Source organism: Luteibacter sp. 621 (genome assembly GCF_050435445.1).
Lineage (GTDB): Bacteria > Pseudomonadota > Gammaproteobacteria > Xanthomonadales > Rhodanobacteraceae > Luteibacter.
In genome coordinates this window covers 392,263-473,195 of record NZ_JBNDKI010000001.1, presented here as the reverse complement: position 1 = coordinate 473,195, position 80,933 = coordinate 392,263, and the positions used below count along the sequence as shown (strand labels likewise).

Sequence of the window (80,933 nt, the reverse complement as noted above, 5' to 3'; positions counted from 1 at the left end):
GCCGGTCGTCTGGCGCTGTGTGGGGTTTGCCCCCCCCCCCCGCGCGGGGGGGCCCCCCCCCCCCCCCCGCGGGGGGGGGGGGCGGGGCGGGGGGGCGGGCGGGGCCCCCCCCCCCCCCCCCCCCCCCCCCCCCCCCGCTCCTACAGGGTTAGTGTGTAGGTGTGGCGGGCGATTTGTGCATCTTCCTCGGTGGGGATGATGCGGCTGTTGAAGTCGCCCATCCATTGCAGGCCGGCCAGGATGGCGTCACGGGTCTTCGCATCGTTTTCGCCGATGCCGCCGGTGAATACGAGCAGATCCAGCCCGCCCAGCGATGCCACCATGGCCGCGATGTGCTTTCGGGCTACATGCACGAATACATCGAGCGCCAGTTTCGATGCTGCGTCGTTCGCTGCATGCAGCTTGCGCATGTCGCTGGTGCCGCCGGATAACCCCTTCAATCCTGATTCGCGATCGACGAGCTTTTCCAGTCGCTCGGCGTCATAGCCTTTCTCGCGCATCAGGTACAGCAGCACGCCGGGATCCAGGTCGCCAGGCCGTGTTCCCATCACGATGCCGCCCGTGGGCGTCAGGCCCATCGTCGTGTCGATCGATCGGCCCTCACGCACCGCGCAGAGGCTGGCGCCATTGCCGAGGTGCGCGATGACCACGCGCGCCGGAATGCCCTGGCCTAGCTGACGCACGATGGATTCATACGACAGGCCGTGGAAGCCGTAGCGCTCGATACCACCCTTGCGCAGATCGGCGGGGAGCGGAAGGGCTTTCGCTACCTCGGGCAGCGTCTTGTGGAACGCGGTGTCGAAGCACGCGACCTGCGGTGAATCAGGGAAGGCCTCACGGGCGCGCTTCACCATCTCTACCGCGGCGGGCACATGCAGCGGCGCGTAGGCTTTTGCTTCCTCCAGGTGCGCCATCAGCGCATCGTCGATCCGTGCGTGATCGCGGATGTTCGGGCCGCCGTGGACGATACGGTGGCCGATGGCATCGGGCTCGGGGAGGCCTTTCTGCTTTAGCGTGCCGGAGATGGCGCGTACAGGGTCGGCATCGCCACCGGCCGCATCGGTCTGGTCGGAGAAGAGGGCCTCCACGGCATCACCTTCAACCCGGTAAAGGCCGTACTTCAGCGACGACGAGCCGGTGTTCAGTGCAAGGATATGCATGGCTTTCCTGGGAAGCTGGCAGGAGCGCGCTTACGCGCGATGGGTGCTTGTCGCGGCGTGGCATCGCGCGCAAGCGCGCTCCTACAGGTCATGCGGCATGCTCGCCGGTTATTCGGGTTTCCACTGCCAGTCGCGGACATCGGGCAGGTCCTGCCCGTGTTCGCTGACGTACAGCTTGTGCCGCTGGATATCGGCCCAGTAACGCTGCTCGGCTTTCGCCCGTTCACCCGCAAAGCGTGGCACGCGGTTGATCACATCCAGCGCAAGCTGGAAGCGGTCCATGTTGTTGAGCACCATCATGTCGAGTGCCGTGGTGGTGGTGCCTTCTTCCTTGTAGCCGCGTACGTGGAAGTTGTCGTGGTTGTGCCGGCGGTAGGTGAGCTTGTGCACGATGCCGGGGTAGCCGTGGAAGGCGAACACGACCGGGCGGTCCTTGGTGAACAGATCATCGAAGCGATCGTCGTCCATGCCATGCGGATGTTCGTCCGGCGTTTCCAGCGACATCAAGTCGACCACGTTCACCACGCGGATGCGGATATCGGGCACGTACTCGCGCAGTAGCATGACGGCGGCGAGCACTTCCACGGTGGGCGCATCACCGGCGCAGGCCATCACTACATCGGGATCGTCGCCGCCGCGGCCGGCCCATTCCCAGATACCGGCGCCGGCCGTGCAATGCTGCACCGCGCTTTCGATATCGAGCCACTGCCAGTCGGGCTGCTTGCCGGCAATGATCACGTTTACGTAGTGACGGCTGCGCAGGCAGTGGTCGGCCACGGAGAGCAGGCAGTTCGTATCCGGCGGCAGGTAGATGCGGACGATCTCGGATTTCTTGTTCGCTACATGATCGATGAAGCCGGGGTCCTGGTGCGAGAAGCCGTTATGGTCCTGGTGCCACACGTGCGAGCTCAACAGGTAGTTCAGGGAGGCGATCGGCGGGCGCCACTCCATCTTGCGGGTGGTCTTCAGCCACTTCGCATGCTGGTTGAACATGGAATCGATGATGTGGATGAAGGCCTCGTAGCACGAGAAGAAGCCATGCCGTCCCGTCAGCAGGTAACCCTCGAGCCAGCCCTGGCACTGGTGTTCGCTGAGCATCTCCATGACACGGCCGTCCGGGGCCAGGTCTTCGTCCACGCCTTCGTAGTCGGCGAGCCAGGTTTTCGGGCTTACTTCGTAAATCGCCTCCAGCCGGTTCGATGCGGTTTCGTCCGGGCCGAATACGCGGAAGGTGCGCATGTTCTGGCGCATTACTTCGCGCAGAAAGCGGCCGAGCACGCGGGTCATCTCGGCCTTGTGATCACCCGGCGTCTTCACGTCTTCGGCGAACTGGGCAAAGTGCGGCATGTGCAGCGGCTTGAGCAGCAGGCCGCCGTTGGCGTGCGGGTTCATGCCCATGCGCCGCTGGCCCTTGGGTGCGAGCGAGGCGAACTCTTCGCGGAAGCGGCCTTCCTCATCGAACAGTTCGTGCGCGTCGTAGCTCTTCATCCAGTCTTCGAGCAACTTCACGTGCTCGTCGTTCTCGAACTTCGAAAGCGGCACCTGGTGCGCACGCCACGTACCTTCCACGGGCTTGCCATCCACTTCCTTCGGCCCCGTCCAGCCCTTGGGGCTGCGGAACACGATCATCGGCCAGCGGGGGCGCTTTGCGTTATCCGCGCTTTCCTCGCGGGCTTCTTTCTGGATCCGGCGGATCTCGTCGAGGCAGGTATCCAGCGCGGCGGCAAAGGCCTGGTGCATCGCTTCCGGCTCGTGGCCTTCCACGAAATGCGGCTCATAGCCGTAGCCGCGCATCAGGTCACGCAGTTCATCGTGCTCAATGCGTGCCAGCACGGTGGGGTTCGCGATCTTGAACCCGTTGAGGTGCAGGATGGGCAGTACGGCGCCATCGCATACCGGGTTGAGGAACTTGTTCGAATGCCAGCTGGTGGCCAGTGCGCCGGTTTCGGCTTCGCCATCGCCCACCACGCAGGCCACGATCAGGTCGGGGTTGTCGTACGCCGCGCCGTACGCGTGCGAGAGTGAGTAACCCAATTCGCCGCCTTCATGGATCGAGCCCGGCGTCTCCGGCGCCACGTGGCTCGGTATGCCGTAGGGCCACGAGAACTGGCGGAACAACTCGCGCATACCAGCCTTGCTGCGATCGATGCGCGGATAGATTTCGGTGTAGGAGCCTTCGAGGTAGGTGTGCGCTACCGGACCGGGGCCGCCGTGGCCGGGCCCCATCACGTAGATCATGTTCAGATCGCGCTCGACGATGACGCGATTCAGGTGCGTGTAGATGAAGTTGAGGCCGGTGGTGGTGCCCCAGTGGCCGAGCAGGCGGTGCTTGATGTGCTCGCGTTTCAGCGGCTCCTCAAGCATGGGATTGTCGCGTAGATAGATCTGGCCAACAGTGAGGTAGTTCGCGGCACGCCAGTACGCGTGCATGCGGCGTAGCAGATCAGCATCGAGTGTGTCGGTCATGGTCTAGGTCCGGGGAGCGACGGGAGTCGCGGCCCAGCCTAGGGCCCGGGGTATGGCAAACGCGTGAACGATCCTGCGTTATTAGTACGAGCCAACCTCGCGGGTATTGCGCTCCATCACTTTCAGCGCATCTTCCTGTTTCTTGCGATTGGCCGCGGCGTCTTCTTCGCGGCGTGCGCGTTCGCGTTCGGCAAGTTCATGCGCCAGGCCATCGGAGACCTCGGGTTGTCGCGATACCGTGGGCGCTGCGGTGACTGGCACCGTCGCCACCTGGGTGGGCGGCAGTGCGGCAGGTGCAGGCGCGGATGGCTGGGCTGGGGCGGTCGCAGCGGGCGCTGCGGCCAACGGGGGCGGGGAAGGCGTGTCATCACGCCGGCCCATCGCGCGCCAGACGAACAAGCCCATGAGGGTGAGGATCACGACGCCGATGATGGCTGGCAACACGTAGGAGCGTTCGCTGCCCGAGCGGCGGCGCGCCGCGGCGGCCGTGCGTGCCACTTTCTCCGCGGGGCGGCTGCCCGGCGGGGCGGTGTCCAGGTGATCGGGCAGTTTCAGCATGGCGCGCAACAGGTCGCCATCCACCAGGTGTACGCGTGGCTGCCGGCGTACGGCGGCTTTCGCTGCGGCGGTGAAGCTGCCACGCGTCACCAGTACGCCGCGGCTGGCGGCCTCGTTGAGCATGGCGCTCATCAGCTGGTTGGCTTCGGCCACGTCCACGAAGATCGCATCCCAGTGGCCACACTGCACGATCACGGTTTCACTGCCGCGGTGCAGCCGCATGTCCAGGCCGGCATTGGCCAGGGCCTTCAGGTCATGGGCGGCCACCAGTTCCACGCGGTAGCCCTGCTCGCGGTAATGCTCCGCGAGCAGATGCTCGAAATCCTGCCAGCTCAGCCGTGCAAGGGCGTCGCCGGGCTCAGGGGCGCGTGCAGAGAAAGCCAAAACGAAAATCCTGCCGAAGGATTAAAAGGTACATCATACACTTAACGCTTATTTGCCGGAAATCGGCTCACCTTCGGTCGCGGCCACCATGGCATCGATAGCCAGCTCGATTTCGTGGTCCCGGGCTTGCGGATGCACCACCACGCACACGCCCTCGGTCCGTGTCGTGCGCACGGCCACGGGGCAGCACACCTGGCCATCGCTGGCCCGCATGGCCGGCGGCGTGGGGTGGGGCGTGTAAAAGTCGCGCTTGAAGCGCTGGCCATCCTGCGGGCCGCCTGCCATCAGAGAGATCCATGTGTGCATCCTTGGACTATCGGCGGACGGCGTGCATGGCGTAGAGACAATTTCGGCATATCACAATGTGACATGGTGCATTGCCGCGCAGGCCCTACTGGAGGTACATTCCCGGGCTTGTGTCCGGGGGAAATCAGGGGTTTGGAAGTGACGAAGTGTTTGTTGGCCGCCGCCGCGGCCATGCTGCTCTCCGCCTGTGGCGGCAAGACGATGATCGAAGCCGATGCCAGTCGCATGGTGGCCGCGAGCCCCGGTTCGCCGTGGCTCACCGTGGAGAACAAGGGCGGCACGGTGGTTACCGTGAAGGGCCTGGATGCCAAGGCTCATGTCGAAGTCACCCCGGATATCGTGTCGGTGATCCAGGCGCAGCTGCGTACCTCGCTGCAGCCGAAGTATTTCACCGACCTGATCATCGGCTGCCGCAGTGTCGATCTCGCCGTGTCGGCTACGCCGCAGGCGGATTCGCCGGCCACCACGATCGACCTGCAGACCGATTGCCGCATCGTGGCGCGTGGCAAGGTGGTGGCCAAGGGCTACCGCGTGCGCCAGTCGGCACCGCTGAACGCCGCCGAGCCACGCCTAGATGTGCAGGTTCCCGCGCTGCTCCAGTCCGCCTCGCGCGAGCTGGCCGATCAGCTGTGGGCGGACGTGGTCGCCACGGGCGTCCAGCGCTAAGCTTCGGCGGGCGCGGCCGTGCGCAGGTCGTCGCGGGCGGCCTGCAGGCGGTCCTGGCTGAAGCCCTGCGCCGGCGTTGCGAGCAATACGCTTTCCGGATCGGCCAGGCCTTGCTCCACCAGCACATCCAGCATCGCCACGCGGCTGGATGCCAGTAGCGCGCGCCCCAGCGGGGTGCGGGCACCGGCATCGGCTGGGTCGGCGCGTTCGGCCAGCGCTTGGACCACGCGCGACGGGAATTGCCAGTGGCGGGCGGCGTGCAGTGACAGCCGCTCGATCTGCTGGCCGATCGCCGCGATAAACGGGCGGCTCAGGTTCTCGTGCGCCAGGCCGGCGGCATCCAGCTCTATCAGGATCGTCTGCGCACCGGTTTGGCTCACCAGACCGGCCAGGAACGCTTCAAACGGATCGGCCGCGGGGCGGCTGAGGAACACGCACGTGCGGGCGCACCGTTCGGCGTGGTCCCACAGGCGGTCACCGGCGGCACGGCTCGTGGCATCGGTATCGGTGCGCAGGATCGGCCGCATCACCAGTTGCATCACCACCCGGCGCAGGCCGTTCTGGCCCAGCAAGGTGATGGCCTGGGGCAGGCCGGTCACCGGACGTGTCGTGCGGAAATAGGCGCTGTTCGCGACGCGGATGATTTCGCCCACCAGCACCGTATCGCGGCTGATCTGTTCGGCCAGCATGCGGCTGTTGGTGTCATCGCTGCGCAGCGAACGCATCAGCTGCGGCACGACCGAAGGCAGGCGGGGCAGGGTGCTCACATCGAAGCGTTCCGCGCCGAACGCATCGCGCACCCGGCGCGCGGCCACCTGTTCGGTGGCGCTCATGGCCGGCTCGGCCGAGGCGGGTACGCCAAGCAGCATGCGATAGAAGCGGTCTTCCACCTCGTCCGCGGCCACCGCATTCGCGAGCGCGTGCGTCTCCACGGCCATCGCGACATACGTGTGGCGTTCGTGCTCGGGCTGGGGCGCGGGGGCGCTACCGCCGAATAGCTTCCTGAAGAACCGGCCGATCACGGGCGCAACGACCTCGTTCACCAAGTTGGGGTGGGTGGCATGAGTATATGCGCATGCTGGGGACTCCGGCGTCTTGTCGCGGTGTGCTCGGCGCCGCCTCAGGGCACAATTGAACGCATGTCCGAACTCCCCAAAAGCCGCATCACGCTCCCGGCTGGCTCCTGGTCGACCATCGTGGCCTATCTGGCGGAGCGTTTCCCCGCGATCAGCGCTACCGAATGGTCCGGCCGCATGGCCCGCGGCCTGGTCGATGACGGTAAGGTGCCACTCGGTCCAGAGGCGCCATTCCAGGCAGGCATGGCGGTGTTCTACCGTCGCGAGGTCGAGGCCGAGCCGCGCATTCCGTTCGAGGAAACGCTCGTCCATGTTGATGATGACCTGGTCGTGGCCGACAAACCGCACTTCCTGCCTGTGATGCCGGCAGGCGCCTACGTGGAGGAAACGCTCTCGGTCCGGTTGGCGCGGAAGCTCGGCAACCCCGATCTGGTGGCGCTGCACCGGCTGGACCGGGCGACGGCGGGGCTGGTGGTGTTTTCTGCCCGGCCCTCCAGCCGCGATGCCTATACGCGGCTGTTCCGTGAGCGGCGCATCGAGAAGACCTATGAGGCACTTGCGCCGCCGTTACCCGGGCTCACCTTCCCCTGCATCCACGAAAGCCGGCTGGAGCGCGGGGAGCCGTTCTTCCGCATGCGCGAGGTTCCGGGTGAGCCGAACTCACGCACGCTCATCGATGTGATCTCGCGCGGGGAGGGGCGGTGGCTCTACCGCCTCACCCCGGTGACTGGCCGCAAGCACCAGTTGCGCGTGCACATGGCCGCGCTCGGCGCACCGATCGATGGGGACGTGTTTTACCCGGCGTTACGTGACGAGGCGCCAGGGTTCACCGAGCCGCTTTGCCTGCTGGCGCGTGAACTGCGCTTCACCGATCCGCTCTCCGGCCATGAACAAGTGTTTAGAAGCCCGCGTGAGTGGGGTGGCTCTGCTAAAATGCCGTTTCCCCCGCCGCGCGTCCCCGGATGAGCACCGCACCTAGCTTTCGCACCGTTGCCCTGATCATCGCCAGCGCGATGTTCATGGAGCAGTTGGACGGCACCATCCTGGCCACCGCGCTGCCGGCCATGGCCACCTCGTTCGACGTATCGCCGCTGCACATGAGCGTGGCGCTGACCTCGTACATGCTCAGCCTGGCCGTGTTCATTCCCGCCAGTGGCGCCATCGCCGATCGCTACGGTTCGCGCAATGTGTTTCGCGCGGCCATTGCGCTGTTCACGGTGGGCTCGATCCTGTGCGGTGTTGCATCGAACCTCCCGTTGCTGGTTTTGTCGCGCCTGCTGCAGGGTATCGGCGGCGCCATGATGGTGCCGGTCGGCCGCCTGGTGCTGCTGCGCTCGGTGCCGAAATCCGAACTGGTCAGCGCCATGTCATGGCTGCTGGTGCCCGCGCTGATCGGCCCGGTCGTCGGGCCGCCGCTGGGTGGCTTCATCGTCACCTGGGTGTCGTGGCGCTGGATCTTCTATATCAACGTGCCTATCGGCGTCATCGGTATCTGGCTTGCCACGAAGTACATCCCGGATGTGCGACTGACCGAGCGCGTGCCGTTCGATCGGATTGGCTTCGTGCTGTCGGGCATTTCGCTCTCCTGCCTGGTGTTCGGGCTGGAGCTGGCGAGCCGTGGTTCGTCGTCGCTGTACGGTTCAACGGGCTTGATCATCGCCGGCATGGTCGCAGGCGCGGGGTATCTGTTGTATTCGCGACGGATCACGAACCCGATCCTCGATATGTCGCTCATGCGTTTCACGACGTTCCGCCTGTCGGTGATCGCCGGCTCTCTTACGCGCATCACCGCCGGCTCCGTGCCGTTCCTGCTGCCGCTGATGATGCAGCTCGGGTTTGGCCTTTCGGCGGCGCACAGCGGCGTCATTACCTTCGTTTCCGCGCTCGGCGCGATGCTGATGAAGGCGACCGCCGCGCCGGTGCTGCGCCGCTGGGGCTTCCGCGCCACCCTGGTGTGGAATGGCGTGTTTTCGATGCTGTGCGTGGCGTTGTGCGCGGCGTTCCGGCCCGATTGGCCGTTGTGGATCATCTACGTGGTGCTGCTGTTTTCAGGCTTCTTCCAGTCGTTGCAGTTCAGCGCGTACAACACCGTGGCGTACGCGGATGTACCGAGCGAGCGCTTCTCCAGCGCGACCAGTTTCTACACGACGTTCCAGCAGTTGATGCTGTCGCTTGGCATCTGCGTGGCCGCCGCGGCGCTGCACGTGTCGGTGGTGTTGGGCGGCCGTGAGCATGCGGCGCTGCCGGATTTCTCGGTGGCATTTCTCGTGGTGACGTTTATTTCGCTGCTGGCGGCGCCGGTGAGTGCGCTGCTGCCGAAGAATGCGGGTGCGGAAATGAGTGGGCATCGCTCGCGGTAACGGTCCGCTGCATCACGCCTGTAGGAGCGCGCTTGCGCGCGATTCACGCTGCCGCGAGCACCCATCGCGCGCAAGCGCGCTCCTACAGGGGCATCGGGACTTGGGCTTTGATCCAGCTGCCGGGCATGCCGGGCATCGCGGCCAGGCGGCGGGCCTGGGCGATGAACTGCTTCCGCGGGATTTCGATGGCGCCCATGCTGACCAGGTGGGGGTTGGTCACCTGCGCATCCAGCAAGGGGAAGCCCCAGCCATGCAGCAACTGGCACAGTCCGGCCAGTGCCACCTTCGAGCCGCCGGTGCGTGCGCTGAACATGGATTCGCCGCAGAACAGCCGGCCGATGGCGACGCCGTAGATGCCGCCCACGAGCGAGCCGCGGTCCCAGACTTCCACGCTGTGCGCGTGGCCCAGGCGGTGCAGCTCCTGGTACGCCACGATCATCTCGTCGCTGATCCACGTACCGGGCTGGCCATCGCGCGGCTCGGCGCAGGCGCGCATCACGCGAGCGAACGACGTATCGGCGGTGAGCCGCCAGTTGGATTTCGCCAGCTGCTTCTTCAGGCTGCGGCTGATGTGCACGCTATCGGTGCGGAACGCGCAGCGCGGGTCGGGCGACCACCACAGGATGGGCTCATCCTCGTTGAACCACGGGAACACACCCTGTGAATACGCGGCGAGCAGCCGCTCGGACGACAGATCGCCACCCCACGCGAGCAGGCCATTGGGTTCCTCCAGCGCCTGTTCCGGGTCGGGGAACTGGCCTGGGCGGGCAGGGTGGAGCTGGGGCAGGCGAATCATCGGTCCGCGTAGGGCGAATGGGTGAGCAGTTCGGCGCGGTAAGCCTCGCGGTGTTCGGCCTCATGTTCAAGGGCTTCCGCCACGGCGCGGCGGAAGCCGTCGTGGGCGATGAAGTGGCGCGAATGGGTGAGCGTGGGCAGGAAACCACGGGCCAGCTTGTGCTCGCCCTGCGCACCGGGCTCGAAGCGCTGCAGTCGTTCGCGGATCGCGTAATCGATGCCACGGTAGTAGCACAGCTCGAAATGCAGGCCGGACACCTCGACGCTGGCGCCCCAGTAGCGGCCGTAGAGGGCATCGCCACCGCGCAGGAACAGCGCCATGGCGACGATGTCGTGATCGTCGCGGGCCATGGCCACCTGCACGTTCGCGCCCAGCTCGCGGCCCAGGTACTGGAAGAACCGCGCGGTGAGCGCCGCGTGGTTGCCCTTCATATCGAACGTCAGCTCATACAGGCCATGGATCTGCCGCCATTCCATGTCGGTGAGTTCATCACCGCCGCGCATCTCCAGCACCAGGCCCGATGCGTGTGCCTTCGCCCGCTCCTGGCGGATGTTCTTCCGCTTCTTGGCGGTCAGCGCCGCCAGGAAATCATCGAACGATCCATAGCCACGGTTGTGCCAGTGGAACTGGTAGTCCGAGCGCTCGAGCCAGCGATCGTCGAAGGCGTGCAGGTCGCCCGGTGCGAGGAAATTGGCGTGGATCGACGACAGGCCCAGACGCTCGGCTTCCTCGACCAGCGCGGCGGTCAGCCGGTTGCGGTAGAGGTCGGCCAGTGGGCCTTCGCGCACCAGCAGGCGCGGCCCGGGCACGGGCGAGTAGGGCGAGGCCACCAGCATCTTGGGGTAGTACTGCCCGCCGGCGCGTTCCCAGGCGGCGGCCCAGCTCCAGTCAAACACGAACTCGCCGTGCGAGTTGCCCTTGAGGTAGGTGGGTGCAGCGGCTACCAGGCGGCCGTTATCGAAGATGGCGAGGTGGTAGGGCGCCCAGCCGTAGTCTTCCCGCAGGCAGCCCTTGGCCTCCATCCCGTGCAGGAAGGCATGGGATACGAAGGGGTTGCCATCGGGAATGAGCGCGTCCCAGTCGGCGGCGGGGACATCGCGCAGGCCCTGCAGGAAGCGGATGTCGTTCATGGTGGGGCAGCCCCGCGCGGCCAGGCGCGCGGGGCCGGGGGTTCCCTTAGTCGAGCTTGTGGTTCATATCGAGCCAGCGCTCGGCGTCCAGCGCGGCCATGCAGCCGAAGCCGGCCGAGGTGATCGCCTGGCGGTACACGTGATCGGCCACGTCGCCCGCGGCGAACACGCCCGGAACGGAGGTGGCGGTGGCCATGCCTTCCAGGCCCGACTGGATATGGATGTAGCCATCCTTCATCTCTAGCTGGCCATCGAAGATGCCGGTGTTCGGGGTGTGGCCGATCGCCACGAAGAAACCCTGCACGTCCAGGTCGCGCTTGGCGCCGGTGTTCACATCCTTCACCCGCACGCCGTTCACGCCGGAATCGTCGCCCAGCACTTCATCGACCTGGCTGTTCCAGATCAGCTCGATCTTGCCGGCGGCGGCCTTCTCGAACACCTTGTCCTGCTGGATCTTCTCGGCGCGCAGCTTGTCGCGGCGGTGCACCAGGTACACCTTGCGGGCGATGTTGGAGAGGTACAGGGCCTCTTCCACGGCGGTGTTGCCGCCGCCCACCACCACCACATCCTGCTCGCGGAAGAAGAAGCCATCGCAGGTGGCGCAGGCGGAGACGCCGCGGCCCTTGAACTTCTCTTCCGAGGCGATACCCAGGTACTTGGCCGTGGCGCCGGTGGTGATGATCAGCGCATCGCAGGTGTACTCGCCGCCATCGCCCTTCAGGCGGAACGGGCGGTTGTTCAGGTCCACCTGGTGGATGTGGTCGAACACCATCTCGGTTTCAAAGCGCTCGGCGTGCTCGGCCATGCGGCGCATGAGCTCCGGGCCCTGAACGCCCTTTTCGTCACCCGGCCAGTTATCCACCTCGGTGGTGGTCATCAGCTGGCCGCCCTGCTGCAGGCCGGTGACCATCATCGGCTTCAGGTTGGCGCGCGCCGCGTAGACGGCGGCCGTGTAGCCGGCGGGACCGGAGCCGAGGATAAGCAGTCGGCTGTGCTTGGGGGTGCTCATGTATAATCCTTCAGGTTTGCTGCGGCTGTTTCATTCGTACCGCTCGCCTCTTGCGGCAGGAAGCTGAAGCCGTGTCGAGGTTCCGCGAGATTGCGTCGACCCGGAAGAATGGGGAAGACGGGGGTGCGATTCAAGACATTCCGCTTTGCCGGTGGCCCGACCATGTCCCCACATGGGGGCTTAATTCTGTACTTTCAGGATCTTCCTTAAGATGCGCATTGGTATCCCCTCCGAAACCAAGACCCTTGAAGGCCGCGTGGCCCTCATCCCGGCCGCCGCCGCCGACCTCGTCCGCCGTGGCCATGACGTGTTCATCCAGGCTGGCGCCGGCACCAAGAGCGGCTACTCGGATGCCGACTATTCGGCACTGGGCGTCACCGTGGTGCCCGATGCCGCCGCCGTTTATGAAAAGGGCGAGCTGATCGTCAAGGTCAAGGAGCCGATCGAGGGCGATCTCAAGCTGCTCAAGAAGCACCACCTGCTGTTCTGCTACCTGCACCTGGCCGCCGAGCCGGCGCTCACCAAGAGCCTGCTGGATATCGGCCTGACCGGCGTCGCCTTCGAATCCGTGGACGAGAACGGCGCGCTGCCGCTGCTGCTGCCCATGTCGGTCATCGCCGGCCGCATCGCCACCCAGATCGGCACCACGCTCCTGCACCAGCCGAACGGCGGCAAGGGCAAGCTGCTGGGCGGCATGGCCTCTACCCCGCGTGGCAAGGTCGTGGTGCTGGGCGCCGGCGCCGCCGGTGGCAACGCCGCCGCCCTGGCCGCCCAGGCTGGTGCCAACGTGGTGGTGTTCGACAAGCGCCCGGACCGCATGGCCGAAATGATGGCCCTGGGCCCCAACGTCACCGCCCTGTACGCCTACGAGTCGTCGGTGGCCGAGGAAGTGCGCAACGCCGATATCGTGGTCGGCGCCGTGCTCATCCCGTCCGCCAAGGCCCCGCGCGTCGTCACCGAGGCCATGGTCAAGACCATGGAGAAGGGTTCGGTCCTCGTCGATATCTCGATCGACCAGGGCGGCTGCTTCGAAACCTCGCGCCCGACCACCTGGAAGGAGCCGACCTACGACGTGCACGGCATCACGCACTTCTGCGTGACCAACATGCCGGGCGCCGTGCCGCAGACCTCGTCCACCGCCATCTCGGCCGCCATCCTGCCGTACGTGCAGCGCCTGGCCGCCGGCAACGAGTGGCGCGACTACGCCCCGCTGGCCGCCGGTATCAATATCGAAGGCGGCAAGCTGGTGCACCCGGCGCTTCAGGGCATGGCATGATGCCCCGGACCGAAGCCGGAGTGGTTTGCTAAGTGGCGCGCAGCGCGAAGGTAGTAAAGAAACAGGCCAGGGCCCAGCCCAAGGCCGCCAGGGAGGGCTTGAGCGAGGAGCTCAAGCGCCGCCTGCGCGAGGCGGGAGCACTGCTGTTGCTCCCGCTCGCCCTGTACCTGCTGGTATGCCTGCTCAGCTACAACGACCAGGATCCCAGCTGGGGCCACATGGGCGTGGCCGAGCACGCCACCAATTTCGGTGGTGCGGTGGGTGCGAACATCGCCAACCTGCTCCGGTACATCTTTGGCCTGGTTTCTTACTTCTTCCCGCTGCTCCTGCTTGCCCTGGGCATCCAGGTCATCCGCCACCGCGGTGAGCGCAACGTCCAGCCCTGGGAACCGTCCCTGCGGCTGATCGGCTTCGTGTTCTTTTTCATCACGGCCCCGGCCCTCATCTACCTGAACGTCGATTCCCCCGTGCTGCCGGAAGGCCCGGGCGGCATCGTCGGCAAGTGGGTGGGCCATGGCCTGCACAATGCGTTTGGCGACAAGGGCGCACCGCTGCTCCTGCTGGCGGTGTGCCTTATCGCGATCACGCTGGCTACTGGCCTGTCGTGGTTCAAGCTGATGGATGCCACCGGCGAGCTGGTCATGAAGATGGGCGGCTGGTTCGGCGGCAAGGTGCGCCAGGCCCCCGAGGTGATGGCCGCCCGTTCCGCCCGCGCCGAGCGCGAGGTGGTGAAGAAAGCCGAGGCGGTGAAACAGGCCAAGCGCGAGCCCGTGCGTATCGAAACGCCCACGCCCATGGTGGTGAAGAGCGACCGCGCCGTCCGCGAAAACCAGATCCCGCTGTTCACCGGCGCCTCGATGGATGGCGAGGTACCGCCACTGTCGCTGCTGGATGAAGCCCCGCCGCAGGGCCCGGGCTATTCGGAAGAAACCCTCGAGGTGCTCTCGCGCCAGGTGGAGCTGAAGCTGCGCGATTTCCGCGTGGAAGCCCGCGTGGCCGGCGTGTACCCAGGCCCCGTCATTACCCGTTTCGAACTGGAACCGGCCGCCGGCGTGCGTGGCAGCCAGGTCTCCAGCCTCGACAAGGACATCGCCCGCGGCCTTTCCGTGGTCAGCGTGCGCGTGGTGGATGTGATCCCCGGCAAGAACGTCATCGGCCTGGAGATCCCCAACACCAAGAAGCAGATCGTGTACCTCTCGGAGATCCTGAAATCCGAGCGCTACGACCAGGTGAAGTCGCCGCTGGCGCTGGCCCTGGGCAAGGATATCGGCGGCAAGGCCGTCGTGGCCGATCTGGCGAAGATGCCCCACCTGCTCGTGGCCGGTACCACCGGTTCGGGTAAGTCGGTGGCAGTGAATGCCATGGTCCTCAGCCTGCTCTACAAGAGCAGTGCGAAGGACGTGCGCATGATCATGATCGACCCGAAGATGCTGGAACTCTCCGTGTACGAGGGCATCCCGCACCTGCTGGCGCCGGTCGTCACCGATATGAAGGAAGCCGCCAACGCCTTGCGCTGGTGCGTGGCCGAGATGGAGCGCCGCTACAAGCTCATGGCCGCGGTGGGCGTGCGTAACCTGGGTGGCTTCAACAAGAAGGTAAGGGACGCCGAATCGTCGGGCCAGCCGTTGCTGGATCCGCTGTTCCGTGCCAACCCCGACATGCCTTCCGTGGGGCCGCAGCCGCTCGAGCCGCTGCCGCATATCGTCATCATCATCGACGAATTCGCCGACATGATGATGATCGTCGGCAAGAAGGTCGAAGAACTCATCGCCCGCCTGGCGCAGAAGGCGCGCGCCGCTGGCGTGCACCTTATCCTCGCCACGCAGCGCCCGTCGGTGGATGTGATCACCGGTTTGATCAAGGCCAACATCCCCACGCGCATCGCGTTCCAGGTGTCGTCCAAGATCGATTCGCGCACCATCCTTGACCAGAGCGGCGCCGAGGCGCTGCTCGGTCACGGCGACATGCTTTACCTGCCGCCCGGTACGGCTACGCCCGAGCGCGTCCACGGCGCCTTCGTGGATGATCACGAGGTGCACAACGTGGTCGAGTGGCTGCGTGCGCAGGGCGCGCCCAATTACATCGAAGGCGTGCTCGAGGAAGTACAGAGCACGGCCGATGGCAAGATCATCAACGATGCCGGCCTGCCGCAGGAAGCCGATGGCGATGGCGATAGCGACAACGCGTTGTACGACCGCGCCGTGCGCGTGGTGACCGAAACGCGCCGTGCTTCCATCTCCGGCGTGCAGCGGCATCTGCGCATCGGCTACAACCGTGCCGCGCGCCTGGTGGAGCAGATGGAGCAGGATGGCATCGTCAGCGCCCCGCAGCACAACGGTAACCGCGAAGTGCTGGCACCGCCGCCCCCGAAGGATTAACCCCCATGAACGCCCTGAAGCCGGGTGCGCTGCGCCAGCGCCCCTGGAGCCTGCTTGTCACCGGCGACCTGAAACCCACGCGTGAAGTGCTGGATGAAGTCGAGACGGTGTTCGAACTGAACCCGTCCATCCCCGGCCTGGAGCTGCGTGCCGACGATGGCCGCAGCTGCACGGTGGTGCGCGAGTACCCCGCCGGGCACACCGCCGAGGTGGACGACGCCCTGGAAGTGATCTTCGCCGAGCAGGGCGAACTGGCCGAAATCGTGGTGCTGGGCCAGGAAGCCCGCCCGGCCCACGTCGCCACCCGCACGGCGCCGTACTGGCACCGTGATGGCGCGGCCATTGCCGAAATCAGCGAAAAGATGGAGGCCGGCGAGATCTCACCGACCGAGGCCATCGATATGCTTAAGTCGCTGTTCGAAAGCGATCGCTGACAATCGCGCCGTCCCTTACGGAACCCTCGACATGAAACGTCTCCTGCTTGCCGCCACGCTCTCGCTGCTCAGCCTGCCTGCCTTTGCCGCCGGTCCCGCGCGAGAGCGCCTGGATGCGTTTGCGAAGGGCCTGCACTCGCTGACGGGCCGTTTCAGCCAGACCCTGTTTGACGTCAACGGCGGCCCGGGCAAGACGACCACGGGCGTGGTCTCGCTCGAGGCGCCGCGCCAGTTCCGTTGGGAGGTACTGGCGCCGTCGAAGCAGACCATCGTGGCCGACGGCAGCCGCGTGTGGCTTTACGATCCGGACCTGGAGCAGGTGACGGTGCGCAAGCAGAGCACCGAGGAAGCGCAGAGCCCGCTGACCGTCCTCACCGACCTGTCGCAGCTCGACAAGGGCTTCTTCAAGGTGGCCGAGCAGGGCGAGCACGATGGCATGCAGTGGCTGCGCCTTTCCTCCACCGCGAAGGATCCGGCGTTCGACTACGCCGACCTGGGCTTCGATGCCACCGGCCTGGCCCGCATGGAGTTCAAGGACCAGTTGGGCAACACCACCCGCATCCTGTTTACTGGCTGGCAGAAGAACGCCGCCATCCCCGCCGATACCTTCAACTTCGTGCCGCCCAAGGGCGCCGACGTGATTGGCGACGCGCCCGTCCTGCAGACCCAGCCGGTCCATTGATCGTTTAACGGGCGCGTTATCGAAATCGTCATGATTTCTGCCATGCTTTGCGCACGACATAGGAATGTTGGGGGTAGGCGAAGGCATGTACGTCGTTTGGGCGATCGTGGGCGCAGTGCTGGGCGGGGTGATCGGGCAGGGTATTGCCGGCGTCGCCGCTGGCTTCGCCATTGGCCTTTTATGGGCCCGCCTGTCGCAGACGCGGCGGGAACTGGATGAGCTGAGGGCCCAGGTAGCTGCCTGGAAGGCGCCGGCTCCCGCACCTTCCACCGAGCGCCATCCCCAGCCCCAGCGCGAGATGTGGCTCGAGGATCTGCCCGAGGGTGTGTCGCCCCGTGAGGTGGTCCGGCCCTTCGATACGCCCGCGCCTGCGTCGCCGGGCCCCGCTGCCGCGGCACCGCCGGCGATGCCGCCGCCCATGCCCGCCGCAGCGCGCGTGTCGGCCACACCGGTTGCCACCGGGGCGGCTAACGCATCCTCCGAACCGCCACGTGCCGAATGGGCCGAGCCGGCAGGCCCCTCGGCCATCGAGCGCCTGATGGATACGGCCAGGCGCTGGTTCACCGAAGGCAACGTGCCGGTGAAGGTGGGCATGCTGGTGCTGTTCGCCGGCATCGCCGCGTTCCTGAAGTACGCGGCCGACCAGGGCCTGCTGCATGTGCCGATCTCGGTACGCTTGAGCATCGTGGCGCTCGCCGCGATGGCCGGTGTGGGGTTCGGCTGGCTGCAGCGCGATACGCGCCGTTCGTTCGCGCTGTCGCTCCAGGGCGGTGCGCTGGGCGTGTTGGTGATGACGGTGTTTGCCGCCTATCGCCTGTACCACCTGATCGATCCGCTGCCGACCTTCGTGTTGCTGGTGGTGTTCGTCGGCTGCATGGGTATCCTCGCCGTGCTGCAGGATTCGCTGGCGCTCGCCGTGCTCGGCCTTATCGCCGGGTTCGCTGCGCCGATCCTGGCATCGAGCGGGCAGGGCAATCACGTCGCGTTGTTCTCGTATTACGCCGTGCTCAACCTGGGCATCCTCGGCATAGCGTGGAAGAAGGCCTGGCGCATCCTCAACGTGCTCGGTTTCGTCGGCACCTTCGGCGTGGGTACGGCATGGGGTGTGCTTGCCTACCGCCCCGCGCTGTTCGGGAGCACGGAGCCCTTCCTGATCCTGTTCTTCCTGTTGTATGTCGCCGTACCGTGGCTGCACGTGTTGCGCTCGCCGCGCCGCGATCGCGCCATCCTCGATGGCAGCCTGATGTTCGGCACGCCCATCATCAGCCTGTTGCTGCAGGGTGCGTTGCTCGACTGGGCGCCGATGCCGCTGGCCATGTCGGCACTCGTCGCCGCCGCCCTGTATGTGGCCATCGCGTTTGCGATCCGCCAGCGTGACGACATGCATCTGTTGCGCGAAACCTGGGCCGTGCTCGCGGTGGCCTTCGCGACGCTCGCCGTGCCACTGGCGCTCAGCGCGAGCGTTACCGCCAGCGTGTTCGCACTCGAAGGTGCGGGCCTGGTCTGGCTGGGCTTCCGCCAGCAGCGCCGTTTCCCGCGCTGGGCGGGCATGTTCCTGCAGTTGGCCTCGGGCGTCGCCTGGGCGCTGGCAGATTTCCCGCACGGTAGCCTGCGTACGTTGCCCTTCGTCAACGAGTACTTCGTCGGCGCCTTGCTGATTACCGCCGCCGGCGTGGCCTGCCTGTTCCAGTACGACCGGCACAGCGTCTCCAAGGGCATCGGCGGCCTCGCGCGTACGGCATTGCTGCTGTGGAGCGTGGCCTGGTGGTTGCTAGGCTTTGGCGCCGAGATCGATGGGTTCGTATTGCCGGATGCCTCGCGCTGGGCGGCGTGGGTGGCCTTGCTGTCCGTCACCGGCTGGGTTCTTGCCGAGGGCAACCGCCACGTACGCAAGCTGGATCTGGGGCTGATGCTGGCGTGGTCGGTGCCGCTCGCCGTCGCCATCACCGCGGCGGCGGCGATGTATGCCCAGACCTACGACATCCAGGTGTTTGCGGGCTGGCCGCTCGCGGCGGTGGCGATCACGGCGGTCACCGGCTGGTTCTCCCTGCGAGCTATCGCCGCGCACGCGGTTGCCGCCATCACCGCACAAACCTTGTGGTGGGTGCGCTGGCTTGCGTTGATCTACACGGCCACGCGAATCGCCTTCGGTTACCGCCCGCCGGTGGGCAATGGCTGGGAGCTACTCGCTTACGTCGCGCCCGCCTTGCTGCTTACCAAGCTTACCCTGTGGTGGCCGCGCGCCATCACGCCGCCGCTATCGATGCATGCGCAGGGCATCCGTCGCGTCGTCGGCATCGGCGGGCTCGGCCTCAGCCTGTTGATCGGCGTGCTGGCGCTCACCATCGATGGCAACCCGAGCCCATTGCCCTTTATTCCGCTGCTCAATCCGGTGGAGCTGGTGCTCATCGCCGTGTTCGGGCTGATCGCGCGTGCACTGTGGGACGTGGATGCACCGCCGTCGCTGCATCGCGTGCGCCCGGCGATCCTTGCCGTGGCTTTCTTCATCATCGCCACCAGCATGACCCTGCGCGCCGTGCATCATCTGGGCGGCGTGCCCTGGGATGAACATATGCCTGCCTCCAGCCTGGCCGAATTGTGGCTTACCGTGGTGTGGAGCGTTACAGGCGTGGTCGCCTGGGTGCTGGGGTCGAAACGGGGGCAACGTCTGCTGTGGATGGCCGGTGCCGCGTGCATGGCTATCGTGCTGGCCAAGCTGCTGCTGATCGATCGCAGCCACCTGGGCAATCTCTTCGGTATTGCTTCTTTTATCGCCTATGGCCTGCTCTGCACGGTCATTGGTTACCTCGCACCCGCACCGCCAAGGCAGGCAGCCCCCCATGCACCGGAATCCAGTCATGCGCCGTGATGGACGTATTGGCTTGTTCGTGATTTACGTGGCCGCGCTCGGCGCGGCGCTGTCCCCCGCGCACGCTGGCGATGACCCGCAGTACGCGTATGGCTGGCCCATCCAGGCGCGCGCTGGCGCAAGCGCTTACCTTGTGGAGCTCCCGCAAGAGGCTTACCGCTGGGCCCAGCCCGATGCCGGGCTGGCCGATGTGGTCGTCGTGGATGCGAAGGGGCGTGAAGTGGCAATGGGTCGCTACGAGCCCGCGGCGCCCACCTCGCACCCCATGACCCTGGATGCGGTGTTGCTGCCGGTGCCCAGTGGCAGCGATGGCGTCGCCGGGCCGAGCATCCGCCGCAGCACCAATGGCGACATCCTGATTGAGCCCGGTGCCGCGCCCGCGACCGGGCACGTGCACGAATGGTTATTCGATGCGCGTACGGCGATCGCCGCCGAGCGCCTGGAGTTTCCGGCAACGCAGGGCGATGTGAAGCTCAGCGTGGATATCGATGCCAGCAGCAACCTGCAGGACTGGCAGCCGCGCGTCGCCGCCGCCTCCATCGTTACCCTCGGCCACGGCGATGGCGCCGTCGACGCCCGCGTGGTGAAGCTGGATGGGCCGGCGGCGCGCTACTACCGCGTGCGCACCACGAGTGACGATGCGCCGTGGACCGAGGGTGCCAAGGTCACGCTCTCTGGCAGCGTCGTCGATGCCGCCGCGCGTGACGAAGCGAAGCGCCAATGGCTCGATATAGCAAATGCCAGCGCCGATACCAGCGGCGGTGGCGTGAACTACGACTACACGCTGCCTGCCGCGCTGCCCGTCAGTGCTATTCGTGTTGCGCTGGGGCAGGGTGATAGCGTGGCGCGGCTGGAAGTGATTTCCGTTACTGGCACGGTAAGTGGCGATAACCTGGGCACGATCGTGGTGACGCCGGGGCAGGACGATCAGCGCCCGCTCATCGTGCAGGCCCAGCGCCGCGACCATCTCCGCCTGCACTCGGCGACCTCCCTGCGTAGCGCGCCGAAACTCAGTGTTGGATGGCGCCCGGATCGTTTCGTGTTCCTGCCCGAGGGAACGCCGCCGTACCGGTTGCAGGTGGGCAGCGCCTCCGCCCGGCGCGCCGCCTGGCCGGTGGATGATGCGATTGCGGCACTGCGCACGCGTAACGGCGCCGCCTGGCGGCCCGACCCGGCCACGCTGGGCGAGGCCCAGGCCCTGGCCGGCGACAAGGCCCTGGCCACCGCCACGCACTTCGACTGGACCCGCCCGCTGCTGTGGATCGTGCTGTTGCTTGGGGCGGCCCTGGTCGCCGGCATGGCCGCCACGCTGCTGCGCAAACCTCCGCCGCCGGCCAGCTGATCCAGACAACGCCCGCGGGCAAATCGCGCGATAATGGCGGCATGCCGTCTTATTCCTCCCCCGGCCTGTTCGCCGAACCCGAAGCCCTGAAGCCCCTCGCTGAGCGCATGCGCCCACGCAGCCTCGATGAGATCGTGGGCCAGGTGCGCGTGGCGGGCGAGGGCAAGCCCTTGCGCCGCGCGTTGGAAGCCGGCCGCGTGCACTCCATGATCCTGTGGGGCCCCCCGGGCTGCGGCAAGACTACGATCGCGCTGCTCGTGGCGCGCTACGCCGATGCCGATTTCCGGGCGATTTCCGCCGTGATGAGCGGGTTGCCCGATGTACGCAAGGCGCTGGCCGAGGCCGAGGGCAATTTCGCCCAGGGCCGTCGCACGGTCCTGTTCGTGGATGAGGTGCACCGCTTCAACAAGGCCCAGCAGGATGCGTTCCTGCCGTACATCGAGCGCGGGGTCATCATCTTCGTCGGCGCCACCACCGAGAACCCATCGTTCGAGCTGAACTCCGCGTTGCTGTCGCGCTGCCGCGTGCATGTGCTGGATGCGGTAAGCCCGGACGATATCGTGGCCGCGCTGCGCCGCGCGCTGGATGACAGCGAGCGTGGCCTGGGCGAGCTGCACCTGGATGTGGAAGACGCCACGCTGAAGCTGATCGCATCCGCCGCCGATGGCGACGTGCGCCGGGCGCTTACGCTGCTGGAAATCGCCAGCGAACTGGCCGATGGCGGGCGTATCGACGATGCCACGCTGGAACAGGTGCTGGCCGACCGCACGCGCCGCTTTGACAAGAGCGGTGAGCAGTTCTACGACCAGATTTCGGCGTTGCATAAATCCGTACGCTCGTCGGATCCCGATGCAGCTGTCTACTGGCTAACCCGCATGCTCGATGGCGGCTGCGATCCGCTGTACCTGGCCCGGCGCATGACGCGCATGGCGGTCGAGGACGTGGGCCTGGCCGAGCCGCGTGCGTGGCGCATGGCGCTGGATGCGTGGGATACCTATGAGCGCCTGGGCAGCCCCGAAGGCGAGCTGGGCTTGGCCCAACTGGCAATCTGGCTGGCGATCGCGCCCAAGAGCAATGCCGCCTACATGGCCTACAACAAGGCCAAGGCCGTGGTGAAGCAGATGGGCACGCTGGAGGTGCCCATGCACCTGCGCAATGCGCCTACCAAATTGATGAAGGGCCTGGGTTATGGCACGGGCTACCAGTACGACCACGATGCCGAGGGCGGTATCGCCCTGGATCAGGTCTGCCTGCCCGATGAGCTGGTGGGCATGACCTTCTACGATCCGGTGGACCGTGGGCTGGAACTGAAGCTGCGCGAGAAGCTGACCGCGCTGCGGGCAGCCAGGGCTGCCGCGCGCGGGGATTAAGCACTCCCACCCCCGCCAAATGGCCGATTTCCCCCGCGCGCTGGCCGACGTACCCTCGGGCCACCAGCCACGGGAGAGCCGTCATGCGCCTAGCTGTCGCGACCATCATCGGCGGTCTGATCATGTTTCTGTGGGGCGCGTTTGCGCACATGGTGTTGCCGCTGGGCGAGATGTCCATGCGCGCGCCGACGGATGAAAACCGCCTGCTCGATACCCTGCGCACGGCCTTGCCGCAAGAGGCCGGCATCTATGTCATCCCGCATTTCGACATGGCCACCCGCCATGACGACAAGGCGGTGCAGACCTATATCGCCAAGGCCGAAGCGAATCCCTACGCCTTCATCGTGTACCAGCCACAGGGCAGGAACCCCATGGCGATGGGCCATAACCTGTTCCATCAGTGGCTGAGCGATACGCTGGCCGCGCTCATCATCGTGCTGGTGCTTGTCCGTTCCGGACCCAGCTTCAGCCGCGGCATGGCATTTGGGTTGGGCTTCGGACTATTCACGTGGCTGACGCTTAGCGTGCCGTTCTGGAACTGGTACCGCTTCCCCGCGCCTTTCACGTTCGGCTACCTGATCGAGCAGGCATTCGGCTGGCTACTGGCCGGTGCGGCGATGGGTTGGTGGCTGGCACGGCGCAAGCGCGTGTGATCGCATAAACCTGCGTCACAGTTTCGGCACGTACTCCCCAATTCACGGGGCGCAAAAAATCAGGAAATGGCCGATACGGCCGGTGGGGTGCCGCGACATACCGTGGCACCACTCTCTACCGGAAGGATCGACCATGAAAACGCTGATCACCTGGCCCCATGATTCCACCGAGGGCCAGCGCGCAGGTACGCGCCTGCATGAAAAATTCCCGGGTGGCTCGATTGGCGTAAGCGCCGGCCACATCGAAGAACTCGAGCGTGAGCGCTTTGAGTTGCTGATTGTCGTGGGCCATCACCATGAGATCACCGTCAAGGCGACCCTGGATGCGTTGATCTACAGCGCGAACGTTCGCGAGATCCCCTACGTTGCCCTGGTCGATATCGGCCACGCCGGTGAAGAGCACGAATCCGGCAAATCCGCAGAGTCCACCGCGCTATGGGATGCGGCCCAGCATTTCGCCGACGAGATGGGCGCTGCGGTGTTGGCACCCACGCGCGAATTCTCCTTCGATGATGTGGCTGAAGCCCAGGTGTTCGCCGGTAACGAGACCGGCATCAAGCCCATCAACCCCGGTGGCATCCAGGTATGGAAGGAGTTCCGGCGCGGGGAGCGCGAGGAACACGGCGGCGAGGGCGGCGCACACGCTTAAGCGGGCAAAACCCGCGCGCGGCGGCCGCCAGGGGGAGCCCGGCGGCCGGCCGATCCACAGGTGACCAGGGGGCCCGGCAGGGGGCGCTGGCCAAAACGGATTCAAACCAGGGGCTGGCACGGCCGACCGTACGCCATTCGCGACGGGGCGGCGCGCCATGGAGGTCCAGCAATGCCTTCGCAGTCATTCGACACCGCCCATCGTGGCGGTGAACGTCGTCGTTTGTTCGCGCTATCCGGTGGGGAGTACCTGCCGTGATGCCGGTCACCGTGTTGCTTGCCGATGAGCATGCGTTGCTACGCGAGGGCGTCGCGGCGCTGCTTGCCTCCTCACCGCGTTATGAAGTGATCGGGAGTACGGCGGACGGCCGCGACTGCATGCGCCGCGCCTTGCGTAGCCAGCCGGGACTTATCGTCTTTGATTGCGCCATGCGCGGGCTGAGTGGCCTCGAGGCCATACGGCGGATCGCGCCACGTTGCCCGCATACGCGTTTGCTCTGCCTCTCCGCGTATGACGATTCGCGCTGGGTACGTGCCGCTTTCGACGCCGGTGCGCACGGCTACGTGCTCAAGCGCGATGGGTTCGACGTGTTGCACGAAGCGATCGATACGGTCATGCGCTCGCGTTACTTCATCAGTCCCGATATCGCCCACCTCCTGGTCGATGGCATACGCCGCCAGGGTGGTCCGGTATTCGCACCGCGCGATGCGCTGAGTGCGCGTGAGCGCGAGATCACCCAGCTGTTCGCCGAGGGCCTGAGCGCCCGTGACATTGCCGAACGCCTGCATGTCAGCGTCAAGACGGTAGGCACGCACCGCGAGCACATCATGGCGAAGCTGGGTATCAACGGGATCGCGCAGCTCACGCGTTATGCGTTGAAAGAAGGCCTGACGACGTTGGATCCGTAGTGCGGTCGCGGATCGCGTGCAAGCACGCTCCTACATAAAGCCGTCGCGATATCGATGGATGCCATCACCCCTGTAGGAGCGCGCTTGCGCGCGATGTCCCCGCGATATCGCTCAGGAAGACCACGCAACATAATCAGGAAAATGCCGATCCCGGCCGCCTCGCCCAAGCGCCACAGTGTTCCCACCAACGCAAGGGAGCACTCCAATGGCCGACTTCAACACCTTCTTCCCCACGCTGCTGAAACACGAAGGCGGATTCGTCAACGATCCGGCTGATCCGGGTGGCGCAACCAACAAGGGCGTCACCATCGGCACGTTCCAACAGTGTGCCCAGCGCCTGCTCAACCTTGCGCCGACGCTGGAGAACCTGAAGGCGCTGACCGATGCGCAGGCCGGCACCATCTACAAGGCGCTGTACTGGGACAAGGTCCACGGCGATGAGATCGCCCTGCAGCCGCTGGCGAACATCGTGTTCGATTTCCAGGTGAATGCCGGCGGCAACGCATCGAAACTATTGCAGCGCGTGCTCAACGACCTGGGTGCCAAGCCGCCCATCGCCGTCGATGGCGCGATCGGGCCGGGCACCATGAAAGCCCTGGCCGCCGCCGATGCAAAGGCCGTGTATGCGAAGTACAAGCAGGGCCGCAAGGATTACTACACTCACCTGGTGAACCAGCGCCCGTCGCTGGGTAAGTTCCTTAAAGGCTGGCTGGCCCGCGTGGATTCGTTCCCTGACCTGGGGGCGGCGTAAGCCATGGCCGCGCAAACCTCGCTCAACAGCCTGATCGAAGCCATCGCCGGTGCCGTGGTGGATGCGCAAGACCGCATCGAACAGCACCAGATGGCCCACCTCTCCGATTTCTTCGATGAAGACAACCGGCCCAAGAGCGTGGTGATCCGCATGCCATCGCTGCACCCGCAGGCTGGCGAAGACGATGAAGACCTGTACCGCGCGCCGATCCTGCCGCTGGTATCGATGAATGTGCTGCGCATCAAGGATGTGGAGATCACCTTCGATGCCGAGCTGGGCCCGCTGGTGGAAGGCGACCCGCCGCCGCCGGATGACGCGCACGTGGAAGCGCCGGCGTGGAAGGGCAAGCCGCCCGTAGCGCGCCCGCATCTGCGCGTGGATCCCAATGGGGGCGGCAATGGCCGCGGCGGCGGCTCGGTGCACGTGGTGCTGCGCGTGGAGGGTAGCGAGCCCACCGATGGCGCTTCGCGCCTGATGAACCACCTGTCGCAGACCCAGGGAGTCTTCAAGACGTTCAAGCCCGGCGACTAACCACCCCGGCCGTGCTGGACCGCGGTGCGCATCCCGCGCCCCGCGCACAACACCACAAGGAGTCAAACCATGGCTGACGAACTCGTCAATATGAGTAGCCAGTTCAAGGGCCTGCCGATGGGCGACCTGATCGGGTCCCCGTTGCAGGCCGCCTGCGAGGCGCAGGTGAAGCTTGCCCAGGCCACTGCGGATTTCATCAAGGTCATCGGCTTCATGCCGCCGGCCGCGAACGATCCCACCGGCGTGGGTGCCACGCGTACCGCCAAGTTCCAGTTCAAGCGCCCGGTCGATGATCCGAACAACGCCGGTGGCATCGCTGAAGAAGATGTCGAGCTGGAAGTGCCGCTGCTTGCCATTGTCAAGGTGCCGAACCTCAGCGTCACCAAGGTCGATATCACCTTCGACATGGAAGTGAAGTCCTCCTTCAGCCAGAGCGAGAGCGAAGACAAGAAGGGCGAATTCAGCGCCGAGATGTCGATCGGCTGGGGCATCTTCAAGGCCACGGCGAAGGTTTCCGGTTCGGTGGCCACGCACAAGGAAAACACCCGCACGTCTGATAACTCGGCCAAGTACCACGTGGAAGTGCACGCCGAAGATAACGGCATGCCGGAAGGCCTGGCCCGCGTCATGGACATCCTGCAGACCGCCTGCGCCCCGCGCCGGGTCGGTGCGCCGGTGGCCGTGCCCGCCACGGACCCGGCACCTGCCGGCGGTGGCAACGGTGGCAACGGCTGATCGCCTGCGCCACGCCCGAATCGCGACGCCTTAGGACGTCGCGATTCTTCCCCGGGGGAGTGAAGGGATGTTCGATCTCACTGATGTGAAGTACGTGAAGCGGGTGATTGTCGGCAGCGACAACCCCAACCAGATGAGCACCGAGGCGCAGGTGGAAGAAGCCCGCGCGCTGCTCAACCGCTGCCTGACCGATTCACCGCGCGGCTCCATCATCGGCGTGGAGAAGAGTTTCACCATCCTGCAGGTGGGTGAGCACCAGGTGGTGCTGCAGTGGCTTTGCTACCACGTGGGCTTTCCGCGCCGGCCGGCCTGGCTGGTGGAGAAATAGACATGGCCACCTGCACGTTCGATCAACTGCTGTACGCGCTGCGCACCGCCGTGGAAGCCGCCAACGATGCCTTGCGCGTGCGGCGCGCCCAGCAATACGCCACGGGCGATGCCGGCGGCCACGCCTTGCATGTGCACGTACCGACCGATGCCACCGACGATGCCGATCTGGAATCGGTGGTGATCCCACTGCGCTGGTTTCGCGATCACCGTGTTCCGCAAGTCACGGAATTCATCATGGAGTTCGATTGCCGGTTCCGGTACCGGCGTGTGCGCGGTGCAGCGTCTGAGCTTGTTGTCGACCTGTCGCGGCCGCGCAAGACGTGGTGGCGGCGTCCCAGGCTCCATCGCATGCGTATCGCCTACCGCGCTGCCGATGCGTGGCAGCCCAGCGTGGCGATCGACGGTCGCCGCGTGGACTTTCCCGCCGCGGGGATGCGCTGATGGACAAGCTTTCCGAATTGCGTGTGCCGCCCGAATGGGAAGCCGCGCTTGTTGCCTGCCTGGACGAGACCCCGCCGCACTTGCGCTGCCATCGTGGCGCCTGGGTAGCGAGCCTTGTCCTGGCCATTGCCGGCGCTGCCGGCGTCATCTTGTGGTTCACACACTAAGGAAGTTACCCGCATGAACATTCGTTTCCTCAGCCTCGTTGCCAGCACTGCACTGTTGGCCACGCTCGCGATGCCCGCCGATGCCGCTGGCCCCCAGGGGCAGTGGAGTGGCGTGATCCAGCAGGCCAATACCGATGTGCGCGTCGATGCCACGTTCGGTGCGGCCCAGGTGGATCTGCGCTTCGATGAGCCGTTCGCCTGCCGCATCTCGGCAAGCTTCGTTACCACGCGCGATACCGCGAACGTCTATCGCTTCAAGCCATCGGTCAACGGTGGCCGGTTCTGCGATGACCTGACCAGCAAGGAGTTCACGGTGAAGCCCGCGCCGCCCAAGGCGGGTGAACCCGTGACCTGGCTAATCAGCTTCTCCTCCAAGCGCGCCGACTGGACAGGCCGCTTGCAGCAGCAGGCTCCGTAAGGGGAGGGCGCCGCCATGGATACCATGTTGCTCTTCACCCGCTTCTGGCTTTTGCTGGCCGCGATCGGCGGCGCTGTTCTCCCGGTGGCGCTGGGCAATGAAGCCTCGCGCCGCCGCGCCGTGGTGCAGGTGGTATGCGGCGCGATGATGGCCATCTTCCTGGCCCCCGCGCTCGAGCGCCACTTCATGCCCGAATCGCCCGCTGAAATACAGGCCGGCGTGTCCTTCCTCGTGGGCTGTTTCGGCCTGCGCCTGACGATGATCGCGCAGCGGCTCATCGATAACCGCGGCGAATCCATCGCCAACCGCATGATCGATCGTATCGCAGGGGGCGATAACTCATGAGTGATGGCTTGATCTATTCCATTGGCGACCTGTCGTGTAGCTTCGTCATGATGGTATGTGGCGCCTACCTGCTCACTGATCGCCACCTGGGTCGCGTGATCCGCTGCTGCCACGCATTCATCGCCGCCGGCGCGCTCGTGAACGTGTTCGGCCTGCTCGCCGATTTCTTCGACTACAAGGGTATCGAGTACGGCCACGTGTGGCCCGGCGAAGTGATCGCAAACATCGGCACCGCCGTCCTGATGGCCACGTGGCTGCTCCGCTCCCTGCGCCGCCGCAACGCCGCCCCCACCTGATGGAACCCTGCAGGAGCGCGCTTGCGCGCGATCCCGCCGCCCACCACGGCCGACCGTTGCAGGGTTCCGCAGCCTACGTAGATCTACCCACACAAACCCTCGGTGATTGCGCTTGGCGCACCCGCGCGGACCCCACAGCATGGGCCTGGGCCACGACCTGTGCGAGACGATGCGAAACGTTTTCCCGCTGTTGCTGGGCCTGGGGATGATGGTGGCCTTTGCCGCGCCGTCGTCGGCGCGCGCGGCCACCGATGGCCCCTATGCCGACCAGGCGTCAGCGAAGGACGCGCCGCCCAAGGAAACCTTCTGGCAGTTGCTGCACGATCCCCAGGACCACGCGATCGACATGTCGCGCTGGCTGCTGCAGCACAAGGGCGCGTTGATCGTGCCGATCATCATCACCGAGCCCGCGGTCGGCAACGGTGGTGGTGCGTCGGCGGTGTTCTTCCGGCCAGCCACGCAGTCGGAGGAATCCAAGGCCAAGGGTGAACGCATTCCGCCGAACATCTACGGCTTCGGCGCGGCGAAGACGCAGAACGGCACGTACGGCGCCGTGGCAGCGGGCGAGTTCCACTTTCGGGACGATCGCTGGCGATACAAGGGCGCGGTAGGCAAGGTCTCCGCCAATCTCGATTTTTATTCGAAGGGCCTGTTCGTGGGCCCGCGCAAGATCGGTTACAACCTGGATGGCTGGTTCTCGTTCCAGCAGGTGCAGTACAAGCTGGGTGATATGCCGCTGTATGTGGGTGCACGCTGGCTCTACATCGATCTCAACAGCAGCCTTAACGTGGAAGGCAACCGGCAGTTCTTCAAGCCGCGCGATTTCCCGACCAAGGCTTCGGGCGCAGGGCCTGTGCTCGAAATCGATACACGCGACAACACCCTGACCCCATCGCGCGGCGTGCTCGCGACGCTGGAAGGCACGCTTTACGGTCCCGGCATTGGCAGCGACAACACCTTCCAGGCATGGCGCACCCACGTGCTCGACTACATTCCCCTGGGCCCACGCTTCGTGCTCGGCCTGCGCGCGGACTACCGTACCGCGCCCGGTGATACGCCGTTCTTCCAGCTGCCCTCGATCGACCTGCGCGGCATCTCGTACGGCCGCTACCAGGATCGCTCCGTGGGCATGGTGGAAGCCGAGCTGCGCTGGAACGTCACGAAGCGCTGGGCCGCGGTGGCGTTCGGCGGCGCGGGGCGCGCCTGGGGCCGCCGCAACAGCTTCGATGATGCGCCCACGGAAACGACCAAGGGCGTCGGCTTTCGCTACCTCATCGCCCGTGCACTAGGTTTATATGCCGGCGTCGATTGGGCGTGGGCCCGCGACGACCATGCGTGGTACCTGCAAATAGGCAGCGCCTGGCGCTAAACCCTCAGGCATCCCCTGTAGGAGCGCGCTTGCGCGCGATCCGATCTTGCCCCAGTGCAAGGCCTCTAAGCCCCAGCCGCACGTCGTGCCGCCTCGGCCTGCACGGCATCCCCTTTCCGTTCGCTGTACCGACTCACCAGGTAGTCGCTCCGCCCGCGCACCATCAGCGTGAACTTCACCAGCTCTTCCATCACATCCACTACGCGGTCATAAAACGGCGACGGCTTCATGCGCCCGTGCTCATCGAACTCCTGCCATGCCTTGGCCACCGAGGACTGGTTTGGAATGGTGACCATGCGCATCCAGCGACCGAGCACACGCAGCGCGTTTACGACATTGAACGACTGCGAGCCACCGGACACTTGCATGACCGCGAGCGTGCGCCCTTGCGTGGGCCGCACGCTGCCATCTTCAAGCGGCAGCCAGTCAATCTGGTTCTTGAAGACGCCGGTAAGCGTGCCGTGACGCTCGGGGCTCACCCACACCTGGCCTTCCGACCATGTCGACCATTCGCGCAGGCGCTGCACCTCAGGGTGTGTCGCGGGAACGCTATCGAGCATGGGTAAGTCGTGCGGATGGAATACACGGGTTTCTGCGCCCAGGTGCTGCAGGATGCGCTCCGCCTCCAACGCGAGTTGGCGCGAGAACGAACCAGGGCGTAGCGACCCGTAGAGCAGGAGAATGCGGGGCGGGTGGCCGGCGTCGTCCCCCGCGCGCAGATTCACGGTCTCGGGCGGCGGGAGATGCTCGCTACGCAGGTGGGGAAGGTTGGTAACCATGGGATTGCTCGCTGCTCGATAGTTCTAGTATTCTAGAAGCATGGAAACGAACGATGCAATCGCCGCGCTTGCTGCCCTTGGCCACGCCAAGCGCCTGGCCATCTTCCGGCTGCTGGTCGTGGCAGGCCCCAAGGGTCGGATGGCGGGTGATATCGGCGATGCACTCGGCATTCCCGGCGCCACCTTGTCGTTCCACCTGAAGGACCTCGTGCAGGCGGGCCTGGTTACGAGCGAGCAGCAGGGGCGTTTCGTCTGCTACCGGGCCGCATTCAATTGCATGAACGCGCTGATTGCCTACCTCACCGCTAACTGCTGCGCCGATGATCCGGTCGGCGCGTGCTGCTGATGGAGGCCGCGATGACGAACCGTCCGCACCACGTCCTGTTTGTCTGCACGGGAAACTCCGCACGCAGCGTGCTTGCAGAAGCCACGTTGCGTGCGTGGGGAGCAGGGCGCTTCGAGGCGTTCAGCGCGGGAAGCCAGCCCACGGGGCGCGTCAACCCGTTTGCACTCGCCAGGTTGGCCGAGGAGCACATCAGCACTGATGGCCTTCGCAGCAAGTCGTGGGATGAGTTCGCGGGCGATAGCGGTGTGCGTATCGATGTGGTCGTTACGGTTTGCGATAGCGCGGCCGCCGAGCCCTGCCCGGTGTTCTTTGGTGACTTCATCCGTACGCATTGGGGCTTGCCCGATCCGGCGGCGGTGGAAGGGGATGTGGCGTCAAAGCGCCGCGCGTTCGCTTCGGCGCACGCGCTTATCAAGGCGCGACTTCGGGCGTTTCTCGCGCTATCAGAGGCCGTCTGGGCGGGCGAGGCGGCGCTGAAGGTTGAGCTCGATCGTATTGGAACGATTGAATTGATCGAGTGAGCGCAGGGTGCTTGCCTGCGCAAAGAAAATCCGCCACCTTCGGCGCGAGCCCCAAGCATCGAGACCTTTGCCATGGCCCGCGTTACCGTTACGCATTTCTTTCCGTACCCGGCAGAGCGCGTCTTCGACGCCTGGCTTAACCAGGACACCGTGGGCCACTGGTTGTTTGCCACGCCCGAGGGCGAGATGGTGGAGGTGGCGCTGAATGCGACAGTGGGTGGCAGCTACCGCATCGTCGAACGGCGTGAAGAGGGCGATGTGTTGCACACCGGTATCTACGAACGCATCGACCGGCCGCACGACCTGGCCTTCAGCTTCTCCGTGCCGAAGTACGACCCCGGTGCGGTGCATGTGCAGATCCACATCGCCACTGTGCCCGATGGCTGCAACCTCACGCTCACCCACGACGTGGAAGAGAAGTGGCTCAAGCCCAGCACCCACGGCTGGCAAACCATCCTCAGCAACCTCGAATCCACCCTGTAGGAGCGCGCTTGCGCGCGATAGCCCAACCCTCGACTTCACCCATGAATCGGCGCACATTCGGCGAAATACCCAACCCGCCGACCGAGGTGCCCCACCATGGACGACGTACTGATCGTAGGCGCCGGCCCCACCGGCCTGGTGCTTGCCCTCTGGCTCACCGCCCAGGGCATCAAGGTTCGCATCATCGACAAGAAGGCCGGGCCCGGTGATACCTCGCGGGCCATGGTGGTCCAGGCGCGCACGCTCGAGCTTTACCGCCAGCTCGATCTTGCCGACACCCTGGTCGCCCAGGGCCACCACATGGCCGCGATCAACATGTGGACGCGTGGCAAGCCGGCGGCGCGACTAGTCTTCGGCGATGCGGGCAAATACATCTCGCCGTACCCGTACCCGCTGGTCTACCCGCAGGATCACCACGAGCGCGCGCTGAGCGACCGGCTCACGGGCATGAGCGTGACGATCGAGCGCAGCACCGAGCTGCTTTCGTTCGAGCAGAACGATGATGCCGTGACCGCGCGCATCCGCCGTGCCGATGGTGGCGAGGAAACCCTCACCAGCCGTTATCTCGCTGCCTGCGATGGTGCGCGGTCCACCGTGCGCGAGGCGCTGAAGCTCGGTTTCGAAGGCGGCACGTACCGCTCGGTGTTCTACGTGGCCGATGTGAAGCTGAGCGGTTTGCAGCGGCCCGAGGAGGGCCACGTTTCGATCGAGCATGGCGATTTCGTGCTGGTGCTGCCGTACGGCACGGAAGGCCGCTCGCGCCTGATCGGTTCCATCGACGATGCGCGCGCCGAGCGCGCCGAAGAACTCACCTTCGATGACATCCACCAGGATGCGATCAAGCGCCTGGGCGTGACGGTGGATGAGGTGACCTGGTTCTCGAGCTACCGCGTACACCACCGTGTGGCAGATACCTTCCGCCGCGAGCGCGTGCTGATCCTCGGCGATGCCGGTCACGTGCACAGCCCGGCGGGCGGGCAGGGCATGAACACGGGCATCCTCGATGCGATCAACCTGGCGTGGAAACTGGCTGCCGTGCTGCGTGACGAGGCCCCGGATGCCTTGCTCGATACCTTCGACAAGGAGCGCCGTGGCTTTGCGCACACGCTGGTGAAGAGCACCGATCGCGCGTTCACCATGATGACCTCCGGCGGCACCGTCGCCGACTTCCTTCGAGTGAACATCTTTCCGCACATCGCCAGCGTGGCCTTCAAGGTGGAGGCCGCCCGCGAGGCCATGTTCCGGCTGATCTCGCAGACCTCGCTGGTGTATTACGACAGCGCGCTGAGCGAAGGCGAGGCTGGGGAAGTGAAGGGCGGGGACCGTCTGCCGTGGGTACGTACCGCCGGAGGTGACAACTTCGAGCCATTGCCCAGCATCGGCTGGCAGGTGCATGTGTACGGCACGCCACGGCCCGAGTTGAAGGCCTGGTGCCTGCACCGGGGCGTGGCGCTGCGCGATTACCCCTGGGAGGCCGACTACGCGAAAGCCGGGCTGGCCGAAGACGCGGCATACCTGTTGCGGCCGGACACCTGGGTGGCCATCGCGGAGCCCGAGGGGCGGGTGGAGCCACTGGAAGCGTACCTGGCGGAGCGCAGCCTCAAACCGCGCGCTGCGACGCCAACCACCCGCGCGTAGGCCCACGCGGGCGGTGTAGGGAATGTTACAGTCCCGCACGGGCGACCGGCACGAACAGGCCGGCGCTGCACTACAACCACCGCGGGCGAGACCTCCACCATGCTTTTCACGCTGCTCGGGCAGACGCGGCGCGCACTCTGCGTGAGTGCATATAGACATCTCCTTGGCGTAGCGCTGGCAGCCCTTGCCGCGGTGGGGTCGTGCGTGAGTGTGGCGGAAGACCATAGCGCCGCCCGCCCGGCTCAGGTGCAAGCCCCGGCGTTCCTCGGCGTGGACCAGCTGCAACGCACCCTGTTCACCATGCGCGACGGGGTGCCGCAAGGCATTTACGCGATCACGCAGGATCGCGATGGCTACCTGTGGGTGGGCGGCGCCAATGGCCTCTACCGGTTCGATGGCGTGCGCTTCGAGCGCATGTTTGAAAAGGAGCTAGGCGCTGACCTGATCACGACGGTATTTGGCGATAGCGATGGCGCACTCTGGGTCGGCACGCTGCGCGGTCGATTGGTCCGGATCAGCCACGGCGCCGTCGCCGAGGTGAAGACAGGCCACGCCCTGGTCACGAGCATGTCGCTCACCAAGGGGCCACGCGGCGGCGTATGGTTGGGCACCACGGGCGGCCTGGTCGAACTCAAGGATAACCAGTTCAAGCCGGTCAACGTCACGTCCGCGAAGGGCGATCAGGGCGTCTATTTCAATCTGTATGGCACCGGCTGGGATGGTTCGTACTGGGCGTTTAGCGGTGACGACGCCTACCGGTGGCGGCCTGGCGGCGGCGCGTTCGAGCGCGTGGACGCCGATGCGGGCATCGCCGCCATGGCCGATTTGCCCGAGCATGCCTTGCACGTCGCTACCGCGCCGACCGCCGACATGATCGTCGACAAATACCGTGGGCTCTGGATCCCGACCAGTGATGGGTTGCTGCGCTATCACGCTGAATGGCGGGATGGCACGCGCCAGCTCGTGACCGAGCGCGTGCGCTTCGGCGATGGCGAGGATGTCGACGTCACAGCCGATTATGTCGACCGGGACGGCAACGTCTGGATCGCCAGTTCGCGCGGGCTTGAGCAGTTCCGGGCCACGCGGTTCACGCCCCTGCCGCTGCCCCCGGCCGTGTACCACCCCACCATCGTGGCCGGTGACGGCGGCACGCTGTGGATCGCCAGCCGGTCGACCATGCCGCCCTTGCACGCGGGCGCCACGATCGAGCCGCATCCTGAGCTCGGTACGAATGTGCGCTGCTTTGCGCGCGCCCACGATGGCGCGGTGTGGATGAGTGCCGATAACGAGTTGCATCGACTGCGCGGTGGCGTGACCGAATCCATTCCCCTGCCGCCCTTGCTACGCAGCGCGCGAACCGGGGATACGCCGGGCAGGGCCTGCCATGGCATGGCGACCGGCCCCTCCGGCGACCTGTGGATGGATCTTGGCAACATCATCTGGCGCTGGGACGGCCACGGCTGGGCCAATGTCTACCCCAAGACGGCTTTGTCGCTGGTCGTTGAAGCGGACCGCGCATGGATCGGTCGCCCCGGTAGCGTGCTGGTGATGCTGGCCGGCGGGAAGGAGAAGCGCTACGGCAACGCCGACGGCCTGGACGTGGGCGCCGTGGATGGCCTCTACGTGGGCAAGCGCGGCTTGTGGGTCAGCGGCTCCGATGGCCTCATGCTCAAGCGTGGCGAGCGCTTTCAGCGGATCACCGGCACGCATGGCGAGCGCTATGCGGGGGCGGGTGACATGGTGGAGGTAGCCAATGGCGATCTGTGGCTACTAACCACGCGCGGGCTGTTCCGGCTGCCTTCGGCTGAGATCGACGCGGCCGTGGCATCGCCCACGCACGTGGTGAACGACACGGTGTTCGATCAGGATGACGGGCTGCGCGGCACCTCCGGTACCATCCAGCTCGATCCGGTGGAAGAGGGTACGGACGGGCGCATCTGGCTCGCGAGCGAACGCAGCGTGGCGTGGATCGACCCGGCCCATATTCCGCCCGTGCCGCCCGCACCTGTCGTCGCCATTGAATCCCTGAATGGCCAGGACCTGCGCTACGCCGGTGGTGCGGCCAAGGCGCTGGACGAGGGCACGCGCAGCGTCGAGATCGGCTTCACCGCGCCGACGTTGGTGGCCCCTGCGAAGACGCGCTTTCGCTTTGAGCTAGCCGGTATTGATGAAGGCTGGCAGGATGCCGGCGCGCAACGGCGGGTGCATTACTCCAATCTGGGGCCCGGCCGCTATCAGTTCCGGATCCAGGCCTCCGCCGCCGACGGCACATGGCCCGTCGCGGCAACCACGATGACCTTTGCGATCCTGCCGGCGTTCTACCAGACCTGGTGGTTCCGCGTGCTCTGCGTGGTCGCGCTGCTGGTTGTGCTCTGGGTGGTGTATCGCCGGCACATGGCCCGCGTTTTCGCGGCGCACCAGACTCGCCTGGAAGAGCGCGAGCGGATCGCCCGCGATCTGCACGATTCGCTGCTGCAACACTTCCAGGCGCTGCTGTTCCACGCGCATGCGGCCGGCCAACGCACCGAAGGCGTCACCCGCGAGCGGTTCGCCAAAGTGGTCGATATCGCCGAGGACGCACTGGCGCAGGGCCGTGAAAAGATCATGGGCCTGCGCTCGGTCAACGATTCGCTGGAGTCGTTACCTGCCGACGTGCAGAAGCTGGCCGCGCTGCTCAGCGGCCCGCACGGCATGACGGTCACCGTGGATGTCACGGGTGCGCCACGCTCACTTCGCCCCGCGGTGGCCGACGAGGTGCACGCGATCGTGCAGGAGCTGGTCGCCAATGCATTCCGGCATTCGCACGGCACGCAGGTGCGCGTGGCGCTGCGCTACGAGCGGCAGGCGCTCGTGGCCACGGTGGCCGATGATGGTGTCGGCATGGGCGATACCGAGGCGGCGGCGCCCGAGGGGCGCTGGGGTATGGCAGGGATGCGCGAGCGTGCCCGGCAGATCGGCGGCGCCCTGGTGTTCGGCCGCGCCGATGAAGGTGGCACCCAGGCGACGCTGCGGGTGCCGGCGCGCCGGGCCTATCGTCGTGGGTTCGGGCTGGGGTAGGCGCCATGGCGGTGGAAATCCATGGCGGCGCGCCCCGGGGGCTTTTTTTGCGATAATCAGAGGTCGCAACCCACGGAACGCACCCCATGCTGGATCCCGCACTCCTGCGCGGCCGCCTTGCCGAAACGGCAGAACGCCTCCGCGCCGCCCGAAATTTCGACCTCGATGTCGCCACGATCGAGCGCCTGGAATCCGAGCGCAAGGCCCTCTCCACGGAGACCCAGGAGCTGCAGAACCTGCGTAATACCCGTTCCAAGGCCATTGGCCAGGCGAAAGCCAAGGGTGAGGACGTGGCGCCGCTCATGGCCGAGGTGGCCGGTATCGGCGATACGCTGAAGGCCAACGAGCAGGCCCTGGCCGAGGTGCAGGCCAAGCTGGCCGACATCTCCGCGGGCATCCCGAACCTGCCGGACGCCGACGTGGCGATCGGCAAGGACGAGACCCAGAACGTGGAGATCCTGCGCTGGGGCCACGCCCGGGCGTTCGATTTCCCGGTGCAGGACCACGTGGACCTGGGTGCCCGCCACGGCTGGCTCGATGCCGACGCCGGCGCCAAGCTCAGCGGCGCCCGCTTCACCGTGCTGCGCGGCCAGCTGGCCCACCTGCATCGCGCGCTCGCGCAGTTCATGCTGGACCTGCACACCACCCAGCACGGCTACCTGGAACACAACATCCCGCTGATCGTGAATGCGGATGCGATGTACGGCACGAGCCAGCTGCCGAAATTCGAGGAAGACCTGTTCGGCGTGCAGGTGGATGACAAGAAGCGTTACCTGATCCCGACGTCGGAAGTGGCGCTGACCAACCTGGTCCGCGACAGTATCGTCGAAGCCGACCAGCTGCCGATGCGCCTGACCGCGCACTCGATGTGCTTCCGCGCCGAAGCCGGCAGCTATGGCCGCGATACGCGCGGGATGATCCGCCAGCACCAGTTCGAAAAGGTGGAGATGGTGCAGGTGACGGCGCCTGAGCACTCTATGGCTGCCCTCGAGGAAATGGTCGGCCACGCAGAAACTGTGCTGCAGAAGCTTGGCCTGCCGTATCGGAAGGTGATGCTGTGCACCGGTGACATGGGCTTCTCGGCCGCCAAGACGTACGACCTGGAAGTCTGGCTGCCCAGCCAGCAGACCTATCGCGAGATTTCGAGCTGCTCGAACTGCACGGATTTCCAGGCGCGGCGCATGCAGGCGCGGTGGCGGAATCCGGCGACGGGTAAGCCTGAGCTGGTGCATACCCTCAACGGTTCGGGGTTAGCTGTGGGCCGTACCCTTGTGGCTGTTATGGAGAACTACCAGCAGAAGGATGGGAGCATTGAGGTGCCTGAGGTGCTTCGCCCCTATATGGCGGGTATCGAAGCCATTAGCTGAGCTGTTCAGGTACAATCGGCGCGCCGGGGCAATCCTGGCGCGCCTTGCTTGACCTCCGGCTGCAACAGCCGGGGTGCTGAAAATACGGAGAGATGGCCGAGTGGTTTAAGGCAGCAGTCTTGAAAACTGCCGTAGGTGTAAGCCTACCGTGGGTTCGACAAGGCGGCGCAGCCGCCGCAGGACGCCCGGAGGGCGGTCCCGACCATCGGGAGGGATTCGTCGCGAAGCGGCGAACAATCCCACTCGGCGTCCGAGTCACCTCGGCGGCGATCGGGGCGAGAGGTAAGATGCAGGCGCGCAATGCGTTGAAGACAATACGGAGAGATGGCCGAGTGGTTTAAGGCAGCAGTCTTGAAAACTGCCGTAGGTGTAAGCCTACCGTGGGTTCGAATCCCACTCTCTCCGCCATTAGGTTTTTTGTCCACGAAAATCAGTTAGTTACACGATTTCTGGAAAAAGCCAATCGGGACACATTTCGGGACACATTGAGTCCCCCGATGCGCATCCCGCACTACCTCATCAAAGCCCCCTCCGGTGTCTACCACTTCCGCCGGCGCATGCCCGTCTTGCTTCAGGCCATGCTCGGGCGGCCCATCATCAAGCGCAGTCTGCAGACGCGCGACATTGGTGTTGCCCGTGACCGCGCACTTGGTCTTTGGCGTGCGTATGATGACCTCCATCAGCAGGTACGGATGGGTTGCATGGCGGGGATGAGCAAGGAAACGAAGCTGCTGCTCGAGCGGCTCAAGAAACTGGGCACGCACTACCGGCTCGTCACCAGACCTGACGGCACCATCGAAGTCGAGGCAAACGGTCCCGAGGACCATGCGTTGGCCAAGTCGATGATTGAGTCGATTGGCGACATGCGCAAGGAAGCCATCGTGCAACAGTGGATGCGCGAACAAGCGTTTTCCCCGGACACCACGCCGCCGGCAGCGCCCGTCCACAACGCTCCTGCACCTGCACACGTCCCGCGTCCGGCCACGCCTGCACCCGCGCCCGCACCCGCAGCCCCCCAGGCCATTGAGCGCATCGACCGCGCCATCGATGGGTGGCTTGCCGACATTGCCTCCGGCACGATTCCGAAAACCCTGGTCATCAAGCGCCTGGCCATTTCCGAGTTCGGGAAATTCTTCGGCATGAAACGGTTCGTGCATGACGCCACACGCGTCGAGATTGGCAAGTGGGTGAGCCACCTGCGCGCGCAGGAGCTCGCGACACCAACCATCGTCAACAAATTGTCCTACCTCAAGGGCTTCCTTGAGTGGTGCAAGGGAAAGGGCTTCATTGAGTTTCCACGCAATGATTCGCCTGCCTCGGGGCATGTTGTCTACAAGGCGCGCGAAAAGCGCCTGCGCAAAAAACATGGCTTCAAAGCGTTCAACGACGCGCAGCTCAAACTCCTGTTTGCGCCCGCCAACATCAAGCGTCTGTCATCGGAAGCGCGCCTTGGCACCTGGATGGGCTTGTACATGGGCGCTCGCGTGTCGGAAGTGGGGCAACTCGCCCTTGTGGACTTTTTCGACGTTGACGGCATCCCGTGTCTTCGCATCACCAACGAAGGCGACGGGCAAAGCACGAAGAACGATTTTTCCAACCGGGTCATTCCCGTCCATCCCGAGCTCATCCGCATGGGCCTGCTCAAGCGCGTCGAGCGCCTGAGGAAAATGGGGGAAACCCGGTTGTTCCCGAAAGTCGGCAAGGGCGCCATTAACGGCTCCGGCGACTGGCTGTCGAAGGCGTTTGCCCGGTACAGCGGGCTCATCCTGCCGAAACTCGATGTGGGTAAACTCGGCTTTCACTCTTTCCGCAAGACCGTCATCCAGACCCTCCAGGCGGCTGGCGTCGAGGCGGAACTCCGTGCGGCATATGTGGGCCACGAGCTCGACGATGAGCATCACAGCTCCTACGGCATGGATGCACCCAAGCAACACGTGCTCGATGCCATCAAGAAACTGGACTATCCGATTGCGCCGGACACGGACGCGTTTATTTGACTGCGCTGACGGGTTGCGGACGCGAGCCGAACCCGTTTGCTAAGAACGCAGCGCGGATAATGCCCATGCTTGCAGGAACGTCTATCGCTCAAGGGGCTTTGGCGACATGGTGGTTGAGCGTTGTGGATGCGGTGGCTTTCTCGACACTGCAAGGCGCTCAAGAAGATGCTGGCCGCGCCGTTATCTCCGTGTGCTTGAATACGCCATCTACTCAAGGAATGCACCATGAGCAACAGCAGCCCCGCCAGTTCGTCTGCATGGCTGACACTCGCCCAGGTCGGCGCCGTCGCGGTCGTCTGCGTCCCCGCCACGTGGACGGTCGCGACCTTTTTCCAGTCGGGTGAGCTGGCGGGCTACAAGGCCTCCAAGGAGTTGGCACTCCCCGAGGGCATCAAGGAGCTGAGGGCGGCCACGGCGGATCTTCGGCTTTCGGTAGGCGAACGAAAGGAACTGGTCGCTTCGCACCGTCTGCCGCTGCGCATCTAGGCGCTTGAGGACACCGTCTCGAGCGCGACGGGACAAATCAGCGCTCTCCGAAAGGAGCTTGCAGACCGGACGACCGAAAGAGACGCCGCTCAGGAAAGACTCGCTGCTTTGGTCAACAGTGGCAAAAGCGTCGCTGTCATGCAGGGGCGTTCGGCCTACCTTATTCCCAATTCCGTGCTCGTGGGCGTTGACGACATCGGCAGGAGCATTTGCACCGTCACACTTGGCGGCTCCTGGAACATGATGAGGGTAGGTGACGCCATGAGTGGTACTGCCGCAGGCTTTTCCTATCGGGTCAATCTCACTGGCATCGATGAAGACGGGTGCCATTTCGACGTATTCGCCGCACCGGTGGTCGTAAAACCCGCGCAGGCAAGCGCGACGCCCAGCGGGTGGTTCCAGCCACCGAAGGCCTGATGTCGACGGGGTGTGCATCCTGACGCCCACCCGCCCGGGGACGCTGAATTGAGACCGCTCGTAGCGGAAGGCTCTCGCGGCCGTCCATCCCCGCCTGATTGCAGGCACTGCGGATGGGCCTGGACTCATGACGCCGAACTGTCCGGTCACTATCATCGCGACTCGACCACCATCCAGATGAGAACCAGGGATGGGACAAGAACGATGCCCAGTGCAATTTTCAGGGGTACTGGGAGCCAGGGCTGTCGTTTATGTGCCGAACGAAGGTTCGGTGGCTGGGATTGGGTTTTCATGGCGCCATCCTGGCGAGCGCCGATGGTTTCGCTAGTCAAGTGCGACAGACTGTCCTTGCGACCGGCCGGGGGCCGGCGACATTCTGTCACGCTGGCCAGGTTGACAGCAGTCGAACCCTGGTTACGGTGGAAGAACTCTCCTAGCCGGTACCATAGCCATGAAGCACGAAGCGAGCATTCCCACGCAGACGCCCGACGAGGGGCTCGTGACGACCGTCATACGCGACCTTGGACCCGACCCGTTTCCGGAGCTTTCGTTTGATGACATCGCAGCGATGGCGCATGCGGAACTTCTCGAGCATGGGGGACTTGCGGCGCTGCAGCTCGTCTTCCGGTACCTCTGAAGCAAACGCAGTCAGCGATAGACAGAGGTCGCCTTGTCGAATCGCGTGACGTGCGCTGTCGCGAACGGAATGGGCGCCGTGTAGAAGTACGAATGCGCGACCATGCCTGGAATGCGCTTCTCGCTGAGAAGCGCCGCGTAGTGCCTTACTTCCTCGTCTTTCCGTGTCCCGTAGCAAAGGTAGGCGCCGACGTCGAGTGCAAGCATGAAGGCATCAAAACGGTGCGACCGAGAAAGCGCCGAGCAAACGGCAGCAGGGCAGTGTCGTCGTCTTCAAGCACGACCCCGATTCTCACTTGAGTCTTATCGAGGGAGAAGATGCCGGCGCCCTTTGTGTTGACGTGAGAGATGACCGCTGCTTGTTCGGCTGTGATTGCGCGCCCGTCAGGCAATCCCATACCGACGGGCGAAGGCAGGTCGGTTAACGCGACGGCCGCCCGATGCAGCGGTTTAGTTCCTCCTGCGAACGAGACGGGGTACGGCGCAATGAAACCCGAACCCGTTATCATTGCCAGCCCCGTTTCGTCTGTGTAATGGTAAAGCAGTCCCATCCTGCTGCTCCTTGTCCGTCTGACTAAGGCCCGTTTGTGCTTTTTTGTGGCCTGCAATGGATCGGCCAGTGCCGAGGTTGAAGTGCGAAGACCGGGTTTGGTTGAGCCAGATGCTCTCGGGGGCCTCAGGCAATCAGATGAAGCATGAGCCCGGAACTGTTCGAGTACGACTTGCCATCCGCGTACGTGTCGAGCGAGGCATTGGGGTCGAATTTCTTCAACGCTTCCTCGATGGCCTCGCGGGTTGGCGCGTCGACCTTTGCGAGCGCCTCCGAGGCGCTCTCCTTGCCCGAGCTTCCCGCCTTCTCGTCGTCGGTCTGGGGAAGGACACCAGGCATGACGCCCGCCTTGATTGAGCGTTGCAGGTAGGCCGTGCCGGAAACGCTGATGGCAAGCGACGAGCCGGGGGTGACGTTCGATGTGTTGATGGTCATGTCTCGAGTCCGGGTGATGATTGTCAAGGTACGAATCGGCAATGCGCGCGAAATCTTTATATGCTTTTCATTATGAAGCATGATACATGCATGGAGGGCATCGCTGACTGTCCATCAGTGCGTTCTGCCGGCGACGGTGCGGAGCGGCATTTTGTCCAAGGGTCGGTGCTTGCGATCGCGTGGTTTTGCCGTAGCGTAGTGTTTTTGTGGGGTATCTCATGAACGCTGAGGAATTCACCGAATACTTCGCCAGGGCCGACATTGACGTCTTGCTTGCCAGCGAGTTTCCCAATGAGCGCAATCATGGCACCGGTATACTCCTCCGGCGGATCGGCGCCAGCGAGCGGGAGGCTTGGCACTTCGCTTCCATCGCCGGAGCCTGGAACTGGTGGAGGGAGCTGGCACGCGAACACTTCAGAAACATCGAGCTGTTTGCCATCGTGCTTGCCGCATGTCGTGAGAGCGAGGCTGCAAGGGAGTGGGTCGAGAACGAGGGCGCGAGCTGGACGACTTGGGGCGAGACGTTTGCACAGGAAGCCGAGCGGTTCGAGGACTTCGAATTGCCGGACGACTGGAGTGAGCGCTTGCTCGAGGACGGGCCTGCCGGCCATGCGCATGGAAGCGGCGATTTCTTCATTCATCTCGGGCGCTATCGCGAAGCCCTGGAGCGGCAGGCCCTGGAGCAGGCAGTGCCCCGGGCCCGCTGTTTCCACCCGACCCGCGTGTCGGGACGGCTGTAGATTCAGGATGTGACGAAACAATGAGTGACGAACCAAAGGCGTCAGCCATTCGCCCGGACATTGTGGAAATCATTCTCGGCGAATTGGGCCGCTCCGGGCCGATAGGGGCTGCATTCAACATCTCCATCGAAACAGTGCTGAAGGCAGGCGTGTCGGCCAAGCTTGACGAGGAGGTGACGTCGGCGGCGCTTCTCGGGGCGATGGTGTCGAACTTCAATTGGTGCGCACTCCTTGGCCTCCATGAGCTCGAGGAATTTGACGAGTGTGCCTGGAGCCAGTTCAGGAAAGGCGGGCAATCTGTCGCAAGTGAGGCTGGAAGCGGTGCGGACTACGCTCTGGTGCTGAAGAGGTCGGCCGAGGACGTGCGGGTGGCTGTATTCCAGGCCAAACGTGGTCATACCGACAGTGCTGGGCGGTCCTTCATCAACGTGCATCGGGACCGTCTGCAGGGCAGGGGCGGAAAAGTCATTGTCCAGATGCGGCAGTTGCAGCGGTTCGGCTTTGCATTGCGAGGGCTGGCGGCGCCGGGTATCCGGAACGGGGACCTCTCTTCGTGTTCGTTTGTGCATTACATCGGGTACTTCAAGGACTCGATGCGCGCTGTCCAGTTGTCTCGGATGGACGCGGCGTTCAAGCTGGAGACTGCCGCAAAACCTTCCTGGTACATTGACGTTGAGGTCCCAGATTCGGCCCCGATGCTTTCAGACGTGCTCCGAAACGGGCTCGTCGACGAACCGGCTGCGCTGAAATGGTGGGTGAGTACCGACCAGACCACTGTTGAGCGACTGTTGCCTGACCTCATCAATATCATGGCAGTCAGCGCCTTTGAGAAGGCGGGTGATGGGCGGCCATTGACGCCCAGGTTTGAGCGAGCTTCGACGGGATTGCGCATCGACCGCGAATCGTCCACGCGCTTTCTCGGCCGCGCGACCGATGCGGTTGCTGCAAACGCGCCGACCCGAAAACTGAAACTCTAGCTGGTTGCGCGGTACACCCGGCAATCAGGGCGGCAGCGGCACTTTGTCCGGCCACCCCACATTGACAGTTCACATCGCTGGGATAGATCTGGGTCTTTGCGGAGACGATGATGGCAGTGACGGCACAGGGGCTGGGACGACAACTTGGTGAATCGGGATGGACGCTCGAGCGCACGAAGGTCAATGCTGCAAGCGGCTGGAACCGATGGTGTGTCCGGAATGCTGAAACGGGAGAGGTGGCCCGGTTTTCGCTCCTGCAGCAGGTCGATGTGTTCTGGGAGGGATGTGTGCGGGCGCACCTTGCCATGGGCGCCCGGGCGGACGCGCTGGCGCACTGGTACGACGAGGGGACAGGCGGGCTCGGGGAGGCTGTGGCGGCGTGGTTGGCCGGCGGCAGTGAGCGGTTGCCGGATGCGCTCCGGGACCCCTTGCAGTCTATCGGTGTGCCTGCACTCCCGGCGGACTGGCGGCGCGATGCTGCGAAAATTCCCTCCCTGCGTCCGCCGCGCATGGTGAACCTTCGCGACCAGGTCCGCGAATCCCTCGCACGACGCGTCCGGGCGCGACTTGAGGGTCTCGCTGCGTCAGATGCAGGGGGAGCCCGTCAGCGGCTTTGAGGCAGCTTTTCCCGGAGCGTCTTGACAGAACCGGAGGCCAGGGTAGATCTGGATTTTTGGAGAACGAGGTGAATGAGGCAGGCATCGAGGATGCCGTCCGCGAATCGGGGCTCGGCGGCTGGAGGCTGACACCCACCCCGGTGGATGAGCAGGCTGGATGGGGTCTGTGGACGATTGAGCCGGAAGAGGGTGGGTACCGCATCTCGGCGTCGACCATCGATGAGGTGTGGGACTTTTGGGAGATGTGTTACCGCGAGCACCTTGTCGCCGTCCAGTCGACCGAGTTGGTGCTGATGCTCCACGGACGGGATGAGGGAGGCATGGCGCGCATGGGCATTCGGGGTGGACCCAACCCCTCCGCCTGCCGTCCATAACGCGCTGCGCGCAGCACGACGGGGATTCCGGGCACCCGGTCCCCTCTGGCGGCAGGAGGTTGTCCTCCTCGGTTCCCTCCCGCGCCCGGATGAGCACGACCTGAGGACGCTGGTGGCCAGGGCACTCAGTGGCATCCTCCGCCAGCGACTCGACGCCCATCTCGCCGACGGCCCGCCAGCCGGTATTTCCCACAGGCTCTGATCGACTCAGCCGAGGGCCGGTCCCCGGCTCCGAACGGAGCGGAACGTCAGGTTGATGCGGGGGCCGCTGACCCCCGCTTCCTTGTTGATGGCGTGCTGCCAGTTCCGCTGTGTGTCCCCACCCATCAACAGCATGGTGCCGTGGGCGAGGACGACCTTCACCGGCGATTCCCCATTGGCGTTTCGGCGTCGGAAGAGAAACGTGCGGGACGCGCCAAGCGTCAGGGACGCAATGATGGGCGCCGGCCCGAGTTCCGGCTCGTCATCGCTGTGCCAGCCCATCGAATCGTTCCCGTCCCTGTAGAGGTTCAGCAAGACACTGTTGAAGTGCGTGCCGGACAAATTCTCCATCCGCGTTCGCAGGCGTTTGAGGAGCCCGGTCCATGGCAAGGGGTCAAATGAGGCGCCCGAGTAGCGGTAGGACGCGTCTGGGTCACCGTACCAGGCCACCTGCCGGGGTTGCATGCGTTTTTTTCCCCAGACGACGACCTCGCGCTGCGCCCATGGCGTCTTTGAGAGCAGCCGGCGAAGGGCGAAGTCTGCCTCCTCGGTTGTCAGTGCATCCGGAAACAGGCGGACATCCGCGTCCGCGAGCGGTATGCGGTGCCCTGAAAGGCTGCCGAACAGGTCGGACATCGTTACTCCTTCTCAAACACCCCATACCAAAGCTTCGCCTTCAGGCGCGGCGAGCGCCCGAACCGGTCCAGATATTCCTTCAGGGCCGACATCTGCTCGGATGAGCGTGGGTACATGGACACGCCCTTTTCGTCGAGCTTCTTAAAGCCGGCTCGCTGCATGGTTGACCGGATGAAGTCCACAAAGACGGGGGCGTCGTTGTCCGCCACGACAAACTTTGCACCCGCCTTGGCGTTCTGACCCACATCATCCCAGAAGGCGTTCGATTCTGCTCCGAACCGGGCCACTTCGGAGAAGAAGTAGGAGCTGACAAAGAGGTCAGCCTTCAAAAACCGACGCTGGTCGCGGTAGGTGTCCGTCGCGAGGACATCAATCTGCTGGACCGTGCTCGACACATTGATGAGGCCACCGAGGTGTCGCCCAATCTCGCTCCAGGCATCTGCCCAGGCGCGCTCCTTGTCGCACAGGTAATACATCTGAGATTGTGTCTGCCGCAGTGGATGGTTGAGCACATACTGGAGCGTGCCGAGCATCTCGCTGCCCGGACCGCCGCCGATGCAAGACACGACGGGGTGGGGCTGATTGATGAGCACGCTGTCGACGTGGTCGTCAGCGATTTCAAGCACCTGCCGGACGTAGTCGGCGTGGGCCGCAACGTACGAGTAGACATAGGCAAACCGCGTGGCAGCGGGCGCGTAGTTGATGGGCGTCGCTGTGGGGTCGTCAAGTTTCCTGTAGTGGGCGCTGAGCTTTTCCATTTCTTTCTTGATGACAGCGTCGGTGTTCGGGCCGAACTGCCGGAAGACCTCGTCTTCGAGGTCTTTGAGGGTGTTGTAGACAAGCTGGAACATCGTCGTGCTGGTCGTGCCGTTCATTGCGTCCCTGTTTCCGTCAATGGGCCATGCGGCCGCATGGCGGCGTTATCATCGACGTGTCGCTGCACCTGAGCGACGAAATATCTGTGCATAATCGGCATAATTCAGCACGCGACGTCGCCGCATCGTGGCTAGACCAAAACATCGCGAACAGGCAATACAAGGCCGAAGCAGGCCTGATATCGTCCGTACCCAAATGCGGGGAAGTATCAGGGGCACCGGTGCAGACCGGTGAAGACATAGCATGCACATGACACCCGTCCAGTACTGGCAGAACTTCGAGCTTGGCACCGAGCTCGATATCGCCTGCGGCTTTCTGTACGACGGGCTGCGCAACTTCCGCGACATGCATGATTTCCGGGAAGAGGCGGATATCTTTCCTGTTCTCTACAACCTTGCTGTCGGCCTCGAGCGCCTGCTCAAGGTCGCCGTGGTCCTCCTTGAATTTGAGGACGGCATGGACGGGAAGGTGTTTGAGGAATCGCTTATTTCGCACAATCATGGCGAGCTGATGCGACGTGTCAAGGCGAAGGCAGCGGTGAATCTGTCCGGCTGCCACAACGAGTTTTTGTCACTTCTCGCCAAGTTCTACAAATCGCACCGCTATGACCGGTACCAGGCGTCCACCGTCGATGAGCTTGGCAAGGACAAGGCTGCGCTCGTTGTCTATCTTGGCAAGCACCTTGGTCTCGACACCACGGACGATGGTTTTTTCACGTATCTGCGAAATTCCGAGCGCATCAGGGGCTTTGTTGGCAAGGTGCTCCGGCACATCGTCACGCAGCTCTACACCATCATCCGGGAGGCGGCCGGGAAGAAAGGGCTCTACACCCACGAGCTGAGAAACGGTGGCAAGGCAGCTAAGCTTCTTTTGGAAGAAGATTTCTCCTTTGCGTCCGATGACACGGTCTGGAAAGAAGTCTTTCTGTTCGTGCTCAATACCCGTCGGCGAAACAGGCACAAGGCGTTTTTGAAAGGCATCGCGCCGCTCGACCTCGATATTGCCCACCTGCCCGATTTTCTTGCTGTGCTGCGCGGCGAGGTTCAATCGGACGTGACCGAGCAGGTTGAGTCAGCCCTTGAAGAGCTCGACCCCGACGTCCGCAGGGAGCGTCAAAGAATGCTGTCGCTCATCGGTGCGCCTAACGTTTACTTCGATTGACCTGACCCCGACCGCAGGCGCGGTCCTGTGGCTCCCTGTTTTTTCCAAGCGCCACCCCGCACCACCGCCTATCGTGCCGCGCGGACTTTTGTTTCCCGGCACCATGCGAGGCGTTGACCCTGATGGTGACCGGTCTACCCATGACCTCCCGTCAAAGGCACGTTCCATGAGCAAGCTCACCACCGCGTTCGGTGCACCGGTACCCGACGACAACAACACGATGACCGCCGGCCCGCGCGGCCCGGCACTGCTCCAGGACGTCTGGTTCCTCGAGAAGCTCGCCCATTTTGACCGCGAGGTCATCCCCGAGCGCCGCATGCACGCCAAGGGCTCGGGTGCCTTCGGCACGTTTACCGTCACCCATGACATCACGAAGTACACGCGGGCGAAAATCTTCTCCGAAGTCGGGAAGAAAACCGAAATGGTCGCCCGGTTCTCGACCGTGGCCGGCGAGCGCGGCGCGGCGGATGCCGAGCGCGACATCCGGGGCTTTGCCCTGAAGTTCTACACGGAAGAAGGCAATTGGGACCTGGTCGGCAACAACACGCCGGTGTTTTTCCTCCGTGACCCGTTGAAGTTCCCGGACCTGAACCGGGCCGTCAAGCGCGACCCGCGCACTGGCATGCGCAGTGCGCAAAACAATTGGGATTTCTGGACGCTGCTGCCGGAGGCCTTCCACCAGGTCACCATCGTCATGAGCGACCGGGGTGTGCCGAAGACCTATCGTCACATGCATGGGTTTGGCTCGCATACCTACAGCTTCATCAATGCGGAAAACGAGCGGTTCTGGGTGAAATTCACCTTCAAGACCCAGCAGGGCATCGAGAACCTGACCGACGCCGAGGCCGGTGCTGTGGTCGCGGTCGACCGTGAATCGCACCACCGCGACCTGTTTGAATCCATCGAGCGCAAGGACTTTCCGAAATGGACGCTGTTCGTCCAGGTCATGCCGGAAGCGGACGCTGCGAAGACGGCCTACAACCCGTTTGATTTGACCAAGGTGTGGCCGCGAGCGGACTACCCGCTGATTGAAGTCGGTGTGATGGAATTGAACCGCAATCCGGAGAACTACTTCCAGGACATGGAGCAGGTGGCGTTCTCGCCGGCTGTCATTGTCCCGGGTATTGGTTTCTCGCCCGACAAGATGTTGCAGGGCCGACTGTTTTCCTACGGTGACGCCCAGCGCTACCGCCTTGGCGTCAACTACGCGCAGGTCCCGGTCAACGCGGCCAAGTGCCCGGTGCATGCCTATCATCGCGACGGGGCCATGCGGGTCGACGGCAACGGTGGTGGGGCGACCCACTACGAGCCCAACAGCTACGGTGCGCTGCAGGCCCAGCCGGACTTTTCCGAGCCGCCGCTTGACCTTGGCGACGCTGTGGTCAAGCGCTGGAACCACCGGGAAGACACGGATTACTTCTCCCAGCCGCGCAAGTTGTTCGAACTGATGGGTGCCGAGCAGCGAAAAGCGCTGTTTGAGAACACCGCCCGCTCCATCAAGGGCGCGTCGGCCGAGGTCGTGGCCCGCCATATCTCCAACTGCACCCAGTGCCACCCGGACTATGGCCAAGGTGTTGCCGCTGCCATCGCAGCGCTCGGTTGAGGTCGTTGGCCGGGCGGTGCGTCACACCGCCCGGTCCTTTTTCGACCCGTTGCAACGTCACACACAGGTCCGTGTCGGATTTCCGGCGGGGCGGCCAGCCGAACCCGGTCTGTCGGCCGATGTGCGGTGGCCAGCGCCGGGATTCTGGCAGCAATGCCCACCGCATGCCGGGCTCCACGCTGTGCGACGTGACGACGTCGATGGTTCAAAAATTGCATGCTTTCGGTGGGCCCGGGTATGACGGGCCGACCGACCAGAAGGATGCCCATGTATACGCAGAACCTCTGCACCATCGTGCCAACGCAGGCTGATTTTGCGGCCGCCAAGGCAAAGCACGCGGACCTGAAGCCCACCAACGTCAGTGGGACCATGACCGACCACATCCAGCGGATGCTCGACAACATCGACGCCCTCTCAGGACCAGGTTCGGCGAAGACCCTCCTTGATGGCTTCGGCGTCAAGGCCGGCGATATTGCCAGTCTCGACCCGGACACGAGGACGCATCTCGCCGAGAAGGTCACCAACCGCTACATGAGTGCCGTCAAGGAGTCTGCGGGTGACACGTCGGGCACCTTCGCGGATGCGTTTGGCAACGCGCTGGGCGACACGCCGAACGGTGTGGCGGGTTCACCGCCAATGGCGGGCGCCCAAGGGGCCGCGCAGGGCGCGTCCGACACCACGGATTCGAATGCCACAGCCTCCGGGACACCGACAGGCAATGACCCTGGCGGCGACCTTGCCGACATCCTGATGCGCAGCGTGGCCTACCGGCTGGACAGCCACCGTCCATCCCTCAATGCAAAGGATCCAGGCGAGCCGGCAACTGAGGTCTCTCCGGTGACCCCGGGCCCGAACGCTGCTTGATATCCTTCGTGGGCCCGGGCCGGGCAGGGCCACGGGCATGACGTCTGCGCGGTCAGCGACCGCGCCCTCTTTGGACCTGCCCACCATGACTTTCGTATTGCCAGGCGCCACTCCGCCCGCCCCGATACCGCACGACGACATCGTCTCGAAAACATCTTTCGGGGTCTGTGCGTTCATCGATGTCCTCGGATTCGCCGAGGAGGTGCGGCGGGTGTCGACCCTTGATGATCTGGTCCGGACACGGGATCGCATCAACCGCGTGAGAAACCAGTTCGACTTTGAGCCTCGAGACGACATGCTGCTCGACCTGCACAGCATGTACGACAAGCGTGTCCTCGCCTTCTCCGACTCTGTCATCGCCTACTTCCCGCTTCGCTCGAAGGCGATGGAAATGCAGGGGGACTTTGATCCTGTTTTCAGTGAACTTGCAGGCTTTGCCGAAGCGCAGGGCGCCTGTGTGCTCGGCAACGGCGACTTTGTGCGCGGCGGCGTCGAGCTCGGCTGGTGGTTTCAGGACGGGACGACCCTGGTCAGTGACGCGTTGGTCGAGGCCCATGGGCTGGAAACCCGAGCGGATGTGCCGGTCATCGCCATCGGCGAGCGGCTCTATGAGCACGCGCGGAGCCATCGTGACAGGCAGGCGTACGCCACCGAGATTGACCCCGTCGATACCGCGTTCCGGCGGTATGAGGGCATTTATAAGGGGCAGCCGACCCGGTTCTACTACCTAGACTACATCCGCATCTGCCTTGACTCCATCGATGCACTCGAAACCCGGGCGGACGTTGAACGCTACAAGGCGGCTGCGCCTGGGCCTGCCCGGCAGGCGATTCTCGACACATCCCACAGGGCGCGTCTTCTCGAATGGCTGACTTGCCACGCCACACAAATCAAACATGCCCATGAGACGGCGCCCATAGTGGCTCAGTCGAAATATGTCTGGCTCGCCGACTACCACAACGAGATGTGCGACATGCACATTGCCGACCCTTCCTGCTATTGCCGGCTGTGACCGTCTGGAACGTCGAATCTGATATTCGTGATGCCATCGACCACAGGCGATGCCTTCGTGCCTCGGCGCAGGGACGGCTAGATGCGGCGGGAACGCCCGTGTGAGGTTGCCTGAGGGATGCGGTCGAGAAGATGGCCGCGCTCGCGGAGGATGTCTCTCTCAACAAGCTTGTCGACGACACGGACCACCCAGTTGACGCTCAACGCTTCGACCTCGGCAAACCTGCGACCGGTGGCAAGCGTTTTCATCCACTGACACCAGCCGACGGGAAGCTGCGGGTCGGATGCCGTGCAGATGGCAATGGTCTCGTTGAGAAACGCCATGGGCAGTGCCTCGACGACGTTGTAGGGTGGAGCGGAAAGATACTGTTCGCCTTGGGTTGCAACATCGAAGAGGTAGTCTGCAGCAAGGCTGCACTGGATGATGTCACCGGCCATCGCCCGCCAAAAACGCCAGAGACCGTTGACGCCTGCACCGTAGCGCGAGACGGGCCAGACTTCGACGTCATGGGCATCGAACAGGGACCATGAGCGACTATCGCTGTCGGCATTGCCGCCAGGCGGGACGGCGCGCCAGTTCAGGGAGGCGAAGTACGCCATGGTCTCATCAGGTTGCATCCGTCCGTTGTATCTATCCGCGCGCGGAGATCAACGGTGATGCGACAACTTGCCCGCCGGGCTCCGGCAAGACGTGTCTTCAGCCAGGAAGGCGCGCCAGTGTGGCGAGCCCTGTATCCTGGCAGGCGACGTGGACCGCCTCCGTCAGCTCATTGAGTGCGACTGCGTAGCTGCGCGACGGCCGCGTCCCGTTTGGTCCAAGGGCGCGGATAAGGATGACGAGTGCCTCGCCCAGCTCCGTTGCCCCCGGTGCCACCGACGGGTATTCGGTCAGCATGACGTGGGCGAGAAAGCGGAGCTCATCGAACTCCCCGTCAAGCGCGGCCTCGTTCATGGCGATGGCGGTCAGGAGGAGGACTGTACAGTCCAGGGCAACGGCAAATCGGCTCATGGCGCCAAATTAGCCCGTTGTATTCACTTTGCCTTGGATGGTGATGTCACTCAGGCGACCATGGCCCGGAGGGGTGGCGCGGGTCGACCGCGCCACCCTGTCAATCAGGGGCCAGCCTGCCAGATGACCTTGCCCTGGTAGACCACCTGGGCGACACCATCGTTTCTGATGTTGAACCAGGCGCCCGGGTGTCCTGCCGTGCCACTCGCCCAGCGGGGTGTGCCCGTCGTGTCGTACTCGACCAGATTTCCGTCACCCTGCATCACGGTCGTTGGAATCTTGTAGCCGGCCGTTCCGCTCGAGTAGAGCTTCTCGTTCCCCCTGTACACGACGAGGTCACCGTTGGTGTCCTGGGAGACACGGATTTCCCTGCTGCACGAGTAGAGCGGATGGGTGGCATCGATGACCTGATTTGCCACGAGCGTCCCGCATTCCGGCATGGGGTCGAGCGGGCCCGGGTCGGTTGGCACGGACGACGAGAGGGGGTCGATGCCCTTCATCATTCGGCTCGCGTTCCACACAACGCGCAAGTACCAGTCAGAAGGCAGGGAGAGTCCGTCTGCGTCCTGGTTAATCCATGTCGTCTGGTTGGGCGCCTCAGATGCGTTGCGGGCGTTCTTCAAGAGCGCCGTGCCTTCGTTGACCTCGTCGAACATCGCAATCTTGACGAATTTCGCGCCGGCGTTCTTTGCGTTGAAAATTTGCCGCCAGAGGAACTCTCCGCCGAGACGCGGCGCGTCGTTCGTCGCGAGGCGGGTGGTCTTGTCTCGCCCCGCTGACCCCGGCATGACGACGGGCATGTATTCCTGGCCGGCGGCACGGGTCAGGGCAAGGTCAGGAATGATCTTGTTGGTGTTCCACCATTCAACGCCGTTGAGGTCTCCGTATGCGCCAATGGTCCACGGCTGGATGATGTCCGCTTCGCTCAGCACACGGGCCCAGTCGGGGTCGGCGCCACGGTTGGGGTCTTCCCAGTTGTTGGGCGTGCCGACCATGACCTCGGCGTGGGCGACGTCCTTGAACCAGCGGATGATGCGCTCGCCAAGGGCTGCGCGAGGAACGTGGTTTCCATCCTTGGCAAAGCCCATGCCCCAAAGGGAGACCAGCGGCTTTCCGTCCTGGTGTTGGTACGCCGTGCTGTCCGTCACATGAAGGGTGTTGACAAGATAGTTCCAGTCCGCCGACAGGTCGGCGATGACCTGGTCGTCGGAGACGACGTCGTAGTACTCGCCATGGGACAGGTCGTATTCGATGGCGAAGGTGCGCTGATTGTCCTCCGCAGCCTGCATCGAGTGGCGAAGCACCGCATCGTCGCCATCGCGGTAATTCTTGAATTCGCCGGTAAAGCGCTGGATAAGCGCTCCGTCGACGCCATATTCGCGCATCCACCGGAAATGGATATCGGTCGTTTCCTTGCGGAACGACGAAAACAGGTAAGCCGGCGTGCCGTTGATGGTCAATTGGGTCAACGGACACCGCCCAGCGGCGCTCCATTCGGTGGTCACCGGGTAGCTCGTCACATTGATGGTGGACGCGCTGGGGGCATTGTCAGACCAATGCGAGAAGTTGCTCTCCGGGCTGCCGTCGCCCGGGCAGCGGAACCACCCCTGGTATCCGACAAGGATTTTCCCGTCGAGCGTTGATGCGTCCGCTGGTGCGGAGTCGGCATGGGCAAGCGAGGCCGCGAAAGGCAGGGCGAGACTGAGGGCAGCCGCGAGACGGCGGTGCAGGGAGCGGTTCATGGGTGGTCCTTGGTAGGGAAATGAAGCCGGAGCATCGTCGCCCGACTGAATATCCCCGTCCGTGCACTACTGCTCAGATTCGACCATATGCTTTGGAAAATGAAGTCTGGTATTCTCCGGAAAGTTGGAGATGGTTGAGACGGCAGTTGCCTGGGCCTACGTGCTCGCTCCTGCACCCTGCATGCGGCTCGTACCCATGCCGTTGTGCTCAGCAATCCGGGCGGCGCGTGAACGTGGTGGACAAGTGCTGGTGGCTGTCACCGCATGAAAGAAAGACCCGCCGGACCACGTGGACAATCGGTCGCAGCGCGCTTGCGTGGGTCGCGGACTGCGGCAGGATGGCATTTTGGGTCTGGAGACGCAGCATGTGGGATGCATTCGGGTCGGGTTTCCCTGGCTGGGGCCCGGGGCGTGCGATGGGCAAGGGAAACAGGATGGGCGGGGCCCTCCTCAGTCGTGATATCCGGGCGATGGCAAAACTGGTGCGCCGGGGATTCGACACTTGCGACGAGCTGTTCGATGACCCGGCGGTCCCGCCCGGAGGGATGTCGCGCCCCATCAGTGCCCTTTTTCTCGCCGCTCGCCTCGACAGCGCCTGCAGCGAGGTGTTGCGAGTACCCCTCCTGCTACAGGGTGGGGCGGACATCAACGCAGCGGATGCCGACGGCCGGCGCCTGCTTGACTTCGCCACGTTCGTGCCTTTGCGACGGTACCTTGCCCGCTGTGGCGCAGTGTCGGGGGAGGACCCTCTACCCGGCCCGTTCGTTCGCGCGGGCCACATGGACCATCCTGCGCGAGCGCTGGACGCATCCAGTGTTCCGGATGAGGCCCGGGCCCTCCGTTCCACCCAATGGGCCGGTGCAGTTCCCGCTCCGTTGACCAGGGCGCTCGCATCACTGGGCTTTGCCGGCAGCGAGGCGCTGGCCGGTGAGCGACGCGAAGGACAGGGTGCGCCCCTCGTCTATCTCGCGTGGCCCGGTCCTTTGCTTTACGGCGCATTGGCGTCAAACGACGTAGACAGGGCCGGTGTCCTTGCGCGGATGAATGACGCGACCGTCGTGGGTGACTATGTTGGCGTCGCGGATGGCGTGGCGGTCCCCGGTTTGAATGCACCCACGCTCGCAGCGCTTGTCGATAATGCAAACAGGGCGCCCCGGCTGCTGACCGCGCTGTGCGAGGCGGGGGTGGACCTTTCGATGCCTGACGCCATGGGGAGAACGCCGCTCCATCTGGCGACCGACGAATGCCTTCTCGGGTTTTTGCTTGATCACGTCAACCCATGGACCCAGCGAAGCGATGGAAGCATCATTTTCGACAGCCTCGGGGATAATGCGCGCACACTGGCAGAAATACACCGCCTCAGTCGTCTTCCAGAAACAGGAAACAAGCAGTCCTCAGTTCGACGGCTCTAGAAGGGACGCCGCTGCAGGATGGCCCGCACGCTCAGGAGGTGACTGGAAACCGCCGGCTCGGACGGGTGTCCCGGAGGGGTGACCTTGGACGATTGCATGACCTGCAACAGCACCTCGGCTCTTTCAGCCATGACAGCGAGCCGCCTGTATTCGTAGTTCTTGATGAGAAGGATGGTGCGAGCGGTTCCGAGCGACGAGAAGTGCTGGAGCGCGGAGAGGATACGTCCGGTCATCTCGAAGAGCACTTGCCATTCGCTCTGCAAGACCCGGGCGGCCTCAGAGAACGTGATTGTCTTGAGCCCGGACAGGAATGCTGCAGAGTTGTAGCGGTGTGGATTGACCTCTTCATCGAGTCGTTCGTTATCCAGCCAGCCGGAACGTCTGAGAAACCAGGAAGCGAGCAAGTCGACGAAGCCGCTGTTTGCCGCGCGGGTCCAGGCATGGTTGGCGTCCCGCACCCGGCCGTGGAACGTCAGCAGCGATGCCCAGTCAAGCGGACGAAGGAACGCGAAGACGGCGTCCTGGTCTGCCTTCAGGGTATCTCGCGTCTTCCTAAGTTGCTCGTCGAGCGGGGTCCAGGGCCGCAAGGCGTTTTGCACACGAATCCACCCCGCGCCCGCGATGAGGTCAGACGGGAAACAATGGTCGGGATTGCTGTGCAGGTTGATGCCAAGAGCGTGGTAGGCCTGGGCGACGAGGCGCGAGCAGTACTGATTCTGTCCAAGAGCCTCCAGTTTCGACGCCCGCAGCAAGATCGAGAGGACAGCTTCCCATGTCGTGTACCGTGTGCCGACCCTGGCCCGCGCGGCCTCGCAAATTGCTGCCGCCTGCAGCGGCGTCAGACCTGAGAGGCGGTACACCGCGACTTCGCCGGGCTCGAACTTTTCACGCTGGGGATTGATGGTGTGCACACCATCCCCGACGGCGTGGACGATGGTCCGGTCGATGTAGAGCATTGCATGCGACCAAGGACTCTTGGTCCATCGCCGAACAATACGGCTGACCTTTCCGCTGTGATTCGACAGGATGATGTCGCCCGGCTGCAGGACGTCAAGGTCGTAGGTGACAGGCATGGGCTGGTACTCAGGGCGAGTGTATGGCCCGCCAGTTGACGGGCCAGAAAGAAGGTTCAGAACGCAGCCAGGTCTTCGGGACGACCAACGTGCGTGCCCTCGAGTGCGGCAATTGTCGCCTGCGCATAGGCAACAGGGGACGCTCCGCTGAACACGAGCCAGGAGACAATCTCAGGATTAGCGACCGACGTGAAGCGCACAAAGTCCTGGAGGTTTTCCCGTGCCAGCGCCACGCGCTTGAGGTGCTTCTTGAGCTTGTCCGGCTTGCCCTTGATGTCTTCGCCCTGGTACTCCAGCAACTGCGCGGCGACTTCGGAGTAATTGCGGGCGAGAGACAGGTCCTTGCATTCGACGATGAGGATTTCGTTGCGGTCCGCCCGCCAGGCAAGAAGGTCAATGTCCCCGGGATTTGCCGGCAGTGCGCGGCGCAGGATCTCCGGAAAGCCGATGCCCCGGCGCACCGTCCACCCGGCGGCGGTCAGTTGCTCTTCCAGGGATTTTTCAAACGTGTAGCCCTCCCTTGCGTCGCCGAGCCATTCGTCGCGCATGCGGTCGGTCCGGAAGAAGTCCCGCTTGAGCCGCCCCGTGTGTGCGCCTTCGAAGACGTACTGGAGTGAGGTGCGCAGCAACCCCGGTGCAACGAGGACTTCCGGATCGTCGCCGAGGTCGAGTTGCAGCAGGGGACGGGCGACGACGGACAGACGCCGGCCAAAGCGCCAGGGATAGATGTCGCCCAGTGCGAAACCGTCGGGGACCTCGTCCCATGACGGACGGGTGCTGAGGATGAACTGGTCGAGAAGCGCCTGGATGACCGCCTCGTCGAGCCCTGCCGACGTCCCTGCGGCGACGAGCTCGCTTCGCCTCATGCTGACGATGGCAGACCGAGTTGCGAAGGCGAGGGTTTCGAGTGCCTGGACGTAGTGGAGCCCGTCCTCGAGGGTAAACCCCATCTCCTCTTTCCAGATGGCAAGAAAGGTCTTCGTGTCGTCGTCGAAGTCAGCTGGGGAGGCGACAGGGGCGTCGCCGGTGGCCTCATCAAGCGCCGCGTAGTTGCGCTCGAAGCGGGCTGCATGGGCCTCGAACCGCTCGTTTGTCGCCTTTGCCAGAAGGGGTTCGAGCACCATTCCCCCCAACTCGTCGCGAAACAGGAGGTCGCCCAAGGACGATATGCCAATCTCCGCTGGAAGCGCACCGAAGCGGATGGCGTCTGACATGCCACCCAGACGAAAGAGCAGGGCGGCCCGTGCGAGCAGGCGACCCAGTGCAAGGTCGGACGGTTCAATGCCCTCATCGAGTGGACATGCGCACAGCGCCATTTCGAGAACGAGCCGGGACGTGAGGGACGCGCCGGCAAAGCGCCCCATCTGCGTTGCAATCGTTTGCTCAACGCCGTTTTCGCCCGCATGCAGCCCAAGGACGGCTGCGGCCGTCCGGTGCCAGTGATTTTCGTCACCGCGTGCCCGCTCGCAGTTTTCGAGCAGTCTCTGCACCGTTTGTTTCCGGTTGAAGCCACGCAGCTCGTCTTGCATGTCCACAATGAGGACATCGACGACCCTGGTCATCAGGTCGCCGGCAGCCTTCTTGCCCTCGTAGCGCGCGGGCGCGTCCGGTGCCACGGCACGCCAGCCGAGGTCTATCCTTGCTGCGCCTGTCTCCACATCCTCGATGACGAGCAGCGGTCGGGCGAGGGAGCCGCGCACATGGTCGCTGAAGTCAGCACTTTCCATCAGGTGGAAGCTTCGCGCCGTATCGTTTGGAACCGCTGCCTGCTCAATTGCCACGCCAACGTCCGCCGGCGCACCCGTTCGGAGGAGGGTGGCAAAGGCTGTCCCCAGTGCCCGGACAACGGCGCGTTCGGCACGATTGTCTGCAGCGCGGAACCCGGCAAGGAAGCCGTCGTCGAGAACGACACGAATGGCATTTTGCTCCTTGACCTGTTCGAGGTGCCAGAGCGCGTTGAGGTCGTTCGGCACCGGTGTGCCTTCGAACCGGTTGATGTCATCGCTGCCGTCAAAGCGGAGGTAGGCCTTGACCGATTTTCCCGCGACGCGCTCCCCATGCATATTTTCCAACGCCTCGCCAATCCGCCCCATCCAGGTGCGCACCATCTTGGCGAGCTCGCTGATGAGTGAGCGGTTGACAACGTCAGGTGCTTCGATGGTGACCCAGAGGTTGCCGGTCCCCTCAAAGATGGACGTGAGGCGTCCCTGACCCAGTTCGTCGAGTGAGGCGTAGCACTTGAGCTCGCGCTCGGTGGGGAAGAAATCCTCCGCAGATGGCCGCATGGCGCGATGCCAGCGGCCCGCGTTGTCCCGGATGCGGTGACGGTCGTAGCCGGTGTCTGCGGCAAGACGGACATCGCGAAGCATGTTCGTCGGGATGGTGAGGATCAAGGGTTGCTCGGGGCTAAAGCGGCCTTCGGGCAACTGGTTGTGTGGGACGAGGTGGCCGTCGTTGGCGTGCAGCCAGCCCATCAGGTTGAGGATGCCGTTGATGTTGAAGAGTTCGACACCCGCCCTGGCAATCGTCTCCTGGGCGTCCTGGACGCGCCAGAGGGCCTGTGGCGACATGTCCGACAGCGCACCCATGCGGACGAAGTCTGCCGCCGACATCCACTCAAACTGCCAGCCTTCCCCGAGGTCGGGTTCGCTGCCCATGAAACCCGCACCCCATCCGCAGCCCACACGAACGACCATGCCGCGCTGGAAGCCGGGTTTCGCGGCGAGGCCATCTGCGATGTGGCGGATGCCATCGTCGAGGAAGCGGGCAGTCTGGTCGTCAAGCCGGAGCACACCGGTAAAGCCCTTTTCCGGGTGCAGATGCATGGACGGCAAGACGAACTGGAGGACCATGAGATGGCCGACATCGACGGTGGAAACGGCGACCGTCGAGCGCGCGGTATGGTGCTGGTGCCAGGTCAGGGGAATGCGGCCGCCGCCACCAAAGACGGGGGTCTCGAAGAAGGTTTTCGAGTAAACATTGGCCAGGGCGCGGTCGAGCGTGCCGGTGTCATTCATCCGCTTGGCAAACGCCATCACCGCATGGCGAAGTGCAATCGAGATGGCGGTCGGAAGGGCGACGATGATGCCTTCCTTCGTGGCGAGAAGGGGGCGTTGTTCAAGCGTGCCAGCGCCGGGTGCCTGCGCGCCCAGCGCCTTGACGTCTGCCGGGCCGAGCAGGAATGTCCCGAGGTCGGCCACATTGATACCGAAGGTCCTCAGTGTCTTTTTGTCGAGCGTGACGCGGGCACGGAGCTCGCTGGCATCCATATCATTGGTGTCGAGCCACTCGGGTTGGTCCTCTCCGCCGGGATGGAACCGGCGGAGGTTTGCCCGGTCGCACACGAGGTCAGAGACACGAAGCAGTGCCTGCACGGCGCGCTTGAGCGGTGCGTAGGGTCCGACGTCGGGCATGTCGGACACGACATCTGCCACCAACTGTGTATAGAACCCTGCCGCCTCCCAGACGCCCTCGAGCAAGCGGTAATCGCCCCTCGGGTTCCCGACCAGGGAAACGAACACGTCCTCGGCGGGGTCTTCCCCGGTCACACAATTCGATTCGCCAATGGCGGCATGCCAGCGCCGGGCGTCGTCGACCGTCGCCACCTGTTCGCCGCTGCAATGGATGAGCACGAGCGCTGCCAGAAGCTCGAACCGCAGGCATTGGGCCTGGTGTGCCGGAAGGGTCAGCAGGCTGGACACCAGGGCGACCGTGGAATCGCGTTCGAAACCGGCGAGGTCGGTCACAAGCGCGGCGTTGTCCGATGCAATGGCGTCGAGGGAGTGCTCGAGGTTTGCCCAGGCGGCTTGCGCATTCATCGTTTCGAAGAAGGCCGCCATGGCCTCGGGGGAGAACGTATCGCTCACGTGCGGATCCTTGCAAGGTGGCATCAATTGTTGAAGTCGGTCCATTACAAGCGTTACGAGCTTGGTAAGCAAGATGTCGACGATGCGTTTTTCCAGAAATTATTCGTGCCGATTATGTGCAGTCTGACTGACACGAGTCCGTTCCCGGGATGCAAGGCCCGCGCCGGACCCGGGCGCTGCGGCTCGACCACATGGCCGATTGAAACGCACACGCTCATTCGCCCCCAATGTGTGCAGTCAAGGAAGGTGTCGCATGAAACGACGTCCTGGTCTTCGATGTGCAAGTCTCGCCGGCGTGGCCTGCCTCTGCGGATGCGTATCCATGCCCCCGGGGAAGGTCACCTACCGAATGTCCGAGGCCATCACCTCGCTGACGGTGACCCAGACGCTTGCATGCACGAAGGCGGCTCAGCCCGCCGTCGTCGAGGTCATCAGCGTCAATGCGTCGACCACCTACCGGGCGAGCAACACGCTCGTCGGGGTCTTGGACCTCGGCACGCTCGGCGGCGGCGCAAGCAAGTCGGAAGCAAGCGTCGAACTCAAGGAAGATGGTCGATTGAGCGGCATCAACGCGTCGGGCGAGGGGCAGGGACTTGCGCTCGTCAAGGCGGCCTTGACCGTCATCGCGCCGTTGACTGGCAGGTTCGGCGCGTTGGGCGTTGCATCGGGAAAGTGCGGAGCCATCCAGACCATCGGCACACCCGCAAAGAAGGGGGCGCCGCCGGTCGTCACGCTGACTTACGCGGCCGTCCTCAGCTATACGCCCGACGGGAACGCGCTATCGCTTGACAAGGCCACGCTGCCGCAGAACGCGGAGGAAAATCTCGGGGTCGTTACATTGAAGCCGGACGGCACCAGCGCGAAGGCCGCGCAAGACCTTGGCCTGAATGCCGATGCCTTCAAGATCACACTGACGGCCCCTACCCAGACAGATCAGCTCCCCCTTGGTGGCGACGGGCAGGCTGCCGATTCGTGCGCCTTTACGTCGGGGGTGGCGGTCCCGGCCGAGGGACCGGCTGGCTTTGTCCCCCTCGCGTTGCGCGCTGTGTCCAACCGGGTGCTGACGGTGACCTACAACGACAAGCCGGCCTGGCAGGGCTGGGTGGCCGTGCCAGACGACCGGTGCTATGCCGTCTTGTTGCCCAAGCCGTCCACCTGGGGCGCTCGGCAATTCGAGCTGACCCTTGGGGACTCCGGGCGCATCACCCACCTCAAGCACGGGGGAACTCCGGGCGGTGCAGACGCCCTGGGCGCGATGTCTGCCGTCCTGGGTGCGCTCCCGACCGATGAGAGCCGAGCAAAGGCCGCGCAAGGGGAAGCCGACCTGTTGTATCAGCAGCAGCGCCTTGCGGCGTGTCGTGCAGACCCTGGCAGCTGCTCCAAGTGAGGGGGATGTCTGGGCACGCGGCGCAGGACCACGTAGCCAGTCGGCAGCCATGCTTGCCAGGGGGCACGACGCCGCAGGACGGCACTCCTCATCGTCTGGCGCGCCCGAACTCCTCGCGCCGACCGGGCCCTTTGACACCGCGCGCCCATCCAAGGAACGTGGGCGACGGACAATACGCCCGGATCCGCCATGAACGGCCACGCCGACCCATTCGACCTCAACGACCCCGGGACTTACCCCGCCACCTTGCGGTCTTTCCTGGAAGAGAACCTCGACGCCTACGTTGAATGGTTCACCGACGGACCGCGCCGGTCGGGTTTTGTGTATGACGATCTATCCCGGCAGTTGACCCGGGTTCTGTCCGGATACCGGGTGCGGGGCTACCACTGCACCCGGCTCACCCTCGCCGAGCAGGAGGCCATCCGGGCCAGCGGCATGGTCGTATCAACGGCCGGGTTCATCGAGCGGCGGGTCAAGGCGCTTGTCGACGGAGGCATGACCGGTGACCTGTCCCTGCAGCAGATCCTCGACGGGCACCTTGCGGGAGACAGCAACCGGGCGGGGAAAATCTGGTTTACGTTCTCACCACCCGGGGTCCATGGCGAGCGTGGCGTCGGGCCGTTCTTCCGGCGATGGGGTGGGGAGTCGCTGCACCGTGTGCACTTGGCGGGCTCCGCAGTCGACCGCTTGCTGCAGACAACCGGGATGCCCTGCATCATCGAGGTGGCTGTCCTTGCAGCGCGTTCCCGAAGAATGAATGGTGGTCCGACGAAGTGCCGCTGCGGTTTCTCGCGTCCAAAGGCTTTGACGTTGAATGCGGCGAGCGGGAAGGGTACGCGTGCATCGATATTCCGGCCGATTGCATCCTGGCCCTGCACGTGGCGCCTGCGGCGTCGTTCTGGACATTGAGCGGTGCCCGGACCTGGCCCGACCCGTTGACCTGATATGCCCCGGGATCCAGCCTCCGGGACGTCCTGCAAAAAACCTGAGAGCACGTCTTAGCCTGCTTCGCATGCGAGCGGTCTGCTGCGCAGCCCGGACAAGGCATCAGGGCATGACAGCGGGAAAAACAGACCCCGATGTACAGTTGCCAATCGCCGGAAACGGGATAAACACGCCAAAAAAACGTCGTGTTGAGGCCTCATTTTTGCGCTTTGCTCTCCGATCCGCCCCGACATCATCGATCCAATCGACCGGTGGCGTTACACCCAGGACAATGTCGAAAACTTTTTTTGCGCGCCCCCCTTGACGGCGCCAATATTCGAAGTATGCATATTGGGTGTCCGGGCAAATCCGGAACACCGCTCCGTTTAATCCGGCCAGGACGGCCATTCCACCGACAAGGATGTCTTCATGAGTGAGCACGCACGCCCCCACCTCCACACCCACCAGCGCAGCAAGATGCACTCGGCCGTCGCCGGTGCGGCCTATCGTCTGGGGCTCAAGTTGTTTGATGAGCGGACCGAAAAATGGCACGACTATTCCAGGCGGAAGGGCAAGGAGGTCGTCCATGGCGAAACCCTCGGCCCGCCGGGAACACCACCCGAAATGCTCGACCCCGCCACACTCTGGAACCTCATCGAGAAAGCCGAGGAGCGGGCGGACGCACAAATCGCACGCGATTTCCGTATCCCCATCCCCCTTGGTCTCAGTGAGACCGATGCAATTGCCATGGCACGTGCAATGGCGGGCTACATCGTCTCGCGCTTTCATGTCCCGGTGTCCCTGGCGGTCCACAACGACAATGCAGTCGACCTCGACGGCAATCAAAAAAGCGCTGACAAGGTCGGCTTCCACGCCCATCTCTATTTTCCGACGCGTGAGCTCACAAAGGACGGGAAAGGGGAAGGGGAGGCGTGGCGCTTCGGACGGAAACTGCTGGAACTCTCAAACAAGAACCAGTCCGGTGCGATTGTCGATTCGATGAATGAAAAGTGGTCGGTGCTGGCCAACCGGTTTGCACGCAGTGCCGGGCTGGCCATCCAATACGAGTGGAAGAGCTACAAGCGCCTCGGCCTCGACAAAACCCCCAAGCCCACCCGCGCCCGGCGTTTTGGCGAGGCGGCGCAGTGGTACAAGGACCCGGCACTACGGCCCGCGCCCGACATCATCAACCATGAGCCCGGCGCCCGACGCAGGAAAAAAGAAGCGGCGGCAAAGGCCGTTCCGGGATCAGTCGCGCCGGCAATCGACCTCAACAAGGAGGCCATGACCGGGCGGCTCCACGCACGCCGCCATGCCCAGGGCATCAAGTCCGCAGCTCTCAAAGTCGCCCGGCAAAAGCGCATTGCCGCCAGACCCATCCATGGCAAGGCGCCCCTCCTTAACCGCGTCACGATGGTCGGTGGCCGGACCTTGCGGGTTGACTCGCACCTGCGCCTGTCAGAAGCCATGCGAAGGGCAGGGCCTGCACCGAAGACGGACGCCGAACATGCGGCGCTCGAACGCGCCATGTTTCTGGCGGACCTCCTTGAAAGCCTCCTTTTTGCCATGGAGCGTGGCCGCCAGCAGGCAGGTGACTTTGCAATGGAGATGATGCGACGGCGCATGGCCTATGAAGATGCCCGCGTCCGCCAGGAGGTGGTCGACCGGGAGCTGCGCCGTGCCGAGGAAAACCTCAACATCTGGCTGCTGAGCCATCCGCTGCGGCCGCGATTGAAGAAAGTCTCCAACGAATATGCCCTCCTCAAAGCCGAACGCGACCGCGCAGCAACGCATGTCGAGCGGGTGCATGCATCAATGGTGCTCATGGAAGGGGAGATGAAGGACGCGGCGTCCGAAGAGGCGCAACGCGCGTTCAATGGATCCCGTGTCATCCGCCGCATTGTTGCCACGATGGAAGGCTACAAGCCGGAGTTTCGCACTGTTGTCGATGCGCTCAATGTCCATTTATCCGACCAGCACAAGGCGGATGTTAACGAGCTGGCAAAGAAGCTGGGCCTGGATGGCCCGGAGATGGTGACGCTGCCCCGCAGTGAAGCCGCGTTTACAAACGGAACACGTCTCTGACGCTTGGCCACGGAGGGCCTTATGACAAACGACATCGAACTCGAACTCATCCACCGACCCAACGACGGCAGCGCCGTGTCACTGGTCGCGAACCGCCTCAGGCTCCGGCTCTTGAACACGAAGACCGGCAGTCACTATGACCACACGCCGCGCGACCAGCCGGACCGGTCCTTTACCGTCGCACCCCCAGGCGCGCTTGCGTGGTGCGCGCACACGGAAACGGTCTGGAACAAGGTCGAGTGGGTCGAACGCCACGGCCCGGTCCCCATCGCTTTTGAGCTGCGAACGGTGCTGCCAGACAGTTTACGGTCCGACGGGGAGGGCACCTTTGCGCGTGCGGTGGCGCGATTCGTGGCCCAGGACCTCGGTGTGCCAGTGACGGCCAATGTTCTGGATGGCACCGGTGCCTTCCCGACGCGGGACTCGGTCGGGCGGCACCTTTGCCTGTGTTTCCCGGCCCGGGTCCTCGCCCTGCCCAATGGTGCCAATGCAGTCGGCGACCGCTCCAATGAACCCTCAGGGTTCTCTTCGCGGCTCCTCATCGCAACCAACCCGCACCTTGCGCGGCAATTCACGCAACGGGTCGCATTGGAGGTCGCACGACTCCAGCACGCCACAGGTCCCAAGCGGAGCCTGTCCCACATCGAAAAGAAGGACAAGGACAAGGACCCCTTTCTCTTTGACGACATCGACCTCTTGCCGGACCCCATCCCGCAAGGCTCACCATCGGAAGACCCGGCAACGCACCCGTTGCTGGTCCGCTTGCGGCGCGAAGCGCCGCGCAGCCGCTCACTGCAGGACCTTCGCGACTTTGAAATGAGCCTGGGCATGGCACGCACCGTCGAAGACATGCTCGCGGAGGTGGTGGCGAGAGACCGCATGGATGCAGAGCTCCACCTGCAACACAGCCGCCTTGCCTCAGCCGTGCTCGACCATCAGTTCCAGCTGGATGAAGCACGGCGCCGTCGGGGGCGCCTGACCGGCGAACTCGATGACCTGAGCCGTGCAAAAACCGGATTCCTTGTCTTTCGCAAAGGAAAGATGGAGCTTGCTGTCCTCGCCCGGGAGCGCAAGGTCCAGGAGCTCGACCGCGCGAGGCAGCATGTGGTCGAGCTCAAGGCCGCCATTGCCCATCTTCGAAAGCAAGACGCACGCGTCGGCCAGGACTGTACGGCCTCTTTCCTTGCCCTTGGCAACGCCAGGCGCGAACTGAAAGATGCCGTGCGTGGCCTGCACGCGGCAGACCCCCGCCTTCTCGACCACCTCATGGTCATTCTCGACGATGTGCAGCGCCGCCACATGAAGCGCGCCATGGCCGACGCACTGCCCGTGGTGATGGAAACAGAGCCGTCGTCAGCAGAAGACACCAGGGCGGGACCACCGGCAAAGCCATCGCGACGGGTGGGGCCAATGTAAGGCATCACACCACGCCGACACCGTGCTTGCCGTCGTCCATGCCGCGCGGCCCCTCCCACCCCCAGCCGCGCACCATCGCCCCTGCCTTTGTGCAGGGGCGATGTTGTATACGCGCCCGGCGATCCGTGTGCGCTAGACTTTGGGATTCGCACATGCCAAGGACGCGCCGTGCCCAGCGAAACGCCACTTCTCCCGTTCGATGCAGTCATCCAGGCAGCCCTCGCTTTGGACGACGCACTCGACCATGGCCTTTTTCCCCAGGCACGCCACCAGACGCGCGTGGTCGCCCTCCGGGCCGACGGTGCGGGCCACCCGCAAATCGCAGCATGTGCGCATGCCCTGCGGGGAATCCTCGAGCGCTCCATCCGGCCAGCACCAGAGTCGTGGGCGGCCGCCAGGGAAGACCTGCATCGCGCCATTGACGACGCGCTGATGTAGCTTCGCGTCAGCGGCCCTGCCGGCCTCTGACAGGAACTTCCGCCTGAAACAGGACAACCTGCAGGGCCCCCGCATGCGGCCTCGTCACCCTTGGTCCCGGACAACTCACCGATTGCGTGGGTCGTCCCGGAGAACCGGGCGACCCTGTCGGTCAACGTCCACTCAACCTGCACAGGTTCCCGCGAAACGGTCTGTAAGAACATCATTCGACGGACGTTCCGTGAATGAACAGCCGCCAACGCCTGGCCATCGTCACTCGTCACGTCGACATTTCCAATGCATGGAGCCATTGAGCATCAAGGCCACATCGTCCGGAGATGCATTATGACCGACACCACATTGCACGCCGTCCGTCACGCCCGATTGCTTGAAGTGCTCTCCGAGCTCAAACGGGACGGCGCGCCAACAGCAGCTGACCGGGCGATGCTGCTGGGAATTGATGAAGACGAGCTCGCCCGTCTGGTTCGAGGCGCGCCCGTCAGTGATGCCCTAGCAGAAGAGATTGAGTTTCTCATGGGTCAGCCCGCAGGATGGATGGACACGCCAAGGGAGATGGAGCCCGCGTGACTCCTTCCCGTCCGGTACGACGCGGCCCCGTTTCCCTGCACGGTGAGCTTCTGGACTCGGGGTACATGATGGAAGACGAATCTGGCTTCAAAGAAGCAGAGAAGGTCCGTATTCACGGCATCGGTGCACTGGGCGGCAAATAGTGGGAAATCGACGTGCGGGGAGGCCGCACCGTGCTCGACCCCGACAGCCAGTCGCGTGCATTTGACGGGCCTAACGATGGACGCCCGGGCGACCGCTGACCGCAACGCCGGTCCGAGGGGTTGGTCGACGGTCAGTCCGGCGGATTTGTGCACTTTTGCCTCACATAGGGCGGGGCATCTTCCATCCGTCTGATACTGTGAATGCCCGATGGATTCTGCCTACACCATTGATGTGGACGTCGAACTGGTGCCCGGCCGGGGCTATTCCGCGTCGTACATCATCGTTGACCCCGACGGCGCCGTTGTCCGCCGCCGGCAGCTCGCCCGCCGGTTTGCGTCGTACTCCGAGGCGATGGTCTGCGCGCTCGACATCGCCAAGGTGACCGTGGCTTCATTCCCTGACGCGACTTCGACATCCATCCGGCCCGACGATGGTGTGGCAAGGATCCCCGCATCCTGGTCCGTGGCGCCTGGCGGGCGAAGCCGAAGGGGTGCTACCGAGGTCGACCATCCGGCATGACGAGACCGGGCTGCCGGGGATGCGGGGACGCGGAAAGTGTGGCCGCGCGGCTGACGATGGCCTTCCAGCCGATTGTCGACCTTGCCAGCCAGATGGTGTTTGCTCATGAAGCACTGGTGCGTGGCATCGACGGCGAATCAGCGTACGACGTGCTGTCGTCTGTGGCCCATGAAAACCGGTATGCCTTCGACCAGGCCTGCCGCATCACTGCCATTCGCACGGCCGCACAGGTCTGCCCGCCAGCGCTGCTCTCCATCAATTTTCTGCCGAACGCGATCTACAACCCCGAGCATTGCCTGCAAGCGACGCTCGCAGCGGCAAAGGCCTCGAACTGGCCGCTGGAGCGGGTCATTTTTGAAGTGACGGAGCACGAAGAGATTGTCGACCACGACCACCTCGTGCGCATTCTCGCCGCCTACAAGGCCCACGGCTTTTTGACCGCCATCGACGACTTCGGAGCGGGCTTCGCCGGTCTGAATCTACTCGCCGACTTCCAGCCGGACCTGCTGAAACTCGACATCGGTCTTGTCAGAGGCATCGATGCTGACGCCAAGCGCCGGCGGATCGTCGAGCACACCGTTGCCATGTGCGATGACCTTGGCGTGCGTGTTATTGCCGAAGGGGTGGAAACAGAAGACGAATGCAGGGCGCTCCTCGACCTTGGCATTCCACTGCAGCAGGGATTCCTGTTCGCAAGGCCGCAGCTGGCGTCGTTGCCCGTGGTGGCATGGCCGGCGTTGGACGACCGTTGATAGCAAGCGGTCCAGGGAAGATGCCACACGCTGCAGCGCCAACCCTGTATGGATAGCATCGCTTGCCTCTCGCAGCTGGGCAGCGACCAAAAACGCGCCAAGCCTTGCCGGGGCGCGTTGGCTGCCAGAGACGGAATACGAAAAAGCCTGCGCCCGGGAAAGAGCGCAGGCCAAGCCCGTCCGTGGTCAATTGGGGGTGCCTCCTGTGGAGGCGATGCGATTCTCACGAATGGCATGCACAGGGTATCCAATCGACGCGTCCAGAAAAAGGCTGTCGTTCACCGTCTCGTCGGACGCCATCAGTGCCCCGCGCACGTGAAATGGAATGGTCATCACGAAACGATGACTTTCCCCACCGCATCATCCGCGCCCGTGACGCAGTCCCTCCCACCCCCCGCTGCGTCACACGAGCCCCTGTCCATCAGCAGGGGCTTTTTTCTGTCAGACGGCCAGCCACGAGCGGCCATTTCATGCCCAGGAGTACGAATGGCGCAGGTCCGCATCTACATCATGTATCCCGCCCACAACACGCGGACCTGGCATGTCTCCATCAACGGCCGGGACGGGGAGTCGTACCCCGATGGGCTCCTTGCGCTGCATGCAGCATGTGACCGTGCTCGCGTGATGGAAGAGATGGGGGACGAGGTCACGGTGCTCCAGGAAGACGCGGACGGGGCGTGGCACGTCGTCCGGGAGTGAAGTGGGGGAGGCACGCGCGACACGGCCGCGCCGTACGGACGTCTAAACGAAGGCTGAATCCGGCCTCTTGAACTGTTCTGGCCCGACCCTATCTGCGTTTTGCCGGCGGAACACCGGCCTTTGCCTGGCATCAGGCGAGCACCCATTCCATTTCCTTGTACCTGGAGGATTTGCCATGCGTACTCTCACCCTCAATCCCGTTTTTCGCGCCAACGCCGGCCTCGACCGCGTCTTTGATCTCATCGAAGCAGCAGCCCAGCGCCAGGGCGACGATTTCCCGCCGTTCGATTCCATCCGTTTGTCAGACAACCGTTTCCGCCTCTCCATCGCCGTCCCGGGTTTCAGGGAAGACGAAGTCGCCGTCACCCAGCACAAGCGCGAACTCATCGTCAGCGGTGAGCGCAAGGCGGACACGGAAGGCGAATACCTCCATCAGGGCATTCCGTCGCGCGTTTTCAGCCGCAGGTTCCAGCTCGCGGAGCACACGGAAGTCACCGGTGCGACACTCGCCCACGGCCTGCTGTCCATCGACCTTGCACGGGAGATACCGGAGGCCGAAAAGCCCCGCACCATCCCGGTGAGCATCTCCCCGGACCGGGCCGAACCGGTGCGCCAGATTGAGCAGAGCGCTGCCTGAAGACCGCTGCCCGCCCCGGCGACGGGGCGGGCCTTTTATGGCAAGCATTGAAGAAAAGTCGTCGCGCTGGTCCGTGACCAATGCAGATTTGACGTGGGCCGAGGCGTGGCGTCCGCCCGCCCGGCCCGTACGCCGCGAGTGCATCGATTGCATCCATTTCGAGCCCGACACCGTCAATCCGAAGGGTGGGCTTGGTCGCTGCGGAAAGCGCCCTGGCCTGAGCGTCTTTCCGGGCGTCGATATGCGATGCAGCCAGTATTCCGGAGCACGGTTGCTGAACCGCTGAACGCGCCGCCCTTGTCATGGCCCCGTTTTTCTTGGCAGGATTTTGAAAACCGATTGGCCATCCAAACCTGTCCGTTTTCGTTATGCCACTCCGTCGCCTTCCCCGCATTGTTGGTTTCGAAGTCCCACCGCTCAAAGCCGCTGTTGATGTGGTGCGTGACCCACCCATTGTGGGTTTGCTGAGCGTTCCGCCCACCCGGCCCTGGGTTGATGCATTCATCATTGAGGCGGCGCTGACGCGAAGCACGCTTGGCGACGCGCTGTTGTCCGTCGACGGAAACCGGGTCTTGTTTTATGCGTCGGCATCCAACGCCCGCGCGCGGTGCAGGGCCGTCCGTGACATGGTCGAGAAGGTGAGCCGGCAGCTTTTTTCCGGAAAGGCTTCCGGTCGTTCCGGCAGCGCTGCCTCCATCGGAGAACGCATTCCCCGCAAGCTCTTGTTGGTCGAAGACGACGAGGTCTTGCTGGACGTCACGACAGAAGTACTCGGGAGCAATGGATGGGCTGTGACCGGGATGACCAGTGCGGCGGGGGCGACGGCGGCACTCGATGAGTCATCGTTCCACGTCGTCATGACCGACATCGATCTTGAGTCCCCGGGGCGGGGCGTGGTGCTGGCTGAAGACGTTCATCGGCGCTGGCCACGGACAGGCGTTGTGGTGGCAACGGGTCTTCGGGATGACGCCATTCCACGCCTCCCCGAAGGCGCGCTTCTTTTGACCAAACCCTACCAGCGGCGGCAGCTTCTGGCCGTCTTGAACCTTGTGGCGGGGGCGGGGGCGCCGCCCGGTTAGGCATCAAGTCACTTCGCGATGCGGTCCACTCCGCCCGGCGGGGATTTATTCCCCATTTGATTGACAGGGGCGTGGGCGCGCGCAGGATGGGACCAAGGGGGCCGCATGACCGTGGCACGGGCTCCCCGTTCCCTCTCCCGGGACGTCCCGTTTGAAGGAGTTGCCCTTGAGAACCCAGGTCATTGAGGTGGTCGACGAATACGGCGCGCTGCTTTGTGCCCAGGTGACCTTCGAGGTCCGGGGCCGGGAGGTGGTGTGGTCGGCAGAGTTCCCCGGCACCACCCTCGCGGTTCCCCTGACAGGCACAGCGGGGAGCGAAGAGACGATGCCTGCCGCCTTGCAGGCGGCCGTGCTCCGCTGGGGCATCACGTCCGGCGCTTCGCCCCGATTCAGCTGACGCTCAATGGCTTCCGTCATGCGCCTGCACGAACGTTTTGGCTGACGACGACCCGGAATGGTCAGGCGCAAGGTGGGAGGCCGGACCGCAACGGTTTCGTGTTTGCATCCACCAATGGTGGATGGACTCCGACGACGTGCCGCCTATCTGGACGCGGGCCGCACAAACCAGGGATTTTTCGGAAGCGGATTCCGTGCCCAGCACGTCTGGCAGCGGAAGAATTCACCCATGGCGTCGAACCTGCGAATCCGTTGCGCGGCCGGCATGCCGCATCGCTCACATATCCAGGGTGGCGCAGGCGCTGGCGATGGTGGTCCGCTCACCCGTGGCGCCACTTGGTGAGGAGGGCCTCGCTCCCTGATGCGTCCTCGGCCGCCCGCGTCAGTGCCTCTTCTTCTGTGTCGAACAATGCGGTGCTGCCCGAAGCGGCGGCGCCTTTCACGGACGGCGACGTTGCACCCATCGCAACGGGCTCATCGGCGTAAAGGGCCCACCGTGCCTTCCAGGAGGGGGCGGGGGCAGCGATGCGCTCGACCTCCACAAGTGCCCAGTGCTTCCCGATTTTCGTGAGCGATGTCATGGATGGTGCCCTGCTCATGCGTCCAGCGCCGAATCCATCGGCCGGTCCAGCCACCCCCGGGGCCTGTGGGTTGCCCATTCAATCTCGCGGGCCACCGCATCCGGGATGGGGCGGTCTTTGAGATACGCGCGAAGGTCTGCGTCGGTGAGGCCGCCCAGCAGCTCGCCGAGAAGGTCCCATGAGCCGGCGTCGCCTTGCTGCAGCTCGGCGACCAGATGGCGAAGGTTGGTGCAACGGGTCGCTTGCAGCGTCGGGTCGAGGTCGCCGGTCGGGTCGTCCTGCTTTGTCATGCGGTGGTCTTCCCGGCCTGCGTGTCGGGCGCCGGGCCATGCTGGTCAGTGGACGCTTCAGCCGCTGCTACCGATGGCCCGCTTCCCGAGCGGGTCCGGAGCCGGCCGGAAATTCAAAGGTCCAGTATGGGCGCAGCAGTCGTACATGGCTACCTGGCGTTTGAGCGGCCGCCAATGGGGAAGCCAGACCGCCTCAAGCGCGGGGCGCGTGAGGCGACTTCACCATCTCCCGGTCCCAACTGGCCGCATGGCACGTTCGATGGCGCCGTCGAGCTCCGTCCGGCTGAAAGGCTTGATGAGGCGCTCGGCGTGGGCGGGCACACCTTCCATGGATTCACAGGGGTCGGACAGCATGACGAGCACGGGCATGGCAGGGTGCGTCCGCCGGGCATCTGCCAGGTAAGCCCCCGCCCGGTCCTCCCCGGGTGCCGGGACGGCCGCCGCCAGAAAATCGACCAGGTTCTCTCGCTCGATTCCCCGGGCAGCCCCCGCATGGGTGTTGAAGGCGAGCGTTGCAAACCCATGCGTGCGGAGCACGTCAGCGACAGCCTGCGCAAGAGCCGAGTCGGGTTCGATAATGACAGCGAGACGTTGGCGGGACATCGTTGACCTCGCAGGCAACCGCGCGGATGAGGGTGTACAATTGTACAATGACGCACACCTGCACCTACACCATCGAAGCGAGCGCCGACGGCCGCTTTCGGGGACGCTATGAGGTGTATGAGGCGAGCGGGCGGCGGGTTGCCATGGGAGCGGACCGGGCCGACCACCGGACGCGGCAGGAAGCATGGGCCAGTGTCTGGGCGCTGGCAAGGGACGTTCTGCGTGGACTCGGCTAGCATTGCTGCCCCAGCCGGTGGGGAAGGGCTGGCCAAGGGCGCGCCGCGACCTGGCCCAATGGGCGCGGCGACCATGGCATATCGTTCTGACCCGGCCGCTCAGCGCCCGGCAACGCCCCGCCGGCACACGGCAGCTGTGGCGGCAACGATGTCTGCCCGCTCGATGGGAATGGGGATCGATGCAGCCCCGCATAGATGTGTTGCCGTCGCGCTGTCCGTGCCGGCCAGGATGAGATACGCAATCCGGCCCTTCGCAAGCGCTTCAGTGATGCTGGAGGCGTCGGGCATGTCCCCGTCGAGGACCACCACCAGGCGGCGGTTGCGCGCCGCCAGAACGGCCGCGAGGGCATCCCCGGCATTGTGGTGGGCACCGGCAATGGACGCCCCGTGATGCTCGAAGGTGTTTGCCAGCGTCTGGCACATCAGGCAGTCGGCGTGGATTACAAGGAGGTGGCAGCGGGCCATGGGGCCAGTGGTGGGCATCGGATGGCCGCGTGCGAGGGAACAACAGGCTAACGGGCCCGCTGCATGGACACCGTGCACCGGGCGGTTGGTTGGCATCTCCAAGGCAAGCACTTCACGTTCGTGAAAGATGGCTGCTTGAAGCGGGAAGCTCTTTTGTCGATAAAAAGGCCGGGCCTGTCAGGGGAGGGCCGTGATGATGGATGAGCTGCAACGGGTGAGGCGAACCAACCTTCGCCTCTTGCTCAATGAACTCCGCCGCGAGGGCATTGCCCATCGCGAGTCCAGGGCGCGGATGCTGGGCATCTCACCCGAGGACTTCCAGCGCATCGTAGACGGCGCGCCCATCAGCGACCGGCTCGCGCGGGACGTCGAATGGGCCATGAACCGGCCGCGTGGGTGGCTTGACCTTGTTTCACCTGACGCCATCGCCTGACGGCATCCCGACTTGTCAAGCTCCTGTGCGAGGAGCCAACGCCTGTGCCGCTGCTTTCACTCAGGCAGCCCGGTGGCGCGCCGGGTGCACTGCCCATGGATGGCCACGTGCGATGAGGGGCCTGCCGCAAGAGTGGCCAGCCGCACCGCGCCTGTAAGGACTGCACGCAGCGAGTCGAGAGGCGCTACAGGCTGCCGACGGGCCGGTTGAGTACCCATGTGCGAGAGCTCGATGGCGCATCCACTCCCGGACATCGGCGAGAGGATGACCGCCAGTGCATGAGGCGCCGTGACATGGTCAGGCATGGACAATGGCGGCGGGGGCGGGACCTCGGCGACGACGAGAAGACAGGGGCTTTCCTCGCACACCACCATGATGGTCGCCTCGAGCAAGGCTGCGCCCAACGTGTAAGGCCCTGCCGTCACGGTCGTCGATGCGCCGTGGTTGTGGTTGCGTGTTGCCCAGTTGCCGGCGAGCGTGCAAGACACCAATTGGAGGAACGTGAGCGGGGAGACCGCCACGGGTGTGGTGGTGACACTGCGGAGCAACCGGTCGACCGCTTGGGCATCCCCGGAGTGGGTTGCAAAGACCGATTGCAGGGTCGAAGGATCCCCGCCCCAGGCTGCGCATGCGTCAGCCGCAGCATCAAGGGCGAGCCGCTCGAACACCGATGCCCGCCGGCCATGCATGCCCTGGACCGGCGCGGAAGACGACACCGCCGAGACGCGCACCTGCAGGCGGACGGCTTGATGGTGAGCCGGGCTTTGCGGTTGGGTCGCCGTGCGGGCAGGGAGCAGTTGCGCGTTCAGGCAGGCATCCTGATGTGGGGTGCACAGCATGCACATCCTGGGTGGTTTCCCCACGTGAAGATGCACACCGTCGGGCGGCCCTTTCATCAACCGTTCCCATACGTGTGCTGACAATGCGCGGCTCGACCAGGAGACCGCCTATGAGTGACCCGACATCGCGCGTGCCGACCCGGATTGACTATGAGGGCGTCGACCACCCGGGGAGTGACATTTTCTTCGCAGCGGTCTCCACCACCCGCATGCCGATGATAGTCACTGACCCGAGGAAGGCGGACAATCCCATCATCTTCGCCAATCCCGCGTTCCTGCGCATGACCGGGTACTCAAACGAGGAACTCATCGGGAACAACTGCCGCCTTCTGCAGGGGCCCGGCACGGACCGCGTGACCATCGCCACCATCCGTGACGCGGTGGCTGCCAACCAGGAAATCGCCACCGAAATTCTCAACTACCGCAAAGACGGCAGCACGTTCTGGAACGCGCTTTTCATCTCCCCCGTCTACGATGCCAACGGGGAAGTGGTGTATTTCTTCGCCTCCCAGCTCGACGTCAGCCGCCGTCGTGATGCGGAAGACGCGCTTCGCCAGGCGCAGAAGATGGAAGCGCTCGGCCAGCTGACCGGGGGCATCGCGCACGACTTCAACAACCTGCTGCAGTTGATGATTGGGTATGTGGAGTCCGTTGAAGCGGGCCTTGCCAGGCCCGACCCGGACCGCGAAAAGCTCCTGCGCTTCATCGGGGGTGCAAAAGCCGGCATCAAGCGCGCGTCGACCCTGACGTCCCAACTCCTCGCGTTTTCCCGCAAACAGACGCTGCAGGGCCGCATCGTCAATCCCAACCAGGTCGTGGCCGACATGCAAGACATGCTGGGACGCTCCATCGGCTCGGACATCGTTCTCGACCTCGAGCTTTCACCGGCCACCAAAAATGCACGCCTGGACCCCACCCAGCTCGAAGTCGCCTTGCTCAACGTCGCCATCAATGCGCGTGACGCGATGGATGGACGGCCAGGCAAGCGCCTCATCATCCGTGCGCGAAACGCCACGCCGCTCGAAGTCAACAACCTCGGTGAACTCTCAACGCGCGGTGGTGAGTACGTTGCGATTGACGTCATCGACAACGGCACGGGCATGCCGCCGGAGATTGCATCCCGCGTGATGGATCCGTTCTTTACGACGAAGGACGAGGGCAAGGGTACTGGCCTTGGGCTGTCCATGGTCTATGGCTTTGCCAAGCAATCGGGCGGCGCCGTTGGACTGACGTCGAAAGAGGGCGAAGGAACCACAATAACGATGTACTTCCCCGTGGCCGTCGAGGTCGATGACGGGCGGAGTGCTCCACAAGTCAGCCGCATCGACCGCGCATCGGACCGGTCCGGCCATGAGCGCGTCCTGGTCGTCGACGACCGCCATGACCTCGCTGAACTGGCCCACACCATTCTCGAATCGCACGGGTACGACGTGGTGTCGCTCAGCGACCCGGAAGAGGCGCTCAGGCAGCTCGAGCAGGACGACGGATTCGACGTGCTCTTTACCGACATCGTCATGCCCGGTGACGTGAACGGTGTGGCACTTGCGAGAAAGGCGCGCGCCATCCGCCCCGCAATCAAAGTGCTGCTGACGACTGGCTACGCCTCACAGTCCGTGCAGCGTACGGATGCCGGCGGCATCGCCTTCGATGTGCTGAACAAACCGTACTCAAGAATGGATCTCCTGCGGAAAATCCGCTTCGTGCTCGACGGTCCCACGGGCATCAGCTGACGCAGGCGCGCGCCAAGGGCGCCTCGCCTGCGTCCTGGTTGGCGGGTCATCTGCGGCCCGTCCCCGGCCGCCCCTCATGGCCACACGTCGGGGGGTACCTCGGTTGGCGACAGGCGGCGGACAGAGGGCGCATCAGGGGCGCCGACGGTCGAGGCGAGATAGACCGTGACCCCCGGCTTCATGGCGTAGACCCGGGTGATGGCCTGCTCGACATGGGTGCCGCAGCCCGCCCCGAGCAACACCGCCCTCACCGTGCTGAAGGCAACGAGGTGCCTGACCGCATCCGGCCAGCTGTCGACACTCACGACACGCCGGGCAGGCGGCATGGATGCGAGGAAGGGAGCCCATTCAGGACCACACCCGACAAGGAGCCAGTGCAGCGTCTCGCTTGAACGGTCAACGTCCATCCTCCCTCCGACCTCCGCATTGATGGTGATGCATACGCAAACCGGCGCTGTCCGGATGCATTTGCAGGGCCTCTCTCCCGCCAGACGAGACCGTCACGAACGCGGGCAAAACGCATTCTCATTTCGCCCTGTTGGTCTTCGACGATGCATGATGCGACCGACCGCCATGGGACCACCTCCAGATGCCCTGCCACACGCCGACCCGATCGCCCACGTCCATACGATGACCGATACAGGCCTGACATATTGCCGCGTGGCCGCTGGCGACATGGTCGCGTGCCTGACGGTCCATGCAGGCGGGCGATTCGCCGATTTCGAGGGTCTCGTCTGGTGCGCGGGCAGGGTGGCGTTTGAGTTTTCCGGGTCTGTCAGCGTGCAGGAAGGGGCGTTGGAAACGGCCCTCGAGGCCGCGCTTGCGGCCCGTCTCCGCCAGAGGGCGGCCCGCGAGGCTCACCAATCCGATGCCCCCGGATTGACCGGCTGGCCGTGACGCGCGCCGTCAGGGCGCCGCGCTTGTTCGCAGGCTCCGGGGCACTGGCGGCGGGTCACTCGCGCGCTTTGCGGGCTGGCTGCGTCGGCGCTGTCGGTGCCTCCTGAGGCCATCCGTCGTTGAGATGCCCCTCAAGCGCGTGCGCCAACCGGTCGACGGCAAGGAGTAACGCCGCCGGGCGGCCCCCAGCCGCCTCAAGGATGGCGTGGCTGAGCCCGGCGGACAGCTCCCCGACATCGACCATTCCCGCCAGTGTCGCAACGTGCTCGATGGACAAGGTGTGGGCGAGGGCCTGGGTCAGCTGGCCACTCTCGTTCCAGTCGCACGCGCCCCAAGTCCTCAATGAGGCCGGTCAGAACCTGCGCGTAACGAGGGTTTGTCGCGTCAAACGACGGCATGGGACGGCGCACATGGGCATCGGGCGAGGATGTATGTATCAACGGCTGGGAGGTTTGCACATCGGAAAAAGTCAAACCTGCTCACCAATGTGAAGGACCGCTTGTTCAACCCAGGGACGAACCGGACGACATAGAGTGGGCCGGTGCCCCGACCGGCGTCACGAGGGATGCATGGTGCTTGGCAAGGTCATCTGGTTCCACGACGAGCTGCGGATGGCGCTCATTGAGCGCTGCGGCGGGTTTACCGTAGGCTCCGTCGAGGAAGGAAGCCTGACCCTTGGCGGATGTGTGGAGGGCGAGTTCCGACAGGCGGGGCCGACCGTCGTCAAGGACATGGGCAGCGGCGCTTTGGCCACGTTCTTCGTGGAAGCGGAGGCGATGACCGAAGACGAGGCGAACGAACTGCTCGGAATCGTCCGGACCTGAGGGCCCGTAGGCCGTGTGATTGCGGCGGAAGTGGCCCGGTGCCGGACGTCTCCCGGCAACCGGACGGGTCACGCCACCCGCGTGAACGGCACGACGTCCCGGATGTGTGCGTCAAAGAATTGCCCGAGCGACGGAGCGGTCCGGAGCCGCGCGTACAAAATGCCGCTGACGGGCGCATAGCGGTAAACCGCGCCGGACAGGAATTCCACTTCCATCACTTGCGCATCCGGGTCGTAGCCAATGGTGGCCATGACCGACGATGTCACCCGCTCCCGCATCATTGGGTCGCGCTCCGCCAATCCGGCAGGCCGTCGGACCCCAGGGGACGGTGACGCGCCCGATGCCCGGCGATGGTTGAACCCACGTCAGTTGCTCGGGGGAACAACGAGGTGGAGGGGAAAGCCCAAGCGTGCCTGCTACTCCGGCCGGTCCAGTTCATCCCGGCCGATATCCTCCATTTTCCGCTGTTCGAAGGATTCAAGGAGCGGGCGGAGTTCGAACTCGAAGATGTCCCGTTCAAGTGCCGTCAGGCTCCCCACGCCTTGGTCCCTTGCCTTGACCGCGACAGCGTACCCGGCGTCTTCCGTTGTGAGATAGCCGCTGGAGATGGCATCCGTCAGCGATGCAGTCAGTTCGTTTGCGATGTGATCATTCCAGCCCATTCGTCTCTCCTGTGCTCTCCGTTGCCATGGCAGCGATGCCGACGGGACGCACGGCGAAGTGCGTTGCGCGCACCTCCACCCGCGTCTTGCGTCCGCTGGAGTGGTGCAAGCAGCACACCTGCCGTCTTATTGACTCACTCCCGCCCGGTGACCGCTACCGTGACCCGCAGCCCTGCACCACGAGACCAATAGCGCCGTCCGGAAACAGCTGGCTAGCCACGCTTGCTCGACTCGGCAAGGCCGGGTGTGGGTCATGACGTTCCCGTCTGGTCGGCCGGGCCGGCTGGCAACCGGAGATGCGTTGAAAGCCGGTTCCAGCCGACTCCGCCGTAAGCGCATTTTCAAGATTCGCCGATGACGGCGGCGCATGTTTGGGCAATGGCCTGCTGCACAGTGCGTTCACGGCGCGCCCGTCTGTAAAGTCAGGCAGGAGCCATCATGCCTTGCGTGCGGTCTCCGACGGGTGATTCAGCCGCCGCTGGACCGTCAAGCCAGCCGTCGGGCAGCTCCATCATCCACTCAATGTCGCGGGCAACGTCGTCGGGGAGGGGGAATCCGGCGATGTAGTTGCGAAGCGCCCCGGCCGGGATGCCAAGTCGGATGGACTGGGCGCGCAGGGTCCCATAGCCCTCCAGCGTCATCCTGGCGAGAAGTTCGGCAAGACGGGGGTTCGATGCGCGGACGGGAGCAGGCGTGGGGAGCATGGCGGGCCTCGGGGAATGCAGCAGTGTCCCGACAGCTCCGGGAAGGGCGGGTGAAGGGCCGCGATTGCGGAAAGTACTGAGGCGCACATCCCGTCCCTTGGCGCAACATGCAGGGAGGGGGGGACTTTGATGCCAGCCATGACACCAGAAATGCTTGAAACATTGCGGCAGTTGTCCGACACGGCGCTGCTTGCGCGCCATCCACTCGACATCCGGGCCTGCGAGGCGCTCGAAGCGATGGGCCTCCTCACAGCAGAGGACGGCTACTGGCGGCTCAGTCGGTCGGGCAGGGCGGCCCTGTTTGATGACGGCACCGTGGCGCTGGGACCGCGACCCGGTGCCGCGACCTCCTTACTCTTGCGTCTCCGGACGACGTAAATCACCTGGCCGGTGATGCCGGTTAGGAGCAACGCTGCGTTGGAGGCAACGAAGACGGCATTCCCGACAAGAAGGCTGTATGTGAGGTACAGCACCGACGCGGAAATCTGGCCGATGAAGAGCCATTTCGACACCGCTTCGACCGTCGGCGCATGGGCCTGGCGCCAGATTTGCCGGGCGATGGTCGACAGTAAAATGACAGAGGCAAGCCATCCCAGGGGCTCGGGCGAATGGAGTGCTTCGCCAAGCGTCATGCGGTACCTCAACCACCGCGCAGCAAGGCACCGAGGAGCGGCAAGGCGCCGCCCACGGCCAGCATGACGCCCACAACGAGCCGGCGGCCTCCCACCGGTCGGCGGCGCATGCGAAAGAGGCACTGGGCGGCGCCACTCCTCATTCCTTCGGCTCCTGCTGCAGGGTACCGAGGTCCGCACCGGTTACAGGGTCGCGCGCGGGGTCGGATGCGCCACGCGCCGCAAACGCTTCCACGGCCTGTTTTTCCTTCCCGGCGAGCGTCAC

At 64.4% G+C, this 80,933-nt stretch carries 85 protein-coding genes, 1 tRNA gene and 1 pseudogene (1 of these 87 running past the window's edge); 58 read left to right on the top strand and 29 right to left on the bottom strand.

Features of this window, described 5'->3' with window-relative positions:
• Positions 1-140: 140 nt before the first annotated feature.
• From ABIE56_RS02300 to ABIE56_RS02285, 4 genes are all read right to left on the bottom strand, one after another.
• Positions 141-1,160, bottom strand: coding sequence for an acetate/propionate family kinase (locus ABIE56_RS02300; protein WP_429242221.1), 1,020 nt, complete (start codon positions 1,158-1,160; stop codon positions 141-143).
• A gap of 108 nt (positions 1,161-1,268) precedes the next feature.
• Positions 1,269-3,626 (bottom strand): phosphoketolase family protein, encoded by a 2,358-nt coding sequence (locus ABIE56_RS02295; protein WP_429242220.1) that lies wholly within the window; start codon positions 3,624-3,626, stop codon positions 1,269-1,271.
• A gap of 81 nt (positions 3,627-3,707) precedes the next feature.
• Positions 3,708-4,568, bottom strand: coding sequence for a restriction endonuclease (locus ABIE56_RS02290; protein WP_429242219.1), 861 nt, complete (start codon positions 4,566-4,568; stop codon positions 3,708-3,710).
• A gap of 48 nt (positions 4,569-4,616) precedes the next feature.
• Complete coding sequence (locus ABIE56_RS02285; protein WP_429242218.1) at positions 4,617-4,853, bottom strand: hypothetical protein; 237 nt, start codon at positions 4,851-4,853, stop codon at positions 4,617-4,619.
• A 159-nt stretch (positions 4,854-5,012) separates the two neighbouring features.
• Between ABIE56_RS02285 and ABIE56_RS02280 the strand changes: the two genes are divergently transcribed.
• Positions 5,013-5,540, top strand: a complete 528-nt coding sequence (locus ABIE56_RS02280) for a hypothetical protein (protein ID WP_429242217.1) — start codon at positions 5,013-5,015, stop codon at positions 5,538-5,540.
• On the opposite strand, the gene ABIE56_RS02275 is transcribed toward ABIE56_RS02280, so the two are convergent.
• Positions 5,537-6,583, bottom strand: coding sequence for an HDOD domain-containing protein (locus tag ABIE56_RS02275; protein WP_429242216.1), 1,047 nt, complete (start codon positions 6,581-6,583; stop codon positions 5,537-5,539). The two genes, ABIE56_RS02280 and ABIE56_RS02275, sit on opposite strands and share 4 nt — an antisense overlap.
• A gap of 96 nt (positions 6,584-6,679) precedes the next feature.
• On the opposite strand from ABIE56_RS02275, the gene ABIE56_RS02270 reads away from it, so the two are divergent.
• Positions 6,680-7,582, top strand: coding sequence for a pseudouridine synthase (locus ABIE56_RS02270; protein WP_429242215.1), 903 nt, complete (start codon positions 6,680-6,682; stop codon positions 7,580-7,582).
• Complete coding sequence (locus ABIE56_RS02265) at positions 7,579-8,976, top strand: MFS transporter (protein WP_429242214.1); 1,398 nt, start codon at positions 7,579-7,581, stop codon at positions 8,974-8,976. The genes ABIE56_RS02270 and ABIE56_RS02265 overlap by 4 nt, the downstream gene beginning before the upstream one ends.
• A gap of 82 nt (positions 8,977-9,058) precedes the next feature.
• Here ABIE56_RS02265 and aat read toward each other — a convergent pair whose 3' ends face one another.
• The 3 genes from aat to trxB are packed head-to-tail and all read right to left on the bottom strand — an operon-like array spanning position 9,059 to position 11,911.
• On the bottom strand, positions 9,059-9,772 hold the full coding sequence (gene aat / locus ABIE56_RS02260; RefSeq protein ID WP_429242213.1) for a leucyl/phenylalanyl-tRNA--protein transferase: 714 nt from the start codon (positions 9,770-9,772) through the stop codon (positions 9,059-9,061).
• Positions 9,769-10,902 carry a GNAT family N-acetyltransferase gene (locus tag ABIE56_RS02255; RefSeq protein ID WP_429242212.1) on the bottom strand — a complete coding sequence of 378 codons (1,134 nt, stop codon included), beginning with the start codon at positions 10,900-10,902 and terminating at the stop codon, positions 9,769-9,771. The genes aat and ABIE56_RS02255 overlap by 4 nt, the downstream gene beginning before the upstream one ends.
• Before the next feature lie 46 nt (positions 10,903-10,948).
• Complete coding sequence (gene trxB / locus ABIE56_RS02250) at positions 10,949-11,911, bottom strand: thioredoxin-disulfide reductase (protein ID WP_429242211.1); 963 nt, start codon at positions 11,909-11,911, stop codon at positions 10,949-10,951.
• Between the two features lie 211 nt (positions 11,912-12,122).
• On the opposite strand from trxB, the gene ABIE56_RS02245 reads away from it, so the two are divergent.
• The 20 genes from ABIE56_RS02245 to ABIE56_RS02150 all read left to right on the top strand — a co-directional run bounded on the left by ABIE56_RS02245 (position 12,123) and on the right by ABIE56_RS02150 (position 29,855).
• Positions 12,123-13,187: an alanine dehydrogenase gene (locus ABIE56_RS02245; protein ID WP_429242210.1), complete on the top strand. Its 1,065-nt coding sequence runs from the start codon at positions 12,123-12,125 to the stop codon at positions 13,185-13,187.
• Positions 13,188-13,219: 32 nt separating this feature from the next.
• On the top strand, positions 13,220-15,565 hold the full coding sequence (locus ABIE56_RS02240; RefSeq protein ID WP_429242209.1) for a DNA translocase FtsK: 2,346 nt from the start codon (positions 13,220-13,222) through the stop codon (positions 15,563-15,565).
• A gap of 5 nt (positions 15,566-15,570) precedes the next feature.
• Complete coding sequence (locus tag ABIE56_RS02235) at positions 15,571-15,999, top strand: hypothetical protein (RefSeq protein ID WP_429242208.1); 429 nt, start codon at positions 15,571-15,573, stop codon at positions 15,997-15,999.
• 31 nt (positions 16,000-16,030) lie between these two features.
• Positions 16,031-16,681, top strand: a complete 651-nt coding sequence (gene lolA / locus ABIE56_RS02230; RefSeq protein WP_429242207.1) for an outer membrane lipoprotein chaperone LolA — start codon at positions 16,031-16,033, stop codon at positions 16,679-16,681.
• Positions 16,682-16,766: 85 nt separating this feature from the next.
• Positions 16,767-19,550 (top strand): DUF2339 domain-containing protein, encoded by a 2,784-nt coding sequence (locus ABIE56_RS02225; RefSeq protein WP_429242206.1) that lies wholly within the window; start codon positions 16,767-16,769, stop codon positions 19,548-19,550.
• Positions 19,540-20,892, top strand: coding sequence for a DUF3999 family protein (locus tag ABIE56_RS02220; RefSeq protein ID WP_429242205.1), 1,353 nt, complete (start codon positions 19,540-19,542; stop codon positions 20,890-20,892). Before ABIE56_RS02225 ends, ABIE56_RS02220 begins: the two co-directional genes overlap by 11 nt.
• 41 nt (positions 20,893-20,933) lie before the next feature.
• A complete protein-coding gene (locus tag ABIE56_RS02215) occupies positions 20,934-22,262 on the top strand; it encodes a replication-associated recombination protein A (protein WP_429242204.1) in 1,329 nt (442 codons plus the stop codon).
• A gap of 83 nt (positions 22,263-22,345) precedes the next feature.
• Positions 22,346-22,915: a hypothetical protein gene (locus ABIE56_RS02210; RefSeq protein ID WP_429242203.1), complete on the top strand. Its 570-nt coding sequence runs from the start codon at positions 22,346-22,348 to the stop codon at positions 22,913-22,915.
• A 133-nt stretch (positions 22,916-23,048) separates the two neighbouring features.
• Positions 23,049-23,564 carry a hypothetical protein gene (locus tag ABIE56_RS02205; protein ID WP_429242202.1) on the top strand — a complete coding sequence of 172 codons (516 nt, stop codon included), beginning with the start codon at positions 23,049-23,051 and terminating at the stop codon, positions 23,562-23,564.
• 257 nt (positions 23,565-23,821) lie between these two features.
• Entirely contained in the window at positions 23,822-24,472 is a 651-nt protein-coding gene (locus ABIE56_RS02200) for a response regulator (protein ID WP_429242224.1), read from the top strand.
• Between the two features lie 205 nt (positions 24,473-24,677).
• Complete coding sequence (locus ABIE56_RS02195) at positions 24,678-25,223, top strand: glycoside hydrolase family 108 protein (RefSeq protein ID WP_429242201.1); 546 nt, start codon at positions 24,678-24,680, stop codon at positions 25,221-25,223.
• 3 nt (positions 25,224-25,226) lie between these two features.
• Positions 25,227-25,754, top strand: coding sequence for a DUF2589 domain-containing protein (locus ABIE56_RS02190; RefSeq protein ID WP_429242200.1), 528 nt, complete (start codon positions 25,227-25,229; stop codon positions 25,752-25,754).
• A 69-nt stretch (positions 25,755-25,823) separates the two neighbouring features.
• Positions 25,824-26,489 (top strand): DUF2589 domain-containing protein, encoded by a 666-nt coding sequence (locus ABIE56_RS02185; RefSeq protein WP_429242199.1) that lies wholly within the window; start codon positions 25,824-25,826, stop codon positions 26,487-26,489.
• Between the two features lie 67 nt (positions 26,490-26,556).
• Positions 26,557-26,817, top strand: coding sequence for a hypothetical protein (locus tag ABIE56_RS02180; RefSeq protein WP_429242198.1), 261 nt, complete (start codon positions 26,557-26,559; stop codon positions 26,815-26,817).
• 2 nt (positions 26,818-26,819) lie between these two features.
• Positions 26,820-27,260 (top strand): hypothetical protein, encoded by a 441-nt coding sequence (locus tag ABIE56_RS02175; protein ID WP_429242197.1) that lies wholly within the window; start codon positions 26,820-26,822, stop codon positions 27,258-27,260.
• A complete protein-coding gene (locus tag ABIE56_RS02170) occupies positions 27,260-27,427 on the top strand; it encodes a hypothetical protein (protein ID WP_429242196.1) in 168 nt (55 codons plus the stop codon). The genes ABIE56_RS02175 and ABIE56_RS02170 overlap by 1 nt, the downstream gene beginning before the upstream one ends.
• A 13-nt stretch (positions 27,428-27,440) precedes the next feature.
• Positions 27,441-27,845: a hypothetical protein gene (locus tag ABIE56_RS02165; protein WP_429242195.1), complete on the top strand. Its 405-nt coding sequence runs from the start codon at positions 27,441-27,443 to the stop codon at positions 27,843-27,845.
• Between the two features lie 15 nt (positions 27,846-27,860).
• Positions 27,861-28,190, top strand: coding sequence for a hypothetical protein (locus ABIE56_RS02160; RefSeq protein ID WP_429242194.1), 330 nt, complete (start codon positions 27,861-27,863; stop codon positions 28,188-28,190).
• Complete coding sequence (locus ABIE56_RS02155) at positions 28,187-28,486, top strand: hypothetical protein (protein WP_429242193.1); 300 nt, start codon at positions 28,187-28,189, stop codon at positions 28,484-28,486. The genes ABIE56_RS02160 and ABIE56_RS02155 overlap by 4 nt, the downstream gene beginning before the upstream one ends.
• Positions 28,487-28,655: 169 nt before the next feature.
• Entirely contained in the window at positions 28,656-29,855 is a 1,200-nt protein-coding gene (locus ABIE56_RS02150) for a BamA/TamA family outer membrane protein (RefSeq protein ID WP_429242192.1), read from the top strand.
• 65 nt (positions 29,856-29,920) lie between these two features.
• Here ABIE56_RS02150 and arsH read toward each other — a convergent pair whose 3' ends face one another.
• Positions 29,921-30,634, bottom strand: coding sequence for an arsenical resistance protein ArsH (gene arsH / locus ABIE56_RS02145; protein ID WP_429242191.1), 714 nt, complete (start codon positions 30,632-30,634; stop codon positions 29,921-29,923).
• A gap of 40 nt (positions 30,635-30,674) precedes the next feature.
• Between arsH and ABIE56_RS02140 the strand changes: the two genes are divergently transcribed.
• The 11 genes from ABIE56_RS02140 to ABIE56_RS02090 all read left to right on the top strand — a co-directional run bounded on the left by ABIE56_RS02140 (position 30,675) and on the right by ABIE56_RS02090 (position 41,583).
• A complete protein-coding gene (locus ABIE56_RS02140; protein ID WP_429242190.1) occupies positions 30,675-30,980 on the top strand; it encodes an ArsR/SmtB family transcription factor in 306 nt (101 codons plus the stop codon).
• Between the two features lie 11 nt (positions 30,981-30,991).
• Complete coding sequence (locus ABIE56_RS02135; protein WP_429242189.1) at positions 30,992-31,501, top strand: arsenate reductase ArsC; 510 nt, start codon at positions 30,992-30,994, stop codon at positions 31,499-31,501.
• A 72-nt stretch (positions 31,502-31,573) separates the two neighbouring features.
• Positions 31,574-31,984 (top strand): SRPBCC family protein, encoded by a 411-nt coding sequence (locus ABIE56_RS02130; protein ID WP_429242188.1) that lies wholly within the window; start codon positions 31,574-31,576, stop codon positions 31,982-31,984.
• Between the two features lie 96 nt (positions 31,985-32,080).
• Positions 32,081-33,622: an FAD-dependent monooxygenase gene (locus ABIE56_RS02125; RefSeq protein WP_429242187.1), complete on the top strand. Its 1,542-nt coding sequence runs from the start codon at positions 32,081-32,083 to the stop codon at positions 33,620-33,622.
• A gap of 99 nt (positions 33,623-33,721) precedes the next feature.
• Positions 33,722-36,679, top strand: coding sequence for a two-component regulator propeller domain-containing protein (locus tag ABIE56_RS02120; RefSeq protein WP_429242186.1), 2,958 nt, complete (start codon positions 33,722-33,724; stop codon positions 36,677-36,679).
• Between the two features lie 86 nt (positions 36,680-36,765).
• The gene (gene serS / locus ABIE56_RS02115) at positions 36,766-38,046 is read left to right on the top strand and encodes a serine--tRNA ligase (RefSeq protein ID WP_429242185.1); all 1,281 of its coding nucleotides are present in this window, start codon (positions 36,766-36,768) and stop codon (positions 38,044-38,046) included.
• A gap of 318 nt (positions 38,047-38,364) precedes the next feature.
• A tRNA-Ser gene (locus ABIE56_RS02110) sits at positions 38,365-38,454 on the top strand.
• A gap of 89 nt (positions 38,455-38,543) precedes the next feature.
• On the top strand, positions 38,544-40,043 hold the full coding sequence (locus ABIE56_RS02105; protein WP_429242184.1) for a DUF6538 domain-containing protein: 1,500 nt from the start codon (positions 38,544-38,546) through the stop codon (positions 40,041-40,043).
• A gap of 225 nt (positions 40,044-40,268) precedes the next feature.
• Positions 40,269-40,529 carry a hypothetical protein gene (locus ABIE56_RS02100; RefSeq protein ID WP_429242183.1) on the top strand — a complete coding sequence of 87 codons (261 nt, stop codon included), beginning with the start codon at positions 40,269-40,271 and terminating at the stop codon, positions 40,527-40,529.
• Positions 40,530-40,790: 261 nt separating this feature from the next.
• On the top strand, positions 40,791-40,946 hold the full coding sequence (locus ABIE56_RS02095) for a hypothetical protein (protein WP_429242182.1): 156 nt from the start codon (positions 40,791-40,793) through the stop codon (positions 40,944-40,946).
• Positions 40,947-41,397: 451 nt separating this feature from the next.
• Complete coding sequence (locus tag ABIE56_RS02090; RefSeq protein WP_429242181.1) at positions 41,398-41,583, top strand: hypothetical protein; 186 nt, start codon at positions 41,398-41,400, stop codon at positions 41,581-41,583.
• A gap of 11 nt (positions 41,584-41,594) precedes the next feature.
• On the opposite strand, the gene ABIE56_RS02085 is transcribed toward ABIE56_RS02090, so the two are convergent.
• Both ABIE56_RS02085 and ABIE56_RS02080 read right to left on the bottom strand, forming a co-directional pair.
• Complete coding sequence (locus tag ABIE56_RS02085) at positions 41,595-41,789, bottom strand: hypothetical protein (RefSeq protein ID WP_429242180.1); 195 nt, start codon at positions 41,787-41,789, stop codon at positions 41,595-41,597.
• Between the two features lie 469 nt (positions 41,790-42,258).
• Complete coding sequence (locus ABIE56_RS02080) at positions 42,259-42,567, bottom strand: hypothetical protein (RefSeq protein WP_429242179.1); 309 nt, start codon at positions 42,565-42,567, stop codon at positions 42,259-42,261.
• Between the two features lie 218 nt (positions 42,568-42,785).
• Between ABIE56_RS02080 and ABIE56_RS02075 the strand changes: the two genes are divergently transcribed.
• The 3 genes from ABIE56_RS02075 (at position 42,786) to ABIE56_RS02065 (ending at position 45,275) form a co-directional block, all read left to right on the top strand.
• Positions 42,786-43,307: a hypothetical protein gene (locus ABIE56_RS02075; RefSeq protein WP_429242178.1), complete on the top strand. Its 522-nt coding sequence runs from the start codon at positions 42,786-42,788 to the stop codon at positions 43,305-43,307.
• Positions 43,308-43,327: 20 nt separating this feature from the next.
• A complete protein-coding gene (locus ABIE56_RS02070; RefSeq protein ID WP_429242177.1) occupies positions 43,328-44,284 on the top strand; it encodes a hypothetical protein in 957 nt (318 codons plus the stop codon).
• Between the two features lie 685 nt (positions 44,285-44,969).
• The gene (locus ABIE56_RS02065; protein ID WP_429242176.1) at positions 44,970-45,275 is read left to right on the top strand and encodes a hypothetical protein; all 306 of its coding nucleotides are present in this window, start codon (positions 44,970-44,972) and stop codon (positions 45,273-45,275) included.
• A 207-nt stretch (positions 45,276-45,482) separates the two neighbouring features.
• On the opposite strand, the gene ABIE56_RS02060 is transcribed toward ABIE56_RS02065, so the two are convergent.
• On the bottom strand, positions 45,483-46,112 hold the full coding sequence (locus ABIE56_RS02060; RefSeq protein ID WP_429242175.1) for an alpha-ketoglutarate-dependent dioxygenase AlkB family protein: 630 nt from the start codon (positions 46,110-46,112) through the stop codon (positions 45,483-45,485).
• 2 nt (positions 46,113-46,114) lie between these two features.
• A complete protein-coding gene (locus ABIE56_RS02055) occupies positions 46,115-46,987 on the bottom strand; it encodes a hypothetical protein (protein WP_429242174.1) in 873 nt (290 codons plus the stop codon).
• A 250-nt stretch (positions 46,988-47,237) separates the two neighbouring features.
• On the opposite strand from ABIE56_RS02055, the gene ABIE56_RS02050 reads away from it, so the two are divergent.
• The 4 genes from ABIE56_RS02050 (at position 47,238) to ABIE56_RS02035 (ending at position 51,628) form a co-directional block, all read left to right on the top strand.
• A complete protein-coding gene (locus ABIE56_RS02050; RefSeq protein ID WP_429242173.1) occupies positions 47,238-48,149 on the top strand; it encodes a hypothetical protein in 912 nt (303 codons plus the stop codon).
• Between the two features lie 166 nt (positions 48,150-48,315).
• On the top strand, positions 48,316-49,752 hold the full coding sequence (locus ABIE56_RS02045; protein ID WP_429242172.1) for a catalase: 1,437 nt from the start codon (positions 48,316-48,318) through the stop codon (positions 49,750-49,752).
• A 267-nt stretch (positions 49,753-50,019) separates the two neighbouring features.
• Entirely contained in the window at positions 50,020-50,616 is a 597-nt protein-coding gene (locus ABIE56_RS02040) for a hypothetical protein (protein WP_429242171.1), read from the top strand.
• A gap of 85 nt (positions 50,617-50,701) precedes the next feature.
• Positions 50,702-51,628: a hypothetical protein gene (locus ABIE56_RS02035; RefSeq protein WP_429242170.1), complete on the top strand. Its 927-nt coding sequence runs from the start codon at positions 50,702-50,704 to the stop codon at positions 51,626-51,628.
• A 77-nt stretch (positions 51,629-51,705) separates the two neighbouring features.
• Here ABIE56_RS02035 and ABIE56_RS02030 read toward each other — a convergent pair whose 3' ends face one another.
• From ABIE56_RS02030 to ABIE56_RS02020, 3 genes are all read right to left on the bottom strand, one after another.
• Entirely contained in the window at positions 51,706-52,227 is a 522-nt protein-coding gene (locus ABIE56_RS02030) for a hypothetical protein (RefSeq protein ID WP_429242169.1), read from the bottom strand.
• Between the two features lie 97 nt (positions 52,228-52,324).
• On the bottom strand, positions 52,325-52,636 hold the full coding sequence (locus tag ABIE56_RS02025) for a hypothetical protein (protein ID WP_429242168.1): 312 nt from the start codon (positions 52,634-52,636) through the stop codon (positions 52,325-52,327).
• 104 nt (positions 52,637-52,740) lie between these two features.
• The gene (locus ABIE56_RS02020) at positions 52,741-54,378 is read right to left on the bottom strand and encodes a hypothetical protein (protein ID WP_429242167.1); all 1,638 of its coding nucleotides are present in this window, start codon (positions 54,376-54,378) and stop codon (positions 52,741-52,743) included.
• A 365-nt stretch (positions 54,379-54,743) separates the two neighbouring features.
• On the opposite strand from ABIE56_RS02020, the gene ABIE56_RS02015 reads away from it, so the two are divergent.
• Positions 54,744-55,790, top strand: a complete 1,047-nt coding sequence (locus tag ABIE56_RS02015) for a hypothetical protein (RefSeq protein ID WP_429242166.1) — start codon at positions 54,744-54,746, stop codon at positions 55,788-55,790.
• Here the strand turns inward: ABIE56_RS02015 and ABIE56_RS02010 are convergent.
• Positions 55,787-56,863 carry a YiiX/YebB-like N1pC/P60 family cysteine hydrolase gene (locus ABIE56_RS02010; protein ID WP_429242165.1) on the bottom strand — a complete coding sequence of 359 codons (1,077 nt, stop codon included), beginning with the start codon at positions 56,861-56,863 and terminating at the stop codon, positions 55,787-55,789. The two genes, ABIE56_RS02015 and ABIE56_RS02010, sit on opposite strands and share 4 nt — an antisense overlap.
• Positions 56,864-56,919: 56 nt before the next feature.
• Positions 56,920-60,729, bottom strand: a complete 3,810-nt coding sequence (gene upx / locus ABIE56_RS02005; protein WP_429242164.1) for an anti-phage protein Upx — start codon at positions 60,727-60,729, stop codon at positions 56,920-56,922.
• A 349-nt stretch (positions 60,730-61,078) separates the two neighbouring features.
• On the opposite strand from upx, the gene ABIE56_RS02000 reads away from it, so the two are divergent.
• Positions 61,079-62,116, top strand: a complete 1,038-nt coding sequence (locus ABIE56_RS02000) for a hypothetical protein (RefSeq protein ID WP_429242163.1) — start codon at positions 61,079-61,081, stop codon at positions 62,114-62,116.
• A 189-nt stretch (positions 62,117-62,305) separates the two neighbouring features.
• Entirely contained in the window at positions 62,306-63,025 is a 720-nt protein-coding gene (locus ABIE56_RS01995; RefSeq protein WP_429242162.1) for a hypothetical protein, read from the top strand.
• Between the two features lie 138 nt (positions 63,026-63,163).
• On the opposite strand, the gene ABIE56_RS01990 is transcribed toward ABIE56_RS01995, so the two are convergent.
• The gene (locus ABIE56_RS01990) at positions 63,164-63,481 is read right to left on the bottom strand and encodes a hypothetical protein (protein WP_429242161.1); all 318 of its coding nucleotides are present in this window, start codon (positions 63,479-63,481) and stop codon (positions 63,164-63,166) included.
• On the opposite strand from ABIE56_RS01990, the gene ABIE56_RS01985 reads away from it, so the two are divergent.
• The 11 genes from ABIE56_RS01985 (at position 63,470) to ABIE56_RS01935 (ending at position 71,773) form a co-directional block, all read left to right on the top strand.
• A complete protein-coding gene (locus tag ABIE56_RS01985) occupies positions 63,470-65,125 on the top strand; it encodes a MobA/MobL family protein (protein WP_429242160.1) in 1,656 nt (551 codons plus the stop codon). The genes ABIE56_RS01990 and ABIE56_RS01985 overlap by 12 nt on opposite strands.
• A 21-nt stretch (positions 65,126-65,146) precedes the next feature.
• Positions 65,147-66,541: a MobA/MobL family protein gene (locus ABIE56_RS01980; RefSeq protein ID WP_429242159.1), complete on the top strand. Its 1,395-nt coding sequence runs from the start codon at positions 65,147-65,149 to the stop codon at positions 66,539-66,541.
• A gap of 168 nt (positions 66,542-66,709) precedes the next feature.
• Positions 66,710-66,979, top strand: a complete 270-nt coding sequence (locus ABIE56_RS01975; protein ID WP_429242158.1) for a hypothetical protein — start codon at positions 66,710-66,712, stop codon at positions 66,977-66,979.
• Positions 66,980-67,303: 324 nt separating this feature from the next.
• Positions 67,304-67,546: a hypothetical protein gene (locus tag ABIE56_RS01970; RefSeq protein WP_429242157.1), complete on the top strand. Its 243-nt coding sequence runs from the start codon at positions 67,304-67,306 to the stop codon at positions 67,544-67,546.
• A gap of 351 nt (positions 67,547-67,897) precedes the next feature.
• Positions 67,898-68,209, top strand: a complete 312-nt coding sequence (locus ABIE56_RS01965; protein ID WP_429242156.1) for a hypothetical protein — start codon at positions 67,898-67,900, stop codon at positions 68,207-68,209.
• On the top strand, positions 68,206-68,961 hold the full coding sequence (locus tag ABIE56_RS01960) for an EAL domain-containing protein (protein ID WP_429242155.1): 756 nt from the start codon (positions 68,206-68,208) through the stop codon (positions 68,959-68,961). Before ABIE56_RS01965 ends, ABIE56_RS01960 begins: the two co-directional genes overlap by 4 nt.
• Before the next feature lie 486 nt (positions 68,962-69,447).
• On the top strand, positions 69,448-69,660 hold the full coding sequence (locus tag ABIE56_RS01955) for a hypothetical protein (protein WP_429242154.1): 213 nt from the start codon (positions 69,448-69,450) through the stop codon (positions 69,658-69,660).
• A 175-nt stretch (positions 69,661-69,835) separates the two neighbouring features.
• Positions 69,836-70,297: an Hsp20 family protein gene (locus tag ABIE56_RS01950; protein ID WP_429242153.1), complete on the top strand. Its 462-nt coding sequence runs from the start codon at positions 69,836-69,838 to the stop codon at positions 70,295-70,297.
• A gap of 37 nt (positions 70,298-70,334) precedes the next feature.
• Entirely contained in the window at positions 70,335-70,583 is a 249-nt protein-coding gene (locus tag ABIE56_RS01945; RefSeq protein WP_429242152.1) for a hypothetical protein, read from the top strand.
• A gap of 82 nt (positions 70,584-70,665) precedes the next feature.
• Positions 70,666-71,376 (top strand): response regulator, encoded by a 711-nt coding sequence (locus ABIE56_RS01940; RefSeq protein ID WP_429242151.1) that lies wholly within the window; start codon positions 70,666-70,668, stop codon positions 71,374-71,376.
• Positions 71,377-71,542: 166 nt separating this feature from the next.
• On the top strand, positions 71,543-71,773 hold the full coding sequence (locus ABIE56_RS01935; protein WP_429242150.1) for a hypothetical protein: 231 nt from the start codon (positions 71,543-71,545) through the stop codon (positions 71,771-71,773).
• 594 nt (positions 71,774-72,367) lie between these two features.
• Here the strand turns inward: ABIE56_RS01935 and ABIE56_RS01930 are convergent.
• From ABIE56_RS01930 to ABIE56_RS01920, 3 genes are all read right to left on the bottom strand, one after another.
• Positions 72,368-72,643 (bottom strand): hypothetical protein, encoded by a 276-nt coding sequence (locus tag ABIE56_RS01930; protein ID WP_429242149.1) that lies wholly within the window; start codon positions 72,641-72,643, stop codon positions 72,368-72,370.
• A gap of 219 nt (positions 72,644-72,862) precedes the next feature.
• Positions 72,863-73,246 (bottom strand): hypothetical protein, encoded by a 384-nt coding sequence (locus ABIE56_RS01925; RefSeq protein ID WP_429242148.1) that lies wholly within the window; start codon positions 73,244-73,246, stop codon positions 72,863-72,865.
• A gap of 335 nt (positions 73,247-73,581) precedes the next feature.
• The gene (locus ABIE56_RS01920; RefSeq protein WP_429242147.1) at positions 73,582-73,905 is read right to left on the bottom strand and encodes a hypothetical protein; all 324 of its coding nucleotides are present in this window, start codon (positions 73,903-73,905) and stop codon (positions 73,582-73,584) included.
• 235 nt (positions 73,906-74,140) lie between these two features.
• Here ABIE56_RS01920 and ABIE56_RS01915 point away from each other — a divergent pair, with 235 nt between their 5' ends.
• Complete coding sequence (locus tag ABIE56_RS01915; RefSeq protein WP_429242146.1) at positions 74,141-74,380, top strand: hypothetical protein; 240 nt, start codon at positions 74,141-74,143, stop codon at positions 74,378-74,380.
• Between the two features lie 56 nt (positions 74,381-74,436).
• On the opposite strand, the gene ABIE56_RS01910 is transcribed toward ABIE56_RS01915, so the two are convergent.
• Entirely contained in the window at positions 74,437-75,219 is a 783-nt protein-coding gene (locus ABIE56_RS01910; RefSeq protein WP_429242145.1) for a beta-ketoacyl synthase chain length factor, read from the bottom strand.
• Positions 75,220-75,329: 110 nt separating this feature from the next.
• Between ABIE56_RS01910 and ABIE56_RS01905 the strand changes: the two genes are divergently transcribed.
• Positions 75,330-76,949, top strand: a complete 1,620-nt coding sequence (locus ABIE56_RS01905; protein WP_429242144.1) for a histidine kinase famiy protein — start codon at positions 75,330-75,332, stop codon at positions 76,947-76,949.
• A 74-nt stretch (positions 76,950-77,023) separates the two neighbouring features.
• Here ABIE56_RS01905 and ABIE56_RS01900 read toward each other — a convergent pair whose 3' ends face one another.
• Positions 77,024-77,356 (bottom strand): hypothetical protein, encoded by a 333-nt coding sequence (locus ABIE56_RS01900; protein WP_429242143.1) that lies wholly within the window; start codon positions 77,354-77,356, stop codon positions 77,024-77,026.
• A 1,059-nt stretch (positions 77,357-78,415) separates the two neighbouring features.
• On the opposite strand from ABIE56_RS01900, the gene ABIE56_RS01895 reads away from it, so the two are divergent.
• Positions 78,416-78,670, top strand: a complete 255-nt coding sequence (locus ABIE56_RS01895) for a hypothetical protein (protein WP_429242142.1) — start codon at positions 78,416-78,418, stop codon at positions 78,668-78,670.
• 68 nt (positions 78,671-78,738) lie between these two features.
• Here the strand turns inward: ABIE56_RS01895 and ABIE56_RS01890 are convergent, their stop codons facing one another.
• From ABIE56_RS01890 to ABIE56_RS01870, 5 genes and pseudogenes are all read right to left on the bottom strand, one after another.
• On the bottom strand, positions 78,739-78,921 hold the full coding sequence (locus ABIE56_RS01890; protein WP_429242141.1) for a KTSC domain-containing protein: 183 nt from the start codon (positions 78,919-78,921) through the stop codon (positions 78,739-78,741).
• A gap of 165 nt (positions 78,922-79,086) precedes the next feature.
• The gene (locus ABIE56_RS01885) at positions 79,087-79,332 is read right to left on the bottom strand and encodes a hypothetical protein (protein WP_429242140.1); all 246 of its coding nucleotides are present in this window, start codon (positions 79,330-79,332) and stop codon (positions 79,087-79,089) included.
• A gap of 422 nt (positions 79,333-79,754) precedes the next feature.
• The gene (locus ABIE56_RS01880; RefSeq protein ID WP_429242139.1) at positions 79,755-80,036 is read right to left on the bottom strand and encodes a hypothetical protein; all 282 of its coding nucleotides are present in this window, start codon (positions 80,034-80,036) and stop codon (positions 79,755-79,757) included.
• Between the two features lie 341 nt (positions 80,037-80,377).
• Positions 80,378-80,668 (bottom strand): annotated as a pseudogene (locus ABIE56_RS01875) (hypothetical protein); the annotation flags it as partial.
• 139 nt (positions 80,669-80,807) lie between these two features.
• Positions 80,808-80,933: the end of a manganese catalase family protein gene (locus tag ABIE56_RS01870; protein ID WP_429242138.1), read on the bottom strand. 765 nt of this gene lie beyond the right edge of the window; only the last 126 of its 891 coding nucleotides appear in the window; its start codon lies beyond the right edge, outside the window; its stop codon occupies positions 80,808-80,810.

Coding starts and splice junctions, on each gene's coding strand:
- ABIE56_RS02300 (WP_429242221.1), bottom strand. CDS start 1,160: ATGCATATCCTTGCACTGAACACCGGCTCGTCGTCGCTGAAGTACGGC.
- ABIE56_RS02295 (WP_429242220.1), bottom strand. CDS start 3,626: ATGACCGACACACTCGATGCTGATCTGCTACGCCGCATGCACGCGTAC.
- ABIE56_RS02285 (WP_429242218.1), bottom strand. CDS start 4,853: ATGGCAGGCGGCCCGCAGGATGGCCAGCGCTTCAAGCGCGACTTTTAC.
- ABIE56_RS02270 (WP_429242215.1), top strand. CDS start 6,680: ATGTCCGAACTCCCCAAAAGCCGCATCACGCTCCCGGCTGGCTCCTGG.
- ABIE56_RS02265 (WP_429242214.1), top strand. CDS start 7,579: ATGAGCACCGCACCTAGCTTTCGCACCGTTGCCCTGATCATCGCCAGC.
- aat (WP_429242213.1), bottom strand. CDS start 9,772: ATGATTCGCCTGCCCCAGCTCCACCCTGCCCGCCCAGGCCAGTTCCCC.
- ABIE56_RS02255 (WP_429242212.1), bottom strand. CDS start 10,902: ATGAACGACATCCGCTTCCTGCAGGGCCTGCGCGATGTCCCCGCCGCC.
- trxB (WP_429242211.1), bottom strand. CDS start 11,911: ATGAGCACCCCCAAGCACAGCCGACTGCTTATCCTCGGCTCCGGTCCC.
- ABIE56_RS02245 (WP_429242210.1), top strand. CDS start 12,123: ATGCGCATTGGTATCCCCTCCGAAACCAAGACCCTTGAAGGCCGCGTG.
- ABIE56_RS02235 (WP_429242208.1), top strand. CDS start 15,571: ATGAACGCCCTGAAGCCGGGTGCGCTGCGCCAGCGCCCCTGGAGCCTG.
- lolA (WP_429242207.1), top strand. CDS start 16,031: ATGAAACGTCTCCTGCTTGCCGCCACGCTCTCGCTGCTCAGCCTGCCT.
- ABIE56_RS02225 (WP_429242206.1), top strand. CDS start 16,767: ATGTACGTCGTTTGGGCGATCGTGGGCGCAGTGCTGGGCGGGGTGATC.
- ABIE56_RS02220 (WP_429242205.1), top strand. CDS start 19,540: ATGCGCCGTGATGGACGTATTGGCTTGTTCGTGATTTACGTGGCCGCG.
- ABIE56_RS02215 (WP_429242204.1), top strand. CDS start 20,934: ATGCCGTCTTATTCCTCCCCCGGCCTGTTCGCCGAACCCGAAGCCCTG.
- ABIE56_RS02210 (WP_429242203.1), top strand. CDS start 22,346: ATGCGCCTAGCTGTCGCGACCATCATCGGCGGTCTGATCATGTTTCTG.
- ABIE56_RS02205 (WP_429242202.1), top strand. CDS start 23,049: ATGAAAACGCTGATCACCTGGCCCCATGATTCCACCGAGGGCCAGCGC.
- ABIE56_RS02200 (WP_429242224.1), top strand. CDS start 23,822: ATGCCGGTCACCGTGTTGCTTGCCGATGAGCATGCGTTGCTACGCGAG.
- ABIE56_RS02195 (WP_429242201.1), top strand. CDS start 24,678: ATGGCCGACTTCAACACCTTCTTCCCCACGCTGCTGAAACACGAAGGC.
- ABIE56_RS02190 (WP_429242200.1), top strand. CDS start 25,227: ATGGCCGCGCAAACCTCGCTCAACAGCCTGATCGAAGCCATCGCCGGT.
- ABIE56_RS02185 (WP_429242199.1), top strand. CDS start 25,824: ATGGCTGACGAACTCGTCAATATGAGTAGCCAGTTCAAGGGCCTGCCG.
- ABIE56_RS02180 (WP_429242198.1), top strand. CDS start 26,557: ATGTTCGATCTCACTGATGTGAAGTACGTGAAGCGGGTGATTGTCGGC.
- ABIE56_RS02175 (WP_429242197.1), top strand. CDS start 26,820: ATGGCCACCTGCACGTTCGATCAACTGCTGTACGCGCTGCGCACCGCC.
- ABIE56_RS02170 (WP_429242196.1), top strand. CDS start 27,260: ATGGACAAGCTTTCCGAATTGCGTGTGCCGCCCGAATGGGAAGCCGCG.
- ABIE56_RS02165 (WP_429242195.1), top strand. CDS start 27,441: ATGAACATTCGTTTCCTCAGCCTCGTTGCCAGCACTGCACTGTTGGCC.
- ABIE56_RS02160 (WP_429242194.1), top strand. CDS start 27,861: ATGGATACCATGTTGCTCTTCACCCGCTTCTGGCTTTTGCTGGCCGCG.
- ABIE56_RS02155 (WP_429242193.1), top strand. CDS start 28,187: ATGAGTGATGGCTTGATCTATTCCATTGGCGACCTGTCGTGTAGCTTC.
- ABIE56_RS02150 (WP_429242192.1), top strand. CDS start 28,656: ATGCGAAACGTTTTCCCGCTGTTGCTGGGCCTGGGGATGATGGTGGCC.
- arsH (WP_429242191.1), bottom strand. CDS start 30,634: ATGGTTACCAACCTTCCCCACCTGCGTAGCGAGCATCTCCCGCCGCCC.
- ABIE56_RS02140 (WP_429242190.1), top strand. CDS start 30,675: ATGGAAACGAACGATGCAATCGCCGCGCTTGCTGCCCTTGGCCACGCC.
- ABIE56_RS02135 (WP_429242189.1), top strand. CDS start 30,992: ATGACGAACCGTCCGCACCACGTCCTGTTTGTCTGCACGGGAAACTCC.
- ABIE56_RS02130 (WP_429242188.1), top strand. CDS start 31,574: ATGGCCCGCGTTACCGTTACGCATTTCTTTCCGTACCCGGCAGAGCGC.
- ABIE56_RS02125 (WP_429242187.1), top strand. CDS start 32,081: ATGGACGACGTACTGATCGTAGGCGCCGGCCCCACCGGCCTGGTGCTT.
- ABIE56_RS02120 (WP_429242186.1), top strand. CDS start 33,722: ATGCTTTTCACGCTGCTCGGGCAGACGCGGCGCGCACTCTGCGTGAGT.
- serS (WP_429242185.1), top strand. CDS start 36,766: ATGCTGGATCCCGCACTCCTGCGCGGCCGCCTTGCCGAAACGGCAGAA.
- ABIE56_RS02105 (WP_429242184.1), top strand. CDS start 38,544: ATGCGCATCCCGCACTACCTCATCAAAGCCCCCTCCGGTGTCTACCAC.
- ABIE56_RS02100 (WP_429242183.1), top strand. CDS start 40,269: ATGAGCAACAGCAGCCCCGCCAGTTCGTCTGCATGGCTGACACTCGCC.
- ABIE56_RS02095 (WP_429242182.1), top strand. CDS start 40,791: ATGAGTGGTACTGCCGCAGGCTTTTCCTATCGGGTCAATCTCACTGGC.
- ABIE56_RS02090 (WP_429242181.1), top strand. CDS start 41,398: ATGAAGCACGAAGCGAGCATTCCCACGCAGACGCCCGACGAGGGGCTC.
- ABIE56_RS02085 (WP_429242180.1), bottom strand. CDS start 41,789: ATGCTTGCACTCGACGTCGGCGCCTACCTTTGCTACGGGACACGGAAA.
- ABIE56_RS02080 (WP_429242179.1), bottom strand. CDS start 42,567: ATGACCATCAACACATCGAACGTCACCCCCGGCTCGTCGCTTGCCATC.
- ABIE56_RS02075 (WP_429242178.1), top strand. CDS start 42,786: ATGAACGCTGAGGAATTCACCGAATACTTCGCCAGGGCCGACATTGAC.
- ABIE56_RS02070 (WP_429242177.1), top strand. CDS start 43,328: ATGAGTGACGAACCAAAGGCGTCAGCCATTCGCCCGGACATTGTGGAA.
- ABIE56_RS02060 (WP_429242175.1), bottom strand. CDS start 46,112: ATGTCCGACCTGTTCGGCAGCCTTTCAGGGCACCGCATACCGCTCGCG.
- ABIE56_RS02055 (WP_429242174.1), bottom strand. CDS start 46,987: ATGAACGGCACGACCAGCACGACGATGTTCCAGCTTGTCTACAACACC.
- ABIE56_RS02050 (WP_429242173.1), top strand. CDS start 47,238: ATGACACCCGTCCAGTACTGGCAGAACTTCGAGCTTGGCACCGAGCTC.
- ABIE56_RS02045 (WP_429242172.1), top strand. CDS start 48,316: ATGAGCAAGCTCACCACCGCGTTCGGTGCACCGGTACCCGACGACAAC.
- ABIE56_RS02040 (WP_429242171.1), top strand. CDS start 50,020: ATGTATACGCAGAACCTCTGCACCATCGTGCCAACGCAGGCTGATTTT.
- ABIE56_RS02035 (WP_429242170.1), top strand. CDS start 50,702: ATGACTTTCGTATTGCCAGGCGCCACTCCGCCCGCCCCGATACCGCAC.
- ABIE56_RS02030 (WP_429242169.1), bottom strand. CDS start 52,227: ATGGCGTACTTCGCCTCCCTGAACTGGCGCGCCGTCCCGCCTGGCGGC.
- ABIE56_RS02025 (WP_429242168.1), bottom strand. CDS start 52,636: ATGAGCCGATTTGCCGTTGCCCTGGACTGTACAGTCCTCCTCCTGACC.
- ABIE56_RS02020 (WP_429242167.1), bottom strand. CDS start 54,378: ATGAACCGCTCCCTGCACCGCCGTCTCGCGGCTGCCCTCAGTCTCGCC.
- ABIE56_RS02015 (WP_429242166.1), top strand. CDS start 54,744: ATGTGGGATGCATTCGGGTCGGGTTTCCCTGGCTGGGGCCCGGGGCGT.
- ABIE56_RS02010 (WP_429242165.1), bottom strand. CDS start 56,863: ATGCCTGTCACCTACGACCTTGACGTCCTGCAGCCGGGCGACATCATC.
- ABIE56_RS02000 (WP_429242163.1), top strand. CDS start 61,079: ATGTCCGAGGCCATCACCTCGCTGACGGTGACCCAGACGCTTGCATGC.
- ABIE56_RS01995 (WP_429242162.1), top strand. CDS start 62,306: ATGAACGGCCACGCCGACCCATTCGACCTCAACGACCCCGGGACTTAC.
- ABIE56_RS01985 (WP_429242160.1), top strand. CDS start 63,470: ATGAGTGAGCACGCACGCCCCCACCTCCACACCCACCAGCGCAGCAAG.
- ABIE56_RS01980 (WP_429242159.1), top strand. CDS start 65,147: ATGACAAACGACATCGAACTCGAACTCATCCACCGACCCAACGACGGC.
- ABIE56_RS01970 (WP_429242157.1), top strand. CDS start 67,304: ATGACCGACACCACATTGCACGCCGTCCGTCACGCCCGATTGCTTGAA.
- ABIE56_RS01965 (WP_429242156.1), top strand. CDS start 67,898: ATGGATTCTGCCTACACCATTGATGTGGACGTCGAACTGGTGCCCGGC.
- ABIE56_RS01960 (WP_429242155.1), top strand. CDS start 68,206: ATGACGAGACCGGGCTGCCGGGGATGCGGGGACGCGGAAAGTGTGGCC.
- ABIE56_RS01955 (WP_429242154.1), top strand. CDS start 69,448: ATGGCGCAGGTCCGCATCTACATCATGTATCCCGCCCACAACACGCGG.
- ABIE56_RS01950 (WP_429242153.1), top strand. CDS start 69,836: ATGCGTACTCTCACCCTCAATCCCGTTTTTCGCGCCAACGCCGGCCTC.
- ABIE56_RS01945 (WP_429242152.1), top strand. CDS start 70,335: ATGGCAAGCATTGAAGAAAAGTCGTCGCGCTGGTCCGTGACCAATGCA.
- ABIE56_RS01940 (WP_429242151.1), top strand. CDS start 70,666: ATGCCACTCCGTCGCCTTCCCCGCATTGTTGGTTTCGAAGTCCCACCG.
- ABIE56_RS01930 (WP_429242149.1), bottom strand. CDS start 72,643: ATGACAAAGCAGGACGACCCGACCGGCGACCTCGACCCGACGCTGCAA.
- ABIE56_RS01925 (WP_429242148.1), bottom strand. CDS start 73,246: ATGTCCCGCCAACGTCTCGCTGTCATTATCGAACCCGACTCGGCTCTT.
- ABIE56_RS01920 (WP_429242147.1), bottom strand. CDS start 73,905: ATGTGCCAGACGCTGGCAAACACCTTCGAGCATCACGGGGCGTCCATT.
- ABIE56_RS01915 (WP_429242146.1), top strand. CDS start 74,141: ATGATGGATGAGCTGCAACGGGTGAGGCGAACCAACCTTCGCCTCTTG.
- ABIE56_RS01910 (WP_429242145.1), bottom strand. CDS start 75,219: ATGCTGTGCACCCCACATCAGGATGCCTGCCTGAACGCGCAACTGCTC.
- ABIE56_RS01905 (WP_429242144.1), top strand. CDS start 75,330: ATGAGTGACCCGACATCGCGCGTGCCGACCCGGATTGACTATGAGGGC.
- ABIE56_RS01900 (WP_429242143.1), bottom strand. CDS start 77,356: ATGGACGTTGACCGTTCAAGCGAGACGCTGCACTGGCTCCTTGTCGGG.
- ABIE56_RS01895 (WP_429242142.1), top strand. CDS start 78,416: ATGGTGCTTGGCAAGGTCATCTGGTTCCACGACGAGCTGCGGATGGCG.
- ABIE56_RS01890 (WP_429242141.1), bottom strand. CDS start 78,921: ATGGCCACCATTGGCTACGACCCGGATGCGCAAGTGATGGAAGTGGAA.
- ABIE56_RS01885 (WP_429242140.1), bottom strand. CDS start 79,332: ATGGGCTGGAATGATCACATCGCAAACGAACTGACTGCATCGCTGACG.
- ABIE56_RS01880 (WP_429242139.1), bottom strand. CDS start 80,036: ATGCTCCCCACGCCTGCTCCCGTCCGCGCATCGAACCCCCGTCTTGCC.